This is a genomic window from Flavobacterium pectinovorum, from assembly GCF_022802975.1.
Lineage (GTDB): Bacteria > Bacteroidota > Bacteroidia > Flavobacteriales > Flavobacteriaceae > Flavobacterium > Flavobacterium pectinovorum_B.
The window spans coordinates 1-115,343 of the sequence record NZ_JAFEVZ010000012.1 but is presented as its reverse complement, the minus strand read 5'-3'; the positions used below and the strand labels follow the sequence as shown (position 1 = coordinate 115,343).

The 115,343-nt window shown below is 34.0% G+C and carries 101 protein-coding genes (1 of these 101 running past the window's edge); 60 read left to right on the top strand and 41 right to left on the bottom strand.

Translation table 11 applies throughout. The features are described 5' to 3' along the window. Together FLV_RS16185 and FLV_RS16180 are read right to left on the bottom strand one after the other, a co-directional pair. Nucleotides 1-278, bottom strand: the 5' portion of a protein-coding gene (locus FLV_RS16185) for an RNA polymerase sigma factor (RefSeq protein WP_031456157.1). Its footprint begins 223 nt before the window's first position; only the first 278 of its 501 coding nucleotides appear in the window; its start codon is at nt 276-278; the stop codon falls past the left edge of the window. A 315-nt stretch (nt 279-593) separates the two neighbouring features. After that, entirely contained in the window at nt 594-1,430 is an 837-nt protein-coding gene (locus tag FLV_RS16180; RefSeq protein WP_243235247.1) for a DUF6929 family protein, read from the bottom strand. Nucleotides 1,431-1,636: 206 nt separating this feature from the next. Here FLV_RS16180 and FLV_RS16175 point away from each other — a divergent pair, with 206 nt between their 5' ends. After that, on the top strand, nt 1,637-2,515 hold the full coding sequence (locus tag FLV_RS16175; RefSeq protein ID WP_243235246.1) for a PPK2 family polyphosphate kinase: 879 nt from the start codon (nt 1,637-1,639) through the stop codon (nt 2,513-2,515). Nucleotides 2,516-2,664: 149 nt separating this feature from the next. On the opposite strand, the gene FLV_RS16170 is transcribed toward FLV_RS16175, so the two are convergent. Further along, nucleotides 2,665-3,183 (bottom strand): putative porin, encoded by a 519-nt coding sequence (locus FLV_RS16170; RefSeq protein ID WP_243235245.1) that lies wholly within the window; start codon nt 3,181-3,183, stop codon nt 2,665-2,667. 320 nt (nt 3,184-3,503) lie between these two features. Here FLV_RS16170 and FLV_RS16165 point away from each other — a divergent pair, with 320 nt between their 5' ends. The 5 genes from FLV_RS16165 to FLV_RS16145 all read left to right on the top strand — a co-directional run bounded on the left by FLV_RS16165 (nt 3,504) and on the right by FLV_RS16145 (nt 8,707). Then, on the top strand, nt 3,504-4,874 hold the full coding sequence (locus FLV_RS16165; RefSeq protein ID WP_243235244.1) for an MATE family efflux transporter: 1,371 nt from the start codon (nt 3,504-3,506) through the stop codon (nt 4,872-4,874). Nucleotides 4,875-4,916: 42 nt separating this feature from the next. After that, complete coding sequence (locus FLV_RS16160) at nt 4,917-5,144, top strand: hypothetical protein (RefSeq protein WP_072973177.1); 228 nt, start codon at nt 4,917-4,919, stop codon at nt 5,142-5,144. A 49-nt stretch (nt 5,145-5,193) separates the two neighbouring features. Further along, nucleotides 5,194-7,134, top strand: a complete 1,941-nt coding sequence (locus FLV_RS16155; protein WP_243235243.1) for an LTA synthase family protein — start codon at nt 5,194-5,196, stop codon at nt 7,132-7,134. 413 nt (nt 7,135-7,547) lie between these two features. After that, nucleotides 7,548-8,336, top strand: coding sequence for a hypothetical protein (locus FLV_RS16150; RefSeq protein ID WP_243235242.1), 789 nt, complete (start codon nt 7,548-7,550; stop codon nt 8,334-8,336). Between the two features lie 140 nt (nt 8,337-8,476). After that, nucleotides 8,477-8,707 carry a hypothetical protein gene (locus tag FLV_RS16145; protein WP_243235241.1) on the top strand — a complete coding sequence of 77 codons (231 nt, stop codon included), beginning with the start codon at nt 8,477-8,479 and terminating at the stop codon, nt 8,705-8,707. Between the two features lie 35 nt (nt 8,708-8,742). Here FLV_RS16145 and meaB read toward each other — a convergent pair whose 3' ends face one another. The 3 genes from meaB to FLV_RS16130 all read right to left on the bottom strand — a co-directional run bounded on the left by meaB (nt 8,743) and on the right by FLV_RS16130 (nt 11,115). Beyond that, nucleotides 8,743-9,831: a methylmalonyl Co-A mutase-associated GTPase MeaB gene (meaB, locus tag FLV_RS16140; RefSeq protein ID WP_243235240.1), complete on the bottom strand. Its 1,089-nt coding sequence runs from the start codon at nt 9,829-9,831 to the stop codon at nt 8,743-8,745. 143 nt (nt 9,832-9,974) lie between these two features. Next, a complete protein-coding gene (locus FLV_RS16135; RefSeq protein WP_243235239.1) occupies nt 9,975-10,616 on the bottom strand; it encodes an NAD(P)-dependent oxidoreductase in 642 nt (213 codons plus the stop codon). A 58-nt stretch (nt 10,617-10,674) separates the two neighbouring features. After that, complete coding sequence (locus tag FLV_RS16130) at nt 10,675-11,115, bottom strand: Rrf2 family transcriptional regulator (protein ID WP_243235238.1); 441 nt, start codon at nt 11,113-11,115, stop codon at nt 10,675-10,677. Nucleotides 11,116-11,347: 232 nt separating this feature from the next. Here FLV_RS16130 and FLV_RS16125 point away from each other — a divergent pair, with 232 nt between their 5' ends. Together FLV_RS16125 and FLV_RS16120 are read left to right on the top strand one after the other, a co-directional pair. Further along, the gene (locus tag FLV_RS16125) at nt 11,348-12,259 is read left to right on the top strand and encodes an AEC family transporter (RefSeq protein ID WP_243235237.1); all 912 of its coding nucleotides are present in this window, start codon (nt 11,348-11,350) and stop codon (nt 12,257-12,259) included. Between the two features lie 109 nt (nt 12,260-12,368). Beyond that, nucleotides 12,369-13,007 carry a peroxiredoxin gene (locus FLV_RS16120; RefSeq protein ID WP_243235236.1) on the top strand — a complete coding sequence of 213 codons (639 nt, stop codon included), beginning with the start codon at nt 12,369-12,371 and terminating at the stop codon, nt 13,005-13,007. A gap of 359 nt (nt 13,008-13,366) precedes the next feature. Here FLV_RS16120 and FLV_RS16115 read toward each other — a convergent pair whose 3' ends face one another. The 5 genes from FLV_RS16115 to FLV_RS16095 form a co-directional block, all read right to left on the bottom strand. Next, nucleotides 13,367-15,601 carry a cation:proton antiporter gene (locus FLV_RS16115; RefSeq protein WP_243235235.1) on the bottom strand — a complete coding sequence of 745 codons (2,235 nt, stop codon included), beginning with the start codon at nt 15,599-15,601 and terminating at the stop codon, nt 13,367-13,369. 185 nt (nt 15,602-15,786) lie between these two features. Beyond that, nucleotides 15,787-17,133: an adenylosuccinate lyase gene (purB, locus tag FLV_RS16110; RefSeq protein WP_243235234.1), complete on the bottom strand. Its 1,347-nt coding sequence runs from the start codon at nt 17,131-17,133 to the stop codon at nt 15,787-15,789. Between the two features lie 127 nt (nt 17,134-17,260). Beyond that, nucleotides 17,261-17,731, bottom strand: a complete 471-nt coding sequence (locus tag FLV_RS16105) for a GNAT family N-acetyltransferase (RefSeq protein WP_243235233.1) — start codon at nt 17,729-17,731, stop codon at nt 17,261-17,263. 33 nt (nt 17,732-17,764) lie between these two features. Further along, the gene (locus FLV_RS16100; protein ID WP_243235232.1) at nt 17,765-18,454 is read right to left on the bottom strand and encodes an SIR2 family NAD-dependent protein deacylase; all 690 of its coding nucleotides are present in this window, start codon (nt 18,452-18,454) and stop codon (nt 17,765-17,767) included. A 4-nt stretch (nt 18,455-18,458) separates the two neighbouring features. Further along, nucleotides 18,459-18,980 carry a GNAT family N-acetyltransferase gene (locus FLV_RS16095; protein ID WP_243235231.1) on the bottom strand — a complete coding sequence of 174 codons (522 nt, stop codon included), beginning with the start codon at nt 18,978-18,980 and terminating at the stop codon, nt 18,459-18,461. Between the two features lie 97 nt (nt 18,981-19,077). On the opposite strand from FLV_RS16095, the gene FLV_RS16090 reads away from it, so the two are divergent. Next, a complete protein-coding gene (locus FLV_RS16090; RefSeq protein ID WP_243235230.1) occupies nt 19,078-19,713 on the top strand; it encodes a hypothetical protein in 636 nt (211 codons plus the stop codon). Beyond that, a complete protein-coding gene (locus FLV_RS16085; RefSeq protein ID WP_243235229.1) occupies nt 19,706-20,368 on the top strand; it encodes a TrmH family RNA methyltransferase in 663 nt (220 codons plus the stop codon). The genes FLV_RS16090 and FLV_RS16085 overlap by 8 nt, the downstream gene beginning before the upstream one ends. 109 nt (nt 20,369-20,477) lie before the next feature. Here FLV_RS16085 and FLV_RS16080 read toward each other — a convergent pair whose 3' ends face one another. The 7 genes from FLV_RS16080 to FLV_RS16050 form a co-directional block, all read right to left on the bottom strand. Beyond that, nucleotides 20,478-22,082 (bottom strand): PepSY-associated TM helix domain-containing protein, encoded by a 1,605-nt coding sequence (locus tag FLV_RS16080; protein WP_243235228.1) that lies wholly within the window; start codon nt 22,080-22,082, stop codon nt 20,478-20,480. A 94-nt stretch (nt 22,083-22,176) separates the two neighbouring features. Continuing rightward, nucleotides 22,177-24,336: a TonB-dependent receptor gene (locus FLV_RS16075; protein ID WP_243235227.1), complete on the bottom strand. Its 2,160-nt coding sequence runs from the start codon at nt 24,334-24,336 to the stop codon at nt 22,177-22,179. Between the two features lie 95 nt (nt 24,337-24,431). Next, nucleotides 24,432-24,809, bottom strand: a complete 378-nt coding sequence (locus tag FLV_RS16070) for a hypothetical protein (protein WP_243235226.1) — start codon at nt 24,807-24,809, stop codon at nt 24,432-24,434. 228 nt (nt 24,810-25,037) lie between these two features. Then, the gene (gene secA / locus FLV_RS16065) at nt 25,038-28,379 is read right to left on the bottom strand and encodes a preprotein translocase subunit SecA (protein WP_243235225.1); all 3,342 of its coding nucleotides are present in this window, start codon (nt 28,377-28,379) and stop codon (nt 25,038-25,040) included. A gap of 86 nt (nt 28,380-28,465) precedes the next feature. Then, nucleotides 28,466-28,687, bottom strand: a complete 222-nt coding sequence (locus tag FLV_RS16060; RefSeq protein ID WP_007138072.1) for a DUF2795 domain-containing protein — start codon at nt 28,685-28,687, stop codon at nt 28,466-28,468. A 259-nt stretch (nt 28,688-28,946) separates the two neighbouring features. Continuing rightward, a complete protein-coding gene (locus tag FLV_RS16055) occupies nt 28,947-29,516 on the bottom strand; it encodes a cob(I)yrinic acid a,c-diamide adenosyltransferase (protein WP_243235224.1) in 570 nt (189 codons plus the stop codon). A gap of 119 nt (nt 29,517-29,635) precedes the next feature. Further along, the gene (locus tag FLV_RS16050; protein ID WP_243235223.1) at nt 29,636-30,322 is read right to left on the bottom strand and encodes an ABC transporter ATP-binding protein; all 687 of its coding nucleotides are present in this window, start codon (nt 30,320-30,322) and stop codon (nt 29,636-29,638) included. A gap of 290 nt (nt 30,323-30,612) precedes the next feature. Between FLV_RS16050 and FLV_RS16045 the strand changes: the two genes are divergently transcribed. Then, nucleotides 30,613-31,269 carry a DUF6565 domain-containing protein gene (locus FLV_RS16045; protein WP_243235222.1) on the top strand — a complete coding sequence of 219 codons (657 nt, stop codon included), beginning with the start codon at nt 30,613-30,615 and terminating at the stop codon, nt 31,267-31,269. Between the two features lie 55 nt (nt 31,270-31,324). Here the strand turns inward: FLV_RS16045 and FLV_RS16040 are convergent, their stop codons facing one another. The 4 genes from FLV_RS16040 to FLV_RS16025 all read right to left on the bottom strand — a co-directional run bounded on the left by FLV_RS16040 (nt 31,325) and on the right by FLV_RS16025 (nt 35,814). Further along, complete coding sequence (locus FLV_RS16040) at nt 31,325-32,104, bottom strand: O-methyltransferase (RefSeq protein ID WP_243235221.1); 780 nt, start codon at nt 32,102-32,104, stop codon at nt 31,325-31,327. Between the two features lie 26 nt (nt 32,105-32,130). Next, nucleotides 32,131-32,601 (bottom strand): FKBP-type peptidyl-prolyl cis-trans isomerase, encoded by a 471-nt coding sequence (locus FLV_RS16035; RefSeq protein ID WP_243235220.1) that lies wholly within the window; start codon nt 32,599-32,601, stop codon nt 32,131-32,133. Nucleotides 32,602-32,892: 291 nt separating this feature from the next. Continuing rightward, complete coding sequence (locus FLV_RS16030) at nt 32,893-34,755, bottom strand: ABC-F family ATP-binding cassette domain-containing protein (protein ID WP_243235219.1); 1,863 nt, start codon at nt 34,753-34,755, stop codon at nt 32,893-32,895. Between the two features lie 93 nt (nt 34,756-34,848). Beyond that, a complete protein-coding gene (locus FLV_RS16025; protein WP_243235218.1) occupies nt 34,849-35,814 on the bottom strand; it encodes a T9SS C-terminal target domain-containing protein in 966 nt (321 codons plus the stop codon). Between the two features lie 562 nt (nt 35,815-36,376). On the opposite strand from FLV_RS16025, the gene FLV_RS16020 reads away from it, so the two are divergent. The 16 genes from FLV_RS16020 (at nt 36,377) to FLV_RS15945 (ending at nt 55,618) form a co-directional block, all read left to right on the top strand. Further along, on the top strand, nt 36,377-36,994 hold the full coding sequence (locus FLV_RS16020; RefSeq protein ID WP_243235217.1) for a hypothetical protein: 618 nt from the start codon (nt 36,377-36,379) through the stop codon (nt 36,992-36,994). Nucleotides 36,995-37,036: 42 nt separating this feature from the next. Beyond that, a complete protein-coding gene (locus FLV_RS16015) occupies nt 37,037-37,462 on the top strand; it encodes an adenylyltransferase/cytidyltransferase family protein (protein WP_243235216.1) in 426 nt (141 codons plus the stop codon). 5 nt (nt 37,463-37,467) lie between these two features. Further along, the gene (locus tag FLV_RS16010; RefSeq protein WP_243235215.1) at nt 37,468-38,418 is read left to right on the top strand and encodes a GDP-L-fucose synthase family protein; all 951 of its coding nucleotides are present in this window, start codon (nt 37,468-37,470) and stop codon (nt 38,416-38,418) included. Nucleotides 38,419-38,502: 84 nt separating this feature from the next. Then, a complete protein-coding gene (gene gmd / locus FLV_RS16005) occupies nt 38,503-39,585 on the top strand; it encodes a GDP-mannose 4,6-dehydratase (protein ID WP_243235214.1) in 1,083 nt (360 codons plus the stop codon). Nucleotides 39,586-39,800: 215 nt separating this feature from the next. Further along, nucleotides 39,801-41,351: an oligosaccharide flippase family protein gene (locus FLV_RS16000; RefSeq protein WP_243235213.1), complete on the top strand. Its 1,551-nt coding sequence runs from the start codon at nt 39,801-39,803 to the stop codon at nt 41,349-41,351. A gap of 6 nt (nt 41,352-41,357) precedes the next feature. After that, a complete protein-coding gene (locus FLV_RS15995) occupies nt 41,358-42,371 on the top strand; it encodes a glycosyltransferase family 2 protein (RefSeq protein WP_243235212.1) in 1,014 nt (337 codons plus the stop codon). Nucleotides 42,372-42,414: 43 nt separating this feature from the next. Beyond that, complete coding sequence (locus FLV_RS15990) at nt 42,415-43,545, top strand: polysaccharide pyruvyl transferase family protein (RefSeq protein ID WP_243235211.1); 1,131 nt, start codon at nt 42,415-42,417, stop codon at nt 43,543-43,545. Nucleotides 43,546-43,652: 107 nt separating this feature from the next. Then, complete coding sequence (locus FLV_RS15985) at nt 43,653-44,627, top strand: glycosyltransferase family 2 protein (protein WP_262916464.1); 975 nt, start codon at nt 43,653-43,655, stop codon at nt 44,625-44,627. 523 nt (nt 44,628-45,150) lie between these two features. Beyond that, the gene (locus FLV_RS15980) at nt 45,151-46,482 is read left to right on the top strand and encodes an O-antigen polymerase (RefSeq protein WP_243235209.1); all 1,332 of its coding nucleotides are present in this window, start codon (nt 45,151-45,153) and stop codon (nt 46,480-46,482) included. A 251-nt stretch (nt 46,483-46,733) separates the two neighbouring features. Continuing rightward, on the top strand, nt 46,734-47,909 hold the full coding sequence (locus FLV_RS15975) for a glycosyltransferase (RefSeq protein WP_243235208.1): 1,176 nt from the start codon (nt 46,734-46,736) through the stop codon (nt 47,907-47,909). 7 nt (nt 47,910-47,916) lie between these two features. After that, nucleotides 47,917-48,462 carry a putative colanic acid biosynthesis acetyltransferase gene (locus FLV_RS15970; protein WP_243235207.1) on the top strand — a complete coding sequence of 182 codons (546 nt, stop codon included), beginning with the start codon at nt 47,917-47,919 and terminating at the stop codon, nt 48,460-48,462. A gap of 16 nt (nt 48,463-48,478) precedes the next feature. Beyond that, the gene (locus tag FLV_RS15965; RefSeq protein WP_243235206.1) at nt 48,479-49,441 is read left to right on the top strand and encodes an NAD-dependent epimerase/dehydratase family protein; all 963 of its coding nucleotides are present in this window, start codon (nt 48,479-48,481) and stop codon (nt 49,439-49,441) included. Nucleotides 49,442-50,018: 577 nt separating this feature from the next. Next, a complete protein-coding gene (locus tag FLV_RS15960) occupies nt 50,019-50,765 on the top strand; it encodes a glycosyltransferase family 2 protein (protein ID WP_243235205.1) in 747 nt (248 codons plus the stop codon). Nucleotides 50,766-50,806: 41 nt separating this feature from the next. Next, on the top strand, nt 50,807-52,225 hold the full coding sequence (locus FLV_RS15955; RefSeq protein WP_243235204.1) for an undecaprenyl-phosphate glucose phosphotransferase: 1,419 nt from the start codon (nt 50,807-50,809) through the stop codon (nt 52,223-52,225). Nucleotides 52,226-52,411: 186 nt separating this feature from the next. After that, nucleotides 52,412-53,203, top strand: a complete 792-nt coding sequence (locus FLV_RS15950; protein WP_243235203.1) for a polysaccharide biosynthesis/export family protein — start codon at nt 52,412-52,414, stop codon at nt 53,201-53,203. 21 nt (nt 53,204-53,224) lie between these two features. Continuing rightward, nucleotides 53,225-55,618, top strand: coding sequence for a GumC family protein (locus FLV_RS15945; RefSeq protein ID WP_243235202.1), 2,394 nt, complete (start codon nt 53,225-53,227; stop codon nt 55,616-55,618). 156 nt (nt 55,619-55,774) lie between these two features. Here FLV_RS15945 and FLV_RS15940 read toward each other — a convergent pair whose 3' ends face one another. Continuing rightward, complete coding sequence (locus FLV_RS15940) at nt 55,775-56,512, bottom strand: tyrosine-protein phosphatase (RefSeq protein ID WP_243235201.1); 738 nt, start codon at nt 56,510-56,512, stop codon at nt 55,775-55,777. Nucleotides 56,513-56,688: 176 nt separating this feature from the next. On the opposite strand from FLV_RS15940, the gene FLV_RS15935 reads away from it, so the two are divergent. From FLV_RS15935 to FLV_RS15880, 12 genes are all read left to right on the top strand, one after another. After that, nucleotides 56,689-57,852 carry a glycosyltransferase family 2 protein gene (locus FLV_RS15935; RefSeq protein WP_243235200.1) on the top strand — a complete coding sequence of 388 codons (1,164 nt, stop codon included), beginning with the start codon at nt 56,689-56,691 and terminating at the stop codon, nt 57,850-57,852. Between the two features lie 83 nt (nt 57,853-57,935). Next, nucleotides 57,936-59,246 (top strand): dihydrolipoamide acetyltransferase family protein, encoded by a 1,311-nt coding sequence (locus FLV_RS15930; RefSeq protein ID WP_243235199.1) that lies wholly within the window; start codon nt 57,936-57,938, stop codon nt 59,244-59,246. 169 nt (nt 59,247-59,415) lie between these two features. Then, nucleotides 59,416-60,186: a 3'-5' exonuclease gene (locus tag FLV_RS15925; protein WP_243235198.1), complete on the top strand. Its 771-nt coding sequence runs from the start codon at nt 59,416-59,418 to the stop codon at nt 60,184-60,186. 65 nt (nt 60,187-60,251) lie between these two features. Further along, nucleotides 60,252-60,863 (top strand): fumarylacetoacetate hydrolase family protein, encoded by a 612-nt coding sequence (locus tag FLV_RS15920; protein WP_243235197.1) that lies wholly within the window; start codon nt 60,252-60,254, stop codon nt 60,861-60,863. Then, a complete protein-coding gene (locus FLV_RS15915; protein WP_243235196.1) occupies nt 60,863-61,210 on the top strand; it encodes an Hpt domain-containing protein in 348 nt (115 codons plus the stop codon). The genes FLV_RS15920 and FLV_RS15915 overlap by 1 nt, the downstream gene beginning before the upstream one ends. Before the next feature lie 211 nt (nt 61,211-61,421). Then, on the top strand, nt 61,422-62,675 hold the full coding sequence (locus FLV_RS15910; RefSeq protein WP_243235195.1) for a competence/damage-inducible protein A: 1,254 nt from the start codon (nt 61,422-61,424) through the stop codon (nt 62,673-62,675). Nucleotides 62,676-62,746: 71 nt separating this feature from the next. Further along, entirely contained in the window at nt 62,747-62,983 is a 237-nt protein-coding gene (gene rpmB / locus FLV_RS15905; protein ID WP_007805815.1) for a 50S ribosomal protein L28, read from the top strand. Nucleotides 62,984-63,010: 27 nt separating this feature from the next. Continuing rightward, nucleotides 63,011-63,193: a 50S ribosomal protein L33 gene (gene rpmG, locus FLV_RS15900; RefSeq protein ID WP_007805817.1), complete on the top strand. Its 183-nt coding sequence runs from the start codon at nt 63,011-63,013 to the stop codon at nt 63,191-63,193. Between the two features lie 70 nt (nt 63,194-63,263). Then, on the top strand, nt 63,264-63,416 hold the full coding sequence (locus FLV_RS15895) for a DUF4295 domain-containing protein (RefSeq protein ID WP_070261881.1): 153 nt from the start codon (nt 63,264-63,266) through the stop codon (nt 63,414-63,416). Between the two features lie 270 nt (nt 63,417-63,686). Beyond that, a complete protein-coding gene (gene ftsY / locus FLV_RS15890) occupies nt 63,687-64,640 on the top strand; it encodes a signal recognition particle-docking protein FtsY (protein ID WP_243235194.1) in 954 nt (317 codons plus the stop codon). Nucleotides 64,641-64,655: 15 nt separating this feature from the next. Then, nucleotides 64,656-64,820, top strand: coding sequence for a hypothetical protein (locus tag FLV_RS15885; RefSeq protein ID WP_243235193.1), 165 nt, complete (start codon nt 64,656-64,658; stop codon nt 64,818-64,820). 28 nt (nt 64,821-64,848) lie between these two features. Then, nucleotides 64,849-65,460 (top strand): zinc-dependent metalloprotease family protein, encoded by a 612-nt coding sequence (locus FLV_RS15880; RefSeq protein WP_243235192.1) that lies wholly within the window; start codon nt 64,849-64,851, stop codon nt 65,458-65,460. A 17-nt stretch (nt 65,461-65,477) separates the two neighbouring features. Here the strand turns inward: FLV_RS15880 and FLV_RS15875 are convergent, their stop codons facing one another. Further along, complete coding sequence (locus FLV_RS15875) at nt 65,478-66,542, bottom strand: serine hydrolase domain-containing protein (RefSeq protein ID WP_243235191.1); 1,065 nt, start codon at nt 66,540-66,542, stop codon at nt 65,478-65,480. A 239-nt stretch (nt 66,543-66,781) separates the two neighbouring features. On the opposite strand from FLV_RS15875, the gene FLV_RS15870 reads away from it, so the two are divergent. Beyond that, nucleotides 66,782-67,222, top strand: a complete 441-nt coding sequence (locus tag FLV_RS15870; protein ID WP_243235190.1) for a hypothetical protein — start codon at nt 66,782-66,784, stop codon at nt 67,220-67,222. Then, nucleotides 67,203-67,499 carry a DUF721 domain-containing protein gene (locus tag FLV_RS15865; protein ID WP_243235189.1) on the top strand — a complete coding sequence of 99 codons (297 nt, stop codon included), beginning with the start codon at nt 67,203-67,205 and terminating at the stop codon, nt 67,497-67,499. The genes FLV_RS15870 and FLV_RS15865 overlap by 20 nt, the downstream gene beginning before the upstream one ends. A gap of 170 nt (nt 67,500-67,669) precedes the next feature. On the opposite strand, the gene FLV_RS15860 is transcribed toward FLV_RS15865, so the two are convergent. The 3 genes from FLV_RS15860 to bshC form a co-directional block, all read right to left on the bottom strand. Then, entirely contained in the window at nt 67,670-68,089 is a 420-nt protein-coding gene (locus FLV_RS15860; RefSeq protein ID WP_243235188.1) for a nucleoside-diphosphate kinase, read from the bottom strand. Between the two features lie 219 nt (nt 68,090-68,308). Next, a complete protein-coding gene (locus FLV_RS15855; protein ID WP_243235187.1) occupies nt 68,309-69,580 on the bottom strand; it encodes an acyltransferase family protein in 1,272 nt (423 codons plus the stop codon). A gap of 168 nt (nt 69,581-69,748) precedes the next feature. Then, entirely contained in the window at nt 69,749-71,338 is a 1,590-nt protein-coding gene (bshC, locus tag FLV_RS15850) for a bacillithiol biosynthesis cysteine-adding enzyme BshC (protein ID WP_243235186.1), read from the bottom strand. A gap of 277 nt (nt 71,339-71,615) precedes the next feature. On the opposite strand from bshC, the gene FLV_RS15845 reads away from it, so the two are divergent. From FLV_RS15845 to FLV_RS15825, 5 genes are all read left to right on the top strand, one after another. Further along, nucleotides 71,616-72,893 (top strand): MFS transporter, encoded by a 1,278-nt coding sequence (locus FLV_RS15845; protein ID WP_243235185.1) that lies wholly within the window; start codon nt 71,616-71,618, stop codon nt 72,891-72,893. A 595-nt stretch (nt 72,894-73,488) separates the two neighbouring features. After that, on the top strand, nt 73,489-74,880 hold the full coding sequence (locus FLV_RS15840) for an RtcB family protein (protein ID WP_243235184.1): 1,392 nt from the start codon (nt 73,489-73,491) through the stop codon (nt 74,878-74,880). 2 nt (nt 74,881-74,882) lie between these two features. Further along, nucleotides 74,883-75,572: a peptide chain release factor H gene (prfH, locus tag FLV_RS15835; RefSeq protein ID WP_243235183.1), complete on the top strand. Its 690-nt coding sequence runs from the start codon at nt 74,883-74,885 to the stop codon at nt 75,570-75,572. A gap of 34 nt (nt 75,573-75,606) precedes the next feature. Then, nucleotides 75,607-76,131, top strand: coding sequence for a tetratricopeptide repeat protein (locus FLV_RS15830; protein ID WP_243235182.1), 525 nt, complete (start codon nt 75,607-75,609; stop codon nt 76,129-76,131). A gap of 109 nt (nt 76,132-76,240) precedes the next feature. Further along, nucleotides 76,241-78,487 carry a B12-binding domain-containing radical SAM protein gene (locus FLV_RS15825; protein WP_243235181.1) on the top strand — a complete coding sequence of 749 codons (2,247 nt, stop codon included), beginning with the start codon at nt 76,241-76,243 and terminating at the stop codon, nt 78,485-78,487. Here the strand turns inward: FLV_RS15825 and FLV_RS15820 are convergent, their stop codons facing one another. From FLV_RS15820 to FLV_RS15810, 3 genes are read right to left on the bottom strand one after another with little or no spacing between them, the layout of a single operon-like run. Continuing rightward, a complete protein-coding gene (locus tag FLV_RS15820; RefSeq protein WP_243235180.1) occupies nt 78,488-79,252 on the bottom strand; it encodes an MBL fold metallo-hydrolase in 765 nt (254 codons plus the stop codon). A gap of 54 nt (nt 79,253-79,306) precedes the next feature. Continuing rightward, nucleotides 79,307-79,990, bottom strand: a complete 684-nt coding sequence (locus FLV_RS15815; protein WP_243235179.1) for a response regulator transcription factor — start codon at nt 79,988-79,990, stop codon at nt 79,307-79,309. Beyond that, a complete protein-coding gene (locus tag FLV_RS15810; RefSeq protein WP_243235178.1) occupies nt 79,987-81,249 on the bottom strand; it encodes a sensor histidine kinase in 1,263 nt (420 codons plus the stop codon). The genes FLV_RS15815 and FLV_RS15810 overlap by 4 nt, the downstream gene beginning before the upstream one ends. A gap of 165 nt (nt 81,250-81,414) precedes the next feature. On the opposite strand from FLV_RS15810, the gene FLV_RS15805 reads away from it, so the two are divergent. Both FLV_RS15805 and FLV_RS15800 read left to right on the top strand, forming a co-directional pair. Beyond that, entirely contained in the window at nt 81,415-81,828 is a 414-nt protein-coding gene (locus FLV_RS15805) for a DUF1573 domain-containing protein (protein WP_243235177.1), read from the top strand. Nucleotides 81,829-81,959: 131 nt separating this feature from the next. After that, nucleotides 81,960-83,537 carry a murein L,D-transpeptidase gene (locus FLV_RS15800; RefSeq protein WP_243235176.1) on the top strand — a complete coding sequence of 526 codons (1,578 nt, stop codon included), beginning with the start codon at nt 81,960-81,962 and terminating at the stop codon, nt 83,535-83,537. Nucleotides 83,538-83,835: 298 nt separating this feature from the next. On the opposite strand, the gene FLV_RS15795 is transcribed toward FLV_RS15800, so the two are convergent. Beyond that, complete coding sequence (locus tag FLV_RS15795) at nt 83,836-84,354, bottom strand: C40 family peptidase (protein ID WP_243235175.1); 519 nt, start codon at nt 84,352-84,354, stop codon at nt 83,836-83,838. Between the two features lie 185 nt (nt 84,355-84,539). On the opposite strand from FLV_RS15795, the gene FLV_RS15790 reads away from it, so the two are divergent. The 3 genes from FLV_RS15790 (at nt 84,540) to bglX (ending at nt 89,556) form a co-directional block, all read left to right on the top strand. Next, nucleotides 84,540-85,640, top strand: coding sequence for an SGNH/GDSL hydrolase family protein (locus tag FLV_RS15790; RefSeq protein ID WP_243235174.1), 1,101 nt, complete (start codon nt 84,540-84,542; stop codon nt 85,638-85,640). Further along, nucleotides 85,630-87,006 carry a sialate O-acetylesterase gene (locus FLV_RS15785; protein WP_243235173.1) on the top strand — a complete coding sequence of 459 codons (1,377 nt, stop codon included), beginning with the start codon at nt 85,630-85,632 and terminating at the stop codon, nt 87,004-87,006. Before FLV_RS15790 ends, FLV_RS15785 begins: the two co-directional genes overlap by 11 nt. Before the next feature lie 252 nt (nt 87,007-87,258). Beyond that, nucleotides 87,259-89,556: a beta-glucosidase BglX gene (gene bglX, locus FLV_RS15780; RefSeq protein ID WP_243235172.1), complete on the top strand. Its 2,298-nt coding sequence runs from the start codon at nt 87,259-87,261 to the stop codon at nt 89,554-89,556. Nucleotides 89,557-89,757: 201 nt separating this feature from the next. On the opposite strand, the gene FLV_RS15775 is transcribed toward bglX, so the two are convergent. Together FLV_RS15775 and FLV_RS15770 are read right to left on the bottom strand one after the other, a co-directional pair. Continuing rightward, complete coding sequence (locus FLV_RS15775; RefSeq protein WP_243235304.1) at nt 89,758-89,886, bottom strand: DUF5615 family PIN-like protein; 129 nt, start codon at nt 89,884-89,886, stop codon at nt 89,758-89,760. 118 nt (nt 89,887-90,004) lie between these two features. Continuing rightward, complete coding sequence (locus tag FLV_RS15770) at nt 90,005-90,235, bottom strand: DUF433 domain-containing protein (RefSeq protein ID WP_243235171.1); 231 nt, start codon at nt 90,233-90,235, stop codon at nt 90,005-90,007. A 111-nt stretch (nt 90,236-90,346) separates the two neighbouring features. Here FLV_RS15770 and mgrA point away from each other — a divergent pair, with 111 nt between their 5' ends. After that, nucleotides 90,347-91,303: an L-glyceraldehyde 3-phosphate reductase gene (gene mgrA / locus FLV_RS15765; protein ID WP_243235170.1), complete on the top strand. Its 957-nt coding sequence runs from the start codon at nt 90,347-90,349 to the stop codon at nt 91,301-91,303. Between the two features lie 90 nt (nt 91,304-91,393). Here mgrA and FLV_RS15760 read toward each other — a convergent pair whose 3' ends face one another. From FLV_RS15760 to FLV_RS15725, 8 genes are all read right to left on the bottom strand, one after another. Then, on the bottom strand, nt 91,394-93,373 hold the full coding sequence (locus FLV_RS15760) for a glycoside hydrolase family 97 protein (RefSeq protein ID WP_243235169.1): 1,980 nt from the start codon (nt 93,371-93,373) through the stop codon (nt 91,394-91,396). Nucleotides 93,374-93,611: 238 nt separating this feature from the next. Continuing rightward, nucleotides 93,612-94,895 (bottom strand): glycoside hydrolase 5 family protein, encoded by a 1,284-nt coding sequence (locus FLV_RS15755; protein ID WP_243235168.1) that lies wholly within the window; start codon nt 94,893-94,895, stop codon nt 93,612-93,614. A 204-nt stretch (nt 94,896-95,099) separates the two neighbouring features. Then, nucleotides 95,100-96,329, bottom strand: coding sequence for a glycoside hydrolase family 26 protein (locus tag FLV_RS15750; RefSeq protein ID WP_243235167.1), 1,230 nt, complete (start codon nt 96,327-96,329; stop codon nt 95,100-95,102). A 6-nt stretch (nt 96,330-96,335) separates the two neighbouring features. Further along, nucleotides 96,336-97,358 (bottom strand): carbohydrate binding domain-containing protein, encoded by a 1,023-nt coding sequence (locus tag FLV_RS15745; RefSeq protein ID WP_243235166.1) that lies wholly within the window; start codon nt 97,356-97,358, stop codon nt 96,336-96,338. Between the two features lie 29 nt (nt 97,359-97,387). Then, complete coding sequence (locus FLV_RS15740) at nt 97,388-98,575, bottom strand: AGE family epimerase/isomerase (protein WP_243235165.1); 1,188 nt, start codon at nt 98,573-98,575, stop codon at nt 97,388-97,390. Between the two features lie 6 nt (nt 98,576-98,581). Further along, nucleotides 98,582-99,769 (bottom strand): glycosidase, encoded by a 1,188-nt coding sequence (locus FLV_RS15735; protein ID WP_243235164.1) that lies wholly within the window; start codon nt 99,767-99,769, stop codon nt 98,582-98,584. A 26-nt stretch (nt 99,770-99,795) separates the two neighbouring features. After that, nucleotides 99,796-101,187, bottom strand: coding sequence for an MFS transporter (locus FLV_RS15730; protein ID WP_243235163.1), 1,392 nt, complete (start codon nt 101,185-101,187; stop codon nt 99,796-99,798). A gap of 36 nt (nt 101,188-101,223) precedes the next feature. Further along, nucleotides 101,224-102,363: a glycoside hydrolase family 26 protein gene (locus FLV_RS15725; protein WP_243235162.1), complete on the bottom strand. Its 1,140-nt coding sequence runs from the start codon at nt 102,361-102,363 to the stop codon at nt 101,224-101,226. Nucleotides 102,364-102,667: 304 nt separating this feature from the next. Here FLV_RS15725 and FLV_RS15720 point away from each other — a divergent pair, with 304 nt between their 5' ends. The 8 genes from FLV_RS15720 to FLV_RS15685 all read left to right on the top strand — a co-directional run bounded on the left by FLV_RS15720 (nt 102,668) and on the right by FLV_RS15685 (nt 114,961). Beyond that, nucleotides 102,668-103,546, top strand: coding sequence for an AraC family transcriptional regulator (locus tag FLV_RS15720; protein ID WP_243235161.1), 879 nt, complete (start codon nt 102,668-102,670; stop codon nt 103,544-103,546). Nucleotides 103,547-103,859: 313 nt separating this feature from the next. Next, complete coding sequence (locus tag FLV_RS15715; protein WP_243235160.1) at nt 103,860-107,027, top strand: SusC/RagA family TonB-linked outer membrane protein; 3,168 nt, start codon at nt 103,860-103,862, stop codon at nt 107,025-107,027. An 11-nt stretch (nt 107,028-107,038) separates the two neighbouring features. Further along, nucleotides 107,039-108,601 carry a RagB/SusD family nutrient uptake outer membrane protein gene (locus FLV_RS15710; RefSeq protein WP_243235159.1) on the top strand — a complete coding sequence of 521 codons (1,563 nt, stop codon included), beginning with the start codon at nt 107,039-107,041 and terminating at the stop codon, nt 108,599-108,601. 19 nt (nt 108,602-108,620) lie between these two features. Beyond that, entirely contained in the window at nt 108,621-109,700 is a 1,080-nt protein-coding gene (locus FLV_RS15705; RefSeq protein WP_243235158.1) for an IPT/TIG domain-containing protein, read from the top strand. An 85-nt stretch (nt 109,701-109,785) separates the two neighbouring features. Then, nucleotides 109,786-111,048, top strand: coding sequence for a fasciclin domain-containing protein (locus FLV_RS15700; RefSeq protein WP_243235157.1), 1,263 nt, complete (start codon nt 109,786-109,788; stop codon nt 111,046-111,048). A 92-nt stretch (nt 111,049-111,140) separates the two neighbouring features. Further along, nucleotides 111,141-112,382: a glycoside hydrolase family 27 protein gene (locus FLV_RS15695; RefSeq protein WP_243235156.1), complete on the top strand. Its 1,242-nt coding sequence runs from the start codon at nt 111,141-111,143 to the stop codon at nt 112,380-112,382. Between the two features lie 12 nt (nt 112,383-112,394). After that, the gene (locus FLV_RS15690; RefSeq protein ID WP_243235155.1) at nt 112,395-113,360 is read left to right on the top strand and encodes a glycoside hydrolase family 5 protein; all 966 of its coding nucleotides are present in this window, start codon (nt 112,395-112,397) and stop codon (nt 113,358-113,360) included. 551 nt (nt 113,361-113,911) lie between these two features. After that, entirely contained in the window at nt 113,912-114,961 is a 1,050-nt protein-coding gene (locus FLV_RS15685; RefSeq protein ID WP_243235154.1) for an outer membrane beta-barrel protein, read from the top strand. The last annotated feature ends 382 nt before the right edge of the window (nt 114,962-115,343 follow it).

The following is a 115,343-nucleotide window of genomic DNA, read 5'->3' as shown; positions in this document are numbered from 1 at the left end:
TCTGTAAACGGCTGTGAAAGCACTTTTACATCATCCAGATACATGTTAAAATTGGTGCTCTTTTTTATAGTTGCCAAACAGTGATTAACGGTAATTTTTCTGGCCCAGGCTTCAAAGGCTTTTTCTTCTTTGAGCTGGTCGAGTTTTGTAAAGATGGTATAGAAAGCGTCGGCCAGGGCTTCTTCGATTTCTTCCTCCTTCTTAAGGTATCGTTTGCAAACACGATACAATTTTGGAGCCATGTGCTCATAAACCTGACGCTGTGCATCACGGTTCATTTTTTTGCAGTTAGAAATTAGCGTTTCGTTTATCACAATTTTGGTCTTTAATTATAAAGAGAGCGAAAAAGATAAAAAGGTTGGGACGAGTATGAAAAAAGTTTAGATTTTTTAAAAAGGTTCTTCGTAGAGGTGCACAGCAGTGTGTCTAAAATGCAATTATTTTTGTGTTTCTCTGTGGAAATATTTTGTGAACCTTTGTGTTATAATTTTACCGCAAAGATTCACAAAATAAATTTTTGAAAGTCTTTGTACCTCTCTGTGAAATCTTTGCGAATCTTTGTGTAAAAGCTCTTTCGAAAGAACCACAAATTTCTACTTAACCGGCAATGTCAATTTATAAATCTTAGTTTCTAATAAATCAGTATCGTTGTCCTCACAAAGCAGAAACTCGATTTTATTATTTTCTTTTTTGTAAAGAGTTAAACCTTCAAATTTATTGGTTGCCGTTATTTTTTGAGTAAAATCGATTTTCATGGTTTTAAGGTCGATGCGGCCAATGAAACTTCCTAAGATTTCTCCATCATCGTAGGTTGATTTGGTATCTTCGGCGGTGGAAAGGAAATAAATTTTGTCTTCGACCAAAACGGCATCGGTAAAACTGGAACGAACGCCTTTTATTTTTGGCAGTTTGTAATTGACAGAAATCAGGGCAAATTCTTCTCCAAGATTTTTGGCGTGGATGGTGAAAATGGTGTTTTTGTTCGAAATTCCGTTGCCACGATTGAATAAATACCAGTTTTCGCCATCGAAAATAGCGCCTTCGAGATTGAAATCTTCCGGTTTTATTTCGCCGAAATTTTGCATCAGGGCGTACAGATCAACCAGATTGTTTTTTTGTAAAACGGTTTTTGATTTCAGATCGAATTCAATCATTTTGTTTCGGTTTTCGGTTGATCCGGAACCAAAAACATAAAGCGTATCGTTGTGGCTGGTTAATGATTCAAAATCGGGTTTTATGTTTTTCGGAATATTTTGCGTTGGATTATCAATTAAAGGATGATGGGCTAATTGCTGATTCTGCATGTTGTATTCGTATAAGAACCCGCTGTTGTCGCCAATGATATAAAGGGAATCGTTATTGAAAAATAATCCTGATGCCGAACCGATTCCGATGATTTGAAATAGTATTTCTAATGTGAATTTTTCCATGAATGTTGTTTTAAAAACCAATGCCTAGCCCTGATAGCAATGAAAATACTTTGAGAAGAAATTGAATTTTTCCTGACAGAACAAAGCGACCAGCGGAAGCTTTGTTATGGCTTAGGAAAAACAATTTATTGAAAAAGTATTGTAATGAATAGCAGGAATATGCTTCGTAAAAATAGTATATTTATAATATAAAAAATGAAAATGATATGAAATCAATAGATTCGAATGATTTTAAAGTTACAGATAAAATAAAGTTGTCAAAGATTCCGACTTTGTTGAAAGTGAAAGCTGATGATGAAGAAAAAGAGGAGAAACTGGATAAAGTTCAGGAGAAACTGAGTGATTTGCAGGATGTAATGTATTCGCACAATAAATATGGCGTTTTGATTTGCCTGCAAGGAATGGATACGTCCGGAAAAGACAGTTTGATTCGGGAAGTTTTTAAGGAATTTAATCCGCGTGGAGTTGTGGTTCACAGCTTTAAAACACCTAATTCGACCGAGTTGGAGCATGATTATTTGTGGAGGCATTATATTGCTTTGCCGGAAAAAGGGAAGTTTGCGATTTTTAACCGAACGCATTACGAGAATGTTTTGGTAACGCGTGTGCATCCTGAGTATGTTTTGGGAGAGAATTTACCCGGAATCAATTCGGTTGAAGATATTACACCGAAGTTCTGGAAAAAAAGAATAAAACAAATCAATAATTTTGAAAAACATATTGCTGAAAACGGAACTATCGTAATGAAGTTTTTTCTGCACTTAAGTAAAGAGGAGCAAAGAGAGCGTTTGTTGCGTCGCCTGGAAGAAGGAAAACATAATTGGAAATTTTCGCCGGGAGATCTAAAAGAGCGTGAGCATTGGGATGAATACCAAAAATATTATGAAGAAGCCATTAATAAAACTTCGACAGATTATGCACCCTGGTACGTAATTCCTGCAGATGATAAAGAAATGGCCCGTTATATCGTCGCTAAAATTATTTGGGAAGAAATGCAAAAACATACGGATATTAAAGAACCGGAACTCGACGATAAAATTAAAGCGAATATTGAAATGTATAAAAAGGAGCTGGGAGGGAATTAGAAAATTAGATAATTAGAAAATGGGATAATTACAAATTGGTGTTGTTTTAATGCTCTTTCTGATATAAAATGTAAAAAACTAAACCCGACAGATTTGTGACAATCCATCGGGTTTTACCAAAAAAATAAAAATAAACTTGAATTTAGCTTTTACAATTCAAAACCGTATGCTAGACGAAGCGCTATCTGGTTGGTGTTGAATTTGTCATAATCTTCATATCGTACGCTAATGTCTAAGTGTTTTGTAGCGTATCCAATACTTGGTGCCCATAAAAGCGAGGTTTCATTATATCCGTTTGTTACAGCAAAACCGGCACCCACTTCTCCCATAACATAAAATTGGTCTTCCCAAACAAATGCTTTAAAACCGGCTTTTGCAGGAATAAAACCTAAATCAGGAATGTCATTGCCAACAAATAAATTGGTAAAACCTGTTGTTAAGGTTAGAGAGGTTCTTTTTGATAAATCATATTGAAGTCTTACATCGCCGCCAAGTGCCCAATCGTAGTCATCTCCGTCAGTCGGAAGTCCGCCGCTCACACCAAAACCTAATTTAAATTTTTGATCATAATTTTGTATTTCATCATTCTGCTGTGCAGTTGAAGTTGTCGTGTACATCATTGCAATTGCTGCAAAAAATAGAATTCGGAGGTTTTGTAAATTTTTCATGCTTGTATTTTTTTAATTACTATGCTGTAAAATTAGTTTTGAGGTGTTGCTATACCGTTATATAATTTTTGAGATTCGTTACATAATGTGAATATTGTTAAAATTCTAACTGTTTGGAAAAAGCTGTAATCCGTTGTTTTTACTGGAATTGTAGCTTAAAAATAAAAAACATTTCGAATTCGTTTTATGTTTAAGATTTGATTAAGATGTTAAAATGATGTAAGTATTTTATTTCTTTTTATTAAAGAAATCTATTAAAGTTCAATATTTATAAAGAATCCAAAGCAACTGATTATCTTTGCCGACTAAAAAGAATAAAAGTGAATTTAAAGCAGTACACAAAAGAGTTTTCATACAATTTAAGACTGGCCTATCCTGTTATTTTAGGAATGGTTGGTCATACATTAATAGGTATAGTCGATAATATAATGGTCGGTAAATTAGGAAGTACCGAACTGGCAGCTGTTTCTTTGGGAAATAGCATGATTTTTATTGCAATGTCGCTGGGAATTGGGTTTTCTACGGCTATTACTCCAATTGTAGCCGAAGGCGATGCTGAGAAAAATGATAGTAAAATTCGTTCTGCCTTTCATCATGGATTGTTTTTGTGTACCATTTTAGGATTGTTTCTCTTTGGAGTCATCGTTTTGGCAAAGCCAATAATGGAAATGCTGCAACAGCCGGAAGAGGTAATAACACTTGCAAAACCGTATCTTGATTGGGTTGCTTTTTCATTGATTCCGCTAATTATGTACCAGGGATACAAACAATTTGCAGACGGATTGTCACTGACTAAATATTCGATGTATGCTATGATTATGGCAAATGTGTTGCACGTAGGAATTAATTATATGTTGATTTATGGAATATGGTTTTTTCCTAAAATGGGAATCATTGGTGCGGCTTTAGGAACTGTAATTTCAAGGATATTTTTGGTAATGTTCATGCATATTATGTTGTCAAGAAGAAATGATTTAAAACGTTTTTTTAATAATTTCAGTTTTGACGAAATCAAAAAAGAAACCATAAAAAAAATAATAAGTATTGGTTTTCCTTCGGCCATGCAAATGCTTTTTGAAGTGGTATTGTTTACGGCATCGATCTGGCTTTGCGGAAATATCGGAAAAACGAGTCAGGCAGCCAATCAAATAGCTTTGAGTCTGGCTTCGATGACTTTTATGTTTGCTATGGGACTAAGTGTTACTTCTATGATTAGGGTAAGTAATCAAAGAGGATTGCAGGATTATAAAAAATTAATAGTTGTGGCGCGTTCCATTTTTTTATTGGCCATCATCATAGAAACTGTTTTTGCAGTTTTATTTGTAGTCTTTCATCAATTTCTGCCATATATCTTTCTAAATATGGAAAATACAATACAAATCTCAGACAATACAGAAGTAATTGAAATCGCTTCAAAACTATTGCTTATTGCTGCTGTTTTTCAAATCTCTGACGGAATTCAGGTTGTAGTCTTAGGTGCCTTGCGAGGTTTACAGGACGTAAAAATCCCCATGTACATTACCTTTGTAGCATATTGGATAATTGGTTTTCCAATTTCGTATTATTTAGGAGAATACACAGCATTAAAAGCGGAAGGGGTGTGGATTGGGCTTTTGGCAGGATTGACCGCTGCGGCTTTATTTCTCTACCTTCGTTTTCATTACTTAACCAAAAAATTAATCAATAATTAAGTTTCAAATACCTAAATTTGAGCCATAAAAAATACACTGAACATGGAATTACCTAAATTTTTACTTGGAGATAATACTGATTTTCCGGATGATATTTTCATCATTCACCTTGATTACCCTCGATTCATTATCAATTTAAAAGATGATGAGGTTGAGTTTCTGGAAGAAGCCGAAGATCTAGATGAAGCCGAATTAAATGCAGAAATGGAAGGTTTAATTGAAAAGGCAAATGAGTTTTACGACAGAGAAATAAATCGTTACGAAGAATAGAGACGCACGGCCGTGCGTCTGTACCCATGTACCATTCCAAAATTTTCCAATGAAAAATTTACGTTTTTTAAAACCCGTTTTAAATTTTATTTTAATCGGATTGCTAATCACTACTTTAAGTAGAATATTTTTATTTTTTATTTTTAAAGACAGAGTAGTCGAAACACCCAATTTCTGGTATATTTTTCCAATCGGTCTTCGAATGGATCTGATATTACTGTGTTATCTATCGTTTCTTCCAGCTGTTTTAATTACTTTTTTTCCTAATAAATGGCTGAAGTTTACCAATTCATTTTTGGTAATTTATAGTTTTATATTCCTGTTTTTGATTCTTTTTGTAGAATTGGCTTCACCGGATTTTGTAAAACAATACGACACCCGTCCGAATAAGATTTTCCTTGATTACCTTATTTATCCAAAGGAAGTTGTCGGAATGCTTTTAAAAAGTTACCTGACTTCGATTATAGTTACTTTCCTTATTTTAGGAGTGGTTATTTATTTGGCTTTTAAAAAAGGGAAAAAGTATTTTCACACAATAAGTACAGAATATAAATTCAAATTAATGGTTTTTCCGTTAGTGGCGTTTTTATTGTTTTTTGGTGCTCGTTCAAGTCTGACTTCTAAACGTCCAATTAATGCGAGTAATGCTGTTTTTTCTACAGATCAATTAACGAATACTTTAGGTTTAAATTCTTTTTACACCGTTGCTTTTGCCGCTTATTCGATTAAAAACGAAGGAAACACCAAGATGTATGGTAAAATGGATGAAGCAGAAGCTATTGCCCGTGTAAAGAAATACATGATTACAGGTCCGAATGATTTTACTGATGCTGAGATTCCGTTTCTGCATGTGCAGCAGCCGGATTCTGTTTTGAAGAAACCTTATAATCTGGTTATATTTCTTCAGGAAAGTTTAGGAGCAGAATATGTTGGAATCCTTGGCGGTAAACCTTTAACGCCGGAGTTTGATAAATTGTCGAAAGAAGGTTTGTTGTTTACCAATTTATATTGCACAGGAACCCGAAGCGTTCGCGGAATTGAAGCGGTTGTTACCGGGTTTTTACCTTCTCCGTCAGAAAGTGTAGTGAAGTTAGGAAATTCCCAACAAGGATTTTTTACACTTGCCGATGCCTTAAAGCACAAAGGATATGATACCAGTTTCATTTACGGAGGAATGGCCAATTTTGATAATATGGCTTCGTTTTTCAACGGAAATGGTTTTACAGATATCGTAGACCAAACCGATTTTGAGTCAGACGGAAATAAATATGCTTTTAAGGGAACCTGGGGATATTCTGATGAAGATTTAGTTACCAAAGCCAACAATTATTTTAAATCAAAAGGAGATAAACCTTTCTTTTCTTTGATGTTTTCAACATCCAATCATGAACCATTTGAATATCCTGCCGGAAGAATCAAACCTTATGACAAGAAGCCGGCAACGGTTAACAATGCGATGAAATATGCCGATTTTTCGATTGGAAAGTTCTTCGAAATGGCTAAAAAAGAAGCCTATTTCAAAAACACTATTTTTATCGTTATTGCCGATCACAATACAAGAACATACGGAAAGAACTTAGTGCCAATCAATAAGTTTCATATTCCTGCTTTAATCATGGGACCGGGAGTACCAAAAGGAGTTTCGTACAGTAAATTAGCGAGTCAGATTGATATACCGCCAACCTTATTGAGTTATTTGGGACTTTCGTTTGAAACGCCAATGGTAGGACGAAATTTGAATAAATTAGATCCAAAAACGCAAGGAAGATCTATTATGCAATTTAATGATATCAATGCATTCAGGGTCGAAAATCAGGTTGTAATTATGCAGCCAAATTTGAAACCGCTACAATTTGAAATCAAAAATGACACTACTTTGATTCCTGTAAAATTAAACGAAGAATTAGCAAAAGATGCTTTGGCACATGTTATAACTGCGGGTAATTTGTATAAGGAAAATAAATATAAGCTGAGAGATACAAAAAAATAATTTGTAACTCATTTTGATAATGAAAAGCTGCTAAAGATGAATTTCTTCTTTAGCAGCTTTTTTGTTTTAGTGTCTGAATTTTAAACAATAACAGAATCATAATTTAACCCGTTGGGTGGAATTGATTGATTTCATTAAAAAAGTATAAATCGGCAGTAAAAACATCTTTATATAACTTAAGCAATTAATGTCATCCTGAGCGGAGTCGAAGGCTTTTAAGCGCTAAAGGGCTTCGACTCCGCTCAGCCTGACAATTATTTTAATTTTACCCAACGGGTTAATTTATATGAAATTGTCGTAACTTTAATGGTTTGATTTTTAGTTTCTTATAATTCGTTTGTCCTACAAGTAAAATGAGGTAACAAAAAATGAGTTTTGTTTATCTGTTTATAAATGATTAAAACTAAATCGATATGAAAAATCTTAAAACAATCACTTTTACAACAGCATTCCTAATATGCTGTTTTGCAAATGTAAAAGCACAGGAAGGTAAAGTTGTTAAAGAACAAGCGATAAATTCCGGTTCGGTTTCAGAAAGTACTTTGGATGTATCTGCACAAAAAAGCAGTATAAACGGTATAAACAACGGAATGCCAAACAGGATTTCGATGAATGTTACGGTTGGCAAACAGACTCAGGGAGCAACTTTTGGAGAGAAAGTAAATTCAGGTAAAATAAATGTAACATTAGTAGAAGGCGGATGTATCGTTTTATTTTCTTCTACTGAAGGATACAGAGTGAATACAGTAAATAAAAGTATAAAGGAACTGAGCAAAAGTGAATCTGCTACATTTGGCGAAAAAGTCAATCAGGGTTTGCATGCGGCGGGTAACGCTGTTTCACAGGGAGCTTCTTTACTGGGCGGTGCCATGCCAGGCGGATCTATTGTTTCGGCTGCGGTTTCCAGCGTTGGCAATTTAGCCGGAGCTGGAGGAGGAGCGGCAGCTGCTTCTTATGCTCGTACCGGAAAGGCAGCAGGCGGTTCTGAAAATAAAATTTTGAAGATTCAGGATAACCAAAATGAAACGGTGTTTGACCTGGCAGATGGCGAATATGAATTGAGTTTTGTTGTTGTCGAAAAAGCAACTTCAGGTCTGAAAGATACTTTGAAAACTCAGGTCAGAATGGCTTTTACAATAGAAAAAGGTGTTTTGAAAACCAAACACGATACGGCTAAAAATTCAGTTGGCAATATTCGTTAAAAATTCTTAATAGTGTAGGCTGCAAAAGGTATTATTTACTTTTTGCAGCTTTTTTTGTTTTTAAAGGATTTTTTTTTGCCAAAAGGGGTAACAAAAAACAAAGTTGGTTTATCTGTTATAAATATTAAAACTCAATCAACATGAAAAATTTTAAAACAGCAATTTTTACAACAGCATTCGTATTATGCTGCTTAACAAATGTAAATGCTCAGGACAGTAAAAGTGTAAAAGAAAAAACAATTAAATCTAATTCGGCTTCAGAGTTGAAAAGTAAATTAGAAACGCAGACACAAGCTGGTGTTGCATTAGATAAAAGACGTTTGAAAACCAGACATGAAACAGCTAAAAACTCAATAGGGAATATCCGTTGAAAGAATAAAATTTTCTGTACTAAAAATAGAAAGGGTTACATTTTTTTATACTTGTCCAATAATAACTGAGCGGCTGCAAATGGTGATATTTCATTATTTTGCACCGCTTTTTTAATTTGCTCTAACTGCGAAATAATTTCAGGCTGATTGTAAAAATTTGATTTCAACTGTTCATTGATGGTTTCCATCATCCAAAATTGATTCTGTTCTTTTCGCTTTTCGCCAAAATACCCGGTTTGTTCGGTTAATTCAAAATATTCAGAAATTGTTTCCCATACTTCTGAAATACCCTCTTTTGTAATGGCACTGCAAGTTGTAACTTTTGGCTGCCAGGCTGTTTTTTTGGAAGGAAATAAATGCAAGGCTCTATTAAATTCAACTTTTGCCATGTTTGCTTTTTTGATATTGTCTCCGTCAGCTTTGTTGATTACAATTGCATCAGCCATTTCCATAATACCGCGTTTGATTCCCTGAAGTTCATCACCGGCACCTGAAATTTTTAATAAAAGAAAAAAGTCAACCATACTGTGAACGGCTGTTTCGCTTTGACCAACACCAACCGTTTCAATAATAATAGTATCAAAACCTGCAGCTTCACAAAGAATAATCGATTCACGTGTTTTTCTTGCTACACCTCCTAAAGTTTCGCCGGATGCACTCGGTCTGATAAAAGCGTTTTCATCTTTTACCAATTCTTCCATTCTGGTTTTATCCCCTAAAATACTGCCGTGAGAAAGTGAACTGCTGGGATCAACGGCAAGTACAGCAACTTTTTTTCCTAATTGCGTCAGGAAAGTTCCAAAAGCCTCAATAAAAGTGCTTTTTCCAACTCCGGGAACTCCTGTAATTCCTATTCGGATGGATTTATTGGCTTGAGGCAGACATCCTTTAATAACTTCATTTGCTTTTTCAGTATGTTCTGGATTTGTGCTTTCGATTAAAGTGATAGCACGGCTTAGAGCTGTTCGGTTGCCGGAAAGTATTCCTGAAATCAATTCGTCAGCAGATGGCTGTTGTCTGCGTTTGTTTTTAATTTGGCTGATAGCCGATGCGTTGGTGATTTCGGGAGATGAAATTCCAGCCTTTTCGTTTAAACTGCCGGCCTGTTTATTTGAACTTGACAAAACACATTTTTTAGAATGGTAAAAGTACTGAAAACAAAAACAGTTTCAAAAGCAGAAAATTGCCTTGGAAACTGTTTTTTGTTAAAACACGAATTAATTATCTCACTTTTAAATTCGTGCTAATTTGTGAAATCTGTGTTTCATTAATATGCTGCAGTAAATCTTACCTGATGGTGTTTTGGAGTTTCGATTTCATCAGCAATCACAACCGCTAAATCTTCTACAGATAAAATGCTTCTTTGTTCGTCATTAAAAACTGGGTTTTCTAAACCTAAACGATATTTTCCGGTTCTTCCGGTTTTAGTTCCCTGATGCATTTCAAAAGCCGGACTAAAAAAGGCCCAGTCCAGTTCTTTTTCTTCTTTTATAATTTCTAAATAATGTCTCGCTGCATTTGCACCATCAAAAATTTCTTTCGGAAAATCAGGAGTATCAATAGCTTGTAATCCAGGAGCAACGAATAAACTGCCGGCACCTCCAATTGTAATGAAACGTTTTACGCCAGATTGTTTTACAGCAGCCTGGATTGCTTTTGATCCTCTAATAGAATCATCATAAATATTTGGATTTGTCCAACCCGGATTAAAGGCATTTACTACAACATCATGACCTTTTAAAGTTTCTGCCAATGAGTCAACATCATAAACATCTGCAGCAACCCATTTTGCATTTGTGGTGTCTTTCGGATTTCTGGCAATAGCTGAAATTTCATGTTTTCTGTCTGCTAATTCATTTAAAATAGCTGTTCCAACGAAGCCTGTAGCTCCAATAAGTGCGATTTTCATAATTATATAAATTTATTTAGTAATAAAAAAAGTTACAGTTTTGTTTAAAAAAATAGTTTTAAAATTGGGTCGAAAAATCTTCAAGAGAAATGTTTTCTAATTGCTGACAGACTTTCTGATTCATTTCTACATACAATGCTTCGAGATTCTGATTGATTTTTTTCCCAACAGGGCAATCCGGATTCGGCTGATTTTTGGCATAACCTAAACCAATGTTCTCAAAAGTCATTTCAAATATTTCTTTTAAAGTAATATTAGAAGCGGCTTTAGATAATTTTGTGCCTCCGTTTTTGCCTTCTTTGCTTTCTACAATATGATGCGCTTTTAGGTTTGCTATTTCTTTTCGGACCAAAACAGGGTTGAGGTTCATACTTCCTGCAATAAACTCTGATGACAAATAATCATTTGGGAATTTAGTGAGTAAAGTAAGAATGTGAACCGAAATGGCAAATTTACCTGATAGCATACTGTAATAAAATATGTTACAAATGTAATGCATTTTTTTTGAAATGTGAAATGTAATTTGTTAAATGTGAAATGCGATTTATGGTTATTTTTTTGATTCACTATTGTTGGGGTATTTTCTGAAAGGTTTGATTCTTTTTTCTTTTGCAAAACTAAATCAACCTCAACAATTGTACATTTTTTTTGTATTTCACATTTAACAAATTACATTTTTCTTTTCACTAATCACAAATCAGATTTTACTATTTTTGTGACGAACCTTAGATATGAACAACTTTATTTTAATATTCTTCTTTTTATTTTTAGGATTGCTTTTGCAAAGAGTGAAAGGTTTTCCGCCTAATACTTATAAGATTGTAAATAAAATTGTCATTTATTTATGCCTTCCTGCCATCACCTTATATCATATTCCGAAAATAAAATGGAGCAACGAATTGTTGTTTCCAATAGGAGCGGGCTGGATTACATTTATTCTGGCATTTGTATTTTTTCATCTTTTAGGAAAAAAATTAGGATGGTCCAATAAGTTGATTGGCTGCCTGGTATTAACTGCAGGATTAAGCAATTCATCATTTTTGGGTTACCCAATAATTGAAGCTTTATTTGGGGAAAAAGGTTTAGAAACTGCCGTTTTGGTTGATCAGCCGGGAACATTTGTGGTGGTTTCAACATTAGGGGTTTTTGTAGCTGCCTTTTATTCTAAAGGAAGCCCGGATACATTGAGTATCATTAGGAAAATACTCTTATTTCCTCCGTTTCTAATGTTTGTTCTGGCCTGTTTAATGAATGTCTATGACTATGATTTAGATTCAAATATTCAATCTGTTTTATTAAAAACAGGAAGTTTTGTAACACCGATTGCTTTATTGTCCGTAGGATTACAATTGAGTTTTGACCGAAAAAGCCAACACTGGAAATTTTTACGGCTTGGGCTTTTTTTTAAACTTATCCTGGTGCCGTTTGTAATTTTAGTTTTGTACGTTTTTGTTTTCAACCAGCATTCTGAGCCTATAAAAATTACGATAATGGAAACGGCTATGGCACCGATGATTACGGGTGCAATTTTAGCTTCAACTTATGGTTTAAAACCCAAATTAAGCAGTATGATGGTTGGTTTTGGAATTCCGATTTCCTTTCTAACCCTTGCCATATGGTACTTTATTGTGAATTTTATTTAATTATGAATTAATTATATAGGAAAAATAGAATTTTAACTAATTTTTAAATTTTGATTGTTTTCTGAATGCATTTTTTAGTTAATTTTAGGGGAACTAAAAAAATATAATTATGTCAACATTACGATTAGGCGATATAGCTCCGGATTTTCAGGCCGAAACCACACAGGGAACAATAAATTTTCATGAATGGCTGGGAGATTCATGGGGCGTTTTATTTTCGCATCCGGCAGATTTTACTCCGGTTTGTACAACTGAACTAGGAACAGTAGCAAATTACGTTCCTGAATTTACCAAGAGAAATACAAAGGTTATTGCATTAAGTGTCGATGGTTTGGATTCACACAAAGAGTGGATTAAAGATATTAACGAAACACAAAATACAGAAGTTAATTTTCCAATTATTGCTGATGAGGATAAAAAAGTAGCGAATTTATACGATATGCTGCACCCAAATGCGAGTGATAAATTTACAGTGCGTTCTGTTTTTGTAATTGGAGCTGATAAAAAAATCAAATTGACTTTAACCTATCCGGCTTCAACAGGAAGAAATTTTGACGAATTGCTTCGTGTTATTGATAGTTTGCAATTAACGGCTAATTATAGTGTTGCAACTCCGGCAAACTGGAAAGATGGAGAAGACGTGGTAATTGCTCCGGCAATTCCGGATAGTGATATTCCTGCAAAATTTCCAAAAGGATACACACCAATTAAGCCTTATTTGCGTTTGACACCACAGCCAAATAAGTAAGATTTTAAGTTGCTAAGATATTAAGGCGCTAAGATTTTAAGTTTTTTTGAGAGATTAAACTCTTGTAAACTTAGAATCTTAGCGCCTTTAATTTTTTTATATTTTTTGAAGTTTCTAAGATATATCCCAATGTCATTAAGTTAAGGGACATTATCGTCAGTTCGAGTGTTTTGTTTAAAAAATGCGATAGCTTTTTTTAAAACAAAATGTATCGAGAACCTTAGTATTAAAAAGCTTCTCGATACAATTTTTAATCATAAAGCTATTGCATTATTATTAAAAATTACTCGAAGTGACGACTGAAAATTTCTTAACTTAATGACATTGAGATATATACTTTTAAAAAAAAACTTAGAAACTTAGCCTCTTAGCAACACATTCATCTTTTTCTTATCCCCAACTACCCAGATAATATCATTTTGTTGTAAAATTAAACTGGATTCGGGATTTAAAATTCGATTACCGTTTCTTTCAATTCCTACAACCATTCCGCCTGTTTTTCCTCTAAACTGACCAATGCTTTTTTCCATAAAGTCTTCATTAGAAATTTCCAACTGGCGCAGTACGACTTCAGATTCTTCTACATTTTTAGGTGCTTCAATTTCATTCTGGTTTAAATAATTAGAAAACTCAGTAATTTGAGCATCGGTACCAATTACTGAAATTTCGTCACCCGGGAATAAACGTTCTGTTTTAGCTGGGATTGAAATTGTAATTTCCCCGCGTCTGATGTACGCAATATTAATTCCCATTGATTCTCTAATGCGTAATTCTTCTAATGTTTTTCCGGCAAGGTTCGATTCTTTTCCAATATCAAAAATAGACATGTGGCCGTCCCAGGGCATTAAATTGGCATATCTTCTGTCGATCTTTTTGTTTTCACGATCGTTTAGATTCTTCAAAAAGTGATTTTCTATTTTATGATATTGCTCGTTTAATTTTTTAGGGAATATTTGATACGCAGCGATAGCAATAATCAAGGCAACAAAAGCAACTGTTGGCGAAAAGAAAATGTTTAGTAAAAATCCAACAAAAAATAATCCCAAACTCATTCTGATTAAGATAAGCATTAAAAGTGCCCCGCGATATTTGCGTTCTTCCCATAATATTTCTACCTCATCAACTTTGACACGACGCAGTGAAAGAGCCCATAAAAAAGGAGCAATTACAACCAAGGTTAAAAGAGCAGCTAATGTATTTCCAAACCGTGTATCGGCTACAGAAGGCGCTACAAATTTAGCTGACAGCAAAATAATGGCTGTAATGATAATGGTATGGAGTATAATTTGAGTCACTGATGAACGCAGTACAATCTGCCAGGTACTTACAGACTTAATTGCCTGGGCATTTACACTATATCGGTTAATATTTTTAACCCATTTTTTAGGCATTTTTTGTTCCAAATAGAGTGCAAAAGGTTCCGAATATTTAATTAAAAAAGGTGTTGTAAAGGTTGTAATTGCAGAAACGGCTACAATAATAGGATAGAGAAAGTCGCTTGTAACTTTTAGGGTCATACCTAATGTGGCAATGATAAAAGAAAACTCTCCAATTTGAGCCAGACTCATTCCTGTCTGAACAGATTGTTTTAAAGGCTGTCCTGATAGCAGAGCTCCAAAGGAAGAACTTAATGCTTTTCCAAATATGGTCAGCAGCGTAATGAGCGCTACCGGTAATGCATAAGTTATCAGAGTTTCCGGATTGATTAACATACCTACAGATACAAAAAAGACAGCACCAAATAAATCTTTTACAGGCTGAATCAAATGCTCTATTTTTTCTGCCTGAGTAGTCTCAGCAATAATAGAACCCATTATAAAAGCACCTAAGGCTGGAGAAAAACCAACATTAGCAGCAAACATGACCATCATCAAACAAAGTGCCAGTGAAATTATCAATAACATTTCATCACTAAGAAGATGTTTGGCTTTCTTCAGGATTGTTGGGATAATAAAGATTCCGCCCAAAAACCAAATGATTAAAAAGAATACTAATTTTAAAACAGATTGCAATAATTCACTTCCCGAAACCTGATCACTTACTGCAATTGTTGATAGTAATACAAGCATTAAAATTGCTACAATATCTTCCACTATAAGTGCACCAAATACAATTCCGACGAATTTTTTTCCTTTTACGCCCAATTCGTCAAATGCTCTGATAATAATGGTCGTCGAAGAGATTGAGAGTGTTGCCCCAAGAAAAATACTGTCCATTTTTCCCCAGCCCATCCATTGTCCTACAAAATATCCAATGACAACCATGAATAGAATTTGAGTTATGGCGGTTATAGATGAAGTTCCCCCAACCTTCATTAGTTTCTTAAAACTAAATTCGAGTCCTAAACTAAAAAGTAAAAAGATAACCCCAATTTCTGCCCAGACTTCAACACTTTTTATATCGGTTATCGAAGGGAAAAAATCAAAATGGTTTCCGGCTAAAAAACCTGCAATCAAGTATCCCAAAACCAGAGGTTGTTTCATTTTTTTAAAAATAAGTACAGCAATTCCGGCAGTCATCAGGATTAATCCCAAGTCGCTTATTAAAGGTTGTAAATGGTGTGTAGTTTCGGCAGCGGCGCTTAAGGCAATCATATAAAAGAGGTATTTTAGTTTCAGGAGCTATTTCCAGCTTTCCATTTCAAGCTTTTACTCAAAAAATATAGTTTTTCGAGCAAAAGGCTTTTCATTTCAGTCTGGGCTAGTTTTCCAATCAGATTTAATAAAAAAAGCTATCCCGATAAAGATAGCTTTTTTTGACAAAATATTTTAGGTTTTCTTTAAATTCCTGTGTAATTGCTCGGAGTTATCTGCATTAATTCTTCTTTTATAGAATCAGAAACTTCTAAAGTTGCAATAAAATTATGAATGGCATTTTTATTAATCGCTTCATTAGTTCTGGTTAGACCTTTCAAAGCTTCATACGGATTTGGATATGCTTCACGACGTAAAATAGTCTGAATTGCTTCTGCCACTACTGCCCAGTTTTTCTCTAAATCTTCAGCAAACTTAGCTTCATTCAAAAGTAATTTGTTCAGGCCTTTCAAAGTCGCTTCAAAAGCAATAATGGTATGTCCTACAGGAACTCCAATATTTCTTAAAACAGTACTGTCTGTTAAATCACGCTGTAATCTTGAGATTGGTAATTTAGCAGCCAAATGTTCAAAAATAGCATTAGCAATTCCTAAGTTCCCTTCTGAGTTTTCAAAGTCAATTGGGTTTACCTTATGTGGCATTGCCGATGAACCAATTTCACCCGCTTTGATTTTTTGCTTGAAATAATCCATTGAAACATACGTCCAGATATCACGGTCTAAATCGATAATGATATTGTTGATTCTTTTTAAACCGTCAAAAAAGGCAGCAAAATGATCGTAATGCTCAATTTGTGTTGTAGGGAACGAATGCTGTAAGCCTAAACCGGTTTCAACAAACTTAGTTCCGAATTGTTTCCAGTCAATTTGTGGGTAGGCTACATGATGTGCATTGAAATTTCCTGTTGCCCCGCCAAATTTACCTGCAAACGGAACATTGAACAACAAACGCATCTGCTCTTCTAAACGCTCCACAAAAACCAAAATCTCTTTTCCTAAACGTGTAGGAGAGGCAGGCTGTCCGTGCGTACGTGCCAGCATTGGAATATCCTTCCATTCAACGCTTAATTCTTTCAATTTAGAAATTAAAGAAATTAATGATGGCATGTAAACCTGCTCAAAAGCTTCTTTTGTAGAAAGCGGAATAGCAGTATTGTTAATATCCTGAGATGTTAATCCGAAGTGAATAAACTCTTTGTATTGCGATAACCCTAATTTTTCAAAAGCATCTTTGATAAAATATTCAACCGCTTTTACGTCGTGGTTGGTTACTTTTTCAGTTTCTTTAATCCAAAGCGCATCTTCAGTAGAGAAATTTTTATAGATGTTTCGTAAACTTTCAAATAAATTTGAATCTACGTCTTTTAGCTGTGGCAAAGGAATTTCGCACAAAGCAATAAAATATTCCACTTCAACTAAAACGCGATATTTTATTAAAGCTTCTTCAGAGAAGAAAGGTGCTAAATTTTGGGTTTTACTTCTATATCTTCCGTCAATTGGCGATATAGCATTCAATTCGTTTAGAGTAGTCATCGTTATGTTGTTTTTCGAAAGGTGCAAAAATAGTTATAAGTTGTGAGTTGTGAGTTGTGAGTTGTATTTTTTTTTATTTAAATCATTCGCTTTAACCAAAATAATATTTGTTAACAAGCTACAAATATTATTTTTGATTGAATTCGGATATTGCCCCGATTGTTTTACGAAGCAAAATTTCCGATTTCCCTTTAACTATAAAATCTTTCAATTCCCCCACTTTTTCATAACCCATTTTATAATATAATCTTGCAGCGTTTGTGTTGAATGTAGACACACACATAAAAACATTTGGCGATATTTGAAAGATTCTCTCTTCGCAAAATGCTAGAAGTTCTGAACCAATTCCTCTGTCTCGGTGGCTTGGTTTTATTATTATGGATTGAATATATCCTCTAAAAGTTCCTGTCATTTGTAAAACTGCAAAGCCAACTAATTCTAAATTTTCTGTTACGATATAAACTTCTTTATTTTCGCCACGCATTGCATCTTTGCAACTTTTTAAATCCCTTTTAAGTGTTAGCCAAGGTTCTGATTCACTCATTAGTAATCCGCATTGGTCAATTATATTTTCGTCAGTTGTCAAATCGATTTTCATTTTCTGTAGTTTTTTATTTGACGTAATTGTATTTTAAATTGATTTTAATCGCTCACGTAATTCAGCCACACCTTCAGATGCAACTTTTGCAATAACTTCCACTTTATTTCTAATATTCGGAATTGAAATTGGTTTCGGGTCAATGTAGAAAACAGGAATTTTATAATCGGTGTAGGAAATCAATCCTGCAGCCGGATATACTTGCAAAGAAGTTCCTATTACGGCAAAATAATCCGCAGTTTCTGTAATTTCAATAGCTTCTTCGAGTGCAGGAACATCTTCACCAAACCAAACAATATGTGGTCGCAGTTGGTATCCGTTCTCATCAAGATCTCCGGTTATTAAATCCTCAGTCCAGTCTAAAATCAAATCCCGATTTTGGGTACTTCTCACTTTTAGTAATTCTCCATGTAGGTGCAAAACTTTAGTACTTCCGGCCCTTTCGTGTAAATCATCAACATTTTGGGTAATGATGTAAACATCAAAATCTTTTTCTAATTCGGCTAAAATTTTGTGTCCTAAATTAGGTTCAACTTCTTTAAGCTGCTGGCGTCTTTTGTTGTAAAAATCTAAAACTAATTCCTGATTTTTTCGCCAGCCTTCCGGAGTGGCTACTTCCATAACATCATGGCCTTCCCATAAACCGTCGCTGTCGCGAAATGTTTTGATGCCGCTTTCGGCACTTATTCCGGCTCCGGTTAACACCACTAATTTTTTTTTCATTTTATTACTTCAGAGTTAATTTCATCAATAAATCAGTTTGTTTGTCATTTCCTAAAATAAAAATATGTTTGTCAAATTCGACGAAACCATTCTTTTTATAAAAGTTTAAAGCTTTATGGTTTTCTTCCCAAACTCCCAGCCAAATATAATTTAGATCTGACTCTGTTGCAGTTTTTAAAGCTTCGTTGTATAAAAGCTGTCCCACTTTTAGTCCGTGAAATTCCTTCAAAACATAAATGCGTTCTATTTCTAAAGCATTTTTGTCTTTAAGTTCGGTTTGTGATTCGGCAAAATTTATTTTTAAGTATCCCAAAATCGTATCATTGTTTTTTGCAAAATAAAATCGCGAATTCAAATTTGAAATTTCTTGTGATAGTTTTTCAATTGCAAACTTCTGATCTAAATAGGTTTTCATATTTTCTTCTGAGTTATATCCGGCAAAAGTTTCTGTAAAAGTTTTACTGCTTATTTGCTTTAAATCTTCAATTTCAGTAAGTCCTATTCTCCTGATTTCTATATTTTGCATGATCTGATTTTTTACGAATTTAATTATTTTTTTCTGATGCTAAAGAATATTGTTTTTTACGAAATACTTATTTTAGCCAACATTAAAGAAGTTAAATTTGAAAGGGGAATTAAAAGTAATAATAAAAAGAAGTTTTTTTGATAATTATCAAAGACCTTTGCATCTTCATTCTGAATTTATTCAGTTTGAGGACAAAGATTTAGCCAGTAATGGTTCTTCATCTTTTAAAGCTTCAGAAATTAAAGATTTTCGTTGTGGAATTAATTGGTTTCACTATTGTTTTGTTTTTGGAAGAGAATATCAATTTTATATTAGAAACTATAATAATGAAGTTTTAAAAATTAAATTTAATTCTTATTTCGGTATAAAGAAAGAGCAAAAACATAAGTTGTATGTCGAAATAATTAATTCGCTTTGGGTATTATATTTTAGTAAACAAGCAGCTGATTTTTTGAAAAAATTTGAAACTGGCGAATCTTTTTATATTGGAAAAACCGTAATTAATCCTGAAGGAGTTATAATTGCTGTTTCGAAATTAATCATACAGGAAAAAGTGCTTATTCCTTGGGAGGATTTAAGATTTAGAAAGTATAATTCTTATTTCTCCATTTATTCTAAAGAAGATCCTGGTACTATTAACAGAGGGTATTCGTATAAAGACGATTGGAATACTTTTGTACTTTATGATGTAATTAAAATGATACTTAGTAAAAAAAATATAAATAATGATTGATTTAGATTACCTCGCTTTCCTTGAAAATATACTAACAGATAACCGCAAAGAAAGGTTTTTGAATGTTTTAAGTAATCGCACCAAACATTTTACCATCGCTGTAGAAGATGTTTTTCAGATGCACAATACGAGTGCCGTAATGAGAAGCTGTGAGGTTTTTGGAATTCAGGAACTGAATGTAATCGAACAGCGTTACGGAAAAAAGATCGATAAGGAAATTGCCATGGGAGCTCAAAAATGGGTTGATATCAATCAATTTGATTCGGTTACCAATTGCATTTCGACTTTAAAAAATCAGGGTTATCAAATTATTGCGACAACGCCTCATGAAAATGATTGTTTGCTGGAGGATTTTGATATTACAAAACCAAGTGCATTATTCTTTGGAACCGAAAGAGACGGTTTATCTGAAGAAATTCTGGAAAAAGCAGATGGTTTTCTTAAGATTCCGATGGTTGGTTTTACAGAAAGTCTGAATATTTCGGTTTCGGCTGCTATCATCATTCAGAATTTAACCAACAGATTACGAAATTCAGATATTAACTGGCAATTGTCTGAAGAAGAAATTCTGGAAAAACGCCTGGCATGGGCGAGAAATTCAATTAAAGATATTAAACGGATTGAAGCTCGTTATTATGAAGAAAATCCAGGATAATATGTTTTTTGAATTTCCTGCAAGGTTTTCAAAACCTTGTAGGTATTTCTAAAAGAAAGTAGGTGAAAAATTAAACCTGCAAGGTTTTTGAAACCTTGCAGGTTATCATTTAGGATTTCTTCTTCAAAAACAAAACAAATCCCAAAACACTAACAATCAAAATAGTCAATGCGGCCAAAACCATGGTCAGGTCCCGAATGTTTTTTCCTGCCCAGTCCATGAATAAAAATTTGTGAAGAATGGCAAAAGAATACCCTTCAATTTTATCTGAATTATTGATGACAGCAGCTAATCTTGAAGTTGCCGTTTCAATAAAATAAGTTGTTTTTTGAGGCGTATCATAAGCCAGTTTTACAACCGGCAGTCTTTTGTTTACAAATCCATATTCCCTGCTTTCAAAATCGTTTAAAACTTTTGATTCTAATAATTTTATATTTCCAAATGAGGGTTGAGAATCGTCCTCAGAAGTTTCAATCATCTCACAGCAGGATGCTTTTGGAGCGCCGTCTGTAAAATAATAGGCAAGAAATTCAGCGTATTGAAGATCAATGTCTGGAACGATTTTATTTGTGGTTGCATTGATATAAACGACTTCTGATTTCTTATCGTCTTTTTTGCTCCATTTTGAACCTGAATCGCCTTTTGGTTTTTTGAACTTTTCTTTTTCTAATAATTGACAACGGAAATAAATAGTGTCATTTAAAGTAATGATACTTGCATTTTGAAAACGGCTCCAGTCTAAATTCAGGTTATTATTCGCTACCTGAATTTCTTTGGTTGCAAAAGTAGGTTCGTAAACCATTTGTGATAAAGTGTATGGAGCCCATTTCGTAGTGGCATGATAGGCACCGCTAAAAGCAAATGTCAAGGTAAAAAGCGAAACCCAGATCCCAATTTGGCGATGGTATTTTCGAAGTCCTTTTTTTGGTTGTACACTATCAGTTTTTTTGAATTGTTTCCACAGTAAGCCGTAAATTAAGATACCGCTCAGGGCAGAAAATCCAATAATCGATAACAGGAAAATCATAGTAATAATCCGGATACTATTGTTTGAAATGGCATCTACAAATGACCAGTTATGAAAAGTATCGAAAAACCAAATAAACCATTGTCTGGAAGCCGGATTAAAAGTTGCCAGTTTTCCAGAAGAAGTTTCTACATAAACTTCCATGGTATCAGGACGGTCGAAACTCAGTTTGTAAACCGGTAAATAACGGTTTATGTATTTGTACTGCGAAGTAAATTCGGTTACAATTTCACTCTTTTTAACAGTGCTTTTTTGATCGTCCAAAAAATATCTCGAAAGCCACTCAGCATATTTCTGATCTCCGTTTTCCAGCTTTTTTGCATTTGATGTATCAAAGTACAGTAAGTCACCGGGAATCATTTTTACCTGATAATAAGTGGCATTATTGAATTGAACGATTCTGAAATTTTTAAAATCATTAATAAAGTTTTGTTTCAGTACTTCCTGAATTGAAAAATGCAGCTGATTTTTATCAATAATCTGTTGTTCCAGCTTGTCATGGGCAATTTCAGGTTTGAAAAAATGCGTCATAAACGGGTGCATCAAACCTGATAATGTCCAGAAAATTACCGGAATAATGGTAAATAAACCAATCACACGATGCCATTTGTACATGTGCTGTTTGATTTTTTTAATGAATTTAGAATCCTTCTTCTTGGATTTTTTGGCTGTTATTTCTTTGCTCATTTGTTCCGTTTTTTAGCCCCGATCGAAGCGATATCCTTTTGTGGCGGGGTTCGCCACAAAAGATATAGCGTAGAGCGGGATTAGCTCCTGATACTTATTTTTTTAATGATAAATTATATTGTATTCCGAAAACAAAAGTTCTGGGCGCTGCTGCAGTGTAGGTTGGCTGGGCGTTTGCGATATTCGTTCTCGAAACATTATACGCATATAATTTATCGGTTAGATTCATTACATTTCCGTAAACTTCAATGCTTTTCCAATGGTAACCAATTCTGGCATTGAATAAATTATAACCACCATATTTTACAGTATTAATCTGATCCTGATAATAACTGCCTACTAGCTGCCACTCGACAGAAGTTCTTAAATTAGGAAGCCAGTTTGGATAATAACTTACCTCTGAATTTCCAGACCATCTTGGTGCAGCCGGCATTTCTTTTCCGTTTAAATTCTGTATCGGATCTGATGGCTTGTCTGAAAGTTTAAAATCGATATAGGTATGTTGTGCGTAAGTTCCTCCAAGACGTATGTTCAATTGTTTTGAAGGTCGGTAGGAAGCACCAAACTCAATTCCTTTATGACGTGTTTCTCCCGCAGAACGATAATCTGTTGAGTTATCTGCCAGTTTGATACTTAATAATTCATTTTCTCCTTCCATGTAATAGAAGGCATAGTCAAAATTTAATTTATTTTGAAAGAAGGAAAGCCATCCGCCAATTTCAAAATTATCGAAATCTGCTGGTTTTAAATTATAATAAAACTCGGCAGGAATCCCTGTTGAACCTCCAGTTCCCGGTTTAGCTCTGAAAATCGAAGTAATTCCCGGAGGTGCAAAACCCTGCGAATAGTTACCGTAAAAGCCTGCAAATTCAAACGGATTGTAATTGGCTCCGGCTTTAAAAGTCATTTTGTCATAAACTTTATTTCCGGTAGAATTGTCCAGGGAATTTTCATAATCTATTTTCATGTTGTCATAACGACCGCCTAAAGTAATGACTAGTTTTTCAATCGGATTAAAACTCAATTGTGCGTAACCGGCTGTATTGAAAATATCAGCAGCATAATCTGCTAATTTTGAGTCCGGACGTTCTGCAATAATTTCATAAGAATCTACGGTTTGTTTTCCTGCTTCTCCCGGATTTAGATTCGCTTTCAAATCGATTACATAAGACCAGTAGGTTACTGGAGAATAATCATATAGTGCTCCGGCAACCAGCTTAGTATTTAAGAATTCGAATTTTTGAGTATGCTGACCAATCGCTCCGTAACTTTTAAAGTTATTCGAATTTACTTCGCCTTTTGCGGTTGTAGGATTTACTGTCGGGCTCCATTTTATTCCGTAGGAAGGATTTTGTCCTAATTTATTATCACGCAGATATCCTGTAATGTAACTGCTTGAATTACTGTTCCAGTCATGTTCAAGAGTTAAACGTGTTCTCAAAGCGTCTGATTTTCTATAAGTAAAATCGGTTGTGCTTTTATAGGTTCTGTTGTTAAAGGCTTCTTCGTTGACGCTTCCGCTCATGTCAGAATAATATTTTCCGTACATGGTATTGCTGATCAATCGGGTAGAAGGTGAAATGTTGTAATCTATTCTCGCATTCAGATTGTCTTTATTGTAATCAGAATAGGTCATCCAGCCGTTTTCCTGTAAACTGGATATTCCGGCAATGTGAAAACCAATTTTTCCAATTATTGCACCACCGGCCGCCTGAATTCTTCTGTAGCCATAGTTATCAGCCTGAATTCCAAATTTAAACTCAGGGTCAACAGGTGGTTTTATCGAAATTAAATTGATAGTTCCGCCCACAGCTTCTGGTCCGTATAAAGATGAAACCGGACCTTTTACAACTTCAATACTTTGCAGATTAAATTGATTGATCTCTAATAAAGCATTGTGATTGAAGATTCCCATGGGGCGAATCGGCAGTCCGTCTTCCAGATATAAATAGTAAGCATTGGTTGTCATAGGCTGACGAATCGACATGGAGTGCTGTTCGTTTCCTAAATTGACCATTAGAACTCCGGGTGTTTTGTTTATGATTTCGTAAACTGCTGTTGCCTTGGTTTCGTTAATGGTTTTAGCAGTTAATTTGCTAATGGCAACCGGAGTTTCTTTGCGTAAAGTTGCGGTACGATTGGCAGTTATAAAAACATTTTCTAACTCCTGAGATTTTACTGTGTCCTGCTCAGTTTTGTTTTGTGCAAAGACACATTGCCCTATGATGAATAGGGTAAAGTATATTTTTTTCATTTTAAATTATATAAATTTTAAAAGTAGCATGTTATTTTCCTGACATCGAGACAAGAAAAATCTTTTCAGTTTTGAATTGAAAAGTGTACTAAAACTTATATAAAATAGGATGGAGGGTGAAAAGTACTATTGGAAACCGAAATCGGTTTTGCATCACCAGAAGCAAAAAGTTTTGCTGCTGATACGATAGGTGTAACTAATTTGAAATTAGCTGTAGGTGAATTTTGAATGTAAACAACTTCGACTTTTTCTTTCAGGTTGTTTTGCATCTTTTTTTCGTTGTCGGCATATTTCTTGAGACTTTTTTGAAGTTCACAACGACCGTTACAACTGTTAAAAACCATTTTTCGCTGTACACAGATGGTTTTTGAGATCTCTTCCTGATTTAATTTGAAAGAGGTATAAACAAAGAAACTGCCAAAAGAAGGAACTAATAGCATGCAGGAAAGAAATATGACGAAAAGTCGTTTCAAAATGTGTTTCGTTGTTTTCGGAAGCAAAAATACAGTTTAAATATTATTTGAAAGAATGATTTTTGTCATTTTGTATAAAAAAGTCTTTTTTAGTCTCAGTTTTTAGTCGCAGTACGGAAACTGGAAACTTTTTTAAATAGACAACCCCGACAGGTTTTTAAAACCTGTCGGGGTTGATATGTAATTTAAGTATTAGTCAGAAAACTGCGACTGGATACTAAAAAGATATTATTTAACCAAAACCCAAGCTCCTGAAGCTAAAAGCGTTTCAGCTTTTTTGAATTTCATTTCTTCAGTTTTGCCAGTTGCAACTTCCTGAACCGTTACGGTATCATTACGATTGATTTTTGGCATATCTCTTACAATGGTTTCTGTAACCTGGCGTTGTTGTGTTTCTCCGGCTTCACGGTTAATGTTTTCACTATTTGGAATTTCGTCTTTGCTTAATTGTAAATTTTCTTTTTGACGAACTTCTCTAGCTTCGTGAATTTCAGGAACGTTTTGAGCCGGTAAGTCACCTTTAAATAAGAATGAAATAACTTCTTTGTTTACGTTGTCCAGCATTCCTCTAAACAAGTTAAAGGCTTCTAATTTGTAGATAAGCAACGGATCTTTTTGTTCGTGAACGGCTAATTGAACTGATTGTTTCAATTCGTCCATTTTACGTAAATGTTTTTTCCATGCTTCATCAACAATAGAAAGTGTGATGTTTTTCTCGAAATCAGCAATTAACTGAGCACCTTCGCTGTCATAAGCTGTTTTTAAATCAGTAACCACATTCAAAGTTTTGATTCCGTCTGTAAATGGAACTACGATTCTTTCAAAATGATTGTTAGGCTCTTCGTAAACTCCTTTGATGATTGGAAAAGCTTCTCTGGCGCTTCTTTCTGTTTTTTCAGTGTAAAAAGCCAAAGCTTCTTTGTAAACTTTTCCTGTAACTTCGATGTCAGATAATTTTGTAAAATCAGCTTCAGAAATTGGAGAAGTGATTCCGAAATAACGAATCAAATCAAATTCGAAAGTTTTGAAATCGTTCGCTACTTTATTGCTGCTTACGATTAATTCGCAGGTATCATAAAGCATATTCGCGATATCCAGTTTCAAACGCTCACCAAATAAAGCATGACGGCGGCGTTTGTAAACTACTTCTCGCTGAGAATTCATTACGTCATCATATTCTAATAAACGTTTACGAACACCAAAGTTGTTTTCTTCTACTTTTTTCTGAGCACGCTCAATAGATTTAGTCATCATTGAGTGCTGAATAACTTCACCTTCCTGTAATCCCATTCTGTCCATTACTTTGGCTACTCTTTCAGAACCAAATAAACGCATTAGGTTATCTTCAAGCGAAACATAAAACTGAGAACTTCCCGGATCTCCCTGACGTCCTGCACGACCACGTAACTGTCTGTCAACACGACGGGAATCATGACGTTCTGTACCCACGATGGCTAAACCTCCGGCAGCTTTTACTTCTGGAGTTAATTTAATATCGGTACCACGACCAGCCATGTTTGTTGCGATAGTTACTACTCCGGCTTTACCTGCTTCTTCAACAATTTGTGCTTCTTGTTTGTGCATTTTAGCATTCAAAACGTTGTGAGTTACACCTCTCATTTTCAACATTCGGCTTAATAATTCTGAAATTTCAACAGAAGTTGTACCAATCAAAACTGGTCTTCCTGCTTGTGAAAGTTGCGTTACATCTTCAATAACAGCGTTGAATTTCTCACGGGTTGTTTTGTAGATATAATCTTCTTTGTCTTGTCTTGCAATTCCACGGTTTGTTGGAATTTCAACAACGTCTAATTTATAAATCTGCCATAATTCTCCGGCTTCTGTTACAGCCGTACCGGTCATACCTCCTAGTTTGCTGTACATTCTGAAATAATTCTGTAATGTAACGGTTGCAAAAGTTTGAGTTGCAGCTTCGATTTTTACGTTTTCTTTAGCTTCGATCGCCTGGTGTAAACCGTCAGAATAACGACGACCATCCATGATACGACCTGTTTGCTCATCGACAATCATAATTTTGTTGTCCATGATCACGTATTCTACATCTTTTTCAAAAAGAGCATACGCTTTTAAAAGCTGAGTTAAAGTGTGAATACGTTCGCTTTTTACTCCGAAATCCTGGAATAATCTTTCTTTAGCTTCCGCTTCACCGTCTTTATCCAGTTTTTGTTTTTCGATAGCAGCGATTTCAGTTCCAATGTCCGGAAGTACGAAAAAATCAGCATCTGTATCTCCAGAAAGGTATTGGATACCGTTGTCCGTCAATTCAACCTGATTGTTTTTTTCTTCAATTACAAAATACAAAGCTTCATCCACTTTATGCATTTCGCGATTGTTGTCCTGCATGTATTGATTTTCAGTTTTTTGAAGCAATTGTTTGATTCCTTCTTCACTCAAAAATTTAATTAATGCTTTGTTTTTAGGTAAACTTCTGTAAGCTCTTAGCAATAAGAAGCCTCCTTCTTTAGTATTTCCTTCTTTAATTAATTTTTTAGCTTCAGCTAAGAAACCATTTGCTAACTGACGTTGCTGCGCTACTAAGTTTTCGATTTTTGGTTTCAACTCATTAAATTCATGACGATCCCCTTGCGGAACCGGTCCTGAAATAATCAAAGGGGTTCTTGCATCGTCAATTAATACAGAATCGACCTCATCGACAATAGCATAATTGTGTTTTCTTTGAACTAAATCGCTTGGCGAATGTGCCATGTTATCTCTTAAGTAGTCAAAACCAAATTCGTTATTGGTTCCGTAAGTGATATCAGCATCGTATGCTTTTTTTCTTTGTTCGGTACTTGGCTGGTGATTATCGATACAATCAACAGTTAAACCGTGAAATTCGAATAAAGGTGCTTTCCATGTGCTATCACGCTTAGCAAGGTAGTCATTCACCGTTACTAAGTGAACTCCGTTTCCTGTCAAAGCGTTTAGGTAAAGTGGAAGAGTTGCTACTAATGTTTTACCTTCACCTGTTTGCATTTCGGCAACTTTTCCTTCATGCAAAACCATTCCTCCAATTAACTGAACATCGTAGTGAATCATATCCCAGGTGATGTCTTTTCCGGCAGCATTCCATTTGTTAGCCCAGATAGATTTTTCGCCATCAATAGTAATATACGGTTTAGTTGCTGAAAATTCTCGGTCTCTTGGGGTTGCCGTAACTTCGATATGAGAGTTTTCTTTGAAACGGCGTGCCGTTTCTTTTACTACAGAAAATGCTTCCGGAAGAATTTCCAATAAAGTTTTTTCTGAAATTTCGTATGCTTCTTTTTCAAGAGCGTCAATAGCATCATAAAGATCTTCTCTTTTGTCGATGTCTTCAATGTTTTCTACTTCTGCTTTAAGCGAAGCAATTTTAGCATCTTTATCAGCTCTGGCTTCTTTTATTCTGTCTTTAAAATATACGGTTCTGCCTCTTAATTCGTCGTTAGACAAACTCATTAGGCTGGTTTCGAATGTTTTAATTTTGTTTAAATAAGGTTGTAAAGCTTTGACATCTTTCTGTGATTTATCACCCACAAAGACTTTAATAATACTGTTTATGAAACTCATGATTTATTTGTATTTCTTTATTATATATATGTATTTGAACCAAAAAAAAAGTCTCTGTGATGAGACTTTTTCCTTTGGTTTATTTTTTAATATTCATCCTCATTCCAAAGATAATCTTCGTCTGTTGGATAATCAGGCCAAATTTCTTCCATTGATTCATATATCTCGCCTTCATCTTCGATAGACTGAAGGTTTTCTACTACTTCTAATGGAGCACCAGCTCTAATAGCGTAGTCAATAAGTTCATCTTTGTTAGCAGGCCATGGCGCATCACTTAAATAAGATGCTAATTCTAATGTCCAATACATCTGTTATCTGTTTAGTTTGTGCAAAAATAAATTTTTTACTGAAAAAGACAAGTAAATTTTGATTTATTTTAATAAAATTTAAGAACGTTCTCTTTAAATTCCAATTTTTTAAATTCCAAATTCCAAAAAAAGGAGTAAAAAGCCAATTTTTTAAATTCTAAATTCCAAAATTGGAACGTTTTTTATTATTTAAAACTCGAAAGAGTTTAATTTTTCTTTGGAATTTGGGATTTAAAAAAAAATGGAATTTCTAGAAAATTTATTTCCTCGGAATCCATTTCACTTCCTCCGCTTTTAAGTCAGACGACAACTTCCGTGCCAAGACAAAAAGGTAGTCAGAAAGTCGGTTTAAATACATAATTGCGATTTCAGGAACGTGTTCGTTATGGCTTAAATGTACTGTCAGACGCTCTGCACGACGACAAATACAACGAGCAATATGACAATGTGACACAGTTGGGTGACCACCCGGTAAAACAAAATGAGTCATTTGCGGAAGACTTTCTTCCATTTTATCTATTTCATTTTCTAATAATTTGATATCAGTATCAATTATTCCGAGTTTTTTTAATCGAAGTTCGCCGTTTTTTAAAACTTCTTTTTCTTGTGGCGTTGCCAAAATGGCACCAACAGTAAAAAGACGATCCTGAATTTCGATTAAAATAGTTTTATAATGCGAATCAATTTCCTGATCGCGGATGAGACCTATATATGAATTCAGTTCATCAACAGTTCCATAACTGTCAATTCGTATGTGATCTTTAGAAACGCGCATGCCTCCAAAAAGAGCCGTTGTCCCTTTATCTCCTGTTTTGGTATATACTTTCATTTTTTTAAGATGCTAAGGTTCTGAGGTGCTAAGTGTCTAAGTTTTTCTGTTTCCGATTAACCCAATAACCAATTAAACGTTTCATTCCGATTAAACAATTAACCAAATAAACGATTAAACTATTTCGTTGTGTCACTTTCAATTAATCCGTCTCTTAAACGAATAACTCTATGTGCATAAGCAGCGATATCTTCTTCGTGAGTAACTAGAATAACAGTGTTTCCTTGCGCATGAATATCTCCGAAAAGCTTCATGATTTCTACAGAAGTTTTACTATCTAAGTTTCCTGTAGGTTCATCTGCCAAAATAATTGATGGTTTGTTGACCAAAGCACGTGCAATGGCAACACGCTGGCGTTGTCCTCCGGAAAGCTGATTAGGCTGGTGGTCCATTCTGTCAGCAAGATTTACTTGTTTTAAAACTTCAGTTGCACGAACGATTCGTTCTGATTTAGGATGTCCGGCATAAATCATTGGCAAGGCTACATTGTCTAAAGCTGTGGTTCTTGGAAGAAGGTTAAAAGTTTGAAACACAAAACCAATTTCAGTATTGCGAATTCCGGCCAATTCATCATCCTTCATTTGGCTGACATCTTTTCCGTTTAAAACATAATGCCCGGAAGTAGGAGTGTCTAAACAGCCTAATAAATTCATTAAAGTTGATTTTCCGGATCCGGATGGCCCCATTAAAGCGACATATTCCCCTTTGTTAATTTCTAAATTTATTCCTTTTAAAACATAAACAATTTCATTACCTAAAACAAAATTTCGTTTTATGTCAGTTATTTTAATTAATGGATTTGCCATTTCGTGTTACAATTTTGGATTTAAAAGTACAAAACACTTTTCAATAAAAAGTATAAGTAGTTAAGAATCGGATTTTGTTACAAAGGCTTTTTATAAATCAAGGATCAATTAGGGTTTGCATTTGAAACAGAAAAATGGTATATCTTTTTTCTTGAAATTTACATAATTATCATTATTCTGCATGTTTTATATTTTTAAAATGTTTTTAATTTTTAAAACATGATAATAATGTAATGTATCGGGTTGAGGATTAAGTACATTTGAATATCTATTAATTTAAAATCAAGATTATGAAAAACATACAAATTTTATCAGGGATTGTGTTAATTGCATTGGGATTTACATCATGTAAAGACGAAAAACAAGAACAAGCAAAAAAAACAATTGATTCCTATGTCACTTATGTGGATTCAGTTAAAAATGTCGCGGCAGACGACTTAAAAGCAGATTGGGCAGCTGTTGAGGCTGAATATGGCAGAAGAGCTGAAAATGCAAAGTTGGCTCTTGCAGATCTTAAGGATAATGCAGCCGAAACCGAAAGAATAAATACAAGTAAAGTTAAATATGAAGAATTTAAAAATAGTATTGCAGCTGTTCTTGCTCCGCCTGTAAGTCCAAAACAACAATTGCGTAATACACTGTTTGGCGAGGGGAAAATTGGTGACGATATGAGTTTTGCCTGGGTAAATGCCCAAAATATTCATAGTGTCTACCAACAATTTGTACATACTGTAGAAAATAATAAAGACAGTTATTCCCGCGAAGACTGGGATGAAATTAAATTGATGTATGAAGCACTTGATAGTCGTAAAAATACGGTAGAAAAAGAAGGACTATCATCAGAAGATAACAGAAAAATTGCTGGTTTGAAAATCAAATTTGCACCAATGTACACTGTAAATAGAATAGGTGCTAAATCTGAAGAAAACAAAGAAGCTAAAAAATAGGTTATTTAGGTTTATTTAGTTTTGAAAATGACAATCAGTAATGGTTGTCATTTTTTTATATCCGGATTACAAAATGTTCTTTTGGCTGTTCGTATCTAAAAAATACAAAACCCCATTGAAAAGTATCTATTGTAACTTTTACTTTTGGATGGGATTTAATTATTCCCCAGGTTTTTTCCATATCTTCTGACCAATGAATATCATCAAAAATCCATACAGAATCATTATTTATTGTTGGTAATAAACGCTCAAAATAAGCTAAAGTTGCTTTTTTTGAATGATTTCCGTCGAAATAAATAAGGTCAAAGTTTAAAGTTTCAGGTTTCAGGTTGTTCAGATACAGTTCAAATTCTGAAATTACATTTTCAATATTTTTGAAATTGAATTTTTGAAATTGAATTTGACATTGATTTGCTGTTTCCGGACATCCTTCTAAGGTGATGATTTTTGCTGTAGGATTTCCTAAAGCAAGTGCTGAGGAGGCCAGGCCTAATGAAGTTCCGATTTCAAGAATGTTTTTTGGCTGAAAATAATTGGAAACTCTAAATAATAATTCGGCTCGTTTTTTTGAAATTCCGGCAGTTTTTGCAATTTTAGAAATCTGTCGTCTGTTTGATTTAAAAACTCTCGAACCCGCTCCAAAATCAGTTACTTCAATAAATTTTTTATTTTCTAAAAGCGAATTTCGATAGTTGTTTAGAGTCGAATATTCGGGTTTTGATTTTTTATCGTAAAAACATTTCGTTAATAAACTAAAAACAAACGGCGAATGAACCGCATGTTCGTTTTTAGAATACCAAAGAAATGTTAGATAAGATTTTATTTGAAACAGCATTTTGTAATATTCCGTTTTCAGATAAATTAATTTACTGTAATCAGTTTAATTTCAAAAATTAAAACAGAACCGCCGGGAATATTCTGAAGATCAACGCTGCCATAACCCAAATGTGCAGGGATAAATAAAATACCGCTTCCGCCTTCTTTAAAATGAGGTAAGCCTTGCTGCCAGCCCAATATTAATCGGCTTAAAGGAAATGTTACTTCAGAAGTACTGCGGTCAAAAACAGTTCCGTCAGTTAGAGAGCCTTTGTAGGTAAAAGTCACATTTGATTGTAATGTAGGTTGTTTACCAGTTCCTTCTTCTGTAATAATATAATGTAAGCCCGTACTTGTTTTTTGTGCTGTTAAATTATTTTTGGACAGATAATCTGTGATTTCTGTTTCATTTTCAGCACTGTAATCCTTAGGAGGGATATTTGTTGGTTCGTAATCAGAGCTAGAACAGGAAATAAATAATGTTAAGGTCAATAGTGCGGTTAGTAGTTTTTTCATTATTGGATTTTTTATTTATTGAATATATTATAAAATTAACCTGTTGGGTGTAATTCGTTTTTGATGATAATTTTTCGTCAGTTCGAGGAATAATTTTTTTACAAAAAAGCAATATAAAATGACGTTACAACGTCTCGTCAGTTCGAATTTGTATCGAGAACAGAAAAATAATTACACCCAACAGGTTAAAATTATATTTTTTATTCAGATTCGCAAAGAAAACTCAAATAATCACAAAAAAAAAACTTTGTGTAGCTCGGGGATTTCTTTGTGAATGGCTGTGAAACAAATCTATCCTTCAATTTTAGCAGAAAGCTCAAACCAGCGTTCTTCTTTTGCATCGATTTTCTTTATGATGTTTTGAAGTTCATTTGCTTTTTTCTCGATATCGGTATCAGCGACTTTTCCATCAGAGAATAATTGTTCGATTTTAGTTTTGTCAATTTCCAAATCTTTTATTTCTCTTTCCAGTTTTTGATACTCTTTTTGCTCGTTAAAAGTTAAATTTCCCGTTGGGTTATTCTGTTTCCAATCTTTCTTTTCGGCTTTGTTTTCTTCTTTCTGGGCTACATCGGCACTGTCTTCATACGCTCTAAAATCAGAATAATTTCCTGGGAAGTTTTCAATTTCGCCCTGTCCTCTAAAAATAAATAAGTGATCCACGATTTTATCCATAAAGTAACGATCGTGCGAAACAACTAATAAGCATCCCGGATAATCCAAAAGAAAACTTTCCAAAACATTCAGAGTCACAATATCCAAATCGTTTGTTGGCTCATCCAGAATTAAAAAGTTCGGATTCTGAATTAGAACCGTACATAAATACAAACGTTTTAGTTCGCCACCGCTTAACTTTTCGACATAATCGTATTGTTTTTTAGCGTCAAAAAGAAAGCGTTCTAACAATTGCGAAGCCGAAATTATTCTGCCTTTTGCAAGCGGAATATATTCGCCATATTCTTTAATGATATCGATAACACGCTGTCCCGGTTTCGGATTGATTCCGGATTGTGTGTAATAACCAACTTTTATGGTGTCACCTTTTACAACGCGTCCGCTGTCTGGCGGGATCGTTCCCGTAAGCAGATTTAAAAAAGTTGATTTTCCGGTTCCGTTTTTACCAATAATCCCGATTCTTTCGCCACGCTGAAAATCAAAACTAAAATTATCCAGAATAACTTTGTCCTTGAATTTTTTAGAAAGTTTATGAAGCTCAATAATTTTGCTTCCCATTCTTTCCATATTAATTTCAAGTTCGACTTTGTTTTCCTTGCGTCGGCTTTGGGCTTTTTCCTTAATTACATAAAAATCATCCTGACGCGATTTAGATTTGGTAGTTCTCGCTTTTGGCTGGCGGCGCATCCATTCTAATTCTTTTACAAATAAGTTTTTGGCTTTGTCAACACTTGCATTTTCAGAGGTAATTCTCTCTTCTTTTTTCTCTAAATAATAAGAGTAATTTCCTTTGTATTGGTATAATTTTCCGTTATCAAGTTCAATGATTTCGTTACAAACACGTTCCAGAAAGAAACGATCGTGTGTTACCATGAAGAGCGTAATGTTTTCTTTGGCAAAATAACTTTCAAGCCATTCGATCATTTCAAGATCTAAGTGGTTGGTAGGTTCATCCAGAATCAATAAATCTGGACGGTTGATTAATATAATGGCTAAAGAAAGACGTTTCTTTTGACCTCCCGAAAGATTTTTTACCTTAAGTTTAAAATCTTCCAGCTTTAATTTGAATAGGATTTGTTTGTATTGGGTTTCGAAATCCCAGGCGTTGTGTTGATCCATGCCGTCAAAAGCTTTTTGATAGGCTTCTTCGTCCTCCGGATTTTCCAGCGCTTTTTCGTAGGCTTCAATTATTTTCAAAGTTTCATTATCAGAAGCAAAAATACTTTCTTCGATGGTTAACTCGTCCTGTAAATTGTTGTCTTGTGAAAGAAATGCCATTCGAATCCCTTTTCTCAAAACGACTTGCCCGGTGTCAGGTTCGTCCAGGCCATTAATGATGCTCATAATGGTGGTTTTTCCGGAACCGTTTTTAGCAATAAAAGCTATTTTTTGATCTTTATTGATTCCGAAGGATATATTGTCAAAAAGTGTTCTTTCGCCAAATGACTTCGATATGTTTTCTACAGATAAGTAATTCACTTTGTAAAATATGAGTTATAAATTAATAAGTTATGCATATTTATAAAAACACAACTTTTTGCAAAAGTAAGCTATTATATTGCGATTTACGAATTAATTATGGAGATAGGAATTTAATATTTGACTTAGATCGAAATAATGTATTTGCTGGCGAATATTCAAAATAGGTTTTCTAATTAAAGCTTCGTTGGTCAAATAGTAATGCAGGCCATCTTCGGTTGTGATTCCTTCTATTTGATGGAAAGAAAGCTTAAGGTTAATTTTTCGTTTGTTTCCTGATAGAAAATCATGATTTTTAAAATCGTATAAAAGATACAGGAAAGGTTTTCCTTTTTTTGAATAGCCACAAAGAGCAATTGTTTTTTTTGATTCTAAGTAAGCGGCACCTGTCACTAAGCCGTTTGTGTCTAATGTTTCTTTTAATTGTGCAATATGATTTCCAGGTTTGTTAGCTAAAGTATAGATATTGGTTTTTGATAATTTCCATTGTTTTGTAAACAGGTAAATACTGTCTTTGGTAACAATAAATGCTTCACAGTCAAAATTGGTAGTGTTTGGTTTTTTAGGAGAAAAATCGACCTGATCTGAATAAGTAAAAGAAATTGTTTCAATAAAAGGGATTTCTTCTAAAAATGATTTTTTTTCGATTTTTAAGATTTTTAAATCAGTTCTGTTTCCGGCATAATTATTTCCAAAATCACCAATGTAGAGATGAGAACTGTCTTGAGATATTTCTTCCCAATCATGATTTGTAATGTTTTTTAGTGTTATTTTTTTTTTGATTTTTCCTAAAGTATCTAATCCATAGATGGTATTATCATGATCGTCATTGTGTGTCCATAATAAATGGTTAAAAGAAATGAGTCCTGATGTTTCTTTGATAGAGTCATTTATAGGTTTTGAATAAACTGGCTTTAAGCTGATTGTTTTGTATAAACAGCTCCCATCGTTTACAGTTGCATTCGAATTGTAGTTTTTCGAAAACGGATCAGTACATCCTGAAATTTGGCTGTAAGTTGTAATACTGAAAAAAAGTAAAAAAAATAAATATTCTTTCATGATTGAAAAATACAATAAACCAAAATTTTAAAAGTTATGTTTAGGGAATTTAGTTGCAATTTATAAAATTAATAGGAAATTAAGTTTGAAAAACATTTTCAAGACATCAGAAAATTAACATTAAAAAAACGATTACTGTTTTTTTTACACTTCTAAATTATGTTAAAATTGTTTTTTCATTAAAATTGAAAAAATGACTATAATTTATACCTGAGTATATGTGATTGATAATGAGATTAATGTATTTTTGTATGGGTTTTATTCATTGTTCTTTGATGTTTTTAGTTATATAATATAAAAATAGTCAATACATTTGCATAAAATTTATTTAATTCTAATTTTCGTTAAAATGGGAGTTAGAGAAGCGAAGCTATGTTTAAACGCAATTGATTAAGTGAATTTGTAGAGAAAAATACTGTTATTAAAAATTGCACTGATTGTTAATTTTTACAAATAACCTTAACATAAAATAAAACATATAAAATGTACACATGTTTGTGTGTTAAAAAAAATAATTTTTAATTTATTTATAATATATAACAACTCCCAAAATTACCTATTTATGAGAAACATGTTTTTTGGCTTATTATTAATTACTTCTGTTTTACAAGCGCAATATCGATTAAGATACGATAAACTTTTTTTGGAAGCAGGAGTAGGAATGGCAATTCCTTTGTCTCTTACCTCACCTTCTGGAGAAGGCAGACCTTTATCGTTGGTTCATGGTCAGGGTTCATTGCGTTATATGTTTAGTGAAAATGTTGGTGTTTTGGGATCTTTAAGTTTCGATCAGTTTAATCGCGGAATTCAAAAAAGTGATCAGTTAATGGCTGGTTTAGAACTTTGTTATAATTTAGGTAATCTTATTGAATTATCAAGAAGTACAGGAGGGCAATATGGGTTATTGGTGCATGGCGGATTAGCAGCAGGAGTGATGTCCAGTCAATATTTCAATCGTGATAAAATAGGTGGTATAATGTTAGGTGTAAAACCGTATCTTGCTATAAATGAAAAAGTTTCTTTTTTTGCAGATTTAACCTATAAATCTACATTGTCACAAAAAATATATTATAACGGAGATTTAGTTGGAAAAGACTTAACGGGTAGTAATCTGGGGCTTACTTTTGGTTTTATAGTGGCTTTAGGACAAAATCGTTTCCATGCTGATTCAGCTTATTAATCCAAAAAGAATAATGAATAGCATTTTTCTAATAGAATAATAATGAAAATAGGAATTACTTTTAGTGCTTTTGATTTACTTCATGCAGGTCACATTACCATGCTGGAAGAAGCAAAACGACAGTGTGATTATTTAATCTGTGCATTACAGACAGATCCTACATTGGATCGTCCTGAAAAGAACAGACCTACTCAAACTGTAGTGGAGCGCTATATTCAATTAAAAGGCTGTAAGTTTGTTGATGAAATTGTTCCTTATGCAACAGAACAGGATTTAGAGGATATTTTAAGAGCTTTTAAAATTGATGTTAGAATTTTAGGAGATGAATACCGTGAAAAAAACTTTACAGGACGTGAATATTGCGAATCTAAAGGAATCGAATTGTATTTTAATACTCGCGACCATCGTTTTTCAAGTAGTGGATTACGTAAAGTGGTAGCAGAAAAAGAAGCATTAAAGGTAATTTAAGTAAAATGAAAAATAATACAAAAATTTACATTGCAGGGCATAAAGGAATGGTTGGAAGTGCTATTTGGAGAACTCTTTCTGAGAAAGGTTTTACAAATTTGATAGGCAAATCCAGCAAAGAACTTGATCTTCGAAATCAAAAAGCTGTTCTTGATTTTATAGCCGAAGAAAAGCCGGAAGTTATTATTGATGCTGCTGCCCGTGTGGGAGGAATTTTAGCAAATAATGATTATCCCTATCAGTTTATTATGGAGAACATGCAGATTCAGAATAATCTGATTGATTCGGCTTTGCAGAATAATGTCGAGAAGTTCATTTTTCTGGGGAGTTCATGTATTTATCCAAAATTAGCACCACAGCCTTTAAAAGAGGATTATCTTTTAACAGATACTTTGGAGCCAACTAATGAATGGTATGCAATTGCCAAAATTACAGGTGTAAAAACGTGTCAGGCTATAAGGAATCAATTTGGAAAAGACTATGTGAGTTTAATGCCTACCAATTTATATGGCACGCATGATAATTTTGATTTAAATACATCACATGTTTTACCGGCGATGATAAGAAAATTTCACGAAGCTAAAGAAAACAATCATGCACCGGTGACACTTTGGGGAAGCGGAACACCAATGCGTGAGTTTTTATTTGTCGATGATATGGCTAAGGCAGTTGTTTTTGCTTTAGAAAACAAATTGCCCGATTATTTGTATAACGTAGGTACAGGTGAAGATTTAACCATTAAACATCTGGCAGAAACGATACAGAAAATTACAGGACATCAGGGAGAAATTATTTGGGATTCAACGAAACCGGATGGTACTCCAAGAAAATTAATGGATGTGACTAAAATGCATGATTTAGGCTGGAAACACAAAATCGAACTTCATGAAGGAATTCAAAAAACTTATGATTGGTTTTTGGAAAATAAAGAAGCTTTCAAACAAGTAAAAATGTAGTTTCAGGTTAATCGTAAAAGTTAGACATCACCAATGTTGCATTTTTACTTGAAACATGAAATAAAGTAAACTAACAAACAATATATGAGTACACAAAAAGTAGCCCTTATAACAGGAATCACAGGTCAGGACGGATCATATTTGGCAGAATTATTATTAGAAAAAGGATATCAGGTACACGGTGTTAAAAGACGTGCATCTTCTTTTAATACACAACGAATTGATCATATTTATCAGGATCAGCATGAAGTACATGTGAATTTTAAGCTGCATTATGGAGATTTGACTGATTCAACTAATATTATTAGAATAATTCAGGAAGTACAGCCTGATGAGATTTACAATTTAGGGGCAATGTCTCATGTAAAAGTATCGTTTGATTCTCCCGAATATGTGGCAAATGTGGATGGTTTAGGAACCTTGCGAATTTTAGAAGCGGTAAGAATATTGGGCTTAACCAAAAAGACGAGAGTTTATCAAGCGTCGACTTCAGAACTTTATGGAGGTTTGGCAGAAAATAAAAACGAAAAAGGGTTTTATGATGAAAACTCACCTTTTTACCCACGTTCTCCTTATGGTGCTGCTAAAATTTATGGCTTTTGGATAACAAAAAATTACAGAGAAGCTTATGATATGTTTGCTTGTAATGGTATTTTATTTAATCATGAGTCTCCAAGACGTGGTGAAACTTTTGTTACTCGTAAAATTACGATGGCAACAGCCGCAATTGCAAAAGGAAAACAAGAATGTCTTTATTTAGGTAATTTAAACTCTCAAAGAGACTGGGGACATGCCAAGGATTATGTTGAAGCGATGTGGAGAATTTTACAGCAAGATGTTGCGGAGGATTATGTAATAGCGACTGGTGTAACGACTTATATCAGGGATTTTGTTATCATGTCTTTTGCGGAAATAGGAGTAGAATTAACTTTTGAAGGAGAAAATGAAAGTGAAGTTGCTAAAATTGCAGCTTGTAATAATCCTTTATATCAGTTAGAAATAGGTAAAGTAGTAGTGCGTGTAGATCCTGAATATTATCGTCCTACAGAAGTAGATCTTTTAATAGGTGATCCTACAAAATCTAAAACCAAATTAGGCTGGAAACCTCAGTACGATTTGGCTGCTTTGGTAAAAGAAATGGTAGAGAGTGATTTGAAATTGTATTAATCCACGCAATTATCAAGAAGAGTGAAGACGTAAACTCCTTATAACCAATATGGGATGAAACCATACAAACAGAATTGTGATTGCGAAAAGTGATGTAAAAATTGTTATTTCTTGAGTAAAACAAATTAATTATCGAAATGTTCTACTTATTACATTTCGATATAGGGGGATTCTTGATTTGAGTAATGTAACTCAATAAAATCATGTAATGTATTATGATAGAAAAAGAACAACAAAAAAGTACAAGTATACGGGTTGCATTAAATACAGGTGTGTTATATGCTAGGATGCTTATTTCGATGGGTATTTCATTCTACTCTGTGCGTTTAGTGTTGAATGCATTAGGGACTGCAGATTTTGGGCTTTTTAACTTGATTACAGGTGTTATTGTAATGTTTACGTTTTTGAATGCAGCAATGACAACCTCAACACAGCGATATCTTTCATTTCATCAGGGTACAGGGGACTTAGATATGCAAGTGAAAGTTTTTGCAAATAGCTGGATTTTACATATAATAATTGGATTTGTAATTGTAGCAGTGCTACTGGCCCTTTCACCATTTTTTTTTGATGGTTTTTTAAATATACCTGTAGACCGTGTTTCTACGGCGAAGTCAATATATTATTTTCTTGCTGGGTCTATGTTCTTTACAGTTGTTACTGTTCCATTCACAGCTTTGCTCAATGCTCACGAAAATATGTTGTGGCTAGCGGTTGTAATGGTTATAGAATCATTTTTAAAATTAGTGGTAGCCTTTTCATTAACCTGGTTTGCAGAGGAAGATAGATTGTTTTTTTATGGATTTCTAATGGCGGGGGTTACGATTGTGTCTTTCCTGCTTTATGCTATTTTTTGCTTAAAAAAATATAATGAATGTAGCATAAGAAGCTTTGCAGTAGATAAAATCCTGATGAAGGAATTAGGAAGTTTTGCGGGGTGGAATTTGTTTGCGAATATATGTTATGTTCTAAATACACAGGGGATTAATGTTTTATTGAATGTGTTCTTTGGTATAATAGTTAATGCTGCTTATGGTATAGCAAACCAAGTAAATGGTCAAGTAAGGGGGCTTTCATTCACTTTATTGCAGGCACTTAACCCGCAAATTATGAAAAGTGAAGGAATGAATAATCGAGAGCGTATGTTGCGAACTGCTATGTGGGCAACTAAACTAGGCTTCTTTTTAGTAGCGTTTTTTGCAATTCCGCTTATTTTTCAAATGTCAGTGGTGTTAAAATTTTGGTTGAAAAATGTACCAGAACATACAGATGTATTTTGTTCGTTATTTTTAATTGCTACGCTAATTAATCAACTAACAGTAGGTATAACTCCGGCTATTCAGGCCATGGGTAATATAAAAAATTTTCAGATAACTATAGGAAGTGTTGCGCTACTTACTCTGCCAATTTGTTATTTATCACTGAAATATGGAGGGATGCCAACAAGTTTCGTTTTTGTTGTTATTGTGGCGGTTGAAATTATTACGGGATTTTTGAAGATAGTTATTTTAAAGAAACAATCAGGAGTACAGATTAGTGAATATTTGAAATCAGTAATAAAAATGGTTATACCGATTTGTATTACTTGTGCAATAGTTTATTTAGCTACAAATTGGATTCATTCGGATATTCGTATTGTTCTAACTTTAGCAATCAGTTTTATTCTGTTTCCGGTGGTGTTTTATTTTATTGGATTAGATAGCGTGGAAAAAAATCAAATAGTAGCTTTAATACAGAGATTGCTGCCAGGTAAAGAAAAAAAGTAATATAAAATGAAAGGCACTGATTATACTCCTTTAATTTCTATTGTAGTTCCTATGTACAATGTTGAAAAGTATATTGCGAAATGTATTGATTCAATTATTGGACAGTCATATAGAAATATTGAACTCATATTGGTAGATGATGGCTCACCGGATAATTCGGGGCATATTGCTGATGATTTCTCGAAAAAAGATGATAGAATAAAAGTTATTCATAAAGAAAATCAAGGTGTTAGTATTGCGCGTAATCTGGGAATTGAAAAATCTATTGGTGAATATATTGTATTTGTTGACGGAGATGATTATTTAGATCCTGATTATGTTGAATATATGTTAGGCATAGTTGAAAAGACAAATGCAGACTTTGTAATGTCAAAGGACTGCTTCAAGTTTCCAGGCAATCTACAACAAATAGAAAAGGATAAAATAGAAATTTATACACCTGATGAAGCAGCTGCTTTGCTGTTATATCCGGGCTACGTTGAAATAGGTTGCTGGAATAAAATGTTTTACAGGGATTTTCTCGTTAAAAATAAACTTTCTTTTTTAAGTGAATTTTATATGGGTGAAGGATTAAACTTTATTGTAGTTGCTGCACAATTATCAAAGGGGGTAGGTGTTGGAAACAGGAAAGTTTACTACTACAGGAAAGATAATCTTAATAGTGCAACAACTGTGTTAAATGTTCCTAAGTTTGCTAATGCTTTAGCTGCCTTAGATGACATAGAGAAAAAATCGATGGTTCATACTTCTCAATTTAAGGAGTCACTCGAACTTCATAGGTACCTTACTACTTTTGTAGCTTTAAGTACAATATTATCAACCGAATCGAGAAAGGTTTACCAAATAGAATATAAAACTTACTTGTCTGCAATTAGAAAGGATGCTTTAAGTTTGATAAAAGCAGATGTTGCATTTGGACTAAAAATACGAATATGGATGTACTGTATTAGCCCAAAAATTGTTTCAAAAATTTTCTCTCTTCTTAGAAAGATGAAAAAGAAGCCATTTGTTAATAAATAAATTAACAAATTAATTTAGATAAGATATAACTTAATAGTAAAATATGAAGACAGTAGGTATAATTACAATGCATAAAGTTGAGAACTTTGGCTCAGCTTTACAAGCATATGCTTTACAGAAAATAGTTTCAGACTTTGGCTACGATTGCGAAATAATAGATTATATATACCCTAATAAATACCATAAACAGTTTAGTGAAAATAAACCTCGTTGGTATTCATTTTTGAAATTAATTATTCCAAATGAATTTTTATCTGCTACATATCGTGACAATCTGGAGATTAAAAAGTTTTGGAAAAAGAATTATAAATTATCAAAAACGTATAATTCAAAAGAAGAATTACAGCAAAAACCACCAATTTATGATATTTATATAACTGGAAGCGACCAGGTTTGGAATACCCGCTTTGTGAAAGGGGATACTTCTTTTTTATTGTCTTTTGCGCCTGCTTCAGCAAAAAAGATTGCATATTCTTCAAGTTTTTCATCAGATGAAATAGATAAAAAATATGAAGACACATATACGCAACTGCTAAGTAGCTATAACAGGATTTCTGTTAGGGAAACTAGCGGCGAAAATATTGTAAAGACTCTAACGGGCAAAGAGTCAATAACTGCTCTTGACCCAACTTTCCTTCTTACATCTCAAGACTGGGAGAAAATGTGTGAGAGAGAGAATAAGCTGTATGAAGGGGAAAATTATATTTTTGCATATGTTTTAGATTATGCTGTTAAATGTACACCTTATATTTACGAACTAATTAAATATTATAAAGAAAAAACAGGTTATCGCGTTATATATCTTGACCAGCAAGCTAAACTCCCTGAAGAATTAATTGGTCTAGTTGAGCGACCTGATCCAGTAAGCCCGGAACTTTTTGTTAGTTTATTCAAGAGTGCGAAACTGGTTATTACTTCATCATTCCATGGTACAGCGTTTGCTGCAAATTTTAGTACTCCTTTATATTCGGTAATTAATAAAGAACCCGGAAAGGATAGTAGACAGATGAGTTTATTAACTAAACTGGGAATAAGTAACAGAGCTGTAAAGGTAGATACTCCTTTTAATGAGATAGAAGTTGAGTGGAATAGTGAAGAATTATCAGAGCGGCTTACCAAATTAAGAGAGTTGTCAAAAAACTATTTACAGGAAGCACTAAATAGTGAAATTTAATTTAGAAGAAAATTGAAGAAAAACATTTAGGTAACGAAATTTCAATTAAATAAATCGTGTTAGTTTTTTGTGGGTTTTATTAATAAATTTTTTAAATAATTTTAAAAATGAAAGTGCTTGTTTCTGTCGTAATTCCCATTTATAACGTAGAAGTATACTTGAGAAAGTGTGTGGACAGTGTAATCAACCAAACGTTAAAAGATATAGAAATCATTTTGGTTGATGATGGTGCTACTGATAATAGTGGTTCTATTTGTGATGAATATGCTTTAATAGACAGTAGGATAAAAGTTATACATAAAGTAAACGGAGGGCTTTCTGATGCACGTAATGCGGGTTTGGAATTAGCAACTGCAAAATATGTTTCTTTTATAGATTCTGACGATTGGGTAGAACCTGACTTTATCGAAAAACTGTATAATGGTTGTGTTCAAAATAGGGCAGAAATAGCATGTTGTGGCCGTATTTATCAATACGAAAGTTATAACTATACGAAATATACATTAGATAAAGAAACCGAATATACAGAAACAGAAGCCATAAAGCACATGCTGAAAGGGGATACAATGGATATTGCCAGTTGGGATAAAATGTATGAGCGGAGATTATTCGATAAATATAAATTTCCAAAAGGCGAAATACATGAGGATATGGCTATTATGTTTGATGTTTTTCTTGAGATAAACAGGTGTACTCATGTCGCCAGTCCGTTATACCACTACAGGCAACGCGAGCAAAGCATTACTAAGCAAAAGTTTTCTGCCAGGAGTTTGGTAATTGTAAAAAACATTAAGCATGCAAAAGCTTTACTTCATGATAAAGTTGAACTGACAAAAACGGTTGACGCCTATTACTACAGGATGATTAAAAATTTGTGTGTAGTATTTTTTAACAGCCAGGACAATACTGGTTTTAAAGATGAGTTTGTATCTCTTAAAAAGGAGCTAACAAGTAACCTTTTTGAGATTCTTAGTAATAAAGAGTTAAGGCTTACGGATAAATTATCTATACTTTCTGTAATTTCACCTTTTTATGTTCAGATTAAAAAGGCATATACTTCAGTTAGGCGAAAAAATAAATAAGAGGTATTAACACTAGGGAAAATATTCAAAAAGATAAGGAACAATTTTATTTACGGTTTCTAAAGTGGAATGGTTGAAAAGTTCTTTCCAATGAACATGATATATTGTTTGTAGATATGTAAAACTTCTACGTAAAGAAGAGTACTACAATGCTGAGGGAATATGCTATTTAAGGCTTATTGCAGAAGAAAGAAAAAACCTTTGGAGAACGTTAGGAATTAACAATACCTAAAAATGTTTTCGATGAAGGTTTGCTTAATATATTATTATGGTAATATTGTGGTTAATGCTATGGCAAAAGTTGAGAATAATTAACTGGGAACGGAAAGATAATAAGAGTCCTGTTGTAGGAGATAATGTAGGTGCGGAGTAGGGAGCTATAGTTACAGGCGATGTTGCATTGTCGATAATGTGATAGTTGATGTCGGTGCCATTGTAGCAAAAAAGTGTTTTTGAGCCCAATGTGGTTGTTTCAGGAGTTCTGGCTAAAATTGTAAAACACATCATTTAGTATATTTTTTAAATGGAGGCATTTATTTTTATTTTTCTCGGGATTCTCTTTAATATCATAGGATATGAATATCTTGTTGAAAGCGGTGAATCTATTGTGGTTTTATTTAACATTTTTGTAATAATTAATCTGTCAATCCTGATTTATTATTGGAGAAAAAATGTTAAGCTAAATTTCATTTTCGTTTATTTATTTTTTTGGTGGTTTGTTTACAATAGTTTGGGACTAATCCGGATGTCTTATATAAAAAAATATACAACGGAAGAATTATGGATAAGCTATTCTGTTATTATTATTTCAACGATATTGCTACAGATAGGTATTTTAATGTCAAAAAATGTTAAGGTTACCGGATTCTCTTTTATTGAAAATTTTAATATTAGTAAAACAACATATTATATAGCTTTAGGTTTATATCTTACGTTTGTTGCTTATTCAGTTGCCCTTGGTGGTGGAATAACGGCCTTTTTTCTTGCAGGTTATCATGAAAAAGGTGGGGCTGAAAACATGACATTGATATTTGTCTTAACCAGATTTTTTACATGGTTTAAATCATTAAACTTGCCATATTATTTTTCGAAGGATGAAAATGCTCCTTCAAAATTTGTAGTGTATTCAGCTATGCTGTTGTTATTTATCATGTCTGTAGCCACAGGGGGATCTTTAGGAATACTGGAGCTTGGTATTACAATATTATTTTATAAATATTTGAGTATAACTAAGCCTTTGAAATTGTATAGCCTTAAAAAGTATATTTATTTTATGCTAAGTTTTGGTTTGATCGCAGGAGTGCTTATCCGTTTTAATAGAAATGATTACTCTTCATTTTCATTTGATGTTTTGAATGATGCAAAAGAAAATGTTTTTGGGTCTGCTACTTTTGATAGTACAGGAAACGTCATTTTCATTTATAACAATATTGAGCCTGTTTACCAGCCAAATCAGATAATTTACCCTTTTGTTAATTTTTTGCCAAGGGCAACATTTACTTGGAAACCAATGGAGCTTGGGAGGATACTTTCGTATAAGCTTTACGGTTTTGAATCTGAAACCATTGGAGGGTTTGCCCCTACGCCAATGGGTGAGTTTTATTATGATTTTGGTTTGCTCGGTGTTGTGTTAGGTATGATAGTGTTAGGTTACGCTATAGGACTTATACAATACAAAATGAATGCAACCCCGGAATCTAAATGGAGAAATGTATTTTTAGTTACCATTGCTGGGCTCACAGCTACTTTACCTGCATGGTATACGGGTTTTGGAGTTCGCTTGTTTTATTTTATATTGTTTATGTGGGTTGTTATAAAAATAGAAAAATTATATTCTGTTTTAAGGCTTAAATAGCAAAGCGTAGCCGGGTTTTACTCCTGAAATAATCGTCCCACCTAGGTCAACAGATTTTTCTTGATAAGGCTGGCGAAATTAAAATAGTATAATGAGGAAGTTTTCTTTTAGGGTCTCTTTCTAATAGATAAAGTATTTAAATAAAATAATAAATTTTTTTATAAAAAAAAAGTTTACCTATACCATTTGTATAAAGGTTATAAAAATAGGGTAGGCTTTTACTAGTTGATTTAATACTAAAGGGAGATTATATGCAAATAGTTATGGTAAGTTCATCAAGTTCACGAAATGCTGGTGGTTTGTTGCATTGCGTTATAGGGTTAGGGAAAGCTCTTTTACGAAAAAATAAAACAGTACCTGTTTTAATGGGATTTGAAGATGAATATACTGATAAAGACAGGTATTTATACGATCCGCTTAAACTGGAAACTTATACCATTAAAGGTCCTGCTGGAGTTGGTTTAACTTTTGATTTAAGTAAAAAACTGGAGGCTTTAAAACCTGAATTAGTGCACAAGCATGGTATTTGGTTATATACGTCTCATATTACTCGTAAATATTGTAAAAAAAATAATATACCATATCTGTTAACCACCCATGGTATGCTGGATCCATGGATACTTAGCGTGCGTAAGTTGAAAAAAGATTTAGGTCGTTTTTTGTATGAGGATGCCCATATTAAAGGAGCAGACTGTTTACACGCATTGGGACAGGCAGAGTACGTAGCAATACGCAAAGCAGGATATGTTAATCCCGTAGCGATTATACCTAATGGAGTCGATTTACCTAATGATGAAGGTAATGTTGTTAATGATGCTGTTTTACCTTGGCAACAAGACGACCGTAAAAGTGTGCTTTTCTTAAGTAGGGTGCATCCCAAAAAAGGACTTGAGAATCTCATAAAGGCATGGGCAATGCTTACCGACCAAAAGAAGGAATGGAAGCTTATAATTGCTGGCGAAGGTGCTCAGGATTTTCAGGATAAGCTTAACAGGATGTTAGAAGAAGCCGGTCTGCATAATGATGTCTTTTTTACTGGGGTGGTAGCTGGAAAAGAAAAAGATTTAACATTCAGGAATACTCAGGCATTTATTCTGCCGTCATTTAGCGAAGGTATGCCAATGGCTGTTTTAGAAGCATGGTCATATAATTTACCTACACTGCTTACAAAAGACTGTAACCTGCCTGAAGGATATGATGCCAATGCAGCAATAAAAATTGAAGCAAACCCCGATAGTATACTTAATGGGCTTAATGAGCTTTTTTCGTTACCCGAAGATGTAAGGATACTAATGGGGCAAAACGGTTATAATCTTGTGAAAAATAATTTCACATGGGATATTGTAGCTGGTAAAATGAACGAAGTTTATCAATGGATCAAAGACTGCAAGAAAGGTGAAGCCCCATCTTGTGTTGTACTAAAATAAAAGAAATATGATTTATCAGGATCTTAAAGCGTTTACTGTTCCGTCTACATTTAGGGGGAAATCTAAGGTAGTAGTGCAGCTATGGTGGATTGTACAAGCAACATTATTTGCTTGGTCGCCACAAGTATTGTATGGCTGGAGAAGGTTTTTGCTTAGGTTGTTCGGGGCGAAGATTGGTAAAGGGGTTTTATTAAGGTCTACAGTTAAGGTTACGTATCCCTGGAATGTGGAAATAGGTGACTATTGTTGGATAGGTGAAGATAATGTTCTATACAGCCTTGGAAAAATAACTATAGGTAATCACGTTGCCTTGGCACATAAAGTATATATTAATACAGGAGGGCATGATTATAAAAAGACTACGTTTGATATTTTTGCAAGCCCGGTTGTAATTGAAGACGAATGCTGGATTACAAATGATGTTTATGTTGCGCCTGGAGTAACTATAGGAAAAGGTTCCATAATAGCGGCAAGAAGTTCAGTTTTAAAAAATGTCCCTGAAAATAAAGTGTGTGTGGGTACACCAGCTGAACCAATTAAGGATAGGATATAAAAGGATTAATATAATTATGGGTAAAATTAAAATTTTAATTACGGGAGGATCAGGTTTTATAGGGACAAATCTTATTGAAACATTTTTAAATGAGGGTAAGGAAGTACTTAGTTTAGACATTACCGGGCCTAAGATTGAAAGCCATAACAAGATATTTAAAAATGTTAGCCTTTTGGATTATAATATCATGGAAAAGGCAATACTTGGGTTTAATCCTGATTATGTCATTCACTTGGGAGCGAGGACAGACCTTAATGGTAAAACATTAACAGATTATAATGCAAATATTCAAGGGGTAGAAAATTTGCTTAAAGTTTTAGATAAGCTACCCTCTCTAAAGAGGGTTATATTTGCTTCTTCTATGTATGTTTGTCAGCCAGGATATACTCCTGAGAATTATGAGGATTATAAGCCTCATACTGTTTATGGGGAAAGTAAGGTAATGACGGAAAAAATTATAAAAGAGAAAAATCCGTCTTATGAGTGGACTATAATTAGACCTACATCTATTTGGGGACCTTATTTTGGAGAACCATATAATCTTTTTTTTAAGATTGTCTTGTCTAAAAAATATTTTCACATGGGTTCAAAAGCATGTAAAAAAACTTATGGTTATATAGATAATTTTATTTATCAACTTAAAAGTATTCTTTATGCTGATGCTACAAATATTAATAAGAAAGTATTTTATTTGGGCGATTATGAACCTTATGATATTACTCTTTGGTCAAATGAAATTGCTACAGAACGAAATATTAAAATACCAAATGTTCCTTATTCATTTTTTAAAGTATTAGGTTATGTAGGGGATATTCTTAAGGTTATAAAGATTAAATTCCCTATGACTAGTTTTAGGCTAAAGAATATGACAACTGATAATGTTTATAATTTGGACGATACTCAGAAAATAGCTCCTAATCTTCCTTTTTCAAGGAAAGAAGGGACTAAAAAAACAGTAGAATGGATAATTAAAGAATAATTTTAAATAAAAAAAATACAGATTTGTTTTTTTATCTATTTTCTATAATTTACTATAACTTTTTTTGAGGATAAGTATTTACCAAGCATGCTGATTTATGATTTTGTCAAAGGAATATAAGCTTAAAAAGATTTATTGGATAATATAAAGTTGTTTTGAAATTGTTTTAAATATTCTTATGTTTATTTCTGTCTGTTGTCTAATGCCTATGTTTACATACAGGTAAATGAAAGATTTATAGAATTTCTGTTAAATGAAATAAAAGCTTTTCAGTTAAAAACTTACAAAGAGTTTGTTATATGTGAACTGAGAAGCAAAGATTTTAGATTAGGAAAATAATAATATTGAAAGTTTCTCAAATAGTTATTCTTTTAGTAAAAGAATTATACTTTGGAAACAGTTTTTTCAAGCAAATATTTTACAGAAAAATGTTTTTTATTTCGTAGAAAAAACATTCTTGATAAAAGCGTTGGTAACTTATATGATCTTACAATTCACTTATTGGTGCTTAATTAAATTCTATTGAATATAAAATGATTACCAAGTTTAAATAATAATGTACATTTAATCGTAATTTATGAAGGTTTCTGTTATAACAGTTTGTTACAATCGTAAAGCAACTATCGAGCAATCGATAAAAAGTGTTTTGAGTCAAAATTATCCTAATATTGAATACATAGTAATTGATGGCAATTCTTCAGATGGGACGCAGGACATTATAAAGCTATATTCGGAGAAAATCTCAAAATATGTATCAGAATCAGATAAGGGAATGTATGATGCAATTAACAAAGGTTTAAGTCTGGCTACAGGAGATATAGTAGGTTTGATGCATTCTGATGATGTTTTTTATGATAAAGATGTTATTTCCAAAATTGTCGAAGCTTTTCAAAATAGTTCAGATGTAGATGCTATTTACGGAAATGGAATTTATGTAACAAATGACGAAGAACAAAAAATTGTACGTAATAGAATAGGTGGCGAGTATGATTACAAAAGATTAAAAGCGGGCTGGCTTCCATTGCATCCTACAGTTTATATCAAAAAAACGGTTATTGGTAAATATGGGAATTATAATTTAGATTTTAAAATTGCTTCTGATACAGAATTTCTGCTGCGTTATTTATATAAACACAAAATAAAAGTTACTTATCTCAATACCTATATTGTAAAAATGAGAATGGGAGGTTTAAGCACTAATTATAAAAGAGCTTTTGAAGTGTTGTGTGAAGATTACAATATATATAAATTTCACAAGTTATCAGGAATTAGAGCCGTTTTTCAAAAAAAAATGCTGGCATTAATGCAATATGTAAAAAAATAAAAAGTGTCAATAATGATTAATAAAAAAATTTTTTCAAGTCTATGAAGATTTTAGATGCTTTATCACGACATCGTTTTTCCCGCTACTTTAAACTTTTGTTCGTAGTCTGGGATGTAATACTTTTAAATTTTGCGATTGTATTGTCAGCCTGGATACGATTTGGAAATTTAGATAAACTATTTATTAAAGAAGTTCAGACAGTTTCTTTTCTTTCCAATTTGATATGGATCGCTTTGTTATTGCGTAATGACTCCTATCGAATTGTAAGAATCGAACCTTTGGAATCTATTTTAAAACGGACCACCAAAAAATTCATTCTTCATATTGCCGTAATTGCCTTTTTTGTGCTTTTTTTAAAATACTCCCAGATTTCAAGGCTTCGATTACTTTATTTTTATGCTTTTTTCTTTGCCTTATTAATGCTTTCACGATTTTTATCAATGGAACTTTTAAAATATATTCGGGCAAAAGGATATAATTTTAAAAATGTTATAATAATAGGAGCAAATGATGCAGGTGAAAGAATTCGTAAAACATTATCTAAAGATTTGACCTATGGGTATCGTTTTTTAGGTTTTTTTGATGAAAAAGTAGATCCTTTTGCTTTTATTTCATCACCGGTATTAGGAGGGTTTGAAGATGTGGAAAAATATATAATTACCCATGAAATAGATGAAATGTATGTAGCGTTGCATATTGATAATGTGGATGTAATAAGTAAATTGATAAAAATTTGTGAACACCACATGGTTCGCATTAAGTTTATTCCGGATTTTCAATTGTACACTAAATCAAGTAAGGTTGAAATTTCATTTTACGAAAATACACCTGTACTAATGTTTCGGACAGAGCCATTAGAATACACGGTTAACAGATTATCAAAAAAAGCATTTGATATTGTTTTTTCTCTTGGAGTTATATTGTTAATTTTTCCATGGTTATTTCCCATAATCATGATTATAATTAAGATAGAATCTCCGGGACCTGTTTTTTTTAGACAAGAACGTTCTGGTCGTGATAATGAGTCGTTTTTTTGCTGGAAGTTTAGAAGCATGAGGGTTAATAAATTAGCGGATAAACTACAAGCAGGGAAAGGTGATGCACGTATTACTAAGTTTGGAGCCATTATGCGTAAAACTAGTATTGATGAATTGCCACAGTTTTTTAATGTTTTTTTAGGCGATATGTCTGTAGTAGGGCCACGACCACACATGGTCAATCATACGAAACAATATACAGATTTAATTGGAAATTATTTGGTGCGTCAATATACAAAACCAGGTATTACCGGATGGGCTCAGGTTAATGGGTATCGTGGTGAAACAAGAGAATTAATTGATATGCAGAATAGAGTAGAGTATGATATTTGGTATATAGAAAACTGGAGTATTTTATTAGATATAAAAATAATCATAAAAACGGTTCTCAATATTTTTAAAGGAGAAGAGAATGCTTATTAAATATGGATTAGCTGTTCAAAAAGGTTGGTTTATATTTGTTAATAAATAAGAACTGATTAACAAGCTCTTTAGTTATGGAATTGTGCAGTAAATCTAATTTATAATTAAATAACGCAGTTAATGAATTAAGTCAAAAATGAGTTAATCAAAAAAAACTTATATTTGTCACATAAATCCAAGATCCTAATGAATTTCAATTTTTTAAATTTTGCAAAAACAAGTATGTACTTTGCTCTGTTGTTTTTGTTTTTTTCCTGTGCATCAAAAAAAGATATTGTTTACTATCAAAATATTGATGGGATAAGTGCATCACAAAATGCAACTTCCTATGAAGTAAAAATTCAGCCTGATGATTTATTAATGATAATTGTGTCGGCTGAAGATCCAGAAATTACTATTCCTTTTAACTTAATGACAATTGCAGTTTCAAATACAGGTAAGCCTGATTTAGCAACAGGTCAGCTAACTACTCAGACATACTTGGTAGATAGAAGTGGTAATATCGAATTTCCTGTTTTGGGCAAATTGCAGGTAGGAGGCCTAACCAGAACGGAAGTATTGCAGAAATTAAAAAGTAAAATAGAGGTTTATATTAAAAATCCAATTATTAATCTCAGAATAACCAATTTTAAAATCTCCTTACATGGGGAGGTAGCTTTACCCGGGACTTATCCGATTACTTCTGAAAGAGTTACTTTGATTGAGGCGCTAAGTATGGCAAAAGATTTGACAATTTATGGTAGAAGAAATAATATTTTAGTTATACGTGAAATTAACGGTGTTAAATCATATAATAGAGTAGATATTACCAAGGCTGATTTTATCAATTCTCCTTTTTATTATTTAGCTCAAAATGATGTGGTTTATGTTGAACCTAATAATACTAAAGTCAATGCAGCGGCAGTAGGGCCTAATACTTCAGTTATCGTATCGGCGATTTCTATTCTAGTGTCACTTTCTGTTCTGCTTTTTAAATAATACTGAATAAACAAAAAAGAAATGCAAGATTTTTATAATGAGGTTGTAGAAGATGAAATAAATGAAGTAAATCTTCGTGAACAACTGGATAAATATTTGGTTCACTGGAAATGGTTTGTTCTAAGTGTTTTCCTTTGTTTGGTTTTGGCTTTTTTATATTTAAGATATACTACACCAAGTTATAAAGCCAGTACTTCCATATTGGTAAAGGATGAAAAAAAAGGAGGTATGCTTTCTGAATTATCTGCCTTTTCAGATTTAGGTTTGGGTGTAGGTTCTGTAAATAATGTCGATAATGAGATTGAAATTTTAAGGTCAAGAACTTTAGTAGAATCTACTTTAAAAAGACTGAATTTAAATATAAGTTTGTTGGTTGAAGGAAATGTAGTAGATAGGGATATTTATGGTAAAGCTCCTATTCATGTATATTTTATTAATAAAACAGAAGTGTTTGATGAGGCTAATGTAATTCTAAAACTGGACATTTTGTCTAAAGATAAGTTTTCCTTGGAGAATGCTGTTTTAGATGAAACCAATCATGAAAAAATTATTTTATCGGCTAAAAAACAGTTTGAATTTGGTGAAAAAATTCCTACTTCATTGGGTGTGTTGGTTATAGGAAAGACAGCTTTTTATGGACAAAACAATTTCGAAAAAAAGAAGCCGATCCGGATCGTAATTAGTCCGTTGGATAATGTTACGGAGGATTTTAGAAAAAAATTAAAAGTTGAGCCCTTAAGTAAGACAAGCAGTGTGGTTAATGTGTCGATAACAGATCCTGTGAAAAAAAAGGCTGAGGATTTTCTGGATAATATGATTCAGATCTATAATAAAGATGCAGCGGAAGATAAAAATTTTATTTCTGAAAATACCTCTAAATTTATTTCTGAACGGTTGGCATTGATTACACAGGAATTAGACGGTGTGGAGCAGGATGTAGAAAGTTTTAAAAAAGCAAATCAATTAACAGATATAGAGTCTGAAGCAAAGCTTTTTATAGAAGGATCGAATGAATATGATAAGAAAGGAATTGAAACTGAAATTCAATTGAATGTTGTTTCTTCTTTATTGGATTTTATAAAAAAAAGCACAAATTCAGATTTACTCCCAACCAATATTATAACAGATAATGGGGATGCAGGAGGTTTAATAACGTCTTATAATAAACTGGTTTTAGATCGTAACCGAATTTTAAAATCAGCGACAACTGAAAATCCTTCAGTAATAAAATTAGATCAGCAAATTACATCTTTGAAAGCGAATGTAGCGACAAGTTTAAGAAGAATGCAGTCGAATTTGCAGATTCAAAATCGGGATTTAAAAAGTCAGGAAAGTTTACTGAATAGCAAAATTGGTAAAATTCCGGTACAGGAACGTCAGTTCAGGGTAATTGCAAGACAGCAAAAAGTAAAAGAAGAATTGTATCTGTATTTGCTGCAAAAACGGGAAGAAACGGCCATTTCTTTAGCTGCTACAGAGCCAAATGCAAGGGTTATAGATGCAGCTAAAGCAAATAAAATTCCGGAAAGTCCAAAGAAAAATATTATTTACATCGCCGGATTCCTAATAGGTCTTTTGATTCCTTTTGGAATTGTATACGGTTATGATTTACTGGATACCAAAATCAAAAGCAGACTGGATCTGGAAGGTAAAACACAAATCCCTTTTATTGGTGATATTCCAACTTCGGATGACGCTAATGAATTGATTAAAACAGATAGCAGGACAAGTTCAGCTGAAGCGATTAGGATTGTCAGAACGAATCTTGAATTTATGCTGACAAATGTTTCGGAAGGTCTGGCGAAAACCATTTTTGTTACCTCGACTTTTCCTGCCGAAGGTAAAACTTTGGTATCGGTAAATCTTGCTGCTACATTTGCTTTATCAGGAAGAAAAGTTTTATTGGTAGGTATGGATATTAGAAATCCGAAGTTTATGGATTATTTTGCAATGCCAAATGTTGGATTAACAAATTATTTATCTTCAAATGATACTGATGTTAGCAAATATATTATAAAACATAATGAGTATGAAAATTTCTACATATTGCCTTCAGGGGTAATTCCTCCAAATCCTGCGGAGTTGTTAATGGGAAGAAATGTTGATACCCTTTTTCAAACATTAAAAAAAGAATACGATTATATTATTGTGGATACTGCGCCTGTGAGTTTAGTCGCTGATACATTACTGGTAGCAAAAAATGCAGATACTTTTGTGTATGTAATGCGTGCCAATGTTTTGGAAAAAAGAATGTTGTCAATTGCTAATACTTTTTACAGGGAAAAGAAATTGCCAAATATGTGTTTGGTTCTTAATGATACCGATTCGACGAAAGGTTATGGCTATGGTTATGGTTATGGTGTTAGAACAGAGAAAAAATCCTGGTTTAAGAAATTTAAAAAAGATATAAGCTAGATTTATAAATTAGTTAAAAAAAAAAGAAAGGTCCAATGTTTATTTGGACCTTTTTTATGAGATATTTTGAAGAAAAAACTAAGAGCCTGTTTGAAATTTATTTTTGAAAATCATTACAAGAAAGCCAATAAATAAAATTTAAACAGGCTCTAAGCGTTAGAATTTAAAAAACTGATTGTTGGATATGATTTCTTTTAATCTGTCCACTGAATTTATTTTTATTCTTTGTTCAAATGCTCCTATGTGGTTGCTATGGTGTACGTCAGTTCCTGAAAAATCATACATTCCGTTTTTTAGTAACTGTTCCGAAACTTTTGTAACCTCCTCACCATAATAACCTGTAACAGCTAATAAATTTAATTGAAACAAGCAGCCGGCTTTTTTTAATCTTTCGTATTCAGTAAAGTTTTTGTGATAAAACAGATAACGCTCCGGATGTGCTAAAACAGGGATGTATCCGGCCACCTGCAGATCGAATAAAATTTTATATAATTGTATTGGGGCATTCATGTAGGACATTTCTACCAATACGTAATTATCTTTTAAAGTAAGAAGCTTTTCATTTTTAAAATGCCGTTCAAACCAATCGTCCATAAAGTATTCTGCTGCTGCCAGAAAAGGTTTTGTAATATTACTTTCAGTTAATAGTTTACTCGTTTCAGCATGATTGTCCTGAATAATCTGAGGTGAATTATCCCATATATAATGACTGATATGAGGGGTAGTTATGAATTGTGAAACTCCAATTTTTTCCAGTGATTTTATTAATCTGGCAGTATCAGATATTGTTTTTGCACCATCGTCAATCCCAGGCAATAAATGCGAGTGGATATCAATATAGTTGCCTGATAAGAGGTCCTTTAAATAAGGTTTTTGTTTTAAGAATGATAACATAGTCGCAAAAATAAAGAAATAGATATAAAGAAGCTGTGTTTGAAACCAAAGATTAATTAAAAATTCAGATTTTATAGTATTATTCTAAAATTTCTGGTTTTTGAAATATTACCGAGAAATTATTAGGTCTGGTCGAAATTTTTTAACTTCCCTCAATATTTCAACTTCATTATTTTATGCAATTATCGGTTATTATTCTTAATTATAAGGTGCGCTATTTTCTGGAACAGTGCGTATTGAGTGTTCAGGAAGCACTTTCTGCAATTGATGCAGAAATCATTGTGGTCGATAATAATTCGGATGATGATAGTTGTTTGATGATGAAAAACAGGTTTCCCGATGTGACGCTAATTGAAAATAAAGAAAATTCAGGATTTCCTAAAGGAAATAATATTGGTGTGGCACAGGCTAAAGGAAAATATATTTGTATTCTTAATCCGGACACAGTAGTTGCCGAAGATACATTTGTGAAAGTTCTGGCTTTTGCCGAAGAAAAAGAAAACCTCGGGATTATCGGCTGTAAATTAATTGACGGAACAGGGAATTTTCTGCCTGAAAGTAAACGTGGAACCCCAACACCCTGGGTGGCTTTTACAAAGATTTTTGGATTATACAAAATATTTCCAAATCAAAGGTTTTTTAATCAGTATTATGCACAGCATCTTTCTGAAAATCAAACCGGAAAGGTTGATATTTTAGTAGGGGCTTTTATGTTAATGCAACGTAAATTGTATTTGGAAGTCGGTGGTTTTGATGAGGATTGTTTTATGTACGCTGATGATATTGATTTGTCTTATTCTGTTTTACAAAAGCAAAGAAATAATTACTATTTTCATGAAACGTCTGTGATACATTATAAAGGGGAAAGTACGGTAAAAGATGAAAAATATATGAGAAGATTTCAGGAAGCAATGGAGTTTTTTTATCAAAAACATTTTAAGAAATCATTGTTTTTTTCGGTTTTTATCAAAGTTGGAATTTTTCTTTTTTCGTTTGTAAAAATGTTTCAGGGAAAGCATAGGTCTAATCCATTGCCGGAAAGCTATGTTTTCGTTTCTTCAAATGAAAATTTGCGCAGTCAATTGTCTTCAGTTTTAAAAAATAAAGTCGATTTTTTGGATTTCAAAAAGGAAAAAATGGTAAATTCGTCCCTCGTTTCAAGGGGTAAAAGAGTTGAAATTATTTTGGATAATCAGTACGTTTCTTTTAAAAAATGTATCGAAATCTTAGAAACTCTTAGACATAAGAGTGTTACTTTTAAAATTTTACCCAAAAAGGCCAATTTTATTATTGGGAGTAATTCTAAAAATGAACGGGGCGAAATGATAAAAATTGAGTAAAAATTACGTTTTATGTAATTTATATTTAAAATATTCATTAATTTCGCAATCTGAAAATCAAAATCACCTTTTAGGTTAATAATATGGCAAGATTTGAATTGAGACTTCCAAAAATGGGAGAAAGTGTAGCTGAAGCAACCATTACAAACTGGTTGAAACAAGTGGGCGACAAAATTGAAGCTGATGAAGCAGTACTTGAAATTGCAACAGACAAAGTTGACAGTGAAGTGCCAAGCGAAGTATCGGGAATTTTGATCGAACAATTATTTGGCAAAGATGATTTGGTTCAGGTTGGGCAAGTTATAGCGATTATTGAAACAGAAGGAGATAGTGTATCAGAAGTAAAATCGGTTCAAGAAACTGTGGTTCCTGTCGAGGTAACTGAAATTGAAAAAACAATCGAAGTTGCCAGAGAAATTGTTTCGAGTCCTCAGGATTTTTCGGGTTCAGATAAATTCTTTTCTCCGTTAGTGAAAAATATTGCTAAAGAAGAAGGGATTTCTCTTTCTGAATTAGAAAATATCTCTGGTTCAGGAAAAGAAGGGCGTGTTACAAAAGATGATATTTTAAAATATATTGACAGCCGTAAATCTGAAGTTAAAGAGGAAAAAGTAGTGTTTTCTCAAAAACCGACAGAGCCTGCGGTTCAGAAAAGCACACAGGCAGTTCCGGTTTCTGTAAACGGAGAAGACGAAATTGTTGAGATGGACAGGATGCGTAAGCTGATTTCTGGTTATATGGTAGCTTCTGTGCAGACTTCGGCTCATGTACAGTCGTTTATAGAAGTTGATGTAACAAACATCGTAAAATGGAGAGATAAAGTTAAAGTTGCTTTTGAGAAAAGAGAAGGAGAAAAACTTACTTATACTCCAATTTTTATGGAAGCTGTTGCAAAAGCCATAAAAGATTTTCCCGGAATTAATATTTCGGTTGATGGAGATTATATTATTAAAAGAAAAAACATAAATTTAGGAATGGCTGCAGCGTTGCCTAACGGAAATTTAATTGTTCCTGTCATTAAAAATGCGGATCAGTTAAACCTTGTAGGGATGGCAAAAGCAGTTAACGATTTAGGAAATCGTGCCAAAACCGGAAAATTAAAGCCGGATGATACGCAGGGAGGAACTTATACGGTAACAAACGTAGGGACTTTTGGAAGTGTTTTCGGGACTCCAATTATCAATCAGCCACAAGTTGGAATTCTGGCTTTGGGAGCAATTCGCAAAGTACCGGCGGTTATTGAAACTCCGGATGGTGACTTTATCGGAATTCGTCAGAAGATGTTTTTGTCACATTCTTATGATCACAGAGTTGTAGATGGTGCCTTGGGAGGTAGTTTTGTGAAACGTGTAGCGGAGTATTTAGAGGCTTTTGATATTGATAGGGATTTCTAAAAAAAAACATTAAGAATATTAAAACCGACAGAATTTTAAATTTTGTCGGTTTTTTGTTTTTATAAATGATAACTTTAAAAAAATAATAATTTTAACAGTTGTTTACGGCAAATAAATTAGTGATAATTCGGCTTTAAAAATTACATTTGTAACATTCAAAAATAAAAAAATGGAACTCAAACTCAGCAGACCAATCTGCTTTTTCGATTTAGAAACTACTGGAATTGATATCGGGAAAGACAGAATCGTAGAAATTTCGATATTTAAAGTTTTTCCAAACGGAAATAAAGAAAGTAAAACCTGGTTAGTGAATCCAACAATTCCAATTCCACCACAAACTACAGAGGTTCACGGCATCACGGATGAAAAAGTGGCGAATGAGCCAACATTTAATGAATTGGCGCCTCAAGTGCATAATATGATTAAAGACAGCGATTTGGGAGGTTTTAATTCTGATCGTTTTGATATACCTTTATTGGCCGAAGAATTGCTTCGGGCAGGTGTTGATTTTGATATGAAAAATAAGGTATCTGTGGATGTTCAGACTATTTTTCATAAAATGGAAGAGCGTACCTTAAGCGCTGCATTAAAATTTTATTGTGGTAAAAGTCTTGAAAATGCTCATTCTGCTGAAGCAGATACAATGGCAACTTATGAAATTTTAAAAGCGCAGTTAGACCGTTATCCTGAATTAGAAAACGATATTAAAGTGTTGTCAGAGTTTACAACACGCAAAAAAATTGCTGATTTTGCCGGAATGATTGCTTTCGATAAAGACAACGAGGAAATTTTTACTTTTGGAAAACACAAAGGAGCAAAAGTTGAAAAAGTTTTAGAGTCTGAACCTGGGTATTTTAGCTGGATTCAAAATGCAGATTTTCCATTATATACCAAAAAAGTTTTAACGGCAATTAAATTAAGAAAGTTAAATACCAAGTAAGTTAATAGTTTTTAGTTGAAAATTTTTAACTGACAACCAGCAACTAATAACCAGTAACAATAGATATGAAAATAATCTGTATAGGTAGAAATTATACCAATCATATTGAAGAATTAAAAAACGAAAGGCCTACAGAGCCTGTTGTTTTTATGAAACCTGATTCGGCGGTCTTATTAAAACAACATCCGTTTGTGATTCCCGAATTTTCAAAGGATATTCATCATGAAATTGAGGTTGTTGTAAAAATTAATAAAGTAGGTAAATATATTGAGCCTAAATTTGCGTATAAATATTATGATGAAATAAGTGTAGGGATTGATTTTACTGCTCGTGATCTACAGACAAAGTTAAAGGAAAAAGGATTGCCTTGGGAAAAAGCTAAAGCTTTTGATGGATCAGCTGTTATAGGGGATTTTTTGCCAAAGACACTTTTTAGTTCCGTTGAAAATATTACTTTTGAACTGACAAATAATGCTAAAACAGTTCAAAAAGGCAATACGAGCCTTATGCTTTGGAAAATAGATGAGCTTATTTCGTATGTATCACAGTATTTTACATTAAAAATAGGTGATGTTATTTTTACAGGAACGCCTGCGGGAGTTGCGGCAGTTAAGCCTAATGATGTTTTAGAAGGCTTTTTAGAAGGTAAGAAATTATTTAGAATACAAGTAAAATAATGGCATTAAAATACAATTTATCTAAAGTATATGCACTTTCAGACAATGATTCGGAGTTTGTAAATGAGATTCTGAGGTTGTTTGTTACTGAGGTTCCGGAAGATTTAAAGCAAATTAAAGAGGGGATCAAGAAAAAAGATCATAAGCATGCTTATTCTTATGCGCATAAGATAAAGCCTACTCTTGATTTGATGGGGCTGAATGTTGCTTTTGAAGAAATTTTGCAAGTAGAAGCCTGGACAAAGGCTGAAGGTAAAAAGAAAGAAATTATCGAAACTTTTAAAAGTATAAAAAAACAGGTGAATGATGCCATTAAAGAGATAAAAAAGGATTTTGATCTTAATTAGGGCGTGACCCAATTTTTGACCCAATTTAAAAAGGGTCAAAAATTGGGTCGGGTTATCCACTATATCTTTTGTTCCTGAAAAGCATCTTTTAATCAGGAATTTTTCTTGTCACAAAAGGATGCCGTTTCTACCCCTCACGCAAATCGTCGCAACAATAACATACTTTCAAAACAATGACTTACGGTTTTTTTAAGTGAAATCTTCTATCAGAATGAAAGCAACTATTATAACAATTGGAGATGAGATCTTAATTGGTCAGATTGTAGATACAAATTCGGCTTTTATTGCCAAATCACTGGATAAAATTGGAGTTGAAATCAGTGAAATGATTTCGATCAGTGACGATAAAAAACAAATTCTGAATACCTTTACGGAATTGCAGAATAAAGTTGATGTTGTAATTGTAACCGGAGGATTAGGGCCTACAAAAGATGATGTAACCAAAAAAACATTTTGCGATTACTTTGATGATGAATTGGTTGTAAATCCGGAAGTTCTGGAGCATGTAACGCAGTTAATTGAGGGTTTTTATAAAAGACCAATCACTCAAATGAATAAAGATCAGGCTCTGGTACCTTCAACTTGTACGATTTTGCATAATCAGGTTGGAACTGCGCCGGGCATGTGGATGAAAAAAGAAAATACTGTTTTTATTTCGCTTCCCGGAGTTCCCTATGAAATGAAATATCTGGTCGAGGAAGAAATAATTCCAAAAATAGTGCACGAATATAAGCGTCCCTATATCATTCATAAAACCATTTTGACTTACGGACAAGGCGAGAGTTTAGTTGCAGAACGTATCGAAAATTGGGAGAATAATTTACCGGATTTTATAAAATTAGCCTATCTGCCAAATCCTGGCCGGGTACGTTTGCGCTTAACTGCGAGAGGAACTGATAAAGAAGAACTGGAAAAGGCAATTGAGGATAATGTTGAGTCATTAGATGCTATAATTCATGACATAATAGTAGGATATGATGAAAATGAAACACTCGAAACTGTAATTGGGAAACTTCTTTCTAAAGAAAATAAAACCATTTCAACTGCAGAAAGCTGTACTGGAGGAAGAATTGCTTCTCTTTTGTCAGCTGTTCCTGGTTCGTCGGGTTATTTTAAAGGAAGTGTTGTTTCGTATGCAACCGAGGCTAAAGTGAACGTTTTAGGTGTTTCGCAAGATTTAATAGATCAATATTCTGTAGTAAGTGCTCAGGTAGCATTGGCTATGGCTTTGAGTGTTAAAGAGATGCTGAAAACAGACTATGCAATTGCGACAACCGGGAACGCCGGGCCGTCAAAAGGAGACTCAGATGCTGAAATTGGCACTGTTTTTATTGCTTTGGCGACACCAAACGAAGTAATTGTTGAAGAATTTAACTTTGGACAACCACGTGAAAAAGTGATAGATAGAGCGACTATTAAGAGTTTGGAAATATTACAGAAAGAAATTTTAAAAATTGTGCGATAATTTTTTGCTACAATGGTTTATTTTTCTTTTCTTTGCACCCTGATTTTGAATAACGATAAAAGATAAGTATAATGTCAAGAGTTTGTGACCTTACAGGTAAAAGAGCGATGGTAGGAAATAACGTTTCTCACGCTATGAACAAAACTAAGAGAAAGTTTTCTGTAAACTTAGTTAAAAAGCGTTTTTATCTTCCAGAAGAAGATAGATGGATTACTCTTAGAGTAGCAGCATCTACGATAAAAACAATTAATAAAAATGGAATTTCTGCTGTTTTGAAAAAAGCACAGTCAGAAGGATTTATCAAATAATCTTTTCCTAAATAAATATATAGCAAGATGGCAAAGAAAGGTAATAGAATCCAGGTAATTTTAGAATGTACTGAGCACAAAACTACAGGTGTTGCAGGGACTTCAAGATACATCACAACAAAGAACAAAAAAAATACTCCAGACAGATTAGAGATTAAAAAATTTAATCCAATCTTAAAAAGAGTAACTGTTCACAAAGAAATTAAGTAATAATTAGAGGTTTAATAAAATTTCAAATCCAGTCATTTGTTTTTTTATTAATTTCAATAACATTTGAATCATGGCAAAGAAAACCGTAGCATCGTTACAAACAGCTTCTAAGAGATTGTCAAAAGCCATCAAAATGGTAAAATCTCCTAAAACTGGTGCATATACATTCGTAGAATCTATTATGGCTCCTGAGGAAGTTGATGAATTCTTGAAAAAGAAATAATTACAATTACATTATATAGAAAAGCTACTTTCACTCCGAAAGTAGCTTTTTTATTTTTATATTTGTTTAAAATTTAAAGAAGCATCACAAATTGGCTTTTTTTAATAATGGATTCCCGCTTTTCGCTATAATCTTTTATTCTGAACCCCAGAATAAAAGGATTTCCGCTGCAATCGGGGCTAATTAAAAACAATTTACTTTCTTTAAGTATTTGGATTTCAGATAATTTAAAATCTAAAAATCTAAAACAATCTAAATAACCTACACAAAATGAGTTTTTTTAAAAAATTATTTTCTACTGATAAAAAAGAGACTTTAGATAAAGGTCTTGAAAAAACAAAAACAACTTTTTTTTCAAAGTTAAGCAAAGCTGTTGCCGGAAAATCTAAAGTAGACGACGACGTTTTAGACAATCTGGAAGAAATTTTGGTTGCTTCTGATGTTGGAGTAAATACCACTTTGAAAATCATTGAAAGAATCGAGAAACGTGTTGCCGAAGATAAATATTTGGGAACAGCGGAATTAAACCAAATACTTCGTGATGAAATTGGAGCTTTATTGTCTGAAACTAATACAGGTGAAGCAACAGAGTTTGAAATTCCGAAAGACAAAAAACCGTATGTTTTAATGGTTGTGGGAGTAAACGGAGTAGGTAAAACAACTACAATTGGTAAGTTAGCCTATCAGTTTAAAAAAGCAGGACATAAAGTAGTTTTAGGAGCTGCAGATACCTTTCGTGCTGCTGCAATCGATCAATTGCAAGTTTGGGCTGACCGTGTTGATGTGCCAATTGTGAGACAAAATATGGGGAGCGATCCTGCTTCTGTAGCCTTTGATACTTTGCAGTCTGCCGTAGCTCAAAATGCTGATGTGGTAATTATTGATACAGCAGGCCGTTTACATAATAAAATCAATTTAATGAACGAATTGACAAAAGTAAAACGTGTAATGCAGAAGGTTGTTGCTGATGCGCCTCACGATGTGCTTTTGGTTCTGGATGGTTCTACAGGTCAAAATGCTTTTGAACAGGCTAAACAATTTACGGCTGCAACTGAAGTAACTTCTCTTGCTGTTACAAAATTAGACGGAACGGCAAAAGGCGGAGTTGTAATTGGTATTTCAGACCAGTTTCAAATTCCGGTAAAATATATTGGTGTCGGAGAAGGAATTGAAGATTTGCAAGTCTTTAATAAATACGAATTCGTAGATAGCTTCTTTAAATAATTTTTTAAGTATAAAATGAAAAATATACCTCCTGTTGCATTTTATTTTGCAAGTGTTCTGTCTTTTGTTTTTGCAAATGTTTCAAAAGATAAAAGTTTGTCTTTTTATTATATTCTATTGGTATTGGGGCTCGTTTTCTTTTTTGCAGGAATGTTGAAAAGGATCCGTACCAAACGATAGTTTATAATCATTTTCTCTATTTGATTTTATGAAATATTATACCTTGATTTTGCTGTTTAGTCTGCTTTCCTGCACAAACAAGAAAAATGATAGCGATGATAAAGAATTTCATACACAACGACAAAAAGTAATTGTTATTCAGCCTTTAGGAAACTTTAAGCTAAATCAGGCTGAAAAAGTTTTTAAGCAAATCAAGGCTATCAATTCGAATGTGGTTTTAAGGCAAAATATTTCTTTTCCTGAAAATTCATTTTACAAACCCAGAAACCGATACCGTGCTGACAGTATTATTAAAAATCTTAAAAATAATATTGGTGTAGATTCTGTAATTGTAGGATTAGCAAATGCTGATGTCAGTACAACCAAAAACGGAATTAAAGACTGGGGTGTAATGGGTTTAGGGTATAAGCCCGGAAAAGCCTGTGTCGTTTCTGATTTCAGATTGTCAGTAAAAAATAAAAACGAACAATTTTATAAATTGGTTTTGCATGAATTGGGTCATACAGCAGGTTTACCTCATTGTAAAATTAAAACTTGTTTAATGCGGGATGCTGAAGGAGGCAATCCTTTTGATCAGGAAAAAAGCTTCTGCAGGGAATGTAAAAGCTTTTTAAAAAGTAAAGGATGGCAATTAATTTAAAATGCTGATTTTCGTACTTATTGATACAAAGCATTAATTTTCTCCCATAAAACCTTGTCAAAATCAGACAAGGCAAGATTTTCAGCATCGGCAGCATCTCCCATTCTGATGACTACCATTTTCTTACTCGGAATTACATATATTTTTTGATCGTTTTTTCCCAGAGCCATAAACATATCGTTTGGTGCTGTTGGGATTATGCTTCCCTGAAAAGTAAGCTGTGATTGTGGAAGATGATAATTCGCTTTTCCGTTTAGCCACCATAAATAGCCATATCCTAAATTAATGTTTTGAGATGTAGTAGTAGCTTCATTGAAATAAGTTTCATTCAAAATAGTGTTGTTCTCCCATTTTCCTTTGTTTAGCATTAGCAAGCCAAATCGTGCCATGCTTCTTGTGGTACTTGTGTAAACGCTGTTTACGCCTAGTTGGATCCAAGTGCCATTCATACCGATTTTATCCCTCAATTTTGTGTTGAAATAGTCTGACCAGTTTTGTTTGCTTGCAGTCTCTACAACATCCTGCAGTTTTACATAAACATTATGATACGCCCAGCGTGTTCCCGCATCGGCTTTGTAGATTAGATTTGCAGGTTCAACATCATCTGTGCTGTCATCAAGACCTGATGTCATTGTTAACAGATGTTTGCAGGTAATTAAATTCTCTTTCGGAAGTGTTTCGCTTGTCCAGTTGTTGCCAAGATATTGAGAGACTTTATTATTGATGTTGAGTAACTCTTCCTGTTGGGCAATTCCAGTAACGGTAGCTGTTAGTGTTTTTCCGGCACTTGCCCAATACCAGTTTTTGGTTGCTGAATGGTCGTTGAAGTAGTTTTCTAAAACGATTCGGCCATTAACCAATATGATAAATGATCTGGAGTTTTTGAGTTCTAAATAGTCTAAAAGCGGCTGAACAGCATTCTGATTCCATTTCAGGTCTGTAATTGATGTTGTCTCCCAGGTATTTCCGGTCAGAGGCGGAAAATACATGCTTTGTGGCTGAGCTGTGTCAGAAGTGTTGTCTTCTTTACTGCAACCAATACATATTAACAGCATCAGTATTTTACAAATTGTTTTGGTCATGGTTTATGTTTTTGGTTTGGGGTTTGACCAAAAATATGTAAAATAGTTTAATTGGTTTTGCTGATTTTAATTTCTTTTTCATCTTATAAGATTATCTTTGTAGTCTAATAAAATTTCTTTTGAATACCGAAGCCCTAGCCTTGATGGTCGAATTGCTCTCGCAATTACCTTTTATGGCAGGGTTTGCCATAAAAGATACAGCGGACAGCAGGAAACAGCTTCTTATTAAATAATACAATATGAAAAACACTTTTATGATTTTGGTTTTATCGCTTTTGTTTGTAAGCTGCAAACAGGAAATTAAACCGGCAGATATTGCAAAACTGAATGGCTACTGGGAAATTGAAAAAGTAGTTTTTGATAAAGGTGAGGAGAAGGCTTACGGAATGAATGAGAATTTTGATTATTTTGAGATTAAAGGAACTAAAGGTACCCGAACAAAGGTGATGGCACAGCTAGATGGAACTTTTTTAACGACAGATACTTTTGAAAATGTTTCGGTTCGGTTTACAGATAAAGGAACTTTTTTAGACTATAAAACGGATTATGCGAAATGGAGCGAGGAATTGATTTCGATTTCGGATGAGGCTTTTGTGGTAAAAAACGATCAGAATAAGGAATATCATTATAAAAAATCAGGACCAGTAAATTTATTAAACGATGGCAAAAAGACTAAATAACGAAAGTACGATTGGGGCTGTTTTGCAACAGATTATCCAGGTAAATAAATTACAGCCCGGAATGGACCAGATTGATGTTCGGGATGCCTGGAAGGAATTGATGGGGAGTGGTGTGAATACGTATACTAAAAATGTAATTTTGAAAGGAAGTACACTGTATGTTGAACTGGGATCTGCTGTTTTGCGTGAAGAATTAAGCCATGGAAAGTCTAAAATCGTGAAAATGATTAATGAGGAATTAGGGCGTGAGGTTGTGAAGGATGTGGTTTTACGATAGACTTGCTTAGACATCTTAGATTTTTAGACTGGCTTAGATTGTTAGATTTTAGATTTATAAAAAAAAGATAAAATAATTAAACAACAAAACCCACTTCATTTGAAGTGGGTTTTGTTGTTTATCAAGAAATCTAAGTTAGTCTAAAAATCTAACAATCTAAGATGTCTAAATTAAAATTGTTCTCTTCCGGCAAAGTGGAATGCACTTTCGATAGCAGCATTTTCATCACTGTCTGATCCGTGAACTGCATTTTCTCCAATAGAAGTTGCGTATGCTTTGCGGATAGTTCCTTCAGCAGCTTCAGAAGGATTTGTAGCTCCAATTAAAGTTCTGAAATCTTCTACAGCGTTGTCTTTTTCTAAAATTGCAGCAACGATTGGTCCGCGAGACATGAATTCTACCAATTCTCCGTAGAAAGGTCTTTCTGCGTGAACTGCGTAAAATGCTTTTGCATCAGCTACAGTTAATTGCGTTAATTTTAATGAAACGATTTTGAAACCTCCGTTTGTAATCATTGCCAGGATATTCCCGATATGTCCGTTTGCTACAGCATCCGGCTTAATCATTGTAAAAGTTCTATTTGTAGCCATTTTTTGTGTTTTTTAAATTTGGTGCAAAAATAGAACTTTTTTACGAATTGATTTTAATAAATTCATAATTAAAGTACAGAAGAATGACGTTTTAACCAAGAAAAACTTTTTTTTAAACCATATAAGTAATATAAGTTCATTTAAATACCTGTGCGGAATATCAATTACAATTAAGCCATGCTTCTAAAATAAACTTATATTACTTATATGGTGAAAATTTTAAACCTTGAATATTAATTTGTTTCTGTAGAAAATCCATAGAATAAAGGTCCAGATTCCAACATAAATCAACGCTCCGGCTAATGAAGCTGTCATTGGATTACTGAAAAACGGTGCAATCCAGAAGTGATATAAAAAGTCTAAAAGATTGGTCTGCTGTTCGGGGTTTTTGGGATTCCGGAACTGAATCATGACCAAAGCCTGCGGAATAATCTGAGAGCAGAAGAAAACAATCATTGGGTTGACTCCCCAGATTAAGAATGGTTTAAATCCTTTTTTGTAATCTGCAATATCAATCAGGTAATATAATATTGTAAAAAAGACAGTTGCTAATCCTGTTGTAAATAAAACATAACTGCTTGTCCAAAGCGATTTGTTAATTGGAAAAACCAAATCCCAAATTAATCCTAAAATGATAAGCACAGCGCCAATCCTGCCCATTTTTAGTGCTTTTTTAATTTTAGAACTATCACTTTGTAAAAATTGTCCAATTAATAATCCTATAATTCCATTTACAATTGATGGAATTGTACTTAAAATTCCTTCAGGATCCCATGTGACAGTACCGCTGTACATATGACCTTTTAGCAAAATACTATCAAACCATGATGCCAGATTGGTTCCTTTTTCAAGATTAGCGGCTCCAATTCCGGGAACGGGAATTAGTGTCATTAAGGCCCAATACCCTAATAATAAAATTGCTCCGGTTATAATTTGTGTTTTTTGAGTTGTTTTTAAATATAAAAGCGATACCACGAAATATACAATGGCAATCCGTTGTAAAACTCCCGGAAGGCGAACATCATGATAGGCTTCGATACCACTGTAAGCCAAAAACAGATAAATAAAGAGAATGGAAAAAGCTAAAATATTTTTGATTTTAGAACTAAAACTTCCCATTAATGCATAACCTACTGCGATAGTTATGACTAATCGTCCAATAAGAAGTGGAATTCCTTCAAGGCCAAACAATTGGATTTTTTCGAAAAAGTTGAAGAAAATCCCCAAACACAGCATTCGCAGTGAACGAACTAAGATTTTACTGAATGTTGTGGCGTCATAAAATTTATCAGGCATTGCAAGCGGAACAGCCACTCCCATAATAAAAATAAAAAAAGGAAAAACTAAATCGGTTGGCGTACAGCCGTGCCAGCTGGCGTGCAATAATGGCGGATAAACATTGCCCCAATCTCCGGGATTGTTGACAATTGTCATTAACAAAATAGTGAGTCCACGAAAGACATCTAGCGAAATTAAGCGTTCTTTTACCATTGGTTTTGGGTAAATTGGTTAATTAATAATTTTAAAAATCGCTATTTGGTTTAGGGAATAATAATTTTGAGAAGAGAGGTGGTTATTTGTTTCTCAAGATTATTACAAAATTATTTTTGCTGCAAATTAATCTTTTTTTGATGAGTAATTCAGTAATATATGCTCTGTTTATATTGTTATGATATCGAAATTGTGTTCTAATGGTTTTAGTTTCTGAATTAAAAGCGGAATCAGTAGTTCTCCTTTCTCTAAATAAAATTCAGAAAAATTAGCCTGACGTTCCTGTAAACTCTTATTTGGGAATAACTCAAATTGTAAATCGGTTACGCGTTGTAATTCGTCATCTAATTTTCTTTTTTGAGCTTTCAGTAAACGTTTTTCCAGATTTTCCAAACCTTTTTTCTGTTTGGCTTCCTGTGCTTTTACAGCTCCCGAAAATGATTTATCCGTTTGATCCGCTAATTCGTAAAGATATTTAAATTGTTTTTCTAATGTTTCTTTTTGAACGGATAGATCAATTGGAAACGCAGATAATTTATGTGTGATTGTATTCACTAAATCAGCAGGTTTAGTAAACAAATCAGCCCAGCTTAAATTTAAATTATCAGCTTTTTTTGCTTGTTTTTCAGTTGCTAAAAGAACGGAATTTCGAACTAAAAGCATTGGAAAAGAAATATTTACTGCATCAAAAAAAGCTTTTAATTCCAGCCAGTACGCGATTTCTCCGCCTCCGCCAATATAACACAGATTTGGTAAAATAATCTCCTGATAAAGCGGACGCATGATTACGTTTGGGCTGAATTTTTCAGGATTGCTTTCCAGTAATTTCAGAATTTCGTCTTTGGAAAATGAAATTCGGGTATTGTTTACGTAATATAAATCTTTTTCAAAAATGATTCTTTCTCGCAGATTATCTTCGATATAAAACAAATTGATTTCACGTGGATTTACCTGAACGCTGTAATCCTGAAGCTGTTCAATGGTTTTTTGAACCGTTTTAAAAGAAGTCTGCTTTTCTAATTCTTCTTTTACAAAAGGAATAAAAGCACGTTTTAAATCTGCATTATCAGCGTCTAAAATAATTAAGCCATAATTAGCAAATAAATTATTGGCTAAAAAACGTGTTGCATCAGCAAGATTATCATGTCTCAGATAAGCATCTTCAAACAGTTTTTTCAGAGTATTGGCATTGGTGCTTGATCCTAATTCCAAAGCATAAATTTCCAAAAATTCGGCTAAACCTTCAGTTGAAAGTCTCCCAACAGGTCCTGTACTTTCTTTGTTCCAACGGAATTTTTTTCCTTTGAAATTGAAATAATTGATCTCTTCAAAGTCATGATCTTCAGTTGCCATCCAGTAAATCGGAATAAAATTATTAGATGGGTATTTCGACTTTAATTCTTTGGTAAGATTAATAGTTGAAATAATTTTATAAAGAAAATATAATGGACCGCTGAATAAATTTAGCTGATGTCCTGTGGTAATTGTAAATGTATTTTCGAGCGCTAAAAGCTCAATATTTTGTTTAGTCGAATCTGAGATTTCGATATTTTGATATTGTTTTTTTAACGTATTTACTAACGGAATTCGGTTTGCATTATCAAAATTTGATTGCTTTTCAACGATTTGTTTTTCGAAATTTTCTAGTGTTGGAAAGTGATTGTACAGCGGTTTTAATTCTGGTTTCTGATCTAAATAGTCTTGCATCAATTTAGAGAAATACCCTGATTTTTGATAGCTGATACAGTCGGTTGGCATAATTTTGAATTTATTTTTGACAGCTGTAAATTTAATGAAAATATGCAGTTAAAAATGGTTTTAACGATTGCTTATGATTTGATTTTTTGAATTTGTTTTAAAGACGTTATTAATCAGGTTTTTAAATATAAGTTCAGAAGTTGTTTTTTGAAAAAATATAAAACACATGAAATTTGTTAAAAAAACAGAAGTGTCCTGAAACTAATTCTGTTAAACATGAATTATTAACAATGAAACTCTATTTTTGTAGGCAAAAAAAAGTTATATCAGTTTTCACATGAAAAATAATCCCAATCAAAAGAACTCCTTAAAGCATGTTCTGTTTGGAAGCCTTATTGGCACCACAATTGAATTTTTTGATTTTTATATTTATGCCAATGCAGCCGTATTGGTTTTTCCTCAATTATTTTTTCCCGGTTCAGATGCTACCATGGCAACTTTAGAATCATTAGCCACTTTTTCAATTGCCTTTTTATCCCGTCCGTTGGGTTCTGCTTTTTTTGGACATTACGGAGATAAAATAGGACGTAAATTTACCTTAGTTGCTGCCTTATTGACTATGGGAATCTCGACAGTGACCATAGGATTTTTACCCGGTTATGCCAGTATTGGTGTTGCCGCTCCTTTATTATTGATGCTCTGCCGATTCGGGCAAGGTGTTGGTTTAGGAGGAGAATGGGGAGGAGCCGTTTTATTGGCCATTGAAAACGCACCACCACATAAACGTGCATGGTACGGAATGTTCCCGCAATTGGGAGCGCCAATTGGATTGCTGCTTTCAGGAGGAACATTTTTAGTATTGACGGATTCAATGAGTAATGAAGATTTTATGAATTACGGCTGGAGAATTCCTTTTATCGCCAGTTCGCTATTGGTTATAGTTGGTTTTTATATCCGAACCAAAATTACAGAAACTCCTTCATTTGAAAATTCAAAAAATGCACACGAAGAAGTAAAAGTCCCGTTTTTAACTTTGGTAAAATCGTATAAAAATCAATTGATTTTTGGAACATTAGGAGCTGTAACAACCTTCCTGGTATTTTATTTAATGACTGTATTTACCCTAAGCTGGGTTACTTCAGATTTAGGTTATGTAAAAAGAGATGCTTTGTTGATTCAATTGTTTTCGGTATTGTTTTTCGCCCTTTTTATTCCGATTTCAGCTTTGGTTGCCGATAAAATTGGTCGCCGTAAAATATTAATTTACACTACAATTGCGATTGCTATTTTTGGTTTTTTCTTTTCATTATTCCTTAATTCAGGAAGTCCGTTTCTGGTAACCGCTTTTGTTTGTATCGGAATGTCATTGATGGGCTTTACGTACGGACCTCTGGGAACATTTTTATCAGAGTTGTTTCCTACCACTGTTCGCTATTCAGGTGCATCCTTAACGTTTAATCTGGCTGGAATTTTAGGAGCAGCATTTGCACCCATGATTGCAATTTGGCTGGCAAGTACGTATGGTTTGAATTATGTTGGTTTTTATCTGACCATTGCAGCGATTATTTCTTTAGTTTCCTTTTTAGTAATTTCTAAAAAAGTACATCAGTTTTAATATTCCTAAAAACTAATTTATAGGGAGGTAACGAGTCATTCGTTACCTCTTTTTTTTTTGAAAAAATCTTAAAATAGTTGATTAATTTATGTTTTATGAAATTTTATTTACGTATTAAGTATTTGTATTTGAGTATTTTGAGGATGTTTTTAAGAAAATTTTATGATTTAATTTGTTTATTAAAAAAATAATTCACAAAATTTGCATCAGAAAATAAGTAATTAACTATTAATAAACGAAGACAATGTTTGTATTAAACCTTACCTCTCAAAACATCGCATCAGGATCAGATTCTGTTGGCATGTGTCTTCGTGGCTTTTCTCAATCATAGCAAATCAATTTTAGAGATATGAACAAGCCCGAAGGAAAATAACTTTCGGGCTTTTTTTTATTCTAGACACTTCAAAAATTCCCGAATATCAGAACTGAATTTATCTGTTTCAGATAAAATGTTTATCAAAATCTATTTGCTCAGATTTTGCATGATGTTTTGCGCATATTCTTATTGCCTTAAATGTTTTAAGATAAAGCATTTCATTTTGCGAAGAAAAACAGGTCATATTGATTTTGGAAAAATTTCAATAGTAAAAAACAAATGGGAAATAAATTATCCGGAAAAGACCTGATTAAAATAGGTTTTCCAAAAAATAATAGTATCAATATTGCCTTGGGGCAAATCAACCGGTACAGAAAACGAGAAAAAAAAGAAAGTATATTAACCGAAGCCAAAGAAGTTTTGCTGTTTCCGGAAAAATTTGCCGGACATGGAACCTGGGGAAAAGTTGCGGAAGGATTAGTAAATCCGGTACAGGTCAGAATGCATCAGCTTAATAATACGAGAGCGCCTTTCTCTATATTCGGAGAAAATGAGATTGATGAACAGGCGAAATATCAATTGTATGATGCCTTAAAATTACCAGTTTCAATAGCCGGAGCTTTAATGCCCGATGCGCATTCAGGCTACGGACTGCCAATTGGCGGAGTTTTGGCAACAGATAATGCCGTGATTCCGTATGGAGTTGGAGTAGATATCGGCTGTAGAATGAGTTTGTCAATTTTTGATATTCCGGCTTCTTTCTTTAAAGGAAAGGAACATCAGCTGGAAGCTATTTTAAAAGACAATACCAAGTTTGGAATGTATGAAACCCACACCATTCGGGCAGATCACGAAGTGTTTAGTCGAAGCGAATTTCAGGATATTCCGCTTTTGAAAAACCTTTTAAATAAAGCATATAAGCAATTGGGAACATCTGGAGGAGGAAATCACTTTGTTGAATTCGGAATTGCAAAAATTACTAATCCGCTCAACGAATGGAAGATTGGAGTTGGAGAATATTTTGCAGTGCTTTCGCATAGCGGCTCCCGGGGATTGGGTGCTAATATCGCAAAACATTACACCTATCTGGCAACCAAACAATGTCCGCTGCCTAAAAATGTTCAGCATTTAGCATGGCTCGATCTGAATACTCATGACGGTCAGGAATACTGGCTGGCTATGAATTTAGCAGGTGATTATGCAAAAGCCTGTCATGATGATATTCACCGCCGAATCGCAAAAGCAATTGGAAAACGAGTAGTTGTAACCATTGAAAACCATCACAATTTTGCATGGAAAGAAATCGTAAATGGAAAAGAAGCAATCGTGCATCGAAAAGGAGCAACTCCTGCAAATGCTGGTGAACTGGGCATTATTCCGGGTTCGATGACTGCTCCCGGATTTATTGTTCAGGGAAAAGGAAATGCAGAGAGTTTAAATTCAGCGTCTCATGGTGCAGGGCGATTGTTTTCTCGTAAAAAATGCAAGGAATCATTTACCCAAAGCGAGATTAAAAAAGTCCTGAAAGCAAATGATGTGACTTTAATTGGGGGTAATATAGATGAAGCGCCAATGGCGTATAAAGACATTAATAAAGTAATGGCTAACCAAACGGAACTGGTGGATGTGTTAGGAACATTTACACCAAAAATCGTTAGAATGGACCGATAATTATGGAAAAAATAATTCAAATAACATCAGGGCGCGGTCCGGCTGAATGTACCTGGGTTGTGGCTCAGGTACTGAAAACTTTCCTTGAAGAAGCAAATGACAATAAAATAAAAACGACTTTGCTTCAGAGGGAAAAAGGAGTCGAAAACGGAACTGTCGAAACAGCTACAATTTTACTCGAAAGTGATAATCTGAATACGTTTTTAAACTCATGGATCGGAACCATTCAGTGGATTGGGCAGAGTCAGTTTAGAAAATTTCACAAACGTAAAAATTGGTTTATCGGAATTTTTGAAGTTGATAAAACGGCAACAACTGAAATTGATGAAAAAGATATTCAGTATCAGGCGATGCGTAGTTCCGGTGCAGGAGGACAACACATAAACAAAGTAAGTTCAGCAGTACGGGCGACTCATGTGCCAACAGGAACTAGTGTAGTGGCAATGGATTCAAGATCTCAGCACCAGAATAAAAAACTGGCAACCGAAAGATTGCTGCAGAAATTTAAGGACGAAACCGTAAAACAATTCAAAGCCGAATTTCAGGCACAGTGGATGAACCAATTGCAGATTCAGCGCGGGAATCCGATTCGGATTTTTGAGGGATCCGATTTTAAGAAACAAAAACAAGTTAAAAATTACAAACAGGAACGGCAACGGTTAAAACGGGAAGATTATTTCGACCGGGACTAATGATAGAATTTTGCATTTCCAAATAGAAAAAATTATGAAAACAGTAGATAAATATCTTTTTCAGGCATTAGACAATTATCCATATTGGTTGGAAGGAACCATCGAATCGTTGGATTATGCTTTGTCTTATGATGATAAAAATACTATGGCGTTGTGTTTATACGGACAGGTTTTTTCAGATCAGTTATTCAAATATGAAGAAGCTAAAGAGTATTTTCAAAAAGCACTTTCAATTAATATTTATGCTTTAGAGGTATATCCTTTTTACATTCATACTTTAATTTTAAATGAAGATTACGAAGATGCAATGAAACTGATTGATTTTGCATTGACAGTCAAAGGAGTCAATAAAACTGAGATTCTTTTGAAGAAAGTAATACTTTTTGAGCGTCAGCAGGAATTTAAAAAAGCATTGAAAGTGATTAAAAAAGCAAAACTTACCACAATCAATACTTGTTACGATTATACGATTGAAGAAACTGAAAAAAGGCTGAACAAAAAACTGAACGGAGATTCGAAAAAAGACAAGTCAGCCAAAACGAAAAAGAAGAATAAGTAAATAAGAAAGGATGTCAGTTACGGCATCCTTTTCTGGTTTTAAATGAGTAGTAAATCTTTTCCTGAAAAGATTATAAATATCCCGTATTTTTGCAGAAAAATAAATCCTTTTGAAACCAAAACTTTTTGTAATCACCCCGCCATTTACCCAACTGAATACACCGTATCCGGCAACCGCATATATAAAAGGTTTTCTGAATACCAAAAATATCGAATCGGTTCAGGCTGATTTGGGTATTGACGTGATTTTGGAGTTGTTTTCGAAAAAAGGATTGGTTGATTTGTTTCAGGTTTGCTCCGCCAATTCGGCTTCCAGCCTCGGGTCAGGTTTCAGGTTTGAAGTTTCTAATGTAGAAATCTCAGACAACTCCAAACGTATTTTCGCATTACAGGACGAATACATTAAAACAATTGATTCTGTAATTCAGTTTTTGCAGGGGAAAAACCCAACTTTGGCCTTACAGATTTGTCAGGAAGATTTTCTGCCCGAAGCTTCTCGTTTTGCACAGCTGGAAGAACTCGACTGGGCTTTTGGGACTATGGGTACTCAGGACAAGGCAAAACATCTGGCGACTTTATATCTCGAAGATATTTCGGATTTCATTGTCGAATGTGTCGATGAAAATTTTGGTTTTAGCCGGTATGCAGAACGTTTGGGTCGAAGTGCCAATTCTTTTGATGAATTGTACGAAGCCTTACAACAGGAACCGACTTATATTGATTCGATTTTAATTTCACTTTTGAAAGAAAAAATAGAAGCTGTAAAACCAACGTTGTTTTTAATTTCAGTTCCCTTTCCGGGGAATTTATACAGTGCTTTTCGATGCGCGCAATGGGTAAAACAAAATCATCCCGAAATAAAAATTTCAATGGGAGGAGGTTTCCCTAATACCGAATTGCGTTCGCTTTCTGATAAACGTGTTTTTGAATTCTTTGATTTTATTACTTTGGATGATGGCGAAGTTCCGATAGAAGAACTTGTTGATAATTTGTCATCCCGAGCGGATTCGAGGGACGAGAAGCATTATAAACGAACTTTTCTTTTGGAAAATGGAGAAGTTGTCTATAAAAACAACTCTTTAAAACACGATTACAAACAATCACAAGTAGGAACTCCGGATTATTCAGATCTGCCTCTGGATAAATACATATCGGTTATCGAAATCGTAAATCCGATGCACCGAATGTGGAGTGACGGGCGTTGGAACAAACTCACTATGGCTCATGGCTGTTATTGGGGAAAATGTACGTTTTGCGATATTTCATTGGATTATATAAAAGTTTACGAACCTGTTGCGGCCAATTTACTTTGTGACCGGATAGAAGAATTAATTGAAAAAACGGGACAAAACGGATTTCACTTTGTAGACGAAGCTGCACCACCGGCATTGATGCGAGCGCTGGCACTTGAAATCTTAAGACGAAAATTAGCCGTAACCTGGTGGACAAATATTCGATTCGAAAAAAGCTTTTCAAAAGATTTGTGCTTATTGCTAAAAGCTTCCGGCTGTATTGCCGTTTCAGGAGGTTTGGAAGTAGCTTCTGACCGATTATTAAAATTGATCGACAAAGGTGTAACGGTAGAACAGGTTGCAAAAGTAACCCGAAATTTTACCGAAGCAGGAATCATGGTGCATGCCTATTTAATGTACGGATATCCAACACAAACGATTCAGGAAACCGTTGACAGTCTCGAAATGGTACGTCAATTGTTTGAAGCCGGAGTTTTGCAATCCGGATTTTGGCATCAGTTTGCGCTTACAGCTCATAGCCCGGTTGGATTGTATCCGGAACAATTTGGCGTGACAAAAAAAACAGAAACCATCGGAACTTTTGCCAATAACGATATTGATTATACTGATTCAACAGGAATCAATCATGATAAATTCAGTTTCGGGCTAAAGAAATCACTTTTTAATTTCATGCACGGGATCTGTTTTGATTACGAATTGCAGGATTGGTTCGATTTTAAAATTCCGAAGACAAAAATTCATTCTGATTTTATTTTTAATGCTTTAGAAGAACAAAACGATTTCAATACCAAACCAAATGCAAAAGTGGTCTGGTTAGGTGGAAAACCTTCGGCGGAAACCTTTACAAAATCAAAAAAAGGAAGCAGCTGGGAAATGATGGCACTGACTTTTCATGATAAAAAAGAAAGTTTCGCTATTCAAACGAGTAAAGACGAAGGCGATTGGCTGGTCGAAATCCTAAAGAAAATCACAGTTTCAAACAGTAAAAATTATACTTTTCAGGAAGTAAAAACTGATTTCGAAACCACATTAGAAGATTTTGAATTGTTTTGGTATTCAAAACCAGTCAATACGTTGCGGGAATTTGGTTTGCTGGTTTTGTAATTAATATTCCACACATTCACCATCATTAGGAATAGCAGTTTTGGATAAAAGATTATTTTCAGCCAGTGCTTTTTTTAATTCTTCTCTTGTTGTCGGACAATGATTTAAAGCTTCTAAATGATTGGCAAAAACTTTCCAGGGTGCCAGTGCAGCAAATTTCAGAATGTCATTCATTCTCATTAATAACGGCTGTCCAAAATCTAATCGTGCAGTACCACAGGCAACAATTGCGATGTCAGGTTTCAGTTCGGTCAGAACTTTCTCTGTATCTTTTGTGAAAATAGTATCAGAGCTGATGTAAATCGTTTTTTCATTCAGAAGTTCTATAAAAAATCCCATTACATTGCCCATCAATTTAGCTATAAAACCATATCCGTGAACGGCAGGAATTCCTGTTATTTTTCCGTCCAGAAAATTTTGTGGTTTCCAGTAATCAAGGGTCTGAATTACCGTTAAACTGCGTTGCGTTATCTCTTTTTCGTCTTTTATGCTGCAGATAACCGGAATTGATTTTCTTTTTAGAAAAACTTCACCCGCTTTATCAAGATGATCGGGGTGTAAATGTGTTATCAGGCAATGGGTAACTTTACTCAAAATTTCCCTGCTGTTTTTTGGAAGCGCCGTCAGCGGATTTCTTTTTGGCGGATAACGAAAAAGGGTAAAAGGAGCGATAGTTTTTCTTTTACCTAACATGGGATCAATTAAAAGGACATGCTTTTCTGTTTCAATGACTAAAGTCGCATTTCGCAAATGATGCAGTTTCATATCTAAAAGTTTAATATTAAAAATACGAAATTTTTTATAATCATAATCTGTAAATTACATCACAAACCTAAACCCAATTCCATGCAGGTTTTCAATAGAAATACCTTTTTCATTTGCTAAAATTTTACGAAGTCGCGAAATAAAAACATCAAGACTTCGACCCATAAAATAATCGTCGGTTCCCCAAAGTGCGGTTAAAATTTGCTCTCTTTTTAAAACTGAATTTTTGTTGTCCAGAAATAGTTTCAGTAATTCGGCTTCACGCTGTGTAAGACCAATTTTTTCATCTGTATTAAAAAGAATAAAATTTTTGGTATCAAATTGATATTTACCAATTTCGTAAATCGATTTTTCGACTTTGCTGTTTTTTTGTGAACGCTTTAGAAAAACTTCAATCTTTAGCATCAATTCTTCAATACTAAAAGGTTTTACCAGATAATCATCGGCACCGAGGCGTAATCCTTTGATTCGGTCTTCTTTTAAGGTTTTAGCCGAAAGAAAAATAATTGGGATATCAGTGTCTATTTTTCGAATTTCTTCTGCCAGTTCAAAACCATCCATTTTCGGCATCATAATATCAAAAATGCAAATATCAAAATGCTGATCTTTAAAGGAATTTAAACCTGATTTTCCATCGGCACAATGAATAACTTCATAGTTGTTCTGCTCCAGATTATCTTTTGTCAAAAATGCCAGAGTTTCATCATCTTCGGTATAAAGGATTTTGCTTTTTATCATTTTTTATAAGGAATAGATAATGTTATGGTAATGCCTTTTGTTAAGTTGTTTACAGCTGAAATTTTCCAGTTTTGTAAGTTGCAAATCTTTTTTACGTAGTAAAGTCCCAATCCAAAACCATTGACTTCATTGCTTTTTTCGTTCTGAATACGGTAAAATTTATCAAAAATGAAAGATAAGTTTTTTGAAGCAATTCCAATTCCGTTATCAATAAATTCTAATTTTAAAACAGCATTTTCGGTAGTTATTCTGATAGTGATTTCGGGTTTTGTATCGCAGTATTTTACAGCATTATCCAGTAAATTATAAATCAGGTTAGCAAAATGAAAAACATCTGTTTCAAGCAGGTAATCTTTTGAAAGAGAATCTATTTTGATGCTGGCTTCAGGATATTTCAATGCAATGTTTTCAATTGTTTCTTCAATAACGGGAATAATTAAAAATGATTCTTTTTTTAATTCTAAAGTGGTGTAATCAGATTTGGCAATATTTAGAATTTTCTCAATATGATGATTTAATTTTTGTCCCTGATTGATAATAATGTTGGTGTAGGTATGAAGTTTTTTATCCTCTTTGATAGGGTTTTGCTCCGCTAAATATTTTGAAGCAATTAAAATAGAAGACAAAGGCGTTTTAAATTCATGCGTCATATTATTGATGAAATCACGCTGTAACTCAGAATATTTTTTTTGCTGTAAAAGTGTCAAAATCGAATAGACATAAATCAGTAAAATAAAAATTAAAACGATAGACAGTACAAACCAAAAGCGCATAGAACTGAATAAATAAGTGGTTTCATGTGGAAAACGAACGGCAAAATAATAAATCAGATTTTTATGCTTCGGAAAATGTACAGATTGTTTTGCTTTTCCTTTATCCGATAAGGAAATATAATTTCCATACACCATTTCGTCGCTTTGACAATTGTACATAGCGTATTCAAAATCTGTCGTGATATTCATTTTTTTAAACTCAGTTTTCAGATAAAACTCCAGAATATCAGGTTCAAAATCGTTGTCAATATTTACGATGTAATAATCATTGGCAATTTTTTGTACCGGATTTTGTGCCGGCAATTCGTGATTGGTGCCTTCATACAATTTTTTTGCAACTTCAAGCAGGGCAATATGTGTTTTCTGGCTTAGCTTTTTTTGTTCTAATGTAAATGCTTCTTTTGTCCACAGCAACTGGGCGATTAATATACCAATTATGGCTATTAATCCTAAGATTATGATGCTGTTGAGTCTGTTTATTTTCAAGGAAATCAGCTTTTAGAAAGTGTAATATTAATCAAATTTTAAATTAAATAGCTCAGTTAACAGGTCATTAACAAACATTTGAAACCGGTTAACAGCAAATTGTTTTTTTGTAAAGTACTTTTGAAATACAAAATTAAACCATTCACCAATTTAAATAAACAGATTATGAAAATTATTAGAATTTTGATGATAATCTTAGCTTTAGGATTAATGTCATTCTCAGCAATTGTGCCTGTAAAAGCATTGATTTCAAAATCAGCAATAACAGCACCGGACGGAACTATTGTTTGGAAAACAGAAAGTGTTGATGTTGGTCAGATTCCTCAGGGAACACCAAAAGCTATTGTTTTTGAATTTAAAAATACCGGAAAAACGGCTGTAGTAATTACAAATGTACAAGGTTCATGCGGGTGTACTGCAACAGATTATACCAAAGAACCAATTCTTCCAGGGAAATCTGCAAAAGTTACGGCAACGTATAATGCAGCAAACAAAGGGGCTTTTACCAAAACAGTTACCGTTACAACGAGTGGAGAAACAACTCCTAAAATCCTTACTTTGAAAGGAACAGTTATCTAAAATAAAGTTGATTATATAAAGGGGGAAAACTCCGGACATATCATGTGTCCGGAGTTTTTTTTGCCAAAATATTATTTTTAGAATGAATTTGTTTTTACTAAAACTTTTCTATTTTTATTAAAAAAATCATTATGAAAATTTGGTACCGCTTTGCTGTTATTATGCTTCTTTCTATTGTGGTTTCATGTAACTCAAAAGGAGATAAAAAAGAAGAAATCCAAAAGGAAAAGAAGGTTGTAATACCGGAGCTTAAACTTTCAATAGACAGTCTGGCGATTGCCGGATTTTATGAGGCTTATCCAAAACTGAAAAGTTTTCAGGATGAGGTTTTTTCTTTATACAGCAAAAAGAAATCTACACAATTATGGCTTGATAATAAAGGAGTTGTGGAGTTCGGAAATACTTTGTATAATAAATATAAAGGATTAGAGAACGAAGGTTTGAAAGCCAATTTTCCGTACAAAGAAATCAATTCGATTTTTGAAAACAATTCGGTAAACAAACTTTCAAAAGTGAATACCGATTTAATGATTACCAATTTGTATTTCTATTATGCTGAAAAAGTTTACAGAGGTTTTGATGAAAAAACATCGATTTCATTAGAATGGCTGCTTCCGCGAAAAAAACTCAATTATCAGGTTTTGACCGATTCTATTTTTGAAAAAGCAACTATAAGTGATGATAAGAAGAGTAAAATGTTCAGCCAGTATTACAAACTTCGTGATGCACTTCATCAATATAGAGAGATTGAAAAAAAGGGTGGATGGAAAACAATTGAAGCAGGGGAAGATTATAAAGGCCTGAAATTAGGAGATTCTTCAGTAATAATTGCGCAAATCAGAGAAAGGCTTTTTGTAACCGATGATATTAAAGAAGATAATAAAAGTGCTGTTTGTGATACAGTTTTGATGAAGGCAGTCAAAAATTACGAATTGCGTCATGGTTATGCACCAAAGAATACTATTTTATCAGAACATATTAATGATTTGAATATTCCGGTTTCAGACCGAATCAAAACGATTATTGCGAATATGGAGCGTTGCCGCTGGATTGATCCTGAATTGGAAAAAGGCAAAAAATACATCGAAGTTAATATTCCGGAGTTTAAACTTTACGTAATTGAAGAGGGTAAAATTGCTTTTACATCACCGGTTGTTGTGGGTAAAGCCATGACCAAAACGGTTGTTTTTAGCGGCATGATGAATAATATTGTTTTTAGTCCGTATTGGAATGTTCCACCAAGTATTATCAAAAGTGAAATTAAGCCCGGAATGGCAAAAGACAAAAACTACCTGGCAAAGAAAAACCTGGAATGGAATAATGGAGCGGTCAGACAGCTTCCGGGAAAAAACAACTCTCTTGGACTGGTTAAGTTTTTGTTCCCAAATTCCAGTAATATCTATCTGCATGATACACCTGCAAAAAGTTTGTTCGAAAGAGAAAGCAGGGCTTTTAGCCACGGCTGTGTACGTGTAGCAAAACCACGTGAACTGGCGATCGAATTATTGAAAGTAGATCCGAAATGGACTCCGGAAAAAATTAACAAAGCCATGCATGCCGGAAAAGAAAGCTGGTACACCTTAAAGAAAAAAGTTCCGGTTTATATTGGTTATTTTACTGCCTGGGTAGACCGCGAAGGACAACTGAATTTCTATAAAGATATTTACCAGAGAGACGAAAGCCTGATAAAATTATTGACGGAAGAATAAACTTTTATAAATTACAATTTGTGGTGCTTTTGAGTAAATACCACAATTAATAAACTTATTCAATATTAAGCTTTTTTGGTTCTTCGCCTAAATTATAGGAATTGAATAAATGATTCTCATTAATTTATTTAGTTGTTTTGTCATTTCGACCGGAGGGAGAAATCACACAAGAAACTCCGTAAAGTATGTCTCCAATCTTTATCGATATACGAGTGTGATTTCTCCCTCCGGTCGAAATGACAAAAAGAGCAACCTCTTTATTACGGAATTCCACTAATTTAAGCGAAGAATCAGTTTTTTATTTAAGAGACAAAACATCAACACATTTATAAAATCGTTTGGTATAATGCTCCTCATCAAGTCCCGTGATCGTAACTTTTTGAGCTTTTCCGGAGGAGGCATGTATAAATTTAGACTGCATTCCGTTAGCTTTGCAGATGATGCCAACATGCCCTATAATATTTCTGTCTTTGTTACCATAAAACACCAAGACATCTCCCACTTTAAATTCCTCAGCTTTCAAAGCCTTACCTGAATTTTTATAACCACCTGAACTTCTTGGTAAGGTTAGACCAAAATTTTTGAAAACAAAATGCACAAACCCCGAACAGTCAAATCCTTTATTAGGATTGCTGCCCGCATACAAATACGGTGTGCCCAAATATTGTTTTGCGTACAAAATAATAGAATCCCGCTCAATTGTTGTGGTCTGAATTTTTTTTACCGAATCAGATTGTGTTTTGTTGTTGTTGTTAAAAGTGAAAGAAGAAAATAAAACAGTAAGCAGAAGAAGCAGGACAGGAACAGTATTTTTCATTTAGAGAGGCGCGTAAAAAATATTAGTTTATAAAAGTAAGGCGTTTGCTTAGAATATCAAAAAAGAGCAGAATTAGAGAAATGTCTTTTGGTGTTTTTTTATTGCTTTTTGACATTTTAGTATCTTTCTGTAAACTGTAATTCGGATATATTTGTGAAATATATTTATATTTTAACGAATAAATTATGTTTATCAAAAAAATACCACTTTTAATTTTGTTTTTATTGATTTCGGTTGTCTCGATTTCACAAGATAAGGCAGGAACTTTTGTATATGAGGGAAGGGTTGACGTGTTGCAGGACAATAAAGTTGTTTTAATTGGAACGGCTTCTTCGGTATCATTTAATTTTACAGGAAATGAATGTGCGGTTTCCTTGCAAAGTATTGATTCCTGGGAACATCAAAATTATATTGTTCTGGAACTTGACGGGAAATACCTTGGGAAATACACCGTTCAAAAAGGCGCTCCGCAATCTTTTCCGGTAAAGGTTACTTCGAATAAAAAAGTACATAATCTAAAGGTTTACAAAGCCACAGAAGCGACAATGGGTAACGTACTTTTTCTGGGAACTACCGCTAAATTGACTACGATTACAGCGAAAAAGAAAAAGAAAAAGAAAATCGAATTTATAGGCGATTCGATTACCTGTGGGGCAGCCAATGATCCATCTACAATTCCGTGTGATGAAGGCGAATATTTTGATCATCATAACGGTTATTTTGCTTACGGGCCAATTCTTTCCAGAACTATTGATGTGAATTATTTATTAAGTTCAGTTTCCGGAATCGGGATTTACCGTAACTGGAATGAAGAAGGTTCTGATGCACCAATTATGCCTGCTGTTTATGAAAATTTGTATTTGACAAAAGACACTTCAAAACCTAAATACGATTTTGCTTTTCAGCCTGAAATTATCAGCATTGCCTTAGGAACCAATGATTTTTCTAATGGTGACGGGACAAAAGAACGTTTGCCTTTTAGTCCAGAAAAATATGTTTCGAATTACATCAGTTTTATAAAGATGTTGTATAAACACAACCCAAAGGCACAATTGGTTTTGACAAACAGCCCAATGGTAAATGGAGAAAAAGCCCTAATTTTTGAAAATTGCCTGAAGAAAATAAAAGCCGAATTTGATGCAGATAAATCACACAAACCAATTTTGATTTTCAAATTTAAACCTATGGCACCAAGTGGCTGTTCCGGTCATCCAAATATTGAAGAGCATAAAATCATGGCTGCTGAATATGGACCATTTTTAAAAAAACTGCTAAATGAAAAATAATATATTTAAGTTTGTTTTCTTACTGATTTCCGGCATTATGATGGCAAACGTTTCCCTTCCGAATATTTTTGGCGATAATATGGTATTGCAGCGCAACTCCGAAGTAAAAATTTGGGGCTGGGGAAATCCAAAAGAGGAAATCAAACTCGTTTCCAGCTGGAACAATCAGGAATATAAAGTTACGACAAACAACCAGGCGCAATGGGAACTGAAAATCAAAACGCCTGAAGCTGGAGGACCTTATACGATTTCGATAAAAGGTTATAATGAAGTTGTATTGAAGAATATTTTAATTGGAGAAGTCTGGGTTTGTTCGGGTCAGTCGAATATGGAAATGTCTGTAAGCTGGGGAATCGATAATGGGGAGGAAGAAGCTAAAAATGCCGCTAATCCTAATATCCGTTTTTTTACTGTTCCAAAATTAACTGCGACTACACCCCAGAATAATTTATTGGGCAACTGGGTCGAATCGACTCCGGAAACCATGAAATACTTTAGTGCGGTTGGTTACTTTTTTGCCAAACGTTTAAGAGAAGATTTAAAAAATGTTCCTATTGGGTTAATTTCTTCCAACTGGGGCGGAACTCCCGCAGAAATCTGGATGCCCGAAGAAGTTGTTCAGAACGATGCTCTTTTATTAGAAAATGCAAAAAAACTAAACGAACAGGAATACGGACCAAGACAGCCGGGCCGTGCTTACAATGCCATGATTTACCCTTTTGTCGGGTTTAAAATTGCAGGGACGCTTTGGTATCAGGGAGAATCCAATGTGGGTTCAGAAGTTTACGATAAAACATTATCAGCCTTGATTACGTCATGGCGAAAAGGCTGGCAGGACGATTTTCCGTTTTATTATGTACAAATCGCTCCTTTTAAAACAGGCAGTAACAACTTCTCAAATGTTACCCTTCGTAACTCCCAGCGAAAACTTTTAAAGGAAATCAATAATACTGGAATGGTAGTTATCAGTGATGTTTCAGATACGATTGATATCCACCCGAAAGATAAAAAATCAGTTGGGATTCGTTTAGCAAATTTAGCATTGGTTAATACTTATAAAACCAATTCTAATCTGGCAAGCGGGCCGCTTTTTAAAGACATTAAAATGGATAAAAACAAAGCAATTGTTTCTTTTGATTATGCTGACGGATTGTATTTTAAAAACAAAGTGACCAAACAGTTTGAAGTGTCTGGTACTGATGGGAATTTTTATCCTGCAGAAGCTTCGATAAAAAATAATCAGGTAATTGTAACGAGTAAAAAAGTACCAAATCCTGCAAAAGTGAGATTTGCCTGGGGGAATACAATTCAGTCCGATTTGTTTAATAAGGCTAATTTACCGGCTTCCTGTTTTATTTCGGAGTGAGGGAGTAAAGAAGCAAGAATAAAGAGTAAAGATTTTAGAGATTAGATTTTTACATTTTTTTTGTCAGACTGAGCGAAGTCGAAGTCCCGCAAAGTGAAATACAAAGTTTATCAAAAAATCCGAAAGAATTCTCGTTTACCCGTTGCGTGAGGGATAGTAGAGGAAAGCCCACAGCCTGACGGAGGAAGGGCGAGGACTTGAAACGGATAGCCCGACCCGTAGGGACACGCCCAAAATATGAAACTAACTATCATGAAAAATAAAAAAACATTAATTATTGGGTTTTTTGCCCTGTTTACTGCTGGAAATATGAATGCACAGAAGAAACCGCATCTGGATAAAAATAAAACGATCGAACAACGAATTGACCTGCTTTTACCATTAATGACTTTGGAAGAAAAAGTGGGGCAAATGAACCAATATAACGGATTTTGGGATGTGACCGGCCCTGCTCCAAAAGGTGGTAATGCCGAATTGAAATACGAACATCTGCGAAAAGGATGGGTTGGGAGTATGCTTACAGTTCGGGGTGTGAAGGAGGTTCGTGCCGTACAGAAAATTGCTGTGGAAGAAACCCGATTGGGAATTCCGCTGATTATTGGTTTTGATGTCATTCACGGTTACAAAACGTTAAGCCCGATTCCGTTGGCTGAAGCGGCCAGCTGGGATTTGGAAGCAATTAAAAAATCGGCAGCCATTGCGGCAGATGAAGCTTCGGCATCGGGGATTAACTGGACGTTTGGCCCGAATGTAGATATTACAAATGATGCCCGTTGGGGACGTGTGATGGAAGGTGCAGGAGAAGACCCGTATTTAGGAAGCAAAATTGCGGTTGCCAGAGTAAAAGGATTTCAGGGAGAAACAACTGCTGATTTGGCTAAAATAAATACAATTGCAGCCTGTGCCAAACACTTTGCGGCGTATGGATATGTAGAATCGGGACGTGACTATAATTTGGTTGATATCAGCAATTCGAAATTGTTTAATACCGTTTTGCTTCCTTTTGAAGCGGCGACAAAAGCGGGTGTGAGAACGTTTATGAACTCGTTTAATCTGGTAAACGGAATTCCGGCAACAGGGAACGTTTTTCTGCAAAGAGATATTTTGAAAGGAAAATGGAAGTTTGATGGTTTTGTGGTTTCAGACTGGGCTTCAGTTCGTGAAATGATTCCGCATGGTTATGCCAAAGACGGAGCGGATGCTACATTGAAAGCAGTTACAGCGGGATCGGATATGGATATGGAATCACATTTGTATGTTAATGAACTGGCAAAATTAGTTAAGGACGGAAAAGTAAAAGAAGCTTTGGTTGACGATGCCGTGAGAAGGATTTTGCGCGTGAAATTTGAATTGGGATTATTTGACGATCCATACAAATATTGTGATGAAAAACGTGAAAAAGCAACTATCGGAAATAAAGTGAATAACGATGGTGTTTTGGATATGGCGAAAAAGTCAATTGTCTTACTGAAGAATGATAAAAATCTGCTTCCGCTAAAGAAGTCCGGACAAAAAATTGCTTTGATCGGCGCTTTGGCAAATGATAAAAACAGCCCGTTAGGAAGCTGGAGAATTGCTGCGGAAGATAATACTGCGGTTTCGGTTTTAGAAGGAATGCAGCAATACAAAGAGAATCAGCTGGTTTTTGAAAAAGGTGCCGATTTAATTGTTGGAAAAGCGACTTTCCTGGATGAGGTGGTTTTTAATACAACAGACAAAAGTGGATTTGAAGCAGCCAAAACTGCAGCTAAAAATGCTGATGTTGTGATCATGGTTTTAGGTGAACATGGTTTTCAGAGTGGTGAAGGACGCAGCAGAACAAACCTCGATTTGCCGGGGCTGCAGCAGGAATTACTGGAAGAAATTTACAAAGTGAATCCAAACATCGTTTTGGTTTTAAATAATGGACGTCCGTTGACTATTCCGTGGGCGGCAGAACATATTCCGACGATTGTTGAAGCGTGGCATTTAGGTACACAGACAGGAAATGCTGTAGCACAGGTTTTATACGGAGATTATAACCCGAGCGGGAAATTGCCAATTTCTTTCCCGAGAAACGTAGGGCAGGTTCCAATTTATTACAACAATTACAGTACAGGAAGACCTGTAAATGTAGATAAAAATGTGTTCTGGTCGCATTTTTCCGATGTAGAAAAAACGCCTCAGTTTCCTTTTGGTTTCGGATTGAGTTATACGAAATTCGATTATAAAAATCTGAAAGTAAATAAGACTGCTTTCGCAAAAGGAGAACCGGTTCAGGTGAGTGTTGAGGTTACCAATTCAGGTAATTATGACGGAAAGGAAGTCGTTCAGCTGTATATTCACGATGATTTTGCCAGCATTGCCAGACCGGTTGAGGAATTGAAAGGTTTTGAATTGGTAAGTTTGAAGAAAGGAGAAACTAAAACAGTAAACTTTACTTTGACAGATGCTGAACTTGGTTTTTATGATAATAACGGAAATTACTTGGTTGAACCTGGAACTTTTAAACTTAAGGTTGGAGGAAGTTCTGATTCAGGTTTAGAGAGTGGATTTGAGATAAAGGAATAGTTTTAAAATTAAGTAAAAAGAAGATTTTCTCTCGCAGATTTTGCAGATCAGGCAGATTTATTTATCTCCTAAATCTGCAAAATCTGCGAGAGTTTTTTGTATGAAAAACAAAAGATTAGTAGATTTCTAAAATCATTAAATCATTATTTGAAACGAATGATTCAATAATTTCTTTTTTGAAATCAAAAGTTCTGCAATTTGTTAGGTGTTTTGATTGAAAGTCTTTAAAATTATAACTTTTGGAGGAACTCCTTTTAAGAGTAATAGTTTTTCAAAATCATCGTCGTGAGTAAGTATGGTGTAATTGTTTTGTCTGGCGAATTCCCAAATTTCAATATCTTTTGCAGGTTGATTTACTTTAATGTTTTTAGAATGAAAAGAATTAGGAAATCATTTTCAATAAGTTTTATAATTCTCCATGAAATATTGGCATCCAAGAGTAATTTCATTATGCAGCAATTATTTTTGTAATGTTTTCTCTGTTAGTAGCAAAAGCTAAAGCTGCAAGGATATGTTCTTTTTTTAATTCGGGGAAATCTTCAATAATGTCGTCAAAAGACATTCCATTTGCCAGCCATGAAAGAATATCCGAAACACAAATTCTTGCTCCGGTAATAATTGGTTTACCAAATCGAATATCAGGATTTATCGAAATTAAATTTTGCCAGTTATTTTCCATGAATTTATTATTTTAACAAATTTACAAAAATTAAGGTCTATTTGGTTTTAAAATAATAGGTTTGTTTTTATCTTTAAAACCTATTTAACTTTCAACTATTAAACTAAAACAATGAAATATAACAGGTGTGGAAAAAGCGGGTTGTTATTACCTGAAATTTCTTTAGGATTATGGCATAATTTCGGATCGGTGGATAATTTTGAAAATGCTGAAAGTATAGCTGTGGAAGCTTTTGACAAAGGAATTACCCATTTTGATCTGGCGAACAATTACGGGCCGGTTCCGGGTTCTGCAGAAACGAATTTTGGAAAAATTCTGTGGCATAATTTTCAGGGGAATCTTCGTGATGAAATTATCATTTCAACCAAAGCTGGCTACACCATGTGGGACGGACCTTATGGCGATTGGGGATCCCGAAAATATCTATTATCCAGTTTAGACCAGAGTTTAAAAAGAATGAAAGTTGATTATGTGGATATTTTTTATTCACATCGTCCGGATCCTGAAACTCCCATTGAAGAAACCATGATGGCACTTGATTATGCCGTTAGAAGTGGAAAAGCCTTATACGTTGGAATCAGTAATTATTCGGCTGAGCAGACCAGAGTGGCTGTTGACGTTTTAAAACAATTAGGGACGCCTTGTTTGATTCATCAGGCTAAATATTCGATGTTGGTGCGCTGGGTTGAAGAAGGTTTATTGGATGTTCTGGAAGAAAAAGGAGTAGGCTGTATTGCGTTTTCGCCTTTGGCACAAGGACTTTTGACGGATAAATACTTAAACGGAATTCCGGAAAATTCCCGAGCTCATAATCCAAACGGACATTTAAAAGAAGAGGAGGTTACAGTTGAAAGAATTCAGAAATTAATTCAACTGAATGAAATTGCTCAAAACCGTAACCAATCTTTGGCACAAATGGCACTGGCATGGCTGCAAAAAGACAAACGAATTACATCGGTTTTGATTGGAGCAAGTTCCGTAAAACAGTTAAATAATAATATTGAGTGTCTGCAGAATCTGGAATTTACAGCAGATGAACTGAATGCGATTGAGAAGATATTATCGTGAAATGTATTTTGTAAAATGTAAAATGTAGAGTGCACAGTAGTGTGTCTTTTATTTGTGTAGATAAAAAAATGGGACAATTTGTCCCATTTTTTATTTTATAATCATCGCGATTCCACCACCGCTTGCCAATCTGTATTTTGATTTGGTAGTTGAATCAACAGTAATAACTTCTCTTTTATAATCATTAGCCGCTTTATCAGCATTCAATCCGTCAGAGAAAATTTCAGCCTCGAATTTTTTGCCTTTTTCAAGGAATGAAAAATCTATTGTAATTTCTCTGGAATCCCAGTTTGTGATGGCTCCTAAATACCAAATGTTGGCTTTTTTACGGGCAATTGAAACAAATTTTCCAACTTCGCCATCTAACGCTACAGTTTCATCAAAAACAGTTGGAATCTTAGCAATAAAATCAGTGCTTTCCTGTTCTTTTATATAGGCTGTTGGACTGTCGGCCATCATTTGCAAAGGCGCTTCAAAAATAGTGTAAAGTGCCAGTTGATGACTTCTGGTTCCCTGACTCATTGGAGTGGAATGGCTTGGTCTGAATTCGCTTTTTGTAGCGTTTCGCATAGCCCCTGGCGTATAATCCATTGGTCCAGCCATCATGCGGATAAACGGAATGGTACAGTCATATAGAGGAACATCGTCATTTGGTGTCCATTTATTGTTTTCTAATCCTTTTACACCTTCAAAATTTAAGATGTTCGGAAAAGTACGCTGAATCCCAGTTGGTTTGTACATGCCGTGAAAGTCTAAAAGCAATTTATAATCTGCAGCTTTTTGTGCAATGTCATACACCGAATTGACCATTTTAGCATCATCACGATCCAGAAAATCAACTTTAAAACCTTTGATCCCTAAATCAGCATAATTCTTAAAAATTCCGGCTGTGTTTTTCGTCAAAGCCATCCAGGAGCTCCATAAAATAATTCCAACGTTTCGTTCTTTTCCGTAAGCGATTAAAGCTTCCAGATCAACATTCGGATTGTGCTTCATGATATCATCCTCAAGACTCCAGCCTTCATCCAAAACCACATATTCGACTTTGTTTTTTGAGGCAAAATCAATGTAATATTTATAGGTCTGCGTGTTGATTCCGGCTTTAAAATCGATGTTGTAAATATTCCAGTCATTCCACCAGTCCCAGGCTACTTTTCCGGGTTTGATCCACGAGAGGTCTTTAATTTTTGAAGGCTCGGATAATTTCTGAACCATGTCATTATTGGCTAATTCCGCATCATTTTCAGAGACCACAATCGCTCTCCACGGAAAAGTTCGGGTTCCTTTAGTTTTAACCAAATAATCAGCCCGCTCTGTAATCAGTCGATTAATATTGTTAAACCCACCATTGGTTTCCTGCAACGGATATTTAGAAAAACGTGCTTCAAAACCAGATTTAGATTCGTTATTCGTTACAAACAATCCCGGATAATCTTCCAGATTAGCTTCTAAGAAAACGGCTTTTTTATGTTTTTTTAAATCAATTAAAAAAGGTAAGTACGCCAAAGTATCTTTAGCAAACTCACTGATTTTTTTGTTTTCGTAATGGGCTTCAAACGAAGAAATATAAGGATCTTTCGGATTTCTTAAATCACGAACGTATGGCATTAAAGTGTTGTAATCCTGATCGAAATTTAAACTTACTTCTTCTGCTTTTACGGTAATGTCTTTTTTCTTTTTGGTAATGAATCTGTAAGCCACACCATCATCAAAAGCACGATATTCGATACTGAAATCATTTTTGAAATTCAGCACCAAAAGATTGTACTGGTTTTTTATAGTACTCTTTTTGTAAAATGGAGATTCAAAAGTTTGGCTTACTTTTTCTCTTTTTGAATTCAAAAGGGAAGGATTTTTTCCTAAAACTTCATTTTGCTCCAACGTCAATGAAATTGATGATGGAGCTAAAATCACATCTTTTTCGTGCGAAACCGACCAGGTTATTTTGTCGTTAATTACAATACTGATTTTTATTTTTCCGTTTGGAGAAGCTAAAGTAAAATCCTGTACCTGTTGCGAAAAACAGATATTAAAAAGTAAAATTAGTAAGGCAGGAAATAGTTTTTTCATGTTTTTAAACCATATAAGTTATGTAAGTTCATTTAAATTATTTGTGATTCTTTATTCATTGTAATTGTAAATGTCAATATAGCTAAGCTTTTGTTATTCTTTAGAAATCTCAGTTTTTGATTGAGTATGCTTTGAGATTCCTACGGAATGACAAAAAGATGTTTTTAATCACGAATTATGAATATTCAATTTAAGGAAATACTATTAAATGAACTTACATAACTTATATGGTGAAAAATTATTTCAACTCCAAATTGTATTTTTTCACAATTTCCAAAGTTGATCTGTCTCCGTTAAAAACCGAGTTTAATCCCTGAGGTTCCTGCGGAGGATCAGTTGTCAAAGGTTCTCCCGGATTCCATTTCCCGGTTTCATTGACAGCTTTTCCTTCGCCGCCAAATCCCCAGAAATTGGCTGCCTGCAACGGACCTTTATTGGCAACACTTTCTGCAACCTTTCCAAAAATATAGCTATAAAACTGATCGCGGTAAATGGAAGATGCTCCTGCATTTAGGTTTTCATTTTCCCTTGGCAATCCAAACTCTTCTATGATAATTGGTCTTTGCAAATTATTAGCAACTTTAACATGGGCATCAATATATTTTCCAGCATTAGCAATAGTGGCAGGAATTGTAGCTTCGGCATTATCGGCTTTAAACCAGTTCCAGTTTTTAGGCCAGATGTGCATCGTCAGATAATCGATATTCGGATTTTTGTGAGTTCTTTCAAAAATATCTATAATATCATTCGAACTGTTTAAACCTTCAGAGCCGGTTGAAATCAGATGGTTTTTATCTAAACTATCCATTAAATTGACAATATTGTTCAGCCAAAGCGTAAATTTTGCTTCATTTTCAACCGTAAAAAGTCTGGGTTCATTACCAACCTGCCAGGCCATAATCGTGTTATCTTCGGTATATTTCTTTTTCGAGTATTTATTGGTCCTTTCCATAATAAATCTCACATGATCCTCTAAGGCTTTCATGCATGGATCACAGCTGTGAAATTGTTCTGTGTACGACATAAACTGAGGCCATGTATTGGGAGCGATATTTGGAACCGGAATTGCGCCTTTGCCGTTCCATTCCAGATATTGCGACATTCCGCCAGACCATTCCCAGTTGTTGGTCAAATACAAAACTGCATACATTTTGCGTTTTCTCATTTCATTCATCAGGAAATCCAGGCCGTCAAGCAAATCTTCATCGTATTTTCCCTGTTCGTATTGTAACGCCGGACGAACGGTAAAATCATATTTTCCACCATCAGCACCCACTAATATTCGCAGGTTGTCGATTCCGTTTTTTTGCATGAAATCAAGCTCGCGAAGCAGTCTTTTTCGATCACCTACTTTTTTCGAAGCCAGTAAGCTTCCGTACCAATAATTCGTACCAATGTAGGCGTAAGGTTTGTCACCTTTATAAAATTGCGTTCCTTTTACCGTAATTCTTTCCTGTGCCTGACACGCCATTGCAGAAAAAAGTAAAGCTAATCCAAGGGTTTTTAAAAGTCTGTTTTTCATATTTATTTTTTTAGAAGCTAATCCTGCTATCCGTTACAATCTTTTGTGCCGAACCCCGGCACAAAAGGATTTTCACTTCTATCAGGGCTAGGGCTTTAGGTTTTCATAAGTCATTGCGAGGAACGAAGCAATCTCATCTAGAATGTTTTTTTATTAGCAATTTGCCTATTGTTAGTGTGATTGCTTCGTTCCTCGCAATGACATTTACTTCGGCAGTTCATACATTTTCGGCAATGAATTTAATACTGCCGATTTTGGTTTTAGGCTAAATGTTTTAAAATCAGCTGCATTCGAAACCGAAGCATTTGGAACATAATAACCATCTTTGTCATTATTCCAGAACATCACATAACTTATTTCGATACTATTTGATGTTAAAGCATTATATAAATAATTAGAAAACCAATCTGTAATTGGTGTTTTTGAACTTGTAACCCTATATCCAGTTTCTGTTAAAGCGGTAATTTTTACTTTGGTTTTAGCCAAATCGGATATGATTTTTAATTTAGAATTAGCTGTATTTGCTCCCATTGTGCCCTGATTGTCAAAATCCCCGTAATTGTCCATTCCTAAAACATCTACATACCCATCACCCGGATAGCGGCTTAAATAATCGGTTGAGGTTGAGTAGGTTCTGTCAGGTGAAAAAGCATACAAGATATTATGAACGCCTTTGGTATCTCTTAAATATTCAACCGTAAATTTGTAAGCTGTTTTATATTCGTCAGGAGTACAAAAATTTGCGCCCCACCAAAACCAGCTGCCGTCAAATTCATGAAAAGGCCTGAAGATTATTGGAATCAATTCGCCTTTTGAACCTTTTAAATTTAAAAATACGCTCGCCACTTTATCCAGTTTCTTTTTGTACCATGCGTGATTTGCACCGCCAGGCAAAATACTTTTAAAAGCCGTAGTTTTTTGTTCTGTTGTCATATCAGAAGTATAAAAACTATCTTCATTGTAAGGTTCTCTCAAATGCCAGCTAAACGTATTAATCATGCCTTTTGCATAAGCGGCTTTTGTATCATTGATAATTTTTTGTTCTTGTTGATAAAACCAGTTATTACTTTGATTATTGTTGCTTTTATCGGTAATAAACATAAAATCCGATCCTAAAAGTGCCGGGTCATACCCTGTGTTTTTTTTAATATCAGAATCGCCTCCCGCATCCTGATAAAAACTGTTAAAAGCATCCTGCTGACCAATAGCAACTTTTGTTTTTCCTAATTTTTTAAGATTATAAAACAGAGCTAGAGTTTCTTTGGTCGCTTTTTTATCAACGATATAGTTTGTCACATTTTGTGTTGTTAAGCCATCTGTACCTAAAACCGGCGGATCAGTTTCCTCGTCTTTGGATTCGCTATCAGATGAACAACCAATCATGGTGATGAATAAACAACCTAAAAAAGCTGTTTTTAAAAATGTATTTTTCATATATGTTTATTTTGACAGCTTAACTTCAATGTTATCAGCTAATAAAGTTCCGGTGCAAACACTCATGGCAACCATAATTCGGTATTGTTTTGCACCTTCCGGAATTTGAAAAGATTTTTTAAAAGGCGTCCAGTCAGTAGTTCCGGTAACCGTTCCTATTACCTGATCTTCGGCAGCTTTGGTAGTTTGGTCTTTTTTAAATTCAATAATAAACATGCCGTTATTCCACGGGTCTTTGCCTTGTTGAATGTCTTTTGCTTTTAACCAGCCAGAAATTTCGATGGTTTTGTTTCCTTCGTTGATATCAGCTATTTGGTCAATTGCCTTCCATTCGGCTGTCTTTGAAGTAATTTCTACAGCTGCATTTCCCTCTTTTTTGTCTGTTGTAGAAAGTATTCCGTTTCCATTCCATGCATTGAGATTTTCTTCAAAGTTTCCGTTAGAAAATTGTTTTGAAGCAGCTATTGCTTTCTGCCCTTCGGAAATAGTCGTTATAGGATTCAGTTTGAAATACTCTTCTTCTGAAAGCGCAATGGCTTTTATATCATCAAAAAAAACAGAACCATTTATCTGTGCCAATGCCAGCATTATCCTGATTTTTTGTGCTTTATCAGGAACTAAAATCGTTTTTGAATAATTGGTCCAGGGCACTGTTCCTTTTACCTGTGCAATATTTTCAGAAGATATTTTCTTTTCGGTTCCGGTATTAAATTCGGCAATTATCAATCCTGCATTATAAGCTTCTTTACCGCCTTCTATCTGATCGGCTTTGACCCAGCCGCCAAATGCGATTGCATACGTTTTTTTGGGAATATCTATAATTTGATCGATAGATTTCCATTCGGCACCCACAAACTGATTGATAACAGCACTGTTTTTACCTGCTTTTTTATCATAAGGAGAAATAGTAGCTGCATCGCCACGCCAGTTAAGTGTTTCAGATTCGAAACTACCATTTTTTATCAAATTGGTTTGTGCAAAGTTTGATATAGAAATTAAAAAAAAACTAAAGATAAAAAGTGGTTTCATAGGCAGGGTTGTTAGCGTTATTGTTTTTTTTACGGAATTCTATTGATAAGTTCTAAACAGGCTCTTCCGTTGTGATAAGGACATTTCCAAAAACCGGCTTTGTCTTTTTTCATTACTGTATAATCGTGATAAATCCCCCAAAACCATTCTCCGTTTTCGTGATCGATAAGGTGTTTTTTAGTGAACTCCCAGTTTTTAGATACTACATCCAGGTATTTTTGATCGCCTGTTAGCTGATAAGCGGCATAAAATCCAATTTGCAATTCAGATTGTGGCCACCAGTGTTTTTCTTTGATTAGATGATTGTTTTTTATCTCTAATTCGTACCATAAACCACCATCTGTATCGATTCCCTCCGTGGTTGCATCGGCAATTTGAACAGCGTATTTTTGAAACCTTTCGATAATCTCTTTGTTCTCAATGATTTCGGCACATTGCAGTAATAACCAAGCTGCTTCAATGTCGTGACCGTAAGATATAACGTCTGTATTTTCGTTCCAGTTTTCATCAAAAAACAAATGTAAATGTCCGGTTTCGGTATTGATAAAATGTTTTTCGATGGTAAGCAGTAAATTTTCTATAATCTCTTTTAGCTGTTCATTTTTCCATACTTTGTACAAATTTGCATAACCTTCTACGATATGCAAATGCGTATTCATGGTTTTCTTTTCGTTGGCATCTTTTTCGCTTAAGCGTAAATCATCAATAGGCTGCCAATCTCTGGTAAAAGCTTCAAGATAGCCATTGTTTACTTCATCAAAGCTGTGCTTCTCAATTTGGTGGTATAAAGAAAGGGCTAATTCTAAAGCTTTTTTGTTTTGAGAAATTGCGTAAAATTCGGATAAGCCATAAATAGCAAAAGCTAAGGCATATATTTGATTTTTAGTATCTTTTGGCGTAGTATCAGCATTGATACTCCAAAATAAACCGCCAAATTTTGTGTCGTAAAAATGAGCCGAAAGGTATTCAAAAGCTCTTTCGGCAATTTTTTTATGATTTTCATTTTGGGTAACCGGATAACTGGCAGAAAATGTCCAAAGAATTCGGGCATTTAAAACAGCACCTTTTTCTGCATTAGCTATAGTTTCATTTTTGTAATCAATTTGCCCGACAAAACCTCCGTTTTTATGATCAATAGTATTGTTTTCCCAATAGTTAAGGATACTATTAAGTTCTTCGTGTAATTCGGTTTTAAGTTGCTTTAGGTTTGATGACACGATGAATTATATTGCGTTGTTTTTTTCGATTTGGCTGATAATTGTTTCTACTGAACCCGCAGAAATAAAAGTATCAGCAGGAGTATTCGTAACATAATCGACTAATTTTGCTATTGACGAAACGGCAACATGCATTCTGGTGTCTGATGAAGCGTAATAAACATAGATAGTTCCGTCAGTATCTTCAATCCATCCGTTAGAAAATAATACATTCGATACATCACCAACTCTTTCAATACCTTCAGGCCCCATAAAATGACCTGCCGGAACATGTGTAACTTTGGTAATATCATTTAAATCGGTCATAAACATATATAATGTATAGCGCAAGCCTGCGGCAGTGTTACGAACACCATGTGCCAGATGCAGCCAGCCTTTTTCTGTTTTAATAGGAGCAGGGCCAAGACCATTTTTCAATTCGTAAATGGTGTGATACTGTTTTCCGAAGATAATTTTCTCTTCTTTTACAACCGGATTTGTCATATCATCAACATAGCCCAGACCAATTCCTCCACCGGCTCCAACATCAATAAAACCATCCTGCGGACGTGTGTATAAAGCGTATTTTCCGTTTACAAATTCCGGGTGCAAAACCACATTGCGCTGCTGGCCTGTATTCGAAATTAAATCAGGAAGTCTTTCCCAGTTTACTAAATCTTTAGAACGCACGATTCCCGCATTGGCTACTGCAGAACTTGTATCTCCTTTTGGAGCTTTCGGATCTTTTCTTTCGGTACAAAAAATGCCGTAAACCCAGCCGTCTTCATGGCTAATTAAACGCATATCATACACATTGGTATCGGGTTCTTCAGTTTGCGGAATCACGCATGGTTTTTCCCAAAACTTAAAATTGTCTATACCGTTTGGACTTTCGGCAATAGCGAAAAATGATTTTCGGTCAATTCCTTCAACACGAACGGCCAATAGATATTTACCATTCCATTTGATGGCGCCGGCATTAAAAGCAGCATTCATGCCAATACGTTCCTGTAAAAACGGATTTGTTTTTTCGTTTAAGTCAAAACGCCAGTTCAAAGGTACGTGAGCTGCTGTTACCACCGGATTTTTATAACGTTTATAAATACCGTTTCCAATTGTATTTTGAGGCTCATTTTTTTGTTCAATGAGCGTTTGATGTTCTTTTTCTAATGCTGTTTTTCTATCTTGAAATTCAGCTGTCGTTACTGTTGTCATATAAATTGATTTCTAAATCTCTGTTTTTAATTTGTGTGATCTCTCTTTTCGTTTAAATCCTGTTCAATGATCTGTAATTTCTCCTCAGACAAAGGATAGAATGCGATAAAAGCTACTGATATTGCTGCAGCGATTGCCGGAAGTATGCTTAACATTAACTGAATTCCGTTTTGAGCTGTGGCCGTTTGTTCTACATTTGCCTGAAAACCGTAGTAGCCCAAAAGCCATCCTGCTCCGGCACCTCCAATTGTCCATCCAAATTTTTGAGACATTGACGATGCTGAGAAAACTAAACCGGTTGCTCTGCGTCCTTGTTTCCACTCAGAATAATCGGCACTATCAGCATACATTGACCAGATAAGGGGGAAGATGCACCCGGCGCAAATACTGATTAATACCTGAAAACTCATGATGAGAAAAACATCTTCTTTTCCGAATAAGTAAAAAACCAAACTCAGGATTGCTGCTAAAGCCATAGCGCCAAAGAAGGTTTTCTTTTTTCCAAACTTATTGGCCAGCGGTGTTGCTGCGATAACTCCGATAATATTAGCCGCTTGCCCTAATACTAAATAAATAGAGGTTGGTGTCATGTGAAAATCTGTTCCGAAAAGGGAAAAATCAAAATTGACACTGCTGCTTACGTAATATTTAAAGTAATAAACAGCCGCTCCGTCTCTGATTGAATTGAATACCAAAGCTCCAATTCCGGCTCCTAATAAAATCCACCAGGGTCTGTTTTTTAGTAAATCTTTTAAATCTTCTTTTAAGTTTGTTTGTTCTCCTTCAATTGGTTTTATTCTTTCTTTTGTCCAGAAAAAACAAGCCCAGAAAAATACTGTTGTTATAACTCCGAATACAGCAATAGTGGCCAGCCAGCCGGTTTTTGAATTAAGGTTTCCTCCGAAATAATTAACCAGTGGTTCAATTAACCAAAGCGCTAAAAGACTTCCTCCAAAGGCAAAGACCATTCTGTAAGAAGATAAAGTGTTTCTGTCTTTTCGGTCAGAAGACATTACTCCTAAAAGCGAAGCATACGGGACGTTGATTAAGGAATAAATCATCATCATTAACGAGTACGTTACGTAGGCATAAATTATTTTTCCTTTTTCATCAAAATCAGGAGTGTAAAAAGTTAAGACCCCAATAACGGCAAACGGTATGGCGACCCATAATAAATAAGGTCTGAATTTTCCCCACTTGGATTTTGTTCGGTCAGCTATAATTCCAACAATCGGATCAAAACAGGAATCCCAGATTCGGGTAATCAGAAACATGGTTCCTACTACGGCAGGTGCCAATCCGAAAACATCGGTATAAAAAAACAGAAGATACATACTGAAGATTTTCCAGAACATAGAAGAGGCAGCATCTCCAAGTCCGTAACCTATTTTTTCTTTTAAACTGATTTTGTCGTGCATTTAGTTTTTTTTTAAGGTTGTAGTTTGGTTTGTTAGTTATTTTTTTAATGCTTTTTGAATGTCTTTTTCAAACAGAGTTTTATCAAGATTGTAAAATTCGACAAAATCTTTTTCGCTTACCTGACCCGAATAAGGTGCGTAATAATGCATTTTTTGCTCTTTTTCCTGCCAGCCATGATTTCTCCAGAGTAAAGCATACGAAATTTTATAATCGCCAATAGCTTTAGAGAAAGTTCCTGTCCACCATTTGGCATCAGGGATAGCTTCGTATCCAGCTTCGGCAACGGCAATTAATTTATTTTTTGCAAGGCCAATTTCGCTTATGATTTTAAGTTGACTCTGTACTTCAGTAATAAACTTTTCGCCACTTTTGTCTTCGTTATTTTGATACGAATCAAAACTTAAAATATCGGCATAATCATCGCCTGGATAGTTTGTTAGGAAATCTTCTTTTGAGCCGAAACTACTGGTGTTGTAAACATAGATTAAATTATGAACCCCTTTTTTCTGCAGGTATTCGAAGGTGAATTTCCATACAGCTTTAAATTCTTCAGGGGTACAATTTCCTTTCCCCCACCAGAACCATCCTCCTGTTAATTCGTGGTATGGCCTGAAAAGAATCGGAATGTTTTTTCCTTTTTTATCTTTTAAAGACAAAAAGAAATTAGCAGCTTTGTCAAGCCAGGAAATGAATTTTTCATGATTTTTTTCACCCGGTAATATGGTTTTTAAAGAATTAGGAGTATTGTCCCAGGCATTTTTTCCGGTTGCCGGATTGTCAAAATGCCAGCTGATTGTCGAAATTCCGCCTCTTTCATTTGCTTCTTTAATGTATTGTTTCATTTTATCAAAAGGCACTCCGTCAATATTGTTAACATCGTCCTTTTCCAGGCCCGCTATATCCCATCCATAGACTGCAGGATAATCTCCAACGACATCTTTTATATCACTGCGAAGCGGTTCGTATTTCCAGTTTACACCATAAGCCAGATCATCCTGATGCCCGAAAAGATATCCTTTTTGGGTTAATTGCTGTAGTTTCTTATAAAGAGTAACAGTTTCTTTTGTTGCTTTTTTATCCGAAAGTGACAAATTTGTATCAGTAGTTTTGGCTTTTACAGAGTATGCCACCCCCATAAATGCAGCTATAATAAGGATTATGAATGTTTTTTGCATAATTGTTTTTAAATATGTTTAAGCACTAAAGCTAAAAAATATAAAAATGGATTTTTAAAAATAGATATAGTTTTTATAAAATCCGAAACTAATTTTTTAACTATTATATTATCAAAACTATAAAAAGATAGTTGATTAAAAACGATTACTGTTTATTATAGGTAGTCTTTTTTAAAAGATGATAATTATATTTTTCAAAGATAAATGGATGTTTGTTGTGTAATTAGTATTATTTTATCAATTATATATCATATTATTGCAAATGAATTTATTGTTTTACGTTTTTTAAAAACTATATAATAACATGAGCACAGCTAAAAATTTTTACAGAGAAATTGCGCCTCTGTCTAGTGGTGATAGTTTTTTAGTCTTCGACAGGGTTAAAGACAGTTTTGATTTTCCGGTGCATTATCATCCAGAGTTTGAAATTAATTTTATTTTAAACGGAAAAGGAGTGAAGCGTGTAGTTGGAGATAATATTGAAGAAATTGATAATGTCGAGTTGGTTTTAATAGGACCTAATTTATATCATGGTTGGGAATTAAATAAGTGTACCAGTAAAAAAGTCCATGAAATTACAATACAATTTCATAACGATTTGTTTCATGAATCTTTGCTTTCAAGACGTATTATGAATCCGATTCGGGATATGTTTAACAGGTCTATTCATGGTATTTTGTTTTCGAAAAAAGTGGCTGAAGAATTAACTCCAAGATTGATAAAGCTCTCTAAATTAGATGGTATGGATTATTTTTTAGAAATCACTTCGTTATTGTATGATTTGGCAAATTCCAGAAATCAAAGATTGCTTTCGACTTATACTGTAGATTATGATACTTTTGATGACTATGATAAAATGAAGCTGGTATATGAATATGTGCAAAAACATTTTGCTGATAAAATCACTTTAGAAGATGCGGCTAATATTGCGAGTATGTCTATAATTTCATTTAATCGATTTATAAAAAAACGTACCGGAAAAACTTTTGTAAATTATATTAATGATATCCGAATTGGGTATGCAGCTCGTTGGCTGGTTGAAAAAGATATGAGTGTTTCAGAGGTAGCTTTCAAATCCGGTTTTAATAATATAGCAAATTTTAATCGTAGTTTTAAAGCTATTAAAAACTGTACGCCTAGTCAGTATAGGGAAGATTTTTCCGGATTAAAGCGTATTTTATAATGATACTTTTTTTTCATGAATAAATATTATTTTTAACGAAAACGTTTTAATTTTTAGCAATTCGTTAATTAATATTTATTAGGCATTGGGTTTTCGGGGGCTAAAATTGCGAATAATTTAAAAAAAGTATATTTTAATTTCACTATATGTTTTTTTGAATTACCAAAGCAAAAATATTATCATCAAATGATATAATACTATTAATTTCATGTGAACTTCTGTTATAGATTTGTTAAAATAAAACATCTAAAAATTGAACACTTTGTTTTACTGTTTTATAAAGTATTAAACTTAAACTAACCAAACATTTATTATGAAAAAACTAATGACTAATTTTATTCATTGGAATGCTGGCCACAGAGCGATTCCATTGATATTATTTTTGTTACTGACGAGTAATTTTATTACAGCTCAGGTTAAGGTAACAGGGGTAATTTCTGACGATAAGGGATTATCAATACCGGGAGCAAACATTGCTATTGTAGGTGCTAAAAAAGCAATTACAACAGATTTTGATGGTAAGTATTCTATCGATGTGCCGGCAAACTCATCTATTTCGGTGTCTTTTATCGGATATGTTACTCAAACCATTAATGTTAAAAATGGAGGAACAATTAATGTTGTTTTGAAACTAAGTTCTGAGGATTTGCGTGAGGTATTGGTCAATGTAGGATATCGAAGTGTTAAGAAAAAAGATTTGATAGGAGCAGTTTCTACGGTTGGAGCAAAGGATATCGCAGATTCTCCTCAAGTGTCTGTAGATCAGTTATTGCAAGGACGTGCGGCTGGGGTTCAGGTAACAAATAATTCTGGTCAGCCGGGGGGTAGTGTCTCGATTAAAATACGAGGAACTACTTCTATTTCAGGGACTAATGAACCATTGTATATTGTAGACGGTATTCCAATTTCTGGAGATGCTGCTAATACGAATACCGGAGGTTCTATTGTATCAGGTTATTTGGGAGCAAATACCGGGAATGTTACTTCGAGTCCTATTGCATTTTTAAATCCTAGTGATATTGAAACACTGGATATTTTGAAAGATGCTTCTGCTACTGCTATCTATGGATCCAGAGCATCAAATGGAGTTGTAATTATTACTACAAAACGAGGAAAAAAAGGGACAGGTAAAATTACTTATGACTCTTATTTCTCTGTTCAAAATGTAACTCGTTTATTGGAAACCATGAGTCTGAGTCAATACGCAACACAGCAAAATGCTTTGGCTGCTGTATATGGTGTAGATCCCAGAGATGAATTTGCAGTTCCGTCTGTTTTAGGTAAAGGTACCAATTGGCAGGATGAGATTTATAAAACAGCAATAATGAGTAACCATCAGGTTTCATTTTCTGGAGCGAAAGATGGTACTAGTTACTATATTTCTGGTGGTTATGTTAATCAGGAAGGTATTGTTATCGGTTCAGGTTTCAGAAGGTATAATTTTAAAACTAACGTAGATTCTAAAATAAAAGACTGGTTGTCTGTTGGAGTTTCTATTGGAGCGGGTATAACAAATGAGGATATTACAATTAATGGTGCAAGTAATGGTATTATTAGTACTTCTATTTTATCTACTCCGGATGTTGCAGTAAGAGATACTAACGGAAATTATGCTGGTCCGCCGGCAGATGGATCAATAGGGGTTTGGATTAATCCGGTAGCATCAGCTTTGCTGAATACGAATAAATTAGTAAAAAAGAATTTCTTAGGTAATTTATATGCTAATTTTAGAATTGCAAAAGGACTTGAATACCGATTTGATGTAGGCGGATCTACTAATATTGATAATTTTGAAGGATTTCAGCCTACTTATGTATGGGGGGCTGCTGTTAGAGAAACGAATCAGTTGACAGAGAGAGCTAACAATTGGTATGGTATTAATATTAAAAATGTTTTAACCTACAAGGTCGATGCTGGTTCTCATCATTTTAATCTTTTACTTGGTCAGGAAGCTAATGAAAGTCATTGGTTTGGAAATTCACAAACAGTTTCTGATTTGTTAAGTAATGATGTTCATTCTATTAGTCTGGGTGATCCTGATACACTTACAGCTTCAGAATACAAAGGAAGCTCTGCTTTAACTTCTTTCTTCGGATCTTTTAATTACGATTATGCAAATCGATATGGTTTGCAGGCGACAATGAGAGCCGATGGTAGTTCTAATTTTGGACCAAATGAAAAATGGGGATACTTTCCTTCGATTTCTGGTTATTGGAAACTTTCAAACGAAAGTTTCATGGAAGGGACTAAAGACTATATCGATAATATCAAACTTAGGTTGGGGTATGGTGAGACTGGAAACCAAAATATTGGCGGAGCAGGTTATATGAGTACAGTTCGTGCATTAAAATCAGCATTGGGTAATTACTTTACTGTTAATAATATTGCAAATCCTATTTTATCATGGGAAACAGCTGAGCAAACCAACTTAGGTTTAGATTTTACACTTTTTAACTCAAAACTTCAGGCAACATTTGAATTGTACAGAAAACAATCCGCAGGATTTTTATTTGTCTTGCCGTTGCCTTATTATGTTACGGGTACAGATGCTTATCAGGGTGGTTTAGGTGCGCCAAGTGTAAATTTAGGAAGTTTGAGAAATCAGGGGTTTGAGATGACTTTAGATTATAATGAAAAGTTTGGAAAAGATTTTTCATGGAATTCAAAAGTAATTTTTGCTACTAATAAAAATAAATTATTAAGCTTACAGGATAATTTTGATTTAACAAAAGATGTATTGCTTAACGATTATACTACAAAAGCGGTTACCAAAACAATAGTAGGTCAGCCGGTTGGTCAATTCTACGGATATGAGACAGTTGGTATTATTAGAACTAATGAGCAATTAGCAAATGCACCTATTCCTTTTACGGGTAACAAAGGGGTAAAAAGTCAGTTAGGAGATGTTGAGTATGTAGATCAAAACAAAGACGGTCTGATTGATGATAAAGATTTGACTTATATAGGGAATCCACAGCCAAAATTTACTTATGGTTTTAATAATACTTTTAAATATAAAAATATTGATTTAGGAGTGTTTTTACAAGGTTCTTACGGGAATAAAGTAATGAATTTAACCAGACGTGCCGGTACTAAAAACCAACGTTTGTATGAAAATCAATTGGCTGAAGCTGTAGATTTTTGGACTCCGCAGAATATTGATGCAAAATACCCAAGACCAGATGGTGCAGATGGGCATCCGAATATCGCAATTTCTGACCGTTATGTAGAAGATGGATCGTACTTAAGAATTCAGCAAGTGACTTTAGGTTATAATTTACCTTCAGATGTGATTTCAAAAGTAAATATTAGTAAATTAAGATTTTATTTGGGTGTTCAAAATCTTTACACATTTACAAAATATACAGGATATGACCCAGAGGTAGGTTCGTACAATCAAGATGCTCTGTTGTCAGGAATTGATTCAGGTCGTTATCCTACCAACCGTAGTTTTACTTTTGGATTGAACTTAGAATTTTAATAACTATTCTTATGAAAAAATATATCAATATAAAAGCCTTAGTTTTATTTTTAACTTTAGGTTTGGTAACTACCTCTTGTAGCGAAGATTTCTTAGATCGCCCGTCTGAAGATAGTTACAGCAGTGCCGAATTTTATAGTACTGATGAGCAAGTAACAAGAACTACTTATGGAATGTATGGGGCAATGTGGGCTCCTTATTATACCAAAAACTTCTACGCATTGTCTGAGTTGTCTTCTGGGAACTGTATTGCTTATGCAGATGGACCTGAGTTGATTCAGTTTAAATTAACTTCAGACAGTCCTATTTTGTTGGATCCTTGGAGAGCTTGTTTTGCCATTGTAGCACAGTCAAACAATTTAATTAACAATATCGAAAAAAATGCTACAGCAAATGTGAGTAAGGCTGTCATTAAAAACACTCTTGCAGAGGCACATTTTTTTAGAGCCATAGCGTATTTTTATTTGGTTCGTTTGTATGGACCGGTGCCTATTATTGAAGATAATTTAGCCTTAGCAAAAGATCCTTTAGTAAACACCAATAGAATAGAAGATGTCTATACGTTTATTGAAAACGATTTAAAGTATGCTGCTGCAAATCTTAAATCAAAAATCAGATCAAGAACTCCGGGAGGTGAAAACGTTTTTGTAACTCAGGGTACTGCCGAGGCCTTTTTGGCAAAAGTGTATTTGTATGAAAAAAAATATCCGGATTCTAAATTAATGGCTGAAAAAGTAATTAATTCTGGTGAGTTTGATTTGTTGCCAAATTTTGCTGATTTGTTTTTAACAAGCAAAAACAATAATCACGAGTCTATTTTTTCATGGCAATGGTCTGGTGCTATAAATAATTACGGAGGAGGAAATTTTTCTAATATTCAATATGGTTTGGATATTTTGAATGATAACGCATCTTACGGAGCTACTTATGTACCAACAAATGATGTTCAGGATGCTTTTGAAATTGGAGATGTAAGAAGAAAAGAATCTTTTATGATTTACGGCGATTCTTACCCAAATTTAAAAGCAGATGGTGTAGTAGGTTTTGTGATGGATCAGGCTAAATACCCGGATGTTTTGGGTAATACAGGTGCTGCGGTTAAGAAATATGTGGTAGGACAAGTTACTAGCGAAACAGGGCCGGCGGATTCATGGGGAGGAATGAATAATTGCAATTATATTATGCGTTATGCAGATCTTCTGTTGATTCATGCTGAGGCAATTATGGCCGGTGCAAATGAAACTACTAATGCTGCAGCAAAAGAATCATATAATAAAGTAAGACTTAGAGCAGGTTTAGGTGCTTTAGATACTAATGTTCCTTTAACAAAAACGGCATTGTTTAAGGAACGTAGGGTAGAGTTTGCTTTTGAAGGAGAGTTTTGGTTTGATTTAGGAAGATTACCTCGTCAGGAAGCAATCGATATAATCTCTCAGCAAGACAGAGGTTTTGACTCTCAGGGAGTAACGCATTATACGCCAACTCCAACTGATTTTATTTATCCAAAACCAGATATAGAAGTTAGAAAAAATCCAAAATTGAAAGAGGCACCAATTCCTTACAGTTTTAACTAATTTTTAAAAGTAAATCACTATGAAAAATATAAAAAATAGAATGTTGTTGAAGTTGACTTTTTTGGCTTCAATTTCAATTTTACTGTTCGCCTCCTGTTCAAATGATTCTGGAGCTTCCGGAGATTCTTCCGGAAAACTTGAAGTAACCGGAGTTAGTAAATCTGTTGTTGATGATCCTTTGATTGAAGGCGATAGACAAGTTGATGTTCCTACTGATGTTATTAACGCAGGAAATTATTATATCATTAGAGGATCTGGTTTTTCTACATTAAAATCAATTTCATTTAATGGATTAGAGTCTTATTTTAATCCAACATTTGTAACAGATAATGTAATTGTTATTTTGGTAGATCAAAAAACACCATACTACAATGAAATGGACGAAATGAAAATCGTTACCAGTAGCGGTACTTTGACTTATACAATAGCAGTAAGACCTCCAAATCCTAATATTAAAGGATTTCCAATTAACCCAAGCCCTGGAGATATAATCACGATTACGGGAGAATATTTTTTACGTCCTGTGGTGAATTTTGGAACTACACAAGTTGAGCCTATTGAGTCGTCATTGACAGAAATAAAAGTAAAAGTTCCAAATGATATCAAATACAAATATCTGTCTATTACGAATGTTTCAGGAACAACTGTTGCCAATCAGGCATTTGGAAGTGCTCTTTATGACGATGCTCCTACTAATATTTGGGGTTGGGATGAAAAATGGGACGGTACCAATACTTTTGATTTAGCTTATACCAAAGATTTTAGCCAAGGATCTAAGTGTATTGAATGGAAAGCAGGTGAATGGGACGGTTATGTTATTGCTCTTGCATCATGGAATTTTACAGACACAGATAAATTTAAAGCTATAAGATTCTCTGCTAAAGGTTTGAAAGCAGGAAAAGTAAAACTTTTTATTAATGGAGAAACTGAAAAAAATATTAAGGTAGTTGAATTTAAATCTGATTCTTGGACTTATATAGAAGTTCCTTTTAGTGACTTAGGTAATCCTGCAGTTTTAGAAAAAGTAGGATTTCAGGAATTTGGCGGTTTTAAAGGAAATACTATTTTACTCGATGATATCGGGTTAGTATTAAAATAATTGTGACGGATTCATAAAATAAATTTCAATGGTTAAGTTGAGTTTGTTCATTAGAATCCATTATTAAAAAACTAAAAGAGAATTTATGAAAAATATATATAATAAAGTAAAACTGATCGCTGTATGTGTCTTTTTGACTTTTGCAGTTTCTGCTTGTGATAATGATATTGAAAGTATTGGAGGAGCAGAACAAAATTATAATACAGCTTACGGATTGCTTAAGGCAAATAGTAATCTGACGACGTTTACAAAAGCAATAGGATTAGCTGGCTTGGAATCGACCTTGAATACATCGGATGATTATACCTATTTTGTTCCTAATGATGTAGCTTTAGATGCTTATTTGGTAGCTAACGGTTATGTAAATGATTTGGGATACCCGGATATAACTCTGGTTTCTGTAGAAAATTTAAAAGAGCTTGTTTTAAGCCATGTTGTTAAAGGCGTAAAAAAAAGAGTTGCTAAACTTACGGGTGTTGAAGCTGATTATTTAGAATCAGGGGAGTATGCAACTATGGCAAATGCTGTGAACCCTGATTTGTATTTATTAGGCATTAATGTAACCAATGGTGTCTTGAAGGTAAACGGATCTGATAAAGCAGCACCAGGATTAGATTATTACGGTGCAAATGGTTTTGTAAATGTTTTAGATAATGTAATTGAGTTAACTCCTCCGGCTCCTATAATTACTAGTTTGTCACAAGTATTAGCTTCTCCCGGAGATGTTATTACTATTACAGGGCAGAATTTTGTAAAAGTGAAGAGTGTAAAGTTCGGATCTACTGCAGCTGCAATTAACGTAGTGTCCAGAACAGAAATAAAAGCAACAGTTCCGGCTAATTTTGATTCCTATGCTCTTATTGTTGTAGAGACAGATTTTGGTGTATCTGCATCAAGTGGTATAGGTCTTAAGTATTTACTATACGAAGACTCATTGAAGGGGACCGGCGGTGGCTGGGGAGGTCAGGTTACCTGGCAAAGTACCGAAAAAGTTAGCAGAGGAACCTATTCAATCAAAAAAGTAATAGGAAGTTGGGAAGGAATTACGATGAAGTCTAATATAATTCTAAATACTGGGAATTATCAATTCTTTAAAATGTCTATTTTTTCTACTGAAAGTACTAAGATTTTTGTTAATATAAATAGTGGAGATTTATATAACTCTGCTAAAGGTACAACAGTTACTTTGGTGGCAGGTCAATGGAATAATATTTCAATTCCTATTTCTAATTTGCATCCTGAACTTATAGCTGGAGGAAATTTTGATGAAATACTTATTCAGGAATTTTCGGGAATCTCACTAACCCCTGGTAGTATTCTTTATTTCGATGATATCGGATTTTTATAAAATATGATTTGTTTAATTTGAGTTAGTCTAAAATGTTCCCTGGTTGAAAAATTAGGGAACATTTTTTATAAAGTAGTTTAAAAATTGAAAGAATGAAAAGAATGAAAAAAGTAATTTTAGTATTAAGCTTATGTGTTTTAACATTAGGTTTTGCTCAGGGAAATACGCACAATCAAACGGGAGGTAAATTTGAAGGTTTGGCCATGACGCCACCAATGGGTTGGAATTCATGGAATACTTTTGCAACTAATATTGATGAAAAACTGGTTAAAGAAACGGCCGATATTATGGTTTCTTCAGGACTGGCAGCGGCTGGTTACAACTATATTGTATTAGATGATGGCTGGATGGCTAAAGAACGAGATGTAAACGGAGATTTGGTGCCTGATCCGGTTAAATTTCCTAACGGGATGAAAGCTGTAGTAGATTATGTACACAGCAAAGGTTTGAAATTTGGCTTGTATAATTGTGCCGGAACACAAACTTGCGCCGGATATCCGGGTACACGTGGCTATGAATATCAGGACGCTCGTTTTTATGCTAAGCTGGAAATAGACTTTCTAAAATACGACTGGTGTAACACCAAAGGAATTACTGCTCCTGAGGCCTATACTACAATGAGTAACGCCTTAAAAACTGCCGGAAGACCAATTGTTTTTAGTCTTTGTGAATGGGGCGATAATCAACCATGGGAGTGGGGAAAACCGGTTGGGAATCTTTGGCGAATTTCCGGCGATATTTATCCATGCTTTGATTGTGAATTTAAACATCCTGAAAATTGGTCGTCCTGGGGATTTATGAAAATTGCTGATATGCGAAAAGATATCCGTAAATATTCAGGACCCGATCACTGGAATGATTTTGATATGATGGAAGTTGGAAACGAAATGAATGATACCGAAGATAAAGCACATTTTAGTTTATGGTGTATGCTGGCATCGCCTTTATTTAGTGGAAATGATTACAGAAAAATGTCTAAAGAAACATTAGCAATTTTAACTAACAAAGAGTTAATTGCGGTAAATCAGGATAAACTAGGTGTTCAGGGCTTTAAATATCAGACAGAGGACGGATTGGAAGTTTGGGTAAAACCATTATCTGACGGAAATTGGGCGGTCACTTTTTTAAACAGAAGTGAGGTTGTCAAAAAAGTTAATTTCGATTGGAAAAAGCATGCGATTAAAGATGCAGATTTTGGTTATGAAGCTGATTTTAATAAAACGGTTTTTAAATTGAAAGATCTTTGGAAAAACAAAGAAGCGGGTAATACAAAAAAGAACTTTACAGCAGATTTGAATCCTCATGATGTAATTACGTTGAGATTAATTCCTTAAAAAACAACTGTCATGAAATCAATTCATAATTTTTTAATTATTCTTTTGTTGTTAATATCTTGTTTGGTCAATGCTCAATTTGTAAAAAAACATGGGCAGTTGAGTGTTCAGGGGACTCAATTGGTAGATAAAAATAATAATCCGGTAGTGTTACGCGGCATGAGTTTTGGCTGGCATAGTTTGTGGCCAAGATTTTACAATAAAAAAGCAGTTAACTGGCTCAGAAAAGATTTTAATTGCAACATCGTTCGTGCGGCTATGGGGGTAGAATTTGGAGAGAGGTCGTATATAAAGGATCCGAAGTTTTCTAAAGATAAAATTGAAGCGGTTATAAAAGGTGCGATAAAGTCGGATATATATGTAATCATCGATTGGCATAGTCATAATGTGAATCTAAAGGAAGCAAAGGTTTTTTTTGCTGAGATGTCTAAAAAGTATGGAAAATACCCCAATGTACTATATGAGATATTTAATGAGCCGGATGATGAAACATGGCAGGACGTCAAAGCGTATGCTGAAGAAGTAATTAAGGTTATTAGGGAAAACGATCCTAATAATATCATTTTGATAGGGTCTCCTCACTGGGATCAGGATGTTCATCTTCCTGCTGCAGATCCTGTAAAAGGATCTGATAATTTGATGTACACGATGCATTTTTATGCGGCTACACATGGCAAAGCATTAAGAGACAGAACAGATAAGGCTATAGAAAGCGGTTTACCTATTTTTATTTCAGAATCTGCTGGGATGGAAGCTTCCGGTGATGGACCTCTAAATATAAAAGCCTGGCAGGAGTATATCGATTGGATGGAAGCTCGAAAATTAAGCTGGATTACCTGGTCGGTGTCTGATAAGGATGAAACCTGTTCTATTTTACAAAAATCAGCTAAATCAGAAGGCAACTGGAAAGAAAAGGATTTGAAAGAGTCAGGAATTAAAGTTCGTGAACTTTTAAGAAAATATAATAACAAAGAGTGAGTTCTGTTTGTTTTGTTTGTGTAAAGCCTGTTCATTTTGAACAGGCTTTTTTTGTTTTGTGTGGTTTTTGCATGTGTATTTTTTGTAGGAATTTTGATTGATTTTTATTTAGGGGTTTATTATTTGATGGAAATGTTTTAAATGAAAAAAAAGTTTTTAAAAATAAAAGACCCCTGTTTTTTAAGGGGTATTATGTTTTTTGTTTGTAAATAATGGTTTAAAATGACAGTTTTTACTGTTTTATTTTTTATAACACCCTATTTTTTTAATATTTATCTATGTAAAGTCGTTATTGTATTTTTAAAAACCAATCGCTATAAATATGAAATAACGATTTTTTTTAATTTAATTTTTGTAATCCGTAATTCTGCTTTCAAAATATCAAAAAAGTAGATTTCGATTCTTCTACTCATACAAAAGTTAATAAATTCGCTGAAGAAAATGATGATGATTTAGATGGGATTTGAAGTTTAAAAAGTGAAATCGTATATATAAGTAGAGATAAAAATTTAACTAACCAGAATCAATTAATAACTAAAAACAATTTACACATGAAAAAAGTATTATGTATTTTATCATTAGCCTTAACAACAAGTTTTACATTTGCACAAGATGATGCACCAGAAACCACTCCTTTAGAAATTACAGGTTCTGGGGACATATATTACAAATATGATTTTGCTAAAGTTCCTAATATCCCAACAAGTTTCGCAACAGATCAGAATTCAGTTTCTTTAGGAATGTTAGATATTGCATTGAAGAAAAAAATTAAAAACATTTCATTTGTAGGAGAGTTGTCTTTTGGGCCAAGAGGACAAAGACAATCACTTCTAAATGATCCAGGCGTAGTATATGATGTAAATGGTGATCCTATTGCAAGTACTTCTGGTGATTCATTCCATATCCAGAATTTGTATGCTAGTTATGGGGTTACTGATAAACTTACTTTAACAGCAGGTTATATGGGAACATTTATAGGATATGAGGTAATCTCTCCTGTTGCTAATTTTCACTACTCTACTTCTTATTTGTTTTCATACGGACCATTCCAAAATGCAGGTGTTAAAGCAAATTATGCCATAACTGAAAAATTTGGCGCAATGGTAGGTGTGTTTAATGACTCTTGGAATGTCTATCAGGCTGATTTTCAAAAAGGTTTAAATGCTGTTGGAGGTCAATTATCTTATGTAGGTGATAAAACAAGTGCTTATTTGAACTTCCTGGATGGCTCTGTAAGCGGTACTATTGTTGATTTGACTGCGTCATTCCAATTAACTGAAAAATTCAAATTAGGTTTAAACGCTGCTGATTTCTCAAACGAAGGTGATGTTGGTTATTCAGGAGCAGCTTTATATCCATCTTATGCAATCAGTGATGCTTTTTCTTTAGGCTTACGTGGTGAATATTTTAAATTTAAAGAAGGTTCTGGAGATAATAAAGTTACGGCTTTTACTTTATCAGGGAATTACAAGATAAACGGATTGACTATTATTCCTGAGTTTAGACTTGATTCTAATTCAGACAAAGTATTCTTCGATTCTGATTTAGCTCCTACTAAATCTGCTTCACAAGTGCTTTTAGCTTTGGTTTACGGATTCTAAGAAAGTTAATCAATTACTACAACATACTCTTTCTGGAGATAAAGATTGATATTTTTTTTTTTTTTTTGGAAGCTGTCAAAAATTGTAAAAATTTTTGGCAGCTTTTTTATTGGTATTGAATTTCGATTTATATTTTTTATGCAGTATAATTTAGTTTCAGAGACAAAAAGGATATGTTGTAAGGAAGAATCTTTAGAACTCTCTCAAATAGTTATTTGGTATAAGTTTATATATCCTCAATAAGTGAAAAGGCATCTGGCTGAGTCCATTCGTCTTCGCTTAGTAAACTTAGTCGAAGCCCTTTCGTGTTCAAAAGCCTTCGACTTCGTTCAGGATGACATCAATTCCTTAAGTTATAAATGATGTTTTGCTCCCGATTTTA

Bases quoted from the DNA above. Each gene is read 5' to 3' on its own strand.
- FLV_RS16180 (WP_243235247.1), bottom strand. From the start codon at position 1,430: ATGGAAAAATTCACATTAGAAATACTATTTCAAATCATCGGAATCGGT.
- FLV_RS16175 (WP_243235246.1), top strand. From the start codon at position 1,637: ATGAAATCAATAGATTCGAATGATTTTAAAGTTACAGATAAAATAAAG.
- FLV_RS16170 (WP_243235245.1), bottom strand. From the start codon at position 3,183: ATGAAAAATTTACAAAACCTCCGAATTCTATTTTTTGCAGCAATTGCA.
- FLV_RS16160 (WP_072973177.1), top strand. From the start codon at position 4,917: ATGGAATTACCTAAATTTTTACTTGGAGATAATACTGATTTTCCGGAT.
- FLV_RS16155 (WP_243235243.1), top strand. From the start codon at position 5,194: ATGAAAAATTTACGTTTTTTAAAACCCGTTTTAAATTTTATTTTAATC.
- FLV_RS16150 (WP_243235242.1), top strand. From the start codon at position 7,548: ATGAAAAATCTTAAAACAATCACTTTTACAACAGCATTCCTAATATGC.
- FLV_RS16145 (WP_243235241.1), top strand. From the start codon at position 8,477: ATGAAAAATTTTAAAACAGCAATTTTTACAACAGCATTCGTATTATGC.
- FLV_RS16135 (WP_243235239.1), bottom strand. From the start codon at position 10,616: ATGAAAATCGCACTTATTGGAGCTACAGGCTTCGTTGGAACAGCTATT.
- FLV_RS16130 (WP_243235238.1), bottom strand. From the start codon at position 11,115: ATGCATTACATTTGTAACATATTTTATTACAGTATGCTATCAGGTAAA.
- FLV_RS16125 (WP_243235237.1), top strand. From the start codon at position 11,348: ATGAACAACTTTATTTTAATATTCTTCTTTTTATTTTTAGGATTGCTT.
- FLV_RS16120 (WP_243235236.1), top strand. From the start codon at position 12,369: ATGTCAACATTACGATTAGGCGATATAGCTCCGGATTTTCAGGCCGAA.
- FLV_RS16115 (WP_243235235.1), bottom strand. From the start codon at position 15,601: ATGATTGCCTTAAGCGCCGCTGCCGAAACTACACACCATTTACAACCT.
- purB (WP_243235234.1), bottom strand. From the start codon at position 17,133: ATGACTACTCTAAACGAATTGAATGCTATATCGCCAATTGACGGAAGA.
- FLV_RS16105 (WP_243235233.1), bottom strand. From the start codon at position 17,731: ATGAAAATCGATTTGACAACTGACGAAAATATAATTGACCAATGCGGA.
- FLV_RS16100 (WP_243235232.1), bottom strand. From the start codon at position 18,454: ATGAAAAAAAAATTAGTGGTGTTAACCGGAGCCGGAATAAGTGCCGAA.
- FLV_RS16095 (WP_243235231.1), bottom strand. From the start codon at position 18,980: ATGCAAAATATAGAAATCAGGAGAATAGGACTTACTGAAATTGAAGAT.
- FLV_RS16085 (WP_243235229.1), top strand. From the start codon at position 19,706: ATGATTGATTTAGATTACCTCGCTTTCCTTGAAAATATACTAACAGAT.
- FLV_RS16080 (WP_243235228.1), bottom strand. From the start codon at position 22,082: ATGAGCAAAGAAATAACAGCCAAAAAATCCAAGAAGAAGGATTCTAAA.
- FLV_RS16075 (WP_243235227.1), bottom strand. From the start codon at position 24,336: ATGAAAAAAATATACTTTACCCTATTCATCATAGGGCAATGTGTCTTT.
- secA (WP_243235225.1), bottom strand. From the start codon at position 28,379: ATGAGTTTCATAAACAGTATTATTAAAGTCTTTGTGGGTGATAAATCA.
- FLV_RS16060 (WP_007138072.1), bottom strand. From the start codon at position 28,687: ATGTATTGGACATTAGAATTAGCATCTTATTTAAGTGATGCGCCATGG.
- FLV_RS16055 (WP_243235224.1), bottom strand. From the start codon at position 29,516: ATGAAAGTATATACCAAAACAGGAGATAAAGGGACAACGGCTCTTTTT.
- FLV_RS16050 (WP_243235223.1), bottom strand. From the start codon at position 30,322: ATGGCAAATCCATTAATTAAAATAACTGACATAAAACGAAATTTTGTT.
- FLV_RS16045 (WP_243235222.1), top strand. From the start codon at position 30,613: ATGAAAAACATACAAATTTTATCAGGGATTGTGTTAATTGCATTGGGA.
- FLV_RS16040 (WP_243235221.1), bottom strand. From the start codon at position 32,104: ATGCTGTTTCAAATAAAATCTTATCTAACATTTCTTTGGTATTCTAAA.
- FLV_RS16035 (WP_243235220.1), bottom strand. From the start codon at position 32,601: ATGAAAAAACTACTAACCGCACTATTGACCTTAACATTATTTATTTCC.
- FLV_RS16025 (WP_243235218.1), bottom strand. From the start codon at position 35,814: ATGAAAGAATATTTATTTTTTTTACTTTTTTTCAGTATTACAACTTAC.
- FLV_RS16020 (WP_243235217.1), top strand. From the start codon at position 36,377: ATGAGAAACATGTTTTTTGGCTTATTATTAATTACTTCTGTTTTACAA.
- FLV_RS16015 (WP_243235216.1), top strand. From the start codon at position 37,037: ATGAAAATAGGAATTACTTTTAGTGCTTTTGATTTACTTCATGCAGGT.
- FLV_RS16010 (WP_243235215.1), top strand. From the start codon at position 37,468: ATGAAAAATAATACAAAAATTTACATTGCAGGGCATAAAGGAATGGTT.
- gmd (WP_243235214.1), top strand. From the start codon at position 38,503: ATGAGTACACAAAAAGTAGCCCTTATAACAGGAATCACAGGTCAGGAC.
- FLV_RS16000 (WP_243235213.1), top strand. From the start codon at position 39,801: ATGATAGAAAAAGAACAACAAAAAAGTACAAGTATACGGGTTGCATTA.
- FLV_RS15995 (WP_243235212.1), top strand. From the start codon at position 41,358: ATGAAAGGCACTGATTATACTCCTTTAATTTCTATTGTAGTTCCTATG.
- FLV_RS15990 (WP_243235211.1), top strand. From the start codon at position 42,415: ATGAAGACAGTAGGTATAATTACAATGCATAAAGTTGAGAACTTTGGC.
- FLV_RS15985 (WP_262916464.1), top strand. From the start codon at position 43,653: ATGAAAGTGCTTGTTTCTGTCGTAATTCCCATTTATAACGTAGAAGTA.
- FLV_RS15980 (WP_243235209.1), top strand. From the start codon at position 45,151: ATGGAGGCATTTATTTTTATTTTTCTCGGGATTCTCTTTAATATCATA.
- FLV_RS15975 (WP_243235208.1), top strand. From the start codon at position 46,734: ATGCAAATAGTTATGGTAAGTTCATCAAGTTCACGAAATGCTGGTGGT.
- FLV_RS15970 (WP_243235207.1), top strand. From the start codon at position 47,917: ATGATTTATCAGGATCTTAAAGCGTTTACTGTTCCGTCTACATTTAGG.
- FLV_RS15965 (WP_243235206.1), top strand. From the start codon at position 48,479: ATGGGTAAAATTAAAATTTTAATTACGGGAGGATCAGGTTTTATAGGG.
- FLV_RS15960 (WP_243235205.1), top strand. From the start codon at position 50,019: ATGAAGGTTTCTGTTATAACAGTTTGTTACAATCGTAAAGCAACTATC.
- FLV_RS15955 (WP_243235204.1), top strand. From the start codon at position 50,807: ATGAAGATTTTAGATGCTTTATCACGACATCGTTTTTCCCGCTACTTT.
- FLV_RS15950 (WP_243235203.1), top strand. From the start codon at position 52,412: ATGAATTTCAATTTTTTAAATTTTGCAAAAACAAGTATGTACTTTGCT.
- FLV_RS15945 (WP_243235202.1), top strand. From the start codon at position 53,225: ATGCAAGATTTTTATAATGAGGTTGTAGAAGATGAAATAAATGAAGTA.
- FLV_RS15940 (WP_243235201.1), bottom strand. From the start codon at position 56,512: ATGTTATCATTCTTAAAACAAAAACCTTATTTAAAGGACCTCTTATCA.
- FLV_RS15935 (WP_243235200.1), top strand. From the start codon at position 56,689: ATGCAATTATCGGTTATTATTCTTAATTATAAGGTGCGCTATTTTCTG.
- FLV_RS15930 (WP_243235199.1), top strand. From the start codon at position 57,936: ATGGCAAGATTTGAATTGAGACTTCCAAAAATGGGAGAAAGTGTAGCT.
- FLV_RS15925 (WP_243235198.1), top strand. From the start codon at position 59,416: ATGGAACTCAAACTCAGCAGACCAATCTGCTTTTTCGATTTAGAAACT.
- FLV_RS15920 (WP_243235197.1), top strand. From the start codon at position 60,252: ATGAAAATAATCTGTATAGGTAGAAATTATACCAATCATATTGAAGAA.
- FLV_RS15915 (WP_243235196.1), top strand. From the start codon at position 60,863: ATGGCATTAAAATACAATTTATCTAAAGTATATGCACTTTCAGACAAT.
- FLV_RS15910 (WP_243235195.1), top strand. From the start codon at position 61,422: ATGAAAGCAACTATTATAACAATTGGAGATGAGATCTTAATTGGTCAG.
- rpmB (WP_007805815.1), top strand. From the start codon at position 62,747: ATGTCAAGAGTTTGTGACCTTACAGGTAAAAGAGCGATGGTAGGAAAT.
- rpmG (WP_007805817.1), top strand. From the start codon at position 63,011: ATGGCAAAGAAAGGTAATAGAATCCAGGTAATTTTAGAATGTACTGAG.
- FLV_RS15895 (WP_070261881.1), top strand. From the start codon at position 63,264: ATGGCAAAGAAAACCGTAGCATCGTTACAAACAGCTTCTAAGAGATTG.
- ftsY (WP_243235194.1), top strand. From the start codon at position 63,687: ATGAGTTTTTTTAAAAAATTATTTTCTACTGATAAAAAAGAGACTTTA.
- FLV_RS15885 (WP_243235193.1), top strand. From the start codon at position 64,656: ATGAAAAATATACCTCCTGTTGCATTTTATTTTGCAAGTGTTCTGTCT.
- FLV_RS15880 (WP_243235192.1), top strand. From the start codon at position 64,849: ATGAAATATTATACCTTGATTTTGCTGTTTAGTCTGCTTTCCTGCACA.
- FLV_RS15875 (WP_243235191.1), bottom strand. From the start codon at position 66,542: ATGACCAAAACAATTTGTAAAATACTGATGCTGTTAATATGTATTGGT.
- FLV_RS15870 (WP_243235190.1), top strand. From the start codon at position 66,782: ATGAAAAACACTTTTATGATTTTGGTTTTATCGCTTTTGTTTGTAAGC.
- FLV_RS15865 (WP_243235189.1), top strand. From the start codon at position 67,203: ATGGCAAAAAGACTAAATAACGAAAGTACGATTGGGGCTGTTTTGCAA.
- FLV_RS15860 (WP_243235188.1), bottom strand. From the start codon at position 68,089: ATGGCTACAAATAGAACTTTTACAATGATTAAGCCGGATGCTGTAGCA.
- FLV_RS15855 (WP_243235187.1), bottom strand. From the start codon at position 69,580: ATGGTAAAAGAACGCTTAATTTCGCTAGATGTCTTTCGTGGACTCACT.
- bshC (WP_243235186.1), bottom strand. From the start codon at position 71,338: ATGCCAACCGACTGTATCAGCTATCAAAAATCAGGGTATTTCTCTAAA.
- FLV_RS15845 (WP_243235185.1), top strand. From the start codon at position 71,616: ATGAAAAATAATCCCAATCAAAAGAACTCCTTAAAGCATGTTCTGTTT.
- FLV_RS15840 (WP_243235184.1), top strand. From the start codon at position 73,489: ATGGGAAATAAATTATCCGGAAAAGACCTGATTAAAATAGGTTTTCCA.
- prfH (WP_243235183.1), top strand. From the start codon at position 74,883: ATGGAAAAAATAATTCAAATAACATCAGGGCGCGGTCCGGCTGAATGT.
- FLV_RS15830 (WP_243235182.1), top strand. From the start codon at position 75,607: ATGAAAACAGTAGATAAATATCTTTTTCAGGCATTAGACAATTATCCA.
- FLV_RS15820 (WP_243235180.1), bottom strand. From the start codon at position 79,252: ATGAAACTGCATCATTTGCGAAATGCGACTTTAGTCATTGAAACAGAA.
- FLV_RS15815 (WP_243235179.1), bottom strand. From the start codon at position 79,990: ATGATAAAAAGCAAAATCCTTTATACCGAAGATGATGAAACTCTGGCA.
- FLV_RS15805 (WP_243235177.1), top strand. From the start codon at position 81,415: ATGAAAATTATTAGAATTTTGATGATAATCTTAGCTTTAGGATTAATG.
- FLV_RS15800 (WP_243235176.1), top strand. From the start codon at position 81,960: ATGAAAATTTGGTACCGCTTTGCTGTTATTATGCTTCTTTCTATTGTG.
- FLV_RS15795 (WP_243235175.1), bottom strand. From the start codon at position 84,354: ATGAAAAATACTGTTCCTGTCCTGCTTCTTCTGCTTACTGTTTTATTT.
- FLV_RS15790 (WP_243235174.1), top strand. From the start codon at position 84,540: ATGTTTATCAAAAAAATACCACTTTTAATTTTGTTTTTATTGATTTCG.
- FLV_RS15785 (WP_243235173.1), top strand. From the start codon at position 85,630: ATGAAAAATAATATATTTAAGTTTGTTTTCTTACTGATTTCCGGCATT.
- bglX (WP_243235172.1), top strand. From the start codon at position 87,259: ATGAAAAATAAAAAAACATTAATTATTGGGTTTTTTGCCCTGTTTACT.
- FLV_RS15770 (WP_243235171.1), bottom strand. From the start codon at position 90,235: ATGGAAAATAACTGGCAAAATTTAATTTCGATAAATCCTGATATTCGA.
- mgrA (WP_243235170.1), top strand. From the start codon at position 90,347: ATGAAATATAACAGGTGTGGAAAAAGCGGGTTGTTATTACCTGAAATT.
- FLV_RS15760 (WP_243235169.1), bottom strand. From the start codon at position 93,373: ATGAAAAAACTATTTCCTGCCTTACTAATTTTACTTTTTAATATCTGT.
- FLV_RS15755 (WP_243235168.1), bottom strand. From the start codon at position 94,895: ATGAAAAACAGACTTTTAAAAACCCTTGGATTAGCTTTACTTTTTTCT.
- FLV_RS15750 (WP_243235167.1), bottom strand. From the start codon at position 96,329: ATGAAAAATACATTTTTAAAAACAGCTTTTTTAGGTTGTTTATTCATC.
- FLV_RS15745 (WP_243235166.1), bottom strand. From the start codon at position 97,358: ATGAAACCACTTTTTATCTTTAGTTTTTTTTTAATTTCTATATCAAAC.
- FLV_RS15735 (WP_243235164.1), bottom strand. From the start codon at position 99,769: ATGACAACAGTAACGACAGCTGAATTTCAAGATAGAAAAACAGCATTA.
- FLV_RS15730 (WP_243235163.1), bottom strand. From the start codon at position 101,187: ATGCACGACAAAATCAGTTTAAAAGAAAAAATAGGTTACGGACTTGGA.
- FLV_RS15725 (WP_243235162.1), bottom strand. From the start codon at position 102,363: ATGCAAAAAACATTCATAATCCTTATTATAGCTGCATTTATGGGGGTG.
- FLV_RS15720 (WP_243235161.1), top strand. From the start codon at position 102,668: ATGAGCACAGCTAAAAATTTTTACAGAGAAATTGCGCCTCTGTCTAGT.
- FLV_RS15715 (WP_243235160.1), top strand. From the start codon at position 103,860: ATGAAAAAACTAATGACTAATTTTATTCATTGGAATGCTGGCCACAGA.
- FLV_RS15710 (WP_243235159.1), top strand. From the start codon at position 107,039: ATGAAAAAATATATCAATATAAAAGCCTTAGTTTTATTTTTAACTTTA.
- FLV_RS15705 (WP_243235158.1), top strand. From the start codon at position 108,621: ATGAAAAATATAAAAAATAGAATGTTGTTGAAGTTGACTTTTTTGGCT.
- FLV_RS15700 (WP_243235157.1), top strand. From the start codon at position 109,786: ATGAAAAATATATATAATAAAGTAAAACTGATCGCTGTATGTGTCTTT.
- FLV_RS15695 (WP_243235156.1), top strand. From the start codon at position 111,141: ATGAAAAGAATGAAAAAAGTAATTTTAGTATTAAGCTTATGTGTTTTA.
- FLV_RS15690 (WP_243235155.1), top strand. From the start codon at position 112,395: ATGAAATCAATTCATAATTTTTTAATTATTCTTTTGTTGTTAATATCT.
- FLV_RS15685 (WP_243235154.1), top strand. From the start codon at position 113,912: ATGAAAAAAGTATTATGTATTTTATCATTAGCCTTAACAACAAGTTTT.